Source organism: Borrelia sp. P9F1 (genome assembly GCF_030436115.1).
Classification (GTDB): Bacteria; Spirochaetota; Spirochaetia; order Borreliales; family Borreliaceae; genus Borrelia.
The window spans coordinates 701,516-800,934 of sequence record NZ_CP129407.1 but is presented as its reverse complement, the minus strand read 5'-3'; the positions used below and the strand labels follow the sequence as shown (position 1 = coordinate 800,934).

At 34.4% G+C, this 99,419-nt stretch carries 93 protein-coding genes, 3 tRNA genes and 1 other RNA gene (1 of these 97 cut by a window edge); 24 read left to right on the top strand and 73 right to left on the bottom strand.

What is annotated here, in order from left to right; genetic code table 11:
* From QYZ68_RS03840 to QYZ68_RS03830, 3 genes are all read right to left on the bottom strand, one after another.
* A partial coding sequence (locus QYZ68_RS03840; protein WP_301384244.1) for a P83/100 family protein occupies nt 1-1,112 on the bottom strand: 1,112 nt, incomplete at its 3' end.
* 110 nt (nt 1,113-1,222) lie between these two features.
* Nucleotides 1,223-2,896 carry an outer membrane protein assembly factor BamB family protein gene (locus QYZ68_RS03835; protein ID WP_301384243.1) on the bottom strand — a complete coding sequence of 558 codons (1,674 nt, stop codon included), beginning with the start codon at nt 2,894-2,896 and terminating at the stop codon, nt 1,223-1,225.
* 32 nt (nt 2,897-2,928) lie between these two features.
* Complete coding sequence (locus tag QYZ68_RS03830; protein WP_301384446.1) at nt 2,929-4,560, bottom strand: ABC-F family ATP-binding cassette domain-containing protein; 1,632 nt, start codon at nt 4,558-4,560, stop codon at nt 2,929-2,931.
* Nucleotides 4,561-4,703: 143 nt separating this feature from the next.
* Here QYZ68_RS03830 and groES point away from each other — a divergent pair, with 143 nt between their 5' ends.
* Together groES and mnmC2 are read left to right on the top strand one after the other, a co-directional pair.
* Nucleotides 4,704-4,976, top strand: a complete 273-nt coding sequence (groES, locus tag QYZ68_RS03825) for a co-chaperone GroES (protein WP_301384242.1) — start codon at nt 4,704-4,706, stop codon at nt 4,974-4,976.
* A gap of 181 nt (nt 4,977-5,157) precedes the next feature.
* Complete coding sequence (gene mnmC2, locus QYZ68_RS03820) at nt 5,158-5,853, top strand: tRNA (5-methylaminomethyl-2-thiouridine)(34)-methyltransferase MnmC2 (protein WP_301384241.1); 696 nt, start codon at nt 5,158-5,160, stop codon at nt 5,851-5,853.
* Between the two features lie 100 nt (nt 5,854-5,953).
* On the opposite strand, the gene valS is transcribed toward mnmC2, so the two are convergent.
* Together valS and QYZ68_RS03810 are read right to left on the bottom strand one after the other, a co-directional pair.
* Entirely contained in the window at nt 5,954-8,578 is a 2,625-nt protein-coding gene (gene valS, locus QYZ68_RS03815) for a valine--tRNA ligase (RefSeq protein WP_301384240.1), read from the bottom strand.
* Entirely contained in the window at nt 8,571-9,572 is a 1,002-nt protein-coding gene (locus QYZ68_RS03810) for a tRNA dihydrouridine synthase (protein WP_301384239.1), read from the bottom strand. Before QYZ68_RS03810 ends, valS begins: the two co-directional genes overlap by 8 nt.
* Before the next feature lie 47 nt (nt 9,573-9,619).
* Here QYZ68_RS03810 and QYZ68_RS03805 point away from each other — a divergent pair, with 47 nt between their 5' ends.
* The gene (locus QYZ68_RS03805) at nt 9,620-10,450 is read left to right on the top strand and encodes a purine-nucleoside phosphorylase (RefSeq protein ID WP_301384238.1); all 831 of its coding nucleotides are present in this window, start codon (nt 9,620-9,622) and stop codon (nt 10,448-10,450) included.
* Complete coding sequence (locus QYZ68_RS03800) at nt 10,437-12,500, top strand: ATP-dependent DNA helicase (protein ID WP_301384237.1); 2,064 nt, start codon at nt 10,437-10,439, stop codon at nt 12,498-12,500. The genes QYZ68_RS03805 and QYZ68_RS03800 overlap by 14 nt, the downstream gene beginning before the upstream one ends.
* Here the strand turns inward: QYZ68_RS03800 and QYZ68_RS03795 are convergent.
* Nucleotides 12,490-13,281, bottom strand: coding sequence for a septal ring lytic transglycosylase RlpA family protein (locus QYZ68_RS03795; RefSeq protein WP_301384236.1), 792 nt, complete (start codon nt 13,279-13,281; stop codon nt 12,490-12,492). The genes QYZ68_RS03800 and QYZ68_RS03795 overlap by 11 nt on opposite strands.
* Before the next feature lie 152 nt (nt 13,282-13,433).
* Between QYZ68_RS03795 and QYZ68_RS03790 the strand changes: the two genes are divergently transcribed.
* Entirely contained in the window at nt 13,434-14,435 is a 1,002-nt protein-coding gene (locus tag QYZ68_RS03790; RefSeq protein WP_301384235.1) for an L-threonylcarbamoyladenylate synthase, read from the top strand.
* Nucleotides 14,436-14,681: 246 nt separating this feature from the next.
* Here the strand turns inward: QYZ68_RS03790 and QYZ68_RS03785 are convergent, their stop codons facing one another.
* Together QYZ68_RS03785 and plzA are read right to left on the bottom strand one after the other, a co-directional pair.
* Complete coding sequence (locus QYZ68_RS03785) at nt 14,682-15,449, bottom strand: hypothetical protein (protein ID WP_301384234.1); 768 nt, start codon at nt 15,447-15,449, stop codon at nt 14,682-14,684.
* 542 nt (nt 15,450-15,991) lie between these two features.
* Nucleotides 15,992-16,777 (bottom strand): c-di-GMP-binding receptor PlzA, encoded by a 786-nt coding sequence (gene plzA, locus QYZ68_RS03780; protein WP_301384233.1) that lies wholly within the window; start codon nt 16,775-16,777, stop codon nt 15,992-15,994.
* A gap of 395 nt (nt 16,778-17,172) precedes the next feature.
* Here plzA and QYZ68_RS03775 point away from each other — a divergent pair, with 395 nt between their 5' ends.
* The 6 genes from QYZ68_RS03775 (at nt 17,173) to QYZ68_RS03750 (ending at nt 25,360) form a co-directional block, all read left to right on the top strand.
* Nucleotides 17,173-19,860: a penicillin-binding protein 1A gene (locus tag QYZ68_RS03775; RefSeq protein WP_301384232.1), complete on the top strand. Its 2,688-nt coding sequence runs from the start codon at nt 17,173-17,175 to the stop codon at nt 19,858-19,860.
* Between the two features lie 5 nt (nt 19,861-19,865).
* Nucleotides 19,866-20,267 (top strand): ParB N-terminal domain-containing protein, encoded by a 402-nt coding sequence (locus QYZ68_RS03770; protein ID WP_301384231.1) that lies wholly within the window; start codon nt 19,866-19,868, stop codon nt 20,265-20,267.
* A gap of 36 nt (nt 20,268-20,303) precedes the next feature.
* Complete coding sequence (locus QYZ68_RS03765) at nt 20,304-21,881, top strand: glucose-6-phosphate isomerase (RefSeq protein ID WP_301384230.1); 1,578 nt, start codon at nt 20,304-20,306, stop codon at nt 21,879-21,881.
* 79 nt (nt 21,882-21,960) lie between these two features.
* Nucleotides 21,961-23,361 carry an L-cystine transporter gene (locus QYZ68_RS03760; RefSeq protein ID WP_301384445.1) on the top strand — a complete coding sequence of 467 codons (1,401 nt, stop codon included), beginning with the start codon at nt 21,961-21,963 and terminating at the stop codon, nt 23,359-23,361.
* A complete protein-coding gene (locus QYZ68_RS03755; RefSeq protein ID WP_301384229.1) occupies nt 23,362-24,693 on the top strand; it encodes a CoA-disulfide reductase in 1,332 nt (443 codons plus the stop codon).
* A 145-nt stretch (nt 24,694-24,838) separates the two neighbouring features.
* Complete coding sequence (locus QYZ68_RS03750; protein WP_301384228.1) at nt 24,839-25,360, top strand: hypothetical protein; 522 nt, start codon at nt 24,839-24,841, stop codon at nt 25,358-25,360.
* A 167-nt stretch (nt 25,361-25,527) separates the two neighbouring features.
* Here the strand turns inward: QYZ68_RS03750 and QYZ68_RS03745 are convergent, their stop codons facing one another.
* The 4 genes from QYZ68_RS03745 to QYZ68_RS03730 are packed head-to-tail and all read right to left on the bottom strand — an operon-like array spanning nt 25,528 to nt 29,996.
* A complete protein-coding gene (locus QYZ68_RS03745; RefSeq protein ID WP_301384227.1) occupies nt 25,528-26,871 on the bottom strand; it encodes an ATP-dependent 6-phosphofructokinase in 1,344 nt (447 codons plus the stop codon).
* A 36-nt stretch (nt 26,872-26,907) separates the two neighbouring features.
* Nucleotides 26,908-27,879: a MinD/ParA family protein gene (locus QYZ68_RS03740; protein WP_301384226.1), complete on the bottom strand. Its 972-nt coding sequence runs from the start codon at nt 27,877-27,879 to the stop codon at nt 26,908-26,910.
* Nucleotides 27,880-27,889: 10 nt separating this feature from the next.
* The gene (locus tag QYZ68_RS03735; protein ID WP_301384225.1) at nt 27,890-28,669 is read right to left on the bottom strand and encodes a potassium channel family protein; all 780 of its coding nucleotides are present in this window, start codon (nt 28,667-28,669) and stop codon (nt 27,890-27,892) included.
* 7 nt (nt 28,670-28,676) lie between these two features.
* Nucleotides 28,677-29,996 (bottom strand): TrkH family potassium uptake protein, encoded by a 1,320-nt coding sequence (locus QYZ68_RS03730; protein ID WP_301384224.1) that lies wholly within the window; start codon nt 29,994-29,996, stop codon nt 28,677-28,679.
* Nucleotides 29,997-30,077: 81 nt separating this feature from the next.
* Between QYZ68_RS03730 and cyaB the strand changes: the two genes are divergently transcribed.
* Nucleotides 30,078-30,599 (top strand): class IV adenylate cyclase, encoded by a 522-nt coding sequence (gene cyaB / locus QYZ68_RS03725; RefSeq protein WP_301384223.1) that lies wholly within the window; start codon nt 30,078-30,080, stop codon nt 30,597-30,599.
* On the opposite strand, the gene QYZ68_RS03720 is transcribed toward cyaB, so the two are convergent.
* The 19 genes from QYZ68_RS03720 to QYZ68_RS03630 all read right to left on the bottom strand — a co-directional run bounded on the left by QYZ68_RS03720 (nt 30,576) and on the right by QYZ68_RS03630 (nt 49,256).
* Nucleotides 30,576-32,012, bottom strand: a complete 1,437-nt coding sequence (locus QYZ68_RS03720; protein ID WP_301384222.1) for a hypothetical protein — start codon at nt 32,010-32,012, stop codon at nt 30,576-30,578. The genes cyaB and QYZ68_RS03720 overlap by 24 nt on opposite strands.
* Complete coding sequence (gene pgsA / locus QYZ68_RS03715) at nt 32,002-32,616, bottom strand: CDP-diacylglycerol--glycerol-3-phosphate 3-phosphatidyltransferase (protein WP_301384443.1); 615 nt, start codon at nt 32,614-32,616, stop codon at nt 32,002-32,004. Before pgsA ends, QYZ68_RS03720 begins: the two co-directional genes overlap by 11 nt.
* Before the next feature lie 10 nt (nt 32,617-32,626).
* Nucleotides 32,627-34,378 carry a threonine--tRNA ligase gene (gene thrS, locus QYZ68_RS03710; protein ID WP_301384221.1) on the bottom strand — a complete coding sequence of 584 codons (1,752 nt, stop codon included), beginning with the start codon at nt 34,376-34,378 and terminating at the stop codon, nt 32,627-32,629.
* A 95-nt stretch (nt 34,379-34,473) separates the two neighbouring features.
* Complete coding sequence (gene rodA / locus QYZ68_RS03705) at nt 34,474-35,793, bottom strand: rod shape-determining protein RodA (RefSeq protein ID WP_301384220.1); 1,320 nt, start codon at nt 35,791-35,793, stop codon at nt 34,474-34,476.
* Nucleotides 35,794-35,799: 6 nt separating this feature from the next.
* Entirely contained in the window at nt 35,800-37,599 is a 1,800-nt protein-coding gene (gene mrdA, locus QYZ68_RS03700; RefSeq protein ID WP_301384219.1) for a penicillin-binding protein 2, read from the bottom strand.
* The gene (locus QYZ68_RS03695; RefSeq protein ID WP_301384218.1) at nt 37,600-38,082 is read right to left on the bottom strand and encodes a rod shape-determining protein MreD; all 483 of its coding nucleotides are present in this window, start codon (nt 38,080-38,082) and stop codon (nt 37,600-37,602) included.
* On the bottom strand, nt 38,079-38,921 hold the full coding sequence (gene mreC, locus QYZ68_RS03690) for a rod shape-determining protein MreC (protein ID WP_301384217.1): 843 nt from the start codon (nt 38,919-38,921) through the stop codon (nt 38,079-38,081). Before mreC ends, QYZ68_RS03695 begins: the two co-directional genes overlap by 4 nt.
* A gap of 2 nt (nt 38,922-38,923) precedes the next feature.
* On the bottom strand, nt 38,924-39,973 hold the full coding sequence (locus QYZ68_RS03685) for a rod shape-determining protein (RefSeq protein ID WP_301384216.1): 1,050 nt from the start codon (nt 39,971-39,973) through the stop codon (nt 38,924-38,926).
* Between the two features lie 10 nt (nt 39,974-39,983).
* The gene (locus tag QYZ68_RS03680) at nt 39,984-40,949 is read right to left on the bottom strand and encodes a tetratricopeptide repeat protein (RefSeq protein ID WP_301384215.1); all 966 of its coding nucleotides are present in this window, start codon (nt 40,947-40,949) and stop codon (nt 39,984-39,986) included.
* 17 nt (nt 40,950-40,966) lie between these two features.
* Nucleotides 40,967-41,308, bottom strand: an RNA gene (gene rnpB / locus QYZ68_RS03675) — RNase P RNA component class A.
* A 9-nt stretch (nt 41,309-41,317) separates the two neighbouring features.
* Nucleotides 41,318-42,076, bottom strand: coding sequence for a zinc ribbon domain-containing protein (locus QYZ68_RS03670; protein ID WP_301384214.1), 759 nt, complete (start codon nt 42,074-42,076; stop codon nt 41,318-41,320).
* Between the two features lie 15 nt (nt 42,077-42,091).
* Nucleotides 42,092-43,954, bottom strand: a complete 1,863-nt coding sequence (gene rpoD, locus QYZ68_RS03665; RefSeq protein WP_476390641.1) for an RNA polymerase sigma factor RpoD — start codon at nt 43,952-43,954, stop codon at nt 42,092-42,094.
* Between the two features lie 16 nt (nt 43,955-43,970).
* Nucleotides 43,971-45,743, bottom strand: coding sequence for a DNA primase (dnaG, locus tag QYZ68_RS03660; protein ID WP_301384212.1), 1,773 nt, complete (start codon nt 45,741-45,743; stop codon nt 43,971-43,973).
* Nucleotides 45,744-45,748: 5 nt separating this feature from the next.
* Complete coding sequence (gene mltG / locus QYZ68_RS03655) at nt 45,749-46,783, bottom strand: endolytic transglycosylase MltG (protein WP_301384211.1); 1,035 nt, start codon at nt 46,781-46,783, stop codon at nt 45,749-45,751.
* Between the two features lie 43 nt (nt 46,784-46,826).
* On the bottom strand, nt 46,827-46,970 hold the full coding sequence (locus QYZ68_RS03650) for a hypothetical protein (RefSeq protein WP_301384210.1): 144 nt from the start codon (nt 46,968-46,970) through the stop codon (nt 46,827-46,829).
* A tRNA-Tyr gene (locus QYZ68_RS03645) sits at nt 46,938-47,019 on the bottom strand. The genes QYZ68_RS03650 and QYZ68_RS03645 overlap by 33 nt, the downstream gene beginning before the upstream one ends.
* Nucleotides 47,020-47,022: 3 nt before the next feature.
* Nucleotides 47,023-47,096: transfer RNA gene (locus tag QYZ68_RS03640), tRNA-Thr, on the bottom strand.
* Between the two features lie 69 nt (nt 47,097-47,165).
* The gene (locus QYZ68_RS03635) at nt 47,166-47,489 is read right to left on the bottom strand and encodes a hypothetical protein (RefSeq protein WP_301384209.1); all 324 of its coding nucleotides are present in this window, start codon (nt 47,487-47,489) and stop codon (nt 47,166-47,168) included.
* 6 nt (nt 47,490-47,495) lie between these two features.
* On the bottom strand, nt 47,496-49,256 hold the full coding sequence (locus QYZ68_RS03630; protein WP_301384208.1) for a hypothetical protein: 1,761 nt from the start codon (nt 49,254-49,256) through the stop codon (nt 47,496-47,498).
* 120 nt (nt 49,257-49,376) lie between these two features.
* Between QYZ68_RS03630 and QYZ68_RS03625 the strand changes: the two genes are divergently transcribed.
* Nucleotides 49,377-50,609, top strand: a complete 1,233-nt coding sequence (locus QYZ68_RS03625) for a CCA tRNA nucleotidyltransferase (protein ID WP_301384207.1) — start codon at nt 49,377-49,379, stop codon at nt 50,607-50,609.
* On the opposite strand, the gene rnc is transcribed toward QYZ68_RS03625, so the two are convergent.
* The 15 genes from rnc to QYZ68_RS03550 all read right to left on the bottom strand — a co-directional run bounded on the left by rnc (nt 50,581) and on the right by QYZ68_RS03550 (nt 61,176).
* A complete protein-coding gene (rnc, locus tag QYZ68_RS03620; RefSeq protein ID WP_301384206.1) occupies nt 50,581-51,297 on the bottom strand; it encodes a ribonuclease III in 717 nt (238 codons plus the stop codon). The genes QYZ68_RS03625 and rnc overlap by 29 nt on opposite strands.
* A gap of 20 nt (nt 51,298-51,317) precedes the next feature.
* Complete coding sequence (gene acpP / locus QYZ68_RS03615; RefSeq protein ID WP_301384205.1) at nt 51,318-51,560, bottom strand: acyl carrier protein; 243 nt, start codon at nt 51,558-51,560, stop codon at nt 51,318-51,320.
* A 22-nt stretch (nt 51,561-51,582) separates the two neighbouring features.
* The gene (gene rpmF, locus QYZ68_RS03610; protein WP_301384204.1) at nt 51,583-51,765 is read right to left on the bottom strand and encodes a 50S ribosomal protein L32; all 183 of its coding nucleotides are present in this window, start codon (nt 51,763-51,765) and stop codon (nt 51,583-51,585) included.
* A gap of 50 nt (nt 51,766-51,815) precedes the next feature.
* Complete coding sequence (gene coaD, locus QYZ68_RS03605) at nt 51,816-52,313, bottom strand: pantetheine-phosphate adenylyltransferase (protein ID WP_301384442.1); 498 nt, start codon at nt 52,311-52,313, stop codon at nt 51,816-51,818.
* 2 nt (nt 52,314-52,315) lie between these two features.
* Entirely contained in the window at nt 52,316-52,858 is a 543-nt protein-coding gene (locus QYZ68_RS03600) for a hypothetical protein (protein WP_301384203.1), read from the bottom strand.
* A 183-nt stretch (nt 52,859-53,041) separates the two neighbouring features.
* Complete coding sequence (gene rplS, locus QYZ68_RS03595; RefSeq protein ID WP_301384202.1) at nt 53,042-53,425, bottom strand: 50S ribosomal protein L19; 384 nt, start codon at nt 53,423-53,425, stop codon at nt 53,042-53,044.
* Nucleotides 53,397-54,122, bottom strand: coding sequence for a tRNA (guanosine(37)-N1)-methyltransferase TrmD (gene trmD, locus QYZ68_RS03590; protein ID WP_301384201.1), 726 nt, complete (start codon nt 54,120-54,122; stop codon nt 53,397-53,399). Before trmD ends, rplS begins: the two co-directional genes overlap by 29 nt.
* Nucleotides 54,119-54,619, bottom strand: coding sequence for a ribosome maturation factor RimM (rimM, locus tag QYZ68_RS03585; protein ID WP_301384200.1), 501 nt, complete (start codon nt 54,617-54,619; stop codon nt 54,119-54,121). Before rimM ends, trmD begins: the two co-directional genes overlap by 4 nt.
* Before the next feature lie 3 nt (nt 54,620-54,622).
* A complete protein-coding gene (locus QYZ68_RS03580; RefSeq protein WP_120104466.1) occupies nt 54,623-54,871 on the bottom strand; it encodes a KH domain-containing protein in 249 nt (82 codons plus the stop codon).
* A 10-nt stretch (nt 54,872-54,881) separates the two neighbouring features.
* The gene (rpsP, locus tag QYZ68_RS03575) at nt 54,882-55,133 is read right to left on the bottom strand and encodes a 30S ribosomal protein S16 (RefSeq protein ID WP_301384199.1); all 252 of its coding nucleotides are present in this window, start codon (nt 55,131-55,133) and stop codon (nt 54,882-54,884) included.
* The gene (gene ffh, locus QYZ68_RS03570; protein ID WP_301384198.1) at nt 55,130-56,479 is read right to left on the bottom strand and encodes a signal recognition particle protein; all 1,350 of its coding nucleotides are present in this window, start codon (nt 56,477-56,479) and stop codon (nt 55,130-55,132) included. The genes rpsP and ffh overlap by 4 nt, the downstream gene beginning before the upstream one ends.
* 58 nt (nt 56,480-56,537) lie before the next feature.
* The gene (gene badR, locus QYZ68_RS03565) at nt 56,538-57,746 is read right to left on the bottom strand and encodes a host adaptation transcriptional regulator BadR (RefSeq protein ID WP_301384197.1); all 1,209 of its coding nucleotides are present in this window, start codon (nt 57,744-57,746) and stop codon (nt 56,538-56,540) included.
* 333 nt (nt 57,747-58,079) lie between these two features.
* A complete protein-coding gene (locus QYZ68_RS03560) occupies nt 58,080-58,388 on the bottom strand; it encodes a DUF6693 family protein (RefSeq protein ID WP_301384196.1) in 309 nt (102 codons plus the stop codon).
* 80 nt (nt 58,389-58,468) lie between these two features.
* A complete protein-coding gene (gene fusA, locus QYZ68_RS03555; protein ID WP_301384195.1) occupies nt 58,469-60,478 on the bottom strand; it encodes an elongation factor G in 2,010 nt (669 codons plus the stop codon).
* Between the two features lie 143 nt (nt 60,479-60,621).
* Nucleotides 60,622-61,176, bottom strand: coding sequence for a Dps family protein (locus QYZ68_RS03550; protein ID WP_301384194.1), 555 nt, complete (start codon nt 61,174-61,176; stop codon nt 60,622-60,624).
* A 69-nt stretch (nt 61,177-61,245) separates the two neighbouring features.
* Here QYZ68_RS03550 and QYZ68_RS03545 point away from each other — a divergent pair, with 69 nt between their 5' ends.
* Together QYZ68_RS03545 and QYZ68_RS03540 are read left to right on the top strand one after the other, a co-directional pair.
* Nucleotides 61,246-61,698 carry a CAP domain-containing protein gene (locus tag QYZ68_RS03545; protein WP_301384193.1) on the top strand — a complete coding sequence of 151 codons (453 nt, stop codon included), beginning with the start codon at nt 61,246-61,248 and terminating at the stop codon, nt 61,696-61,698.
* A gap of 43 nt (nt 61,699-61,741) precedes the next feature.
* Nucleotides 61,742-61,815, top strand: a tRNA-Val gene (locus QYZ68_RS03540).
* Between the two features lie 219 nt (nt 61,816-62,034).
* On the opposite strand, the gene mvk is transcribed toward QYZ68_RS03540, so the two are convergent.
* From mvk to QYZ68_RS03510, 6 genes are read right to left on the bottom strand one after another with little or no spacing between them, the layout of a single operon-like run.
* On the bottom strand, nt 62,035-62,928 hold the full coding sequence (gene mvk / locus QYZ68_RS03535; RefSeq protein ID WP_301384192.1) for a mevalonate kinase: 894 nt from the start codon (nt 62,926-62,928) through the stop codon (nt 62,035-62,037).
* A 6-nt stretch (nt 62,929-62,934) separates the two neighbouring features.
* The gene (locus QYZ68_RS03530) at nt 62,935-63,873 is read right to left on the bottom strand and encodes a GHMP family kinase ATP-binding protein (RefSeq protein ID WP_301384191.1); all 939 of its coding nucleotides are present in this window, start codon (nt 63,871-63,873) and stop codon (nt 62,935-62,937) included.
* The gene (gene mvaD, locus QYZ68_RS03525) at nt 63,864-64,802 is read right to left on the bottom strand and encodes a diphosphomevalonate decarboxylase (protein WP_301384190.1); all 939 of its coding nucleotides are present in this window, start codon (nt 64,800-64,802) and stop codon (nt 63,864-63,866) included. The genes QYZ68_RS03530 and mvaD overlap by 10 nt, the downstream gene beginning before the upstream one ends.
* Complete coding sequence (locus QYZ68_RS03520; protein WP_301384189.1) at nt 64,799-66,052, bottom strand: hydroxymethylglutaryl-CoA reductase, degradative; 1,254 nt, start codon at nt 66,050-66,052, stop codon at nt 64,799-64,801. The genes mvaD and QYZ68_RS03520 overlap by 4 nt, the downstream gene beginning before the upstream one ends.
* A complete protein-coding gene (gene fni, locus QYZ68_RS03515; protein WP_301384188.1) occupies nt 66,042-67,106 on the bottom strand; it encodes a type 2 isopentenyl-diphosphate Delta-isomerase in 1,065 nt (354 codons plus the stop codon). The genes QYZ68_RS03520 and fni overlap by 11 nt, the downstream gene beginning before the upstream one ends.
* Nucleotides 67,090-68,313: a hydroxymethylglutaryl-CoA synthase gene (locus QYZ68_RS03510; protein ID WP_301384187.1), complete on the bottom strand. Its 1,224-nt coding sequence runs from the start codon at nt 68,311-68,313 to the stop codon at nt 67,090-67,092. The genes fni and QYZ68_RS03510 overlap by 17 nt, the downstream gene beginning before the upstream one ends.
* A 103-nt stretch (nt 68,314-68,416) precedes the next feature.
* On the opposite strand from QYZ68_RS03510, the gene mnmA reads away from it, so the two are divergent.
* The gene (mnmA, locus tag QYZ68_RS03505; RefSeq protein ID WP_301384186.1) at nt 68,417-69,481 is read left to right on the top strand and encodes a tRNA 2-thiouridine(34) synthase MnmA; all 1,065 of its coding nucleotides are present in this window, start codon (nt 68,417-68,419) and stop codon (nt 69,479-69,481) included.
* A 34-nt stretch (nt 69,482-69,515) separates the two neighbouring features.
* On the opposite strand, the gene QYZ68_RS03500 is transcribed toward mnmA, so the two are convergent.
* The 5 genes from QYZ68_RS03500 to QYZ68_RS03480 form a co-directional block, all read right to left on the bottom strand.
* Entirely contained in the window at nt 69,516-71,417 is a 1,902-nt protein-coding gene (locus tag QYZ68_RS03500) for a methyl-accepting chemotaxis protein (protein ID WP_301384185.1), read from the bottom strand.
* Between the two features lie 27 nt (nt 71,418-71,444).
* Nucleotides 71,445-73,682, bottom strand: a complete 2,238-nt coding sequence (locus QYZ68_RS03495; protein WP_301384184.1) for a methyl-accepting chemotaxis protein — start codon at nt 73,680-73,682, stop codon at nt 71,445-71,447.
* A 140-nt stretch (nt 73,683-73,822) separates the two neighbouring features.
* A complete protein-coding gene (locus QYZ68_RS03490; protein ID WP_301384183.1) occupies nt 73,823-74,749 on the bottom strand; it encodes an ABC transporter permease in 927 nt (308 codons plus the stop codon).
* Entirely contained in the window at nt 74,721-75,872 is a 1,152-nt protein-coding gene (locus tag QYZ68_RS03485) for an ABC transporter permease (protein ID WP_301384182.1), read from the bottom strand. The genes QYZ68_RS03490 and QYZ68_RS03485 overlap by 29 nt, the downstream gene beginning before the upstream one ends.
* The gene (locus tag QYZ68_RS03480) at nt 75,873-77,450 is read right to left on the bottom strand and encodes an ABC transporter ATP-binding protein (protein ID WP_301384181.1); all 1,578 of its coding nucleotides are present in this window, start codon (nt 77,448-77,450) and stop codon (nt 75,873-75,875) included.
* 220 nt (nt 77,451-77,670) lie between these two features.
* Here QYZ68_RS03480 and QYZ68_RS03475 point away from each other — a divergent pair, with 220 nt between their 5' ends.
* The 4 genes from QYZ68_RS03475 to QYZ68_RS03460 are packed head-to-tail and all read left to right on the top strand — an operon-like array spanning nt 77,671 to nt 80,745.
* Nucleotides 77,671-78,333 (top strand): HAD family hydrolase, encoded by a 663-nt coding sequence (locus tag QYZ68_RS03475; protein WP_301384180.1) that lies wholly within the window; start codon nt 77,671-77,673, stop codon nt 78,331-78,333.
* On the top strand, nt 78,330-79,193 hold the full coding sequence (locus QYZ68_RS03470; RefSeq protein WP_301384179.1) for a hypothetical protein: 864 nt from the start codon (nt 78,330-78,332) through the stop codon (nt 79,191-79,193). The genes QYZ68_RS03475 and QYZ68_RS03470 overlap by 4 nt, the downstream gene beginning before the upstream one ends.
* A complete protein-coding gene (locus QYZ68_RS03465) occupies nt 79,187-80,233 on the top strand; it encodes a hypothetical protein (protein ID WP_301384178.1) in 1,047 nt (348 codons plus the stop codon). The genes QYZ68_RS03470 and QYZ68_RS03465 overlap by 7 nt, the downstream gene beginning before the upstream one ends.
* A complete protein-coding gene (locus tag QYZ68_RS03460) occupies nt 80,230-80,745 on the top strand; it encodes a hypothetical protein (RefSeq protein WP_301384177.1) in 516 nt (171 codons plus the stop codon). The genes QYZ68_RS03465 and QYZ68_RS03460 overlap by 4 nt, the downstream gene beginning before the upstream one ends.
* Nucleotides 80,746-80,768: 23 nt before the next feature.
* Here QYZ68_RS03460 and QYZ68_RS03455 read toward each other — a convergent pair whose 3' ends face one another.
* From QYZ68_RS03455 to QYZ68_RS03420, 8 genes are all read right to left on the bottom strand, one after another.
* Nucleotides 80,769-81,209 carry a response regulator gene (locus QYZ68_RS03455; protein WP_231760662.1) on the bottom strand — a complete coding sequence of 147 codons (441 nt, stop codon included), beginning with the start codon at nt 81,207-81,209 and terminating at the stop codon, nt 80,769-80,771.
* Nucleotides 81,210-81,257: 48 nt separating this feature from the next.
* On the bottom strand, nt 81,258-81,743 hold the full coding sequence (locus QYZ68_RS03450) for a chemotaxis protein CheX (RefSeq protein ID WP_301384176.1): 486 nt from the start codon (nt 81,741-81,743) through the stop codon (nt 81,258-81,260).
* Nucleotides 81,744-81,754: 11 nt separating this feature from the next.
* On the bottom strand, nt 81,755-83,083 hold the full coding sequence (locus QYZ68_RS03445) for a CheR family methyltransferase (RefSeq protein WP_301384441.1): 1,329 nt from the start codon (nt 83,081-83,083) through the stop codon (nt 81,755-81,757).
* Between the two features lie 7 nt (nt 83,084-83,090).
* The gene (locus tag QYZ68_RS03440; protein ID WP_301384175.1) at nt 83,091-85,661 is read right to left on the bottom strand and encodes a chemotaxis protein CheA; all 2,571 of its coding nucleotides are present in this window, start codon (nt 85,659-85,661) and stop codon (nt 83,091-83,093) included.
* Nucleotides 85,662-85,722: 61 nt separating this feature from the next.
* On the bottom strand, nt 85,723-86,754 hold the full coding sequence (locus QYZ68_RS03435) for a flagellar filament outer layer protein FlaA (RefSeq protein WP_301384174.1): 1,032 nt from the start codon (nt 86,752-86,754) through the stop codon (nt 85,723-85,725).
* 27 nt (nt 86,755-86,781) lie between these two features.
* Complete coding sequence (locus tag QYZ68_RS03430) at nt 86,782-87,384, bottom strand: flagellar filament outsheath protein (protein WP_301384173.1); 603 nt, start codon at nt 87,382-87,384, stop codon at nt 86,782-86,784.
* A complete protein-coding gene (locus QYZ68_RS03425; RefSeq protein ID WP_301384172.1) occupies nt 87,374-88,345 on the bottom strand; it encodes an N-acetylmuramoyl-L-alanine amidase family protein in 972 nt (323 codons plus the stop codon). Before QYZ68_RS03425 ends, QYZ68_RS03430 begins: the two co-directional genes overlap by 11 nt.
* 16 nt (nt 88,346-88,361) lie before the next feature.
* Nucleotides 88,362-89,321: a hypothetical protein gene (locus tag QYZ68_RS03420; RefSeq protein ID WP_301384171.1), complete on the bottom strand. Its 960-nt coding sequence runs from the start codon at nt 89,319-89,321 to the stop codon at nt 88,362-88,364.
* 58 nt (nt 89,322-89,379) lie between these two features.
* Between QYZ68_RS03420 and QYZ68_RS03415 the strand changes: the two genes are divergently transcribed.
* Nucleotides 89,380-90,006: a hypothetical protein gene (locus tag QYZ68_RS03415; RefSeq protein ID WP_301384170.1), complete on the top strand. Its 627-nt coding sequence runs from the start codon at nt 89,380-89,382 to the stop codon at nt 90,004-90,006.
* Here the strand turns inward: QYZ68_RS03415 and QYZ68_RS03410 are convergent, their stop codons facing one another.
* Genes QYZ68_RS03410 through QYZ68_RS03400 form a run of 3 tightly spaced genes read right to left on the bottom strand, consistent with a single transcriptional unit; the run spans nt 90,007 to nt 91,222 of the window.
* A complete protein-coding gene (locus tag QYZ68_RS03410) occupies nt 90,007-90,441 on the bottom strand; it encodes a DUF192 domain-containing protein (protein WP_301384439.1) in 435 nt (144 codons plus the stop codon).
* Complete coding sequence (locus QYZ68_RS03405) at nt 90,438-90,851, bottom strand: hypothetical protein (RefSeq protein ID WP_301384169.1); 414 nt, start codon at nt 90,849-90,851, stop codon at nt 90,438-90,440. Before QYZ68_RS03405 ends, QYZ68_RS03410 begins: the two co-directional genes overlap by 4 nt.
* Before the next feature lie 14 nt (nt 90,852-90,865).
* Nucleotides 90,866-91,222, bottom strand: coding sequence for a hypothetical protein (locus QYZ68_RS03400; RefSeq protein ID WP_301384168.1), 357 nt, complete (start codon nt 91,220-91,222; stop codon nt 90,866-90,868).
* 104 nt (nt 91,223-91,326) lie between these two features.
* On the opposite strand from QYZ68_RS03400, the gene era reads away from it, so the two are divergent.
* Nucleotides 91,327-92,199 (top strand): GTPase Era, encoded by an 873-nt coding sequence (gene era, locus QYZ68_RS03395; RefSeq protein WP_301384167.1) that lies wholly within the window; start codon nt 91,327-91,329, stop codon nt 92,197-92,199.
* Between the two features lie 74 nt (nt 92,200-92,273).
* Nucleotides 92,274-93,845, top strand: coding sequence for a lysine--tRNA ligase (gene lysS / locus QYZ68_RS03390; protein WP_301384166.1), 1,572 nt, complete (start codon nt 92,274-92,276; stop codon nt 93,843-93,845).
* A 69-nt stretch (nt 93,846-93,914) separates the two neighbouring features.
* Here the strand turns inward: lysS and gpmA are convergent, their stop codons facing one another.
* Complete coding sequence (gpmA, locus tag QYZ68_RS03385; RefSeq protein ID WP_301384165.1) at nt 93,915-94,661, bottom strand: 2,3-diphosphoglycerate-dependent phosphoglycerate mutase; 747 nt, start codon at nt 94,659-94,661, stop codon at nt 93,915-93,917.
* 207 nt (nt 94,662-94,868) lie between these two features.
* On the opposite strand from gpmA, the gene rpiA reads away from it, so the two are divergent.
* Nucleotides 94,869-95,555 (top strand): ribose 5-phosphate isomerase A, encoded by a 687-nt coding sequence (gene rpiA / locus QYZ68_RS03380; protein WP_301384436.1) that lies wholly within the window; start codon nt 94,869-94,871, stop codon nt 95,553-95,555.
* On the opposite strand, the gene psgB is transcribed toward rpiA, so the two are convergent.
* The 4 genes in view from psgB to secD are tightly spaced (at most 34 nt apart) and all read right to left on the bottom strand, a layout consistent with a single transcriptional unit that may run on beyond the window.
* Entirely contained in the window at nt 95,542-96,693 is a 1,152-nt protein-coding gene (gene psgB / locus QYZ68_RS03375) for a HemN-related non-iron pseudo-SAM protein PsgB (RefSeq protein ID WP_301384164.1), read from the bottom strand. The genes rpiA and psgB overlap by 14 nt on opposite strands.
* Before the next feature lie 34 nt (nt 96,694-96,727).
* The gene (locus QYZ68_RS03370) at nt 96,728-97,867 is read right to left on the bottom strand and encodes a hypothetical protein (RefSeq protein WP_301384163.1); all 1,140 of its coding nucleotides are present in this window, start codon (nt 97,865-97,867) and stop codon (nt 96,728-96,730) included.
* A 23-nt stretch (nt 97,868-97,890) separates the two neighbouring features.
* Entirely contained in the window at nt 97,891-98,790 is a 900-nt protein-coding gene (gene secF, locus QYZ68_RS03365; protein WP_301384162.1) for a protein translocase subunit SecF, read from the bottom strand.
* Nucleotides 98,774-99,419, bottom strand: the end of a protein-coding gene (gene secD, locus QYZ68_RS03360) for a protein translocase subunit SecD (protein ID WP_301384161.1). It continues 1,115 nt past the right edge of the window; the window shows 646 of its 1,761 coding nt (coding positions 1,116-1,761); the start codon falls outside the window, past its right edge; its stop codon occupies nt 98,774-98,776. The genes secF and secD overlap by 17 nt, the downstream gene beginning before the upstream one ends.

Here is a 99,419-nt window from a genome sequence, read left to right as displayed (position 1 = left end):
GTAGCCTTCTCCAACTGTTCTCTTAAATCCTCTATAGTATCATTTAATTCTTCCTTCTCATCCACTTTAGGAGAACCTATATCTCCTGGTTTTGGTAAATCCTTATCCTTATTTTTATTATCAATGTCCTCCTGTAACCTCTCCTTAACCATATCTCTTTGCGCATCCAACTTATCTTGACCTTTGTCTAATTGTTCCTGAGTTCCCTTAAGATCACTACCCTTCTTTTCCAAAGCATCTCTCTCATCTCTCTTATCTTTAATCTGCTCCTCTAGCCTACCCTTCTCATCCTCACTAGTAGCCTTCTCCAACTGTTCTCTTAAATCCTCTATAGTATCATTTAATTCTTCCTCGATGCTCTTTAAGGACTCAGCCTCAATATCAACCCTCTCTTGGTCTATATCCCGTATTTCATCCTGAACATCAGTAATATCCCTTGCAAAATCCGTCCCGCCACTTTCATTCTCATTTAAAAGAGACGCTATTACTCTTTCTGTAACTATTCTGTCAAGATCAACCTCTGACCCAACATTTCCCGACAAAATATCTCTTCTAAGGGGAATAAAAACATGAGTCTTTCCAGCCCACTGACTATAAACTCTTGAAAGTCCTACATTATCTTTAGTTGCATCCTTAAGTGCAGACTGGATATAAGAGTCCCCATAATAAACCAGATCTCCTCGATAAACAGCATTATATATAGTAATAGCCTTAGCCAATAATTCTGCACTATCTCGAGTGTAACCAAAAGCTTTCATTAAGTACCCCATAAGTATCCTTCTAAGGTTTAGCACACTATCAAGAGCAGATCTATCGCCAATTAGAAATACATCAGAACTACTCTTCTCATCCTGCTCATCAACATATCTATTAACATAATACTTGTTGTAGTAGTTAGATTTATTATTAATCAAATTTTTAGCTAAAAATTCACCAATCCCTACAATCTGCTCATATGTATCTGTACTGTCATAAGAACCTCGATAATTCAAAAATTCAAGATCCATATCAACAAAGTCCTTTAATTTCTGTCTATCGACCTCTTTAGCATGAAGAGCAAAAAAATCCAAGAAAACAAAAAAAGAAACAAATATTACCCATATTCTTTTCATAACGAAAATTCTCCTACTAGTTAATTGTATTTCTATTATTGACTAAATCAGAATAAATTTAAACCCAAACTCTAACACAAAAACACCAACTAAACCTTGGTAAAAGTGGTTCAAAGAACTCTCATAATCTCATTAATGTATTCATTAATTTTCTCAGAAAAATTTTGCCGTCTTATAAACTTTAACAAAGCTAAGCACTTATCCCTATAAATTTTAAGATCATCCTCTGAAGAGTTCAAAATTATCCTTCTCAAATTCAAAAGAACAGCATATGCTATGTCCAGGCTTCCCTGATAATTTAATATAACATACTGCACATAGTTATAAACAAGGTCATACTGCTCATGATAATATTCAAATTTAGAAACAATTTTAAGTACTTCAATGATATTGTTAATATCCTTCTCCTCAATCGCTGTCTTTATAAGACTCTTAATTGAAGATTCATCGTCAACATAAACAAAATACCTATAAAGTTCTCCCCTTTGCGCTATCCTATTGATTCCGCCCCTAGGAGAAAGCCATTTATTAAAAGCTTTTCTGTATAAATCTAAATATTTTTTTGGAAAACTACCATACTTGCCTGCCAGAAAGTCTAGAGTATTGATAAACTTATTATAAGCGCTCCTGCTATATTCAACATTCAGCATTTCGTCAAGAGATAAATAAATCTCATCATCATCCACTAAAGACTTTGCTTTAAAAGCTATTCTATTTTGATGATATCTATTACCCAACGGTTGATTCCAAACCTTAACATCAAGCTCATCCTTATATTCATAATAATAAGTAGTCAATACCCAATCAAGCCCACCTGCAGCAATCACTCCAAAATTAGCACTAAGACCTGACACACCTCCAATATTATCATATCTATCTACTGGCCTGAAATGCTCATCAAGCGACAAAACCCCATTCGGACTAGCAGCAATAAAAAGATTACGATTGTTATAAAGAACAGCTTCACTAATATTAAGGCTTAACTTTTTAGTAAATCTAAGCCCAAGATTTCTACTTAAATTAAAAAAACCCCCATCTCTAGACACTGCAACATATTCTCCATTAAATTTTTCAAACAAAAAATCAATAGGATAGCCCAAATTAAGAGAACTTAAAACTGCTCCAACGTCACTACCATAAAGTACAACATCACCAGATCGATGTCCCACAATAATCTCATCATTAGTATTTACCATAAATACATTAGGATAGGACCTGAGAGAAATACTCCATATGCTATCCCCTAAAGAACTGAAAGCAAACATTGTGCAATTTTCATTTGCAATGTAAAAATTACCATTATCAAGAACAACAGCCGAAGTTGAGGCTTTCCCTTCTGTATTGACTTCAAAAACTTTTCTACCATCTCTAAGTCCTAGAGCAACAACTTTTGAATCGCCTTGAGGAACTAAAATATAGCCATTGCCCATTGAGGGTGCTTTTATGGGGGGAGCATCCAGTCTGTATTTCCAAACAAGCTTGCCCCTTCTAATCTTTTGAACCTCATTACGCACCGTAATGACATAATACCCATTATCAAAATCCTTTAAAAGAAAAGGATGAGGAGTTCTGTCTATCCTGTAAGAATACTTTTTTTGCAAAGACATACTGTAAGTAATCAACCACTTATCTTTGGTTAACACTGTAATCGTATTGCGCTTCTCATCCAAAATAGGGCTTGCCACCACTTTCCCTGTTAAAGCTCTCTGAAAATAAAGATTAACGTCCGCTGAGAGAAAAAAGCAAGAAGCAAAAAAAACAAAGACACAAAAACTTTTATTCAAATTTATAAATTTCCTAAAACACTTAACCCCAATTAAAGTTTTAAACTAGACTGCCCCTCGCAAAGCTTATTTCTCAAGTCTTTAACGTTAGAGTCATCAACGTATTCTGAAAAGGTCATGTGACGATCGATTATCCCATTTGGTGTAAATTCAATAATCCTATTAGCAATGGTATCAATAAACTGATGGTCATGAGACGTAAATAACACAACTCCCTTAAATTCTTTAAGACCCGTATTCAAAGATGTAATAGCCTCAAGATCCAAATGATTAGTTGGTTGATCCAACAACAATACATTAGCTCCACTAAGCATTATTTTTGAAAGCATACATCTAACCTTTTCACCTCCTGAAAGTACACTAACTTTTTTCAAAGCTTCATCCTGACTGAAAAGCATTCTTCCTAAAAATCCCCTAATATAGGTTTCATCCTGTTCCTTTGAATACTGCCTTAACCAATCCACCAAACTTAAATCCAGTTTAAAATATTTTTCGTTATCTTTATTAAAATAGGCAAATTTAACTGTAGAACCCCATTCGTAATGTCCCTTATAATCCCTATCCTCATTACTTATTATGTCAAAAAGAAAACTTGCTGAAATTGGGTTGCCCAAAAACACAACCTTTTGCCCAGGCTCAACCACAATATTAAACTTATCTAGAATACGTCGCCCCTCAAATTCTCTAGTTAAATTTTTAATTGCAAGAACATTTTTTCCAAGTTCTCTCTCGCTCTTGAAGTTAACATAAGGAAACTTCCTAGAAGAAGGCTTTAAATCTTCAATTTTAATCTTTTCAATTAACTTTTTTCTTGAAGTAGCTTGCCTAGACTTCGATGCATTACTTGAAAATCTCTGAATAAAAGTTTTAAGTTCTGCAATTTTTTCCTCAGACCTTTTCTTAGCATCTTTTAATTGCTTATTCAAAATTTGACTAGTTTCATACCAAAAATCATAATTACCAAGATAAACTTGAATTTTTCCATAATCAATGTCAACAATATGAGTACATACCTGATTTAAAAAATGCCTATCATGAGATACAACAATTACAGTATTCTCAAAGTTGATCAAAAATTCTTCTAACCACTTAATTGACTGAATATCAAGATTATTAGTAGGCTCATCAAGAAGTAATATGTCAGGATCACCAAAAAGAGCTTGCGCCAAGAGTACTCTCACTTTTAAAGCTCCCTCAATATCCTTCATTGAGCTACCATGCGCTGCTTCGTCTATACCCAATCCTTTAAGAAGAACCGACGCCTCAGATTCAGCCTCATATCCACCAAGCTCAGCAAATTCGGCCTCAAGTTCCCCAGCTCTAATGCCATCCTCTTCGCTAAAATCAGCCTTTTCATAAATCTCATCCTTCTCCCTTTGAACATCATAAAGCTTCTTATGTCCCATGATCACAGTATCGATTACCTTAAAATCATCGTATGAAAACTGATTTTGCTCGAGAACAGCCATTCTTTGATCTCGAGGAATAAAAATATCACCCTTATTAGCCTCAATAGCTCCCCCTAAAACTTTCAAAAAAGTACTCTTGCCCGCTCCATTAGCCCCAATTATTCCGTAACAATTTCCAGGAGAAAACTTAATATTTACATCCTTAAACAGAACTCTCTCTCCAAAAGCAACTTCTAAATTACTTACTGTTATCAACCTATCTCCCCACCTCAAATTGTATTTTTTATTAAGAGAATTATCCTTGAAATCAGGAGAAGTTTCAAGCATACCCCAAACATATTGACTTAACGTCTCATTTTTCGTAGTATTAATACTATCAAATTAGGGGGATGTTTTAGATGAAAAATATTAAACCTTTAGCTGATAGGGTGTTGATTAAGGTGAAAGAAGCTGAGAGTAAGACGATTTCTGGGTTGTACATACCGGAGAATGCGAAAGAGAAGACAAATGTTGGAACGGTTATGGCTGTTGGTTCTAGTAAGGAAGAGATTACTGTTAAGGTTGGTGATGTTGTGCTTTACGAAAAGTATGCTGGGGCCGCTGTAAAGATTGAGGATAAGGAACATCTGATTCTGAAGGCAAAAGAAATTATAGCTATTATAGAGGAATAAACGAAGGGACTAAGTTTTTGTCTTAGTTCCTCTGTTTGGAAGTTTTAGGCTTATTTATGGTTCATATTATTCTAATCAAACAGATCGGCTTGAACTACGGTGGATTGTGGTCTGGTCTTTAAGAGTGGTGGCTTTTTGGATTCGAGATCTTTGGTACTTCTTGGATATTGGTTGGGTGCGTGTGGGTGAACTGGTGTTTAAAGGACGGACCCTTTATTCGAGTAGATTTGAGGATGTTTATTACCATCCTCAGTTTGGTCTCGAAGAAAGTATTCATGTGTTCATTGAGGGCTGTGGCTTGGACACTGATCTGGTGAGTTTAAAGGCTGTAAATATTGGGGAATTGGGATTCGGAACTGGACTTAATTTCATAGCGCTTTTGAAGTGCTTGAGGGAAAATTTAATAAAGACAAGGGTTAATTACTATTCGATCGAAGGGTTTCCACTAGAGAAGGAAAAAATTAGGCAAGTATCTAGATTTTTTGATAAAGAGTTGGGGTATTTCAGGTTATTACTCAAAAGATACCCGAGTCTGCCTAGGAAAGACGTAAAGGTAAGAGTAACAGAAAATGTTAATTTGAAGATACTGATTGGAGACGCCAGGAAAAAGCTTAAAGAAATTCCTTGTTGTATGGACTATTGGTTCATGGATGGGTTTAGTCCAAACAAAAATCCGGAAATGTGGGGTGGAGAAATTTTTAATTTAATTTCACAAAAAAGCAAAGGTGGAGCGAAACTTTCAACGTTCTCTTCAGCAAAAATTGTAAAAGATGGTTTAAAGCTTGCAAGTTTTGATTACTCTAGAGTGAAAGGTTTCAATAATAAAAGACACATGATAAGGGCACGAAAAAAGGAAAAGAAGGTAGGCGAAATCTAATTAAATCTTATCCGATACCCTGGAGTTAAGAAACCCCTGAGTAACCGGTACACTTTCTGTCACGTAATGAAGACGCCCTTCCCCCCCCCCCAAAGTTGCATTACTTGCTCAAATTGTTGATATAATTGCCAATTTTTGAGGTAAAAGAATCGAATTCTTCCAATTTTGATTTTTCAATCTTAATGATCTCATCGGGTGCATTTGATAAGAAATTTTGATTTTCAAGCTTAGATAAAGTCGAAGCCTTAAGCTTCTCGTACTTATCTAATTGCTTAGATAGCCTTAAAAGCTCTTTATCGATATCTATTAAACTCTTAATATCTGCAAAGCTTTCAAAACCAACATTAGGCACACCTATCATATTCTCATAATTTTCGTTGTAAAAAATTAAATCAAAATTAATAAGTTTCTTTGCAATATACTCATGCTTCTTAAAATAGCTCTCATATTTGAAAGTATTATCAAACCTTAAAGCAACATTCATCTTAATATTTGGTACTATGTTAAATTCACTTCTAAGAGTTCTAATAGACACAATGAAATCCTTAAATGAATTAAACCTTTTAAACTCTTCTTCAAAATTTTCCTGACTCACAGCCTCTGGATACTTTGCTAAAGCTAATGCACCCTTTGAAGATGGAAGTTTGGAATAAATCTCTTCAGTAATAAAAGGCAGAAAGGGATGCATTAAAAATAAAGATTTTTCAAGGAAAAAAATCAACTTAAGAATAGTCATATTTTGAATACAACTATCCCCACTGTTTAAATTAATTTTACTAATTTCAATATACCAATCACAAAAATCACTCCAAAAGAATTCATATACCGCCCTTGTGGCCTCATTATACTTATACCTTTTAAGTGCCCCTTCTAGAGAAACAATAGTAGAATTCAAACTTGCAAGCAACCACTTATCAACACTATCTAACTCTAATTTACCTGATACATCCTTTCCCTCTAAATTTGATAAAATAAACCTAGATGCATTAAATACTTTATTTACAAACCTAGCGCCAAACATAAAATCCTTAGTATCAATATTTAAGTCCTGACCTTGCACAGATAAAAATGAAATAGTAAAACGCAAAGCATCACTTCCGTATTCATTGATAATCTCGAGAGGATCTATTCCATTACCCAAAGATTTTGACATCTTTCTGCCCTGTTTATCTCTTAAAAGAGGCGTTATGTATATCTCCTTAAAAGGCACTTGACCCGTAAACTCAAGACCTGCCATCACCATTCTTGCAACCCAAAAAAATATTATGTCATAAGCAGTAATTAAAGTATCTGTGGGATAATAGTCCTTAAAATCCGGCGTAGACTCAGGCCATCCAAACGCGGAAAATGGCCACAGCCATGAAGAAAACCAAGTATCAAGCACATCTGTTTCTCTGGTAAAGTTCCTATCTTTATACTCTTCGCTTAATGCCGGATCAAGTTCGCTAACAACAACCTCGCCTGTCTTACAATCATACCAAGCAGGGATTCTATGTCCCCAAACTAACTGCCTGGAAATACACCAATCTCTAATGTTTAACAACCAATGCTTATATGTATTTTCCCACCTTTTAGGATAAAACCTAATCTCACCTTTTTCTAAGGCCTTTAAAGCACTATCTGCTAGGGGTCTCATTTTAACAAACCACTGATTTGATAAATAAGGCTCAATAACCTCTCCAGACCTATGGCAATGCCCTACTTGGTGTTTATGACTCTTAACATCTACTAACAATCCTTTATCTTTTAAATCTTTTTCTATCCTAGCTCTTGCATCATCCACACTTAATCCCTGATATTCAACAGGAACATTTTCATTAAGTTTGCCATTCTCAGTTAAAATATTTATCCTAGGAAGATCATGCCTTTTAGCGATTTCAAAATCATTAGGATCATGCGCAGGAGTTATTTTTAAAGCACCACTGCCAAATTCCATATCGACATAACTATCCCCTATTATCTCAACTTTTCTATTTACAATAGGAATTCTAACATCCCTGCCAATTAGGGCTTTATACCTTTTATCATCAGGATTGATGGCAACAGCCACATCTGCAAACATAGTCTCAGGTCTAGTGGTTGCAACCTCAATAAAATTATTATCATCTAACAAATATTTAATGAAATAAATCTTTCCAACAATCTCTCTATATTCAACCTCTTCATCACTAACAACGCTTCCAGAACCAGGATCAAGATTTACAAGATATTCTCCCTTATAAATTAAACCCTTATTATATAAATCTATAAAAGCTTTATTAACAGCACTGCAAAATCCATCGTCAAGGGTAAATCTCTCCCTAGAATGATCATAAGAAGCTCCAAGTCTTTCTATCTGGCTAACAATTATTTGTCTATGCTTATCCTTTAGTTTAAAAATTTCATCAATAAACTCTTTACGAGTAAAATCATTTTTATTCTTCCCAAGATCTTTAAGCTGTTTTTCAAAAACTGATTGAGTCGCAATTCCAGCATGATCTGTTCCAAAAAGCCAGAGGGTATCATTCCCTTTCATCCTCTTATAGCGAATAAGAATATCCTGCAAAGTAAAATTAAGTGCATGGCCCATATGAAGAACACCTGTAACGTTTGGTGGAGGAGCTACCATGCTAAATTTGGGGCTAAGGCCACCATTGGGTTTAAATATCCCATTCTCTAGCCATTTCTTATAAACCCTATCTTCAAAAATATTAAAATCATATTTCTTTGAAAAATTACTACTCATTATTTAACATAATCTCCCTAAAAGCTACCCGATCTAGATTTTCAAAAAGTTCCTCATAATTAGCTGAACTTATAATATTATGAAAATATTCACTATTTCTCTCAACCTCATTAAAATAAATCTTGAAGTATTTCTTAAGTTTGTTAAAATCCTTAGTAAGACCCCAAGTAGAATGAAAATCTTTCACATGAAATTTTAATATATTTAATCTAAAATCCAAATTGTTACTCAAAAAGTTGGAAGAACCTCTTTTAAATAAATTTAAATTCTTAAAAATTCCACGCCCAAACATTACGCCATCAATAGAATAGTCTTTTACAATTTGACCTGCTTGTTCTAAACTTAAAATGTCTCCGTTTGCGATAATTAATGTAGAAGGATTTAACTTATCTCTCAATTTAACAACTTTATCAAAAACATCAATATCTATATCCCCTTCACTTTGATTAACAGCAAGCCTTGGATGCACTGTCAGCATATCAATCCCCAATTTCAGTAAAAATCCTAACCAATCTTCAACTTCAGAACAAAAAAATCCATGTCTTGTCTTTATACTAAGAGGCAGTCCAAATTTTAAACAAGATTCCTTACTAGCCATAACTATTTCATAAGCTAGAGTTTTATTCTCAATTAAGGCGGAACACACCCCCTTCTTAACTATTTTCTTCCTGGGACAACCCATATTAAGATCAATTCCCCAAAACCCTAACTCACCTAGTACTTTTATTGCACTAAAAAAATCATCAGGGTTCTTACCCCAAATTTGAGCAATTAAGGGCCTACTCAATTCATCTTTTTTTGTTAAAACGTGTTGAATTGATTGCTTAGATCCCCTTACAAGCCCCAAAGCAGAAATAAATTCAGTAAAGTAAATATCGGGCTCATCCTTTCCGTTCCCAATTGTATGAATCAAATTTCTAAAAACAGTATCTGTTACATCCTCCATCGGAGCCAATATCATAACTGGGCGTCTAATATTGTTTAAAAAATTCATAAAATAAATATATAATAAGAAAACACTATGGCAAACAAGGATGTGAAATGGATTTCGGAAAAATTAATGAGAGAATAAATAAAGCATATTCTTCGCTTAAAGAAATATCAGCATTTAAACCCAAAACAGCAATAATACTTGGTTCTGGGCTTAGCAATTTAAGTGCAATATGCGAAGATGGGATTGAAATTCCTTATAAGAAAATAAGAGAATTTCCAATATCAACTGTAGATGGCCATAAGGGTACATTAAATATAAACAAAGCTACAGCTATTTTTTCTGGAAGATTTCACTATTATGAAGGGTATCACCCTAAAGAGGTAATAATGCCCATACTGCTTGCAAAAAAGATTGGAGTTCAGAATTTAATTATCACAAATTCTTCTGGGGCAATCAATAGTCAATTTAAAATAAATGATCTTATTTTGATAAACAATCACATAAACTTTATGGGAACCAACCCCTTAATAGGAGAAAATGACAATAACTTGGGTGCCAGATTTCAAGAATTGAACTCAATTTATAGTAATTCAGACTTGATGGAATTAACAAGAAGTATTTATAAGAGTATTTTCGAAGAAGATATTAAAGAAGGTATCTATCTTGCTGTCTCGGGTCCTTGTTATGAAACAACAGCCGAAATAAATTTTTTGAAAACAATAGGCGCAGATCTAGTTGGAATGTCAACCGTCCCTGAAATGATTATTGCAGCATATCTTAAAATGAATACGGTAGCAATTTCAAATGTCACAAACCTGGCATCGGGCATGCAAAAGGACCCTTTAAGTCACGAGGAGGTTAAAATAAACTCAGCAAAGGCATCCAAGAAATTCGAAAAATTATTGAGAGGAATAATTAATAAAGTTGAATCTAGTTGAATACATACTAAAAAAAATTGAACTAAATATCAAAGGATTTGCAAAAAGGAAACCACAGCTTAAGATGATAGAAGAAGTAAGTAAAGCCTTTGAGAATGAAAACTTTCTAGTTATTGAAGCGCCGACTGGAACTGGCAAAAGTCTTGCTTATTTAATCTCTGCTATTGATTTCATTCAAAAGACACAAGAAAAGGTCATAATCTCAACAGCCTCCATTAATCTTCAGGAACAACTCATTAAGAAAGACATTAGATCTTTAGAGGAAATAATTCCTTTCAAAATAAAGTTTGGACTTATTAAAGGAATGAGAAACTATCTGTGCACTCGTCGGCTTGAAGAATTTGAAAGAAGTCTATTAACATACACGGTTAACAAAAAAAATTTAGAATCACTATTTTATTGGGCAAAAAATACAAAAACTGGTGATAAAGATGAACTCAACTTTATTGATGAGAAAATATGGGAAGAAGTATCAGCTAGCACTGAAACATGTTCGGGCATGACTTGTCCTGATGAAAATAAATGTTTTTTTAAAAAAGCAAGGAGAAAAGCAATAGAATGTGATATTATCATCACCAATCACCATTTACTTCTAAATGATCTTTATATAAGAAACGGGATATTAACAGAAAAGGAAAATTTTGAGGATGCCTCTGAGAAAGAAGAATCAGAAGAGGAACTTAACTTAATCTTACCCAATATAAAAAACATAATAATTGATGAGGCTCATTATTTAGAAGAGGCTGCTAGATCTCTATTTAGTCAATATTTTTCAAGAGTCTTGATAAAACAACTTTTTATAAAAATAGATAAAATAATTAGAAGGCAAAATGTAAGGGGTGTGTACAAAAAAAATTTTGAAACTGCAACCATGTTAAGTTTTGAAAACATAGATTATATAATAAGAACAAATGAAAACTTCCCTTCCGTTTTCAGAATAACTAGCGACACACATGATACCGATTTTTACATACGAATTAAAACACATTTAAAGGACATCGTTTATAATCTAGAAAATTATCGAACAGCTATGGGATCAATACTACAGGAACTCGAACATAAAACAGCAAAAATTGAACTTGAAAGGCTAATTAGAAGTATAGAAGAAAAAGAGACATTAGTTAAAAATTTTCTATCCAAAAACAAATATGACAATCTTTGTTTTTGGATAGAAAATAAAAAGAATATAGCTACATTTAAAACATCAGAAATTAATTTAGGTCCTGGGCTGAATAAAATTATGCATAAAAGAGCTAGAAGAATAATTTTCACCTCAGCTACCCTGCTTATAAATCAATCATTTTCATATTTTTTAAACCAAACGGGACTAAACCTGAGTGATAAAGACATAAAAATAGAAAAATTGCCATATTCTTTCTCCTATAAAGAAAGATCAATGTTGGCAGTTACGTCTGACATTGAAACTCCCGATAATGAAGAAAAATTTTTAAGTCAATCAATGCAATATATTAAAGAACTTGTACTAGTGAACGAGGGCGGAACTTTAATTCTTTTAACATCATTTAAGAGCTTAAAATATGCAGAAACAACAATTAAAGACTTTCTACTTAAAAACGATATCAATCTTTTCATACAAGGAGATTTACCAAAACATGAACTGATAGATTCTTTTAAAAGATCGCAAAAAAAAGGTGTGCTCATAGGTATTAAGAATTTCTGGGAAGGAATCGACATTAAAGGAGACAAACTAACAATGGTAATAATGCCTAAACTTCCTTTTCAAACCCCTTCAGATCCTATTTCAATAGCAAAGAATGAACTGGCTACCAAAATGAGAGAAAATTTCTTCACAAAAGAAACGCTACCACAGGCAATAATGAAATTCAAACAGGGGTTTGGAAGACTAATTAGAGATTCAGCAGACTACGGAATCATAGTCTGCCTTGACAAAAGAATCTTCCAAAAGACCTACGGGAGACTCTTTCTACAATCCTTACCCGACATCGAAGTACACTACTCAAAGTTTGAAAACATAAAACTGAAAATAGATACATTTTTCCAAAGAATAAAACAAAATTCTATTCTATAGTTAAACTCTCCCCTGGAATCCTAGTCTTTCTTACCAAAACATCCTTGTAGCCTGTAGATTTAATAAGTTCGACATCCTTATGTACATCATCAGCAACAGTAGGTATAAAAACTGTAAAAAAAGACCCATGAGCATTTATTAAAACATTTAAACCAACCTTCCTCAGTGTCCTGTAAGCTCTCTCGGCATAATCCTTCGTTTTATAGGATCCAACCTGTATATAAAAATCCGGCTCCACGTCAGATCCATCTAAAAGTTTCTCTGCAACAATATTCTCATTCTTTTCCACAGGAACATCTCTATCCGATTTTAAACTATCACTAGAAGGAACTATCCTAGAAGAATCTAGCCTACCAAGAGCTTCATCATCTTTTTTATTTTTTGTCGCAAGCTTGCCTCCATCGAGCTTCTCCACCACCTCAATTTTCACAGGAGCAACACCTATTCCTAAAAAATCTAGTTTCTCAGCAGCCGACTTAGATAAATCAATTATCCTATCCTTCCTAAATGGCCCCCTATCATTAATTCTTACAACAACAACCCTATTATTTAACAAATTAGTAACACGCACAACAGTATTAAATGGAAGCTCCTTGTGCGCAGCAGTAAGAGCCGTCATATCAAATTTTTCACCATTAGCTGTAGTCTTGCCATGAAAAGCCTCCCCATACCACGAAGCAAGCCCAACAGTAGCACTATCCAACCTAATAGGAACAAAAAATAAAAAACAAAAACCAAGGACAGAGTTGCCGAGACTAAGAAAACTTCTCATAATGCTCATTATAATATAAAACATAGGATTTTCAACAGGAAAATTAGGCTGAAAGTTAACCACAAATTGCCTATTTGTAAATTTTTTGCTTTAATGAGAAGTGATTTAATAGAACGACAGATTAAAAATAATAAAGAAGAGCATGGGCATGAGACAAGGCGATGAAGACCGAACTGATAGAGAGTGGTGACATAAAAAGAGCAGCACGCCTTATAAAAGAAGGCGAGTTAGTTGTATTTCCTACAGAGACAGTATATGGGCTTGGAGCTAATGCATACAATAACGAAGCTGTGGGGATGATCTTTGTTGTCAAGAAGCGCCCCATTACCAACCCATTAATAGTACATGTTGATTCAATAGAGCAGATAAGAGAACTTGTATCCTATATCCCAAGAAGTGCAGAGATCTTGATGCACAAATTTACTCCAGGACCCATGACATTTGTACTCAAGAATGCAGGTAGGGTATCTAGACTTGTATGCGGTGGTCTTAGTAGCATTGCGATAAGAATACCAAGAGACCCTGTGGCATTAAGCTTAATTAAGATGAGTGGTGTCCCAATAGCAGCGCCTTCTGCTAATCTATCAAAGCGCCCCAGTGCTACCAATTTTGCAATGGCTAACAGAGAGCTTAATGGATTAGTTAGAGGAATAATTAAGCATGATGGACGCTCAGATATTGGAATAGAATCAACCGTTGTAGGCTTCACCGAAGCTGGGGACGTGTTAATCTTGCGACCAGGGGCTGTTACAAGAGAGGCAATACAGGAATCATTGGATCAAGAATTTAGTGTAGAGCATGCCCTTGAAGGGGAAGCTGCCGCGTCTCCTGGTAACCTACTAGAACACTACAGACCACGAATACCTGTTTACTTATTTAAGAGGCAAGATAACATAAGGAAATATTTCCTAAACTGGGAAACAAAAATACTCATTACAAGAGATACCCTTAATTCATATTGGTTTGGCAAGTTTCGGACCACGGAAAACATGCGTGTATACAATACACTGGATGAGTATGCTTCTGAGATGTACAAAGAATTTGTAGTCTCTGAGAGGTCATACAGACAAATACTTGCAGAGTACACGCACAACAGTGGTCTTGGTTATTCAATTAATAATAGACTCATTAAGGCTAGTTTGAACAAATTTATCTCTTCTTAGATTGTTCCATCAGGGATTTGACTCGTTCAAATTCGTTTTAATCTTAGTTATTGATTCTCTTTCTTTTATCTTTTCAACTACGCCAGACACTAACATTTGTCTACTTTCATACTCGTAGAGTGTAAATTTTAACGACGAACTTAAGGTACCAGTATTTTCATTCTCTAATTCCTGCTAATAAGTTAAGATTTTCGTATATGTAATTAATCTTATCTGTTTCTCTAGTAATCGCTTAAGTGAGTACTACTACTTATGCTTAACCTTCATTGATGCTTGGTTCATACCATGGACAGCACCGCACAGTTTACTCAAAGCACCTTTAAACCTGTCGGGTGCATTGGGTACAGCGTCTCTTAATTCTGAAAAAGCACCCCCTCTTCCAACAAAAATATCAACTACATTGTCCATAAGGTTCCTAACACAGTCCTTAAGGCCATCCGTGCTCACTGTTGAAGTGTCACTCTTTGAATGCCGACCTTGCTTCTCATTAATATCACGCATACAATACCCAGCAACATCACCAAAAGCCCCCACGACTCGCCTAACCTCTGCCATTGTTTTATTACCATCCTCTATCATCTTTTCAAGCTTACCAGCTAAACCTAACTTCTGCTTAGCAGTCTTAATGCTCTCCAAAACTAGGCTTGCAGTAGCATTTCTGTATCCAGCACCCACTAGAGATTTGAAAGCTAAATCAAGCTTCTCAGTTGATTGCTTAATCTCATCAATAAGCTCGGACTTCTTCTTGGCATCTTTCTTAGTACTTTCAAAGGTAGCAGCAGTACTACTCTTAGCCTCCTCTGCAATCTTGTCAAGCTCATCTTTACTTAAAGCCTTAACCTCATCAGCAGACTTACCAGTAGCCCTACTAACCTCATTCACAGCCCTTTCTGCTACAACCTTAATATCCTCAACGGGTTTCTTGATCTTAATCTTACCACTAACTTCAGCCCACCACTCGCAGCTGGCAAACAACATCAATACCGAAATACTTACTATTACTCTCATATGCATAACACACCTCTCCCATCAAAGGATACCTCACAGTGGATAATAAACAATTTAAGAATCATGGAAGGGCCTTAGTCATGCTACAAACCCGACGTGACTGGGTCGCAGGGAAGGCATCACACAAAATAGTTTCAACAAGAGGTATGCTTTAGAATCAATACACATAACAAAACATCTCTCCCACACTCCAAAAGTACTGGATGAGAAGTAGCAAATAAGTTGAGAATAAGGACAACAAAAGACCTTATGTCACCGTACTTGTCCGCTTATTGATCACAACTCCATAAGGTACACGAAAAAGTTTTGCAAAAAAGACGATCCTGCCTGGGGATTGCTTTTTGTAAAATTTCATCACCAAAGCTTCACCCTTAGCCAAGCTTCAGACCATACAAAAGGGGTCTGTAAACGCTGAAAGAACATACAAACACCTGCAGAGCACACAGAAGGAAGCACCTCGAGTACTCAAACAACAATAGGGGTAAGCTCATCACTAGTTAGAGCATACTATTTGAAATAATTCCAGCCTTTGCTGCAAACATAAATTTTTAATTAAAATAATCATGGATTAGCATAGTATATTCAAGAGGAATTTCTTCCTCGTAAAAGGCAACACCTAAAGCCAAAACTTTACCATTGGGAGTCTGAATAACACTTAAATTCCTTGCTTTTCCCTTAATAAGCACCTCTTTATCCGCAATATTAAAATTCAAGATCAAGTCTATTTCCTTCTCCTCCACTTCCTCATAATCAAAATAAGAAATCAACAACGCCCCTCCATAAGACAAGTCTTTAATCAGACACCTATGCTTAACCCCATTAAATTCAATAAAAGTCCTATCAGAGTTGAGCCTAAGTTTTCTGAGTGAATCCTTATCAACAACAATACGCTCATGTATTCTTTGATTCTGCCCAATCTTTAAATCAAGGAGCTTACCAACCTTAATAGCAAACTCCTCCGGCATAGGAGATAAAAAATCTAAAGTTAGCAAATTATAATGTCTCTCTTGCGAAGGATAATCAGACGTATTTGCCAATCTAACAGATAAGGGTGAAATAAAAAAAGAATTATCTTCAAAATCATCAAATCTTTTAAGTTGGATATTCCCTGTATTTTTGTTTTTAGCTAAAGTCGGCAACACTGTATCTTCCTGAAAAATAATCTTAATACTGTTCATAGAAACAGAATAAATCACCCCATACACTACATAGCTGCCAACTTTCATCTCCACAGTGTTTCTAATATTAAGAAAACTGCTTATCTCGGTACTCATTTTAATTTCTTTGCCTCTATACTTAGACTCATAATCTTTTATTTTCCTAGACAAAAGCATAAACTTCTCCTTCCAATCTAACAAACAACAAAAACACAGAACAATTTAAAACTGACACTTAGGAACCCACTGAAACGAAATTCGAAACCTCCAGACTATCCACAAATCATTTAAAATAATTCCATTTCAAACGCCAGACATAACCCAGCCTCTTACAAGTTACTACAATAAATTCAGAAATAAAACTTCCACCACAAGAACTCGATTACACTGAAGAAAAATAACGAACAAATACTCTTAAGATCCATACTTTCATTTATTGCTAACTTGCATCACAGAATACATATAACACACATGAAGAAGAAGTATAGCAACATTTTCGTGTTATCACAACCAAAGAAAACTATTTATTAATTCTACTTTATTTATAGTATAATTGTTCACAAGGATGTAGCTTGAAAGGTCTTAATTTAAATAACAAAGGGAATATACTCCTTTATTTGACATACTTTGTTACTAGCTTTTGTATTGTTCTGCTCTCGGTTGCGATAGTTGGAACCGTTAATATACAGAAAGACAAAAACTTCGGGGAATCAAACCCTGCTATACCCTCAAAGCTTTTTGATGCTAACGGCAGAATAATTACACAATTTATATCCGATGAGAACAGGGAACTACTTTCTTTAAAAGAAATGCCTGACAACCTAATAAAAACTCTATTGATACGTGAAGACACAGATTTTTATTCTCACAGAGGTTTTTCCTTGATAGGAATGCTACGAGCTGCATTCAATATTGTGCTTGGTAGATATTTCTCAGGAGGGAGCACCTTAACACAACAGCTAGCAAAACTCCTCTACACTAACCAAGCAAAGAGATCTGTTTTAAGAAAACTAAATGAAATTTGGTGGGCTATACAACTTGAGAAAAAACTATCAAAATACGAAATACTTGAGAGGTATTTAAATAAAGTCTATTTTGGAAACGGAAATTACGGAGTAGTAGCAGCGGCTTCTTTCTTCTTTAACAAGAGTGTTAGAGATATTAACACCGCGGAAGCTGTTTTAATGCTCATACAATTACCAAATGCAAAACTTTATTCTCCATTCTACAATCCGGAATTCTCTAAAAAAATACAGAGGGCAGTATTAAATCAAGTTGTAGCTAATGGAATAATTAGTCCTGAGACGGCTGAAAGAGAGTTTAGTGAATATTGGGAAAATTACGATTGGACTCGTATGGCAGATACGTCTGCTGTCTCGTACAAGGAAGACAATGCCCCTTATTTTTCGGAATACATAAGGCAAAGGGTCGTTAGGCATCTTCCAGCTGGGGCAAACGTATATAAAGATGGGTACTCCATTTTTACAACGCTTGATCTTGATGCACAAAAGTGTGCAGATAGGGTTACCCGCGATATGATTTTTAAGGCTCGAAAAATGTACAACTCTACCAAATTGTCTGAAACGATAATAATTAATTCAGAAATAGTCCCCGTACTTGACACAATATCTGATTTGTTTGGTATAGCAAGTACTAGAGTGAATGGTAAGCAATACAGAAAGCTCAGAACAAAAAAATTCTATGAAGACAATATTGATTTAATTGCAAGTTTTGCAGCAGTCTTGGGTGCTGATTTAGTAGACAAAGCAACAAAAGAATACACAATGAGAAACAGAGTAAACCCAAACTCTGTAGTGCAACCAGAGGGTGCATTCATAGCTATAGACACAACAACAGGAGCTATAAAGGCAATGGTTGGGGGAAGCGGATACAACAAGGGAAGCGAATTTAATAGAGCGACCCAAGCAAAAATACAACCCGGCAGTGCATTTAAATCCTTATACTTTTCAGCTGCCATTGATCTTAAAAAGATTACACCCGCTACTATGTTCTCAGATTCTCCCGTAGCCTTTTTTAATGAAACAGGGGATGTTTATGCTCCTGAAAATTATGGAGGAAAATGGAGAGGAAGTGTATTAACGCGTAAAGTTTTGGCTCTATCTTTGAACATCCCATCTCTTAGGATATTAGATACATTAGGATTTGAAGATGCGATCAATTACTCTGCTAAATTACTTGGGATAAAAGATCAAACTGAGATTAACAAAACATTTCCCAAAGTTTATCCTCTTGCGCTTGGTGTTATCTCAACATCTCCAATACAAATGACAAGAGCATTCGCAATTTTGGGCAACAATGGCAGGGAAGTGGAACCATACGGAATAAAACACATTGAAGACAGGAATGGCAAAATAGTGGCAAATGTAGAATCTGATATCTTAACCAAGATAAAAAACAAGGGAGCTAATGCACAAATAGTGTCTCCTCAAGCCGCATATATTATGACAGACATGATGAAGTCAACAATTCAATATGGAACTTTAGCAAACCAAAGATACACAAACCTTAAGGATTTCAGTTCTGATATTGCAGGAAAATCGGGAACCACACAAAACTGGGCGGACGGATGGGCAATAGGTTACTCTCCTTACATAACAGCGGCCCTTTGGGTTGGTTTTGACAAAAAGGGATATTCACTAGGTACAGCCGGTACCGGAACAGGTCTTGCTGGTCCTAGCTGGGGTAAATTTATGTCGGAGTATCATAAGAATTTGCCCAAAAAAGTTTTCATAAGACCCGCAGGAATAATCAACGTCGCTGTACAAGCGGAAACTGGATTGTTGCCAGAAGGAGTACCAAACGAAAAAATAATAAATGAAATATTCATAGAGGGCACTCAGCCATTTAAGAAGTCAAAATATTACGAAAACCAATCTGATTTTTTAAACAAGATGGAATTTAATGTGTATGGGATCGATAATATTGACAACAATGATGACATAAATATTGAAACACATGAATTTGAATATATAAACTACGATTTTGATAAGATTAATGAAACAGAAAATAAAAATCAAAGCAACTTAAATAAAGACAATAATAATTTGGAAGGCATACATGATAACGAAATAAACTCTCAAGAAACACAGGATACGATGAAAAATGATAGTGCTGATTTAGATGAACTAGAAGAAAAACATGACTCAAATTTTAAAGAAAACGATATAAAAAGAGATGATTCTATTCCTTTCGAAGACGTAAGCAAAGATGTCAATGGGGAAAATATTCAATTGGATTAGTAACAATGTTAATGGATTTAGAACAAATAAAGATAAAAGTTAGGATCCGACAAGGAACTGGAGGAGATACAACAGCTCTTAAAGAAAGCATAAAAAAGCATGGTTTGCTTTATCCAATAATCATAGATAAGAACAAAAATTTAGTAGCAGGATTTAGGAGATATCAAGTTTTAAAAGAACTCGGTTATAAGGAGGTTGAGGTTAAGGTAATACCCACAGAAGATAAAAAAGTTCTGCTTGAAATTGAACTCGATGAAAATAATACTAGAAGATCATTGACAAGAAGTGAGACAAATGCCGGGGAAGAGCAACTGAGAGTCTACTTGGAAAAGAATATAATAATAAAATTTTTAAAATTTATTATTTTAAAACTAAAAAGATTCTTTAAAAGAGTAAAAACACGCTAAAATTTAAGTTGTATAACATTTATGGGAGGAGATATTGTGCCTAATTATCAAAATCTTAATAAGCTTAAAAATTTTCAGGAGCTGTCAAAAATCAAACCCGAAGTATTAAGTAAAAATTTAACTCCAGATAGAATAGAGAAATATGATATCAAGATAGACAGTAATTTTGTGAATTATAATTACGCTGCAAAACAAATTAATGAGGTCCATCTAGAAATATTTCAAAACTTAAGCGATGAAGCAGAATTAATAGAAAAATATAGGGAAACAGTTAATGGAAGCAATGTTAATATCAGTGAAAACAGGAAAGTTTTACACCATTTAACAAGAGGCCTTTTGTATTCGGAAGTAACAGAAAGTGGTGAAAACATGAGAAAATTTTTCGAAGGAGAGCTTAAAAGAATTTTTGAATTTGCAAGGCAAGTCCAAAATGGAACAATTGAAAGCGTAAAAGGTAGGTCCTTTAAAAATGTAGTACAAGTTGGCATTGGTGGTTCAAGTCTTGGGCCAAAAGCATTGTACACCGCGATTAAAAATTATGCTAGGCAGAAAAATTTACATCTAATGAAGGCTTATTTTATTTCAAATGTTGATCCAGACGAAGCTGCTGAAATTTTAAGCAACATAGACCTTGATGAGACTCTGTTTATTGTGGTATCAAAAAGCGGAAATACGCTAGAGACAGCATCTAATATGCAATTTTTGATCAAAAAATTAAAAGATAGCGGGATTAAAGAATACCAGAAACAAATGATAATCATCACTTCAAAGGGAAGTATGCTAGCGCTTGAAAAGGGATATCTCGAATACTTCTTTATGCACGATTCAATTGGTGGAAGATTTTCACCAACTTCTGCTGTTGGGCTTGCACTTATCACCCTTTGCTTTACAGAACATGTTACAAAAGAAATACTGAGAGGAGCTCATGAAGTTGACATGAGGGCATTAAACAAAAATATAAGAGAGAATGCCCCTCTTCTGGCGGCCCTAATTAGTATATACGAAGGCAACGTATTAAATTATAGCAATAACTGCATTATTGCATATTCAAAAGCAATGGAAAATTTTTATCTTCACCTACAACAACTTGAGATGGAAAGCAATGGAAAGAGTGTGAACCGGTTTGGAGAGGAAATAAATTACAAAACGGTCAGAATAATCTGGGGAGGAATTGGAACAGATGTACAACATTCATTTTTTCAAATGCTCCACCAAGGAACAGAGATAGTACCGATGGATTTAATTGGATTTAGCAAATCTCAATTGAAACAAGATGTAATAACAGAGGAGACATCAAACAGCGATAAGTTAAAGGCAAATTTAATAGCCCAAATTATTGCATTCTCTCAAGGTAAAGAAGACAAGAATAAAAATAAAAACTTTAAGGGTGAGAGACCTTCATCATTAATATATTCAAAAGAACTTACACCCTATGTGGTAGGCGCAATACTAGCTCACTATGAAAACAAAGTAATGTTTGAAGGATTTTTGCTTAACATAAATTCATTTGACCAAGAGGGGGTTCAGCTTGGAAAAGTAGTTGCAACTCAAATACTAAAGAAAGGGAGCATCAAAAACGAAATAATAAAATCTTATGAAAAATTACTGCAGTGACAAAAATTTAGAAAGAGTTTAATATATGATGCTATTATATTTATTAAGCAATTATTTAAGCTTTAACGTGAGAGGTGGCATGGATATAACGGTGATGTACACATTATCAAACATAGCGATTATGTTTGGGCTAATAGGACTATTGTATTTTTTTCATAAAAAATATATCTCATTTACAAAAAGAATTTTTGTGGCACTAGGTCTGGGGCTAGTCTTTGGTGCATCTATGAAGTATTTTTATGAATCAAAGCCTTTAGTAATAGAGGAAAGTGTTAAGTGGATTAATATTTTAGGTACGGGTTACATAAGATTTCTTAAATTAATCGTAATACCTCTCATAATTGTCTCAATAATATCCGCAATAGTAAAATTAACTAACACCAAAGATGTTTGGAAAATGAGTTTATCTGTAATATTGGTGCTTGTATTTACAGCAGGAATTGCATCAATAATCGGGATTTATACCTCTTTGTTCTTTAATTTAACAGCAGAGACACTTCAATCTAGTGAAAACGAAATTACGTATGGAAGTAATTTAAACCAAGGGCTTGATCGTCTACACCACACTCCAATTACACAAAGACTGGCTGAACTTATCCCTGAGAATATATTCGAAGATATGGCCGGTATGAGACCAAGTTCAACAATTGGAGTAGTAATATTTGCAGCTCTTGTAGGTATAGCTGCTCTTAGAGTCTCAAGAAAAAAACCAGAGTCAATTGAATTTTTCAAACAAATAATGGCAACAGCACAAGATTTAACTTCGGCAATGCTAGTTTTGATTTTAAAGTTAACGCCTTATGCCATATTAGCAATGATTACAAAAATATCGGCTATAAGCGACACTTCAAGCATACTAAAGCTCGGGAAATTCGTACTTGCTTCTTATGTCGCCATTGGCATCACAATTTTAATGCATATGGTCTTAATTGCCCTTAATAGACTAAATCCAATTACTTTCATTCAAAAAGCGTTTCCTGTACTAACATTCGCATTCATATCTCGTTCTAGCTCGGCAACAATCCCTGTTAATGTAGAGGTGCAAACTGAACAATTAGGGGTTAGCGAGGGTATTGCTAATATTTCCAGCTCGTTTGGTGCTTCGATAGGACAAAATGGATGTGCAGCTCTCCATCCTGCTATGTTGGCAATAATGATTGCCCCCACTCAAGGAATCAACCCGACAGATCCTTCATTTATACTCCAACTCATAGGAATAATAATAATAACCTCATTTGGAGTAGCTGGAGTTGGTGGGGGAGCAACGATGGCATCTTTAATGGTTCTCTCGTCAATGAACCTACCTGTGGAGCTAGTTGGGCTACTAATATCTATTGAACCCCTAATTGATATGGGAAGAACATCTGCTAATGTAAGCGATTCAATGGTTGCGGGGATAATTACTGCTAAAAACCTCAACCAGCTGGATATCAGTATTTATAACAATAAAAATAAGATAGAGAATAAGGAATTTGTTTAAATGAAAGTAATAATTATCGGAGGCACCGCTGCAGGCACCAGTGCTGCTGCTAAAGCAAAAAGAATGGATAAAGAATTAAACATTACTATTTATGAAAAAACAAATACTACGTCTTTTGGTGCTTGTGGACTGCCGTACTTCATCGGAGGCTTTTTCGATGATGCAAACGAAATGATAGCTAGGACGCCTGAGGAATTTGAGCGAAGTGGCATATCTGTGCGGACTGAACATGAGGTTATTCAGTTAGACATAAAAAGTAGTACTCTTAAATTAAAAAATCTAAAAACGGAAGAAGTGTTTATTGATACATATGATAAATTAGTGATTGCGACAGGAGGGAGGCCTATTATTCCTCCTATTGACAATATTCAACTGAATAATTTTTATACTCTCAGAAACATGAAAGACGGGAAAGAAATAAGAGAACTTTTTAGTAAAAAAGAAATAAATGACATCGTAATTATCGGGGCTGGATATATTGGAATTGAAATGGTGGAAGCTGCTAAGGCCCGAGGAAAAAATGTAAGAGTTGTCCAACTAGATAAGCGAATACTTAGTGAATCATTTGACAAAGAAATCACCGATCTAATGGAAGCAGAGCTAATTAAAAACAATGTTTTGCTTCATACAAATGAATTTGTAAAAAGTTTAGTAGGAAAGGAAAAGATTGAAGGAATCATTACAAACAAGGGAGAATATAAGGCTGACCTTGTAATTCTTTCCACAGGCATACGCCCCTCTACTGAATTTTTAAAAGGGCAACTTGAAACTTTAAAAAACGGTGCTATCGTTGTCAACGAGTACGGTGAGACTAGCATAGGGGGTGTTTATTCCGCGGGGGATTGTGCTACGGTATACAATATTGTAAGCAAACAGCACGATTACATTCCCCTTGCCACAACGGCTAGTAAACTGGGGAGGATAGTAGGTGAAAATTTAGCAGGACAGCGCGTTCCTTTTCGGGGAACGCTGGGGTCTGCATCCATTAAGGTTTTATCTCTTGAAGCAGCAAGAACTGGTCTAACGGAGGAGAGTGCTTCAAGGCTTGGGATGAAATGTAAGTCGGTGTTTATAAAGGATAAAAATCACACAAGCTATTACCCATCTCAGGAAGACTTATACATCAAATTAATTTACAATAAAAAAACAGAAGAGATTATTGGAGCTCAGATAATTGGAAAGGATGGTGCAGCACTAAGGATGCATGCATTATCTCTTGCAATTTATTCAAAACTTACAACAAGGGAGCTTGGAATGCTTGATTTCGCATATTCTCCACCTTTTTCAAAAACCTGGGACGCGCTGAATATTGCAGGCAATGCAGTAAAGTAGATCAACTAAATAACCACCATCAGTACAGGAAAAGAAGTCTAGAGAGATTATGTTATAATTAACCTGTGTCGATTGATGCGATGTCTGTTGAGATTGCAGTAGAAATTGAGATATCGTGTTAACAGAGACATAAAGGAGAATTTTAATGAATAAAATGGTTAATGGTGTGTTAGCTTTGCTGGCTTTTGCAATTCTGTCTTGTGATCTTTTGAATCAGGTCGGATCGGGTGCGTCTGGGGGCTCAGTGTCAGTTAAAGAAAACGAAGAATCAGACAGAAAGGGAAATGAAGAATCGGACGGAAAGGACGTGAAAACAAACAAAAAGGATAAGGTAGTAGGTGAAAAAAAGAAGGTGGATGTAGTAGCGAACGGAAACCAAGAACTTCAAAATGCGCCAAAGGGAAATAAACAAGGAGGAGGACCTGAAAGCAATCCAAACCCGACTCTGGGTGTTCCCGGTGCAGATGATGACGAAAGTGAAGATGAGTTCGGTTTTGGTTATTCAAAGGATGACTTTGTAGTGGCGAATGATCCTCCCCAGAAAGAAGAAGAAAAAGAACAAGGGGAATTTGTAGGTCCTTTTGAGCGTGTTGCCGACGGTGGTTCTTTCAGGGTTACAGAGGACCTATACGGTCCAGACACAACAAAGACAGAAAAAGAAAATTAGTCTTTGACAACAGAGGGGTCTTGATAAAGTCAAGGCCTTTCTTTTTTTACAACGACTAGGGCAAATCCCTGTCACACTCAACCAAGTAGAGGCAACTCACCGCACGAACACACAAAACCCTTGCCCAAACAAAAATTTCTGTCCTTAGGTTTGTTAGATTTTATATTCTAGTTCTTCATACTAAATGGCTGCCCAGTACTTGCAAGAACATCTCTCCAAAAGGAACCATTGATATTCACCTTATTTCTATCAATTACTGCCATTTCTATTGGGATATGAACGAACTTCGTACTCCACAAGCTAATCAATAATTTTGTCTTACCTGACATCGCAGCATGAACAGCATTTGAACCAAGACGAGCACAATAAAGAGAATCACTAGCATTAGCCGGTGAACTTCTAATAATATAACTAGGATCGATGTACTTAAGCGTAATTGGAATATGCTTAACATTAAAATATTCAGTGATCTTATCTTTAAGATAAAGCCCAATATCCTCATACAGCAAATTACCAGAATCATCCCTTCTGCGACTACTAGGATCAAAATATTTCTGTCCCGCTCCCTCCGCTATTAATATCACTGCATGAGGAATTTCATCTAAACTCTCTTTTGATAAAAGCCTCTTTTCAAGGTGCTCAAGGAAACCATTGGGCCCTTCAATGTCAAAGTCCAACTCTGGTATTAAGCAAAAATTAACATCATTAGAAGATAAAGCAGTATAGGCAGCAATAAACCCAGAATCCCTACCCATTACCTTAACAAGGCCAATGCCATTATAAGCGCTGTTTGCCTCAAAATGTGCTCCAGCAACAGCAGCAACGGCCTGTTCAACTGCTGTTTCAAACCCAAAGGATTTTTGAACAAACATAAAATCATTATCAACTGTCTTAGGAATCCCTACAACAGCTATCTTTAAATTTCTCCTAGCTATTTCCTCAGCAATTAAAATAGATCCCTTCTGGGTCCCATCTCCACCTATGTTAAAAAGCATATTAATATTCATTCTCTCTAAAGTATCAACTATTTCAACAGGTTTAATCCCTCCCCTTGAGGAGCCAAGAACTGTCCCGCCAAATTGGTTAATATCATCAACTATATCCGGATTAAGCTGAACAAAAGGCGAATTAGATTCTGGCAAGAGACCCTGATACCCAAACTTAACACCATAAATATTACGCACTCCGTATACTTTCCATAAAGTTCTTACAATCGAACGAATAACATCATTAAATCCAGGACAAAGCCCGCCACAAGTGGTAATCGCCGCCTTAACATGCTTTGGAATAAAATATATCTTATCTCTAGGTCCAGCCTTCTCTAAAAGGATATCTTCATACTTATCACAACTTTTTTCATTCTTATAAACACTAAATCTAATTTTATTAGCCTCACTAGTAAAATGCATATGACTCTCACTAGCATAAAAATCAATTAAAGGATTGTTTTGCTTACACTCTCCTAGTCTTTCTATCCTGAAGTCTAACTCCTTATCTTTAATCCTATACATTATATTACTCCTCTGTCATAACCCATTATAAACCAACTAATTTCTAATAAACTGACTCTGATCCTTAATCATATCGTATATATCATCGTAAATATAAGGCGAGCCTTCAATAGGAGACTTAATCAAATTGTGAGAAATAAACTCGAAATACTTATTGAGTTTTGAATTTTTATCAAAATCAATAAATGGAATCCTACTATTAACAGATTCCCTAAAACTCTTAGCAAATGGAACAAATCCAATAAATTCTATTGGTACATTAATATTGTTCTTAACGACATTAATTAAATTTTCACACATACCTATCTCTTCGCTAGATTCTATTCTATTAAGCACAACTCTAGGATAAAAATTATTCATCATCTTCTTAACCTTAAGAGACGAACTTAAAGATATAAGCTCAATTCCTGTAACTAAATCCTTAAATTTAACATTTGATCCTTCTATCTTTTCTTTAAAGAAATTACTAATATATTCACGCTCAGCACTCTTTGGAGGAAATCCTAGATACAAAAGACGATAAAGTGCATTTTTTAAAAATGAATATGCATTAAGTATGGAAGGAGTCTCTGGCACGGTGACCACAATACCACTGTAAGCTACTAAATAAAAATCTACAGTATTATAAGATGTACCTGAGCCCAAATCTATGAAAACAAAATCTGCAACAAGATCCCTTTGAATTGAATCAATTATCTTCTTCTTTATGGAGAAGGGAAGATTGGCCGTCCCCGCATAAAGAGCATCTCCCGGTATTAAATAAAGCCTATTGTAAGGCGTTTCAACAATTAAATTTGAAAAATTTTTTTCACGCTTATTAATAAAAGAGCCTACTCCAAAACCAGTATTCTTAACTCCCAAACATGTATGTAGATTAGAACCGCCAAGATCAAGATCAACCAATATTACAGTCTTTCCCAAACTTGAAAGTTTATAGCCAATATTAGCAACAAAAGAGGTCTTACCAACACCACCCTTTCCGCTTGCAACAGGAATAATCTTAGTCATCCTAAATCCTCTAATCTCTCTTCTTATCTTTATTAAACTTCATGAAATCAAAAAACCTTAAAAACCCCAACTTCTTAGTTCCTTCCTTAAATGAAGCCTCTTCCTCTTTAGAAGCCGCAATTAAGTCTTTAATCAAATCCTTATTATTTGTGAAATTTTCAATACTATCCGGTTTACCACAAATCACAACCTTATCGTCTTTCAAAAAAAAATAATCCCCATCCACAAACTCATACCTAGAATTACTTAAATTTCTAACAGCAATCACTGTAATGCCCTTTTCTCTTCTCAAATCAGCCTCAAGAAGAGTCTTTCCCACATACTCTTTAGGAATAACAGTCTCAGCAACAATAATATCATACCCAATAATATTATACGTCGAAAGATTGGGAGAAACTAACAGCGGAGTCAATCTCCTTGCTGCATCTTTACTTGGGAATATAATTTTCGTAGCTCCAAGGGTTTTCAATATTTCAGCATCATCCCTATCCTCAGTTTTAACACATATTTCTCTTACACCTAAAAGATTACAATAATGAGTAACAAGAGCACTCTTTCCAAGATCATCATCAAAATCAATAATGACAGCATCCGTATCCACAGGGATTACTTTCTTTAAAGCATTTTTAGTAAATTGATCAAGAATGAAACTTTCCGTAGCAATAACATCATATTCCTCTACCAACTCCTTTGATGTATCAACAATAATAATTTGACAATCAAGCTTACTCAAGTCCTCAAGAAGATGCACGCCTAAATTATTCAGACCAATAATAACAAAAGTCTTCACCCCTTATCTAACCCACCAAAATATCTTGTCTTGGTCTTGTAAATTCCTCAAAGCGAACTCTCCGCGAAACAAAAATTGCCATCGAAAAAAGGCCTATTCTACCTGCAAACATAGTAAAGATTATAATTATTTTACCCAAATATGACAATTCTTGAGTAACACCTACCGAAAGACCAACAGTACCAAAGGCAGAAAAAACTTCATACCCTAAGTCAATCACTTTCCAATTACCCCCACCCTCAGCAGCAAGAAGCATGAAAAATGAAAAACACAGAATAAAAATAGCTCTTGCAAAAAATAAAAGAGCAAACCTTATACTGTCAATCGATACCTTATACGATCCTATAATATAACCGTTGCCATCTTGGGTCTTTATTACAGCAAGAATAATTAAAAAAAACGTGGTTACCTTAATTCCACCAGCAGTTGATCCAGGAGCACCTCCAATAAACATGAAAGGCAAAGTAATCATCTGAGTCCTGCTCGTAATAACAGAATTTTCAAGGTAACTAAATCCTGCCGTTCGTGTACTTATCGAGTAGAATATTGAATTTAATATTAAGGTTCCAAGTGAATAGCCTTCATTTACCTTATGAATCTCAGACAAAAAAAATACAACCGCTCCAAAAACGATTAAAAAGAAACTAAGACTAAAGACAATCTTAGCATGAAGAGATAATTTTTTTTTATCTCTAATGGTGTCAGTAACATCACGATACACCATAAACCCGAGTCCCCCGCAAATGATCAAAATAGCTACTACTACTACCGCTTCAGGCACATCCCGCCATGCATAAATACTCTCAGAATGCATAGAAAACCCTGCGTTACAAAAGGCTGAAACCACAGTAAACAAAACTTCAAAAAACGAAACCCTGACATCTCGTAATTTAAAACAAATTATTATCAACACTAGTCCAATCAGTTCAATTAAAAAAGTTACAAGAAGGATACTTTTCAAAATTTTAATGGGATTATATTCAATATTTGAAAGAGAATATTGCTTAATAATCCTAGCATCTGTCATCTTCAACTTACGCTTAGGTATAAGCAAATAAAAGGTAGTAATAGTTATAAACCCAAGTCCTCCAAATTGGATTAACAACATTATGACCACAAATCCAAAGGTGGAAAAATTTTCAATCTTAACAGTAGTAAGCCCTGTAATACTAACAGCAGACACGGATGTAAACAAAGCATCTATGTATTCCAATTTTTCCTCTCCCTTCCAAGAAATAGGAAAAGACAACAAGAGAAACCCAAAGAAGATAATCAAGACAAAATAACTGAACAGAAGAAATCTATCACTAAACCCAAGTTTTAACATAAAACAACAAAGACACAAAAACGATACTTGTATTTCACCGCAAACATTGAAATACTATCACAATTTTATTATTTTTAATACATGTTAGAAATAGAATCCAAAGCCTTTATCCCAAAAAGGGAAATTAAGAGAATCTTAAAATTAGCCAAGCAAAAATTCAAATTTATCAAAGAAGAATTTAAACGAGATGTGTATTACTGTAACACAAAACAAACAATTAGAATAAGGAAGTCTAATTCTTCAACCGATATTGTAACATTTAAGAACAAACGATTAGATAATGATATAGAAATCAACAAAGAAATTGAATTTGGAGTAGATAATGCAAGTGCTTTCATACTACTTCTAAAAGAAATGAGATTCAAACTTTTATATAAAAAAAACAAAAAGAGTTTGATCTATAAAAAGGAAAACTTAAACATAGAAATAAATGAGGTTGAAAATCTTGGATTCTTTCTAGAAGTAGAAAAAATCATTAGGGATAAAAGTGAACTGCCACTAGCTAAAACGGAAATCTACGAAATCATGGAGGATTTTCAGTTAAAAAACAATATTGAAAAAAAGTCGTATTTTGAACTACTAAGTAATCAACTTGAAATGTAGGGTCTTAGAATCAGAACTCAAATACGCCATTATAAATCCTTCTCTTCCGTACTGTTCAATTTGAGGTCTAAGAGCAAATTGCTGCAATACCTCAGCTTCATTCACAAAATACCAATTATTATTATCAAAATAGATAAGCCTAATATTATTACTATCTTCATAAACTAAGAACAAATTGTTTCGATACTCTATGATATCACTTCTTATGTCGCCTTCAGAATCAATATTTGGACTTATATTGTACCATTTATCACATTCCAAAGTAGAAATACTAACAATAGGCCTACCCTTTGTTACATAACTTACAACAACTTGGTTAGACTTAGCATTGGAAAGAATTCTTATAGAATTTGCCTTAATAGCAGTCTGAGTATTTGTATTCGTCCAAGTTTTTCCCTTATTAATAACAAACTCAGACTTCATATACCCATCTATTTGATAATTATAAAAAATCCCCAAGAAAGGCTCAGAAATGATGCCAATGTTTGAAACATCAACATTAGCATTTCCTTTAGAAACATAAGCACCACCAACACCACTCCAAATACGCCCATATCCTTCATTTGTAACAAAACTTATTTTATATTCTTTACCAATCTCTCTCAAATAAGCTAAATACAAGCTATCTCTTCTGTCAATACTAATATTGACCAAAGATCCGATATTGTCTCTAAATTTAGGACTAATATCAATCCACTTTCTGCTATTAAATTTTTTAACTATAAGTTCTCTAGAAAAGTTATCCGTTCCCTTAGTAGTAAAGGCAACATATAATTCTCCTCTAGAATTGATTGCAAAATCAAAACACGCAACACCAGTAATATTTTCATTAACAGCAGATGACACATCAAACCAACCAATATTTTCAATAAATGCAGACACCTTAATTTTATCACCTGTTTTCATCTGATAAGCAATGTAAATATTGCTTTTATATATTCTTAAAATATATTTTTCAATCTCCAAGTCCAGCCCAAAGACTGGCAATTCCCTTAATAGAAAAGTTTTATCTTGCATTTTGATATGGTTTGGTTTGGCTCTTAAAGAGCTATCGCTTATTATCGATAAATCTAAGTCTGTAAGTACAAGATTAATATCTGAATTTTCAGATGTAATGTAAATCACAGCATAAAGAACATCTTTATCTAATTTAATTTTAACATCCTTCTTTTTTACCTTATCTGTTAAGTATTTCTTCTTTACAACATCATAAACCATATAAACAAAATCTGACTTTAAGGAACTATCAAAAGTTAAGATATAATCGGAGGACTTACTAACTCTTAAATAAACACTCCCCTTCCCGGTTTTACTTGAAATACTTAAAGGAGTCATCTCTGTCAATATCTGCTTCGCCTGAGCATGAGAATAAGAAATAATTAGCAATATGCCCAATAAAATTTTAATTTTCATATTTTTCAAGCTCCAAAAAAACCAACAAATAGTCGATAAAAGACACAATGACTAAAAATGTAGACATAGCATATATTATTCCAATAATAAAAGAGAAATTAAAATTTATATTTAAAACAGCCCCTATATATTTCTCAATCAACATAGTAATTTTCAATTTATCTAGACTATAAAGAAAAAGGCTGGCAAATGTTGCAACAGCGTAAAATAATGATTTTAATTTACCCGAAATTTTAGCTTGTTGAACTATGTTAAATTGGATGATTAAATTTCGAATAAAACCAATGGAAATCTCACGGTACACAAATACCACAAAAAAATAATACGGAGTAATACCCTTATAAAAGAAGAAAACGAAATACGTTAAGTGTTGCAGAACATCTGCATAAGGATCTAAAACTTTCCCCATATTGCTAACCAACCCATACTTTCTAGCAATATGCCCATCGATAACATCTGTTATTTCATTTAAAACAATTAGAACCCAAATCAGAATTAAAAACAAATAAGGATTCCAAAAATCTTCAAGAAAAAATATAAGTAATATGATGAAAGACAATATAATCCGAAAAAAAGTTACCTTATTAGGACTAATCATTCCCATACGACTCAATTTACAAAATCTCCTTAAGCTTTATTTTTAATTTTACAAATTCAAAAGCCTCGGCAAGCCCAAGCCCATTAATCTGCTCATTAGTTCTAGTCCTAATAGAAATCTCCTCTTTCTTTAACTCTCTCTCTCCTATTATAAACATATAAGGTACTTTCTTAGCCTGATATTCTCTAATCTTAGCATTCATTCTTGTATTACAATCATTATCAAGCTTTATCCTAATGCCTCCTTCCCTAAATATGGACAAAACTCTTAGTGCATATTCTTCTACAATATTATTCACAGGAATAATGACAACTTGAAGAGGTGCAAGCCATACAGGAAATGCTCCCCCGTAATGTTCTACGAAAATACCAAAAAATCTCTCAACAGAACCGAGAAGAGCACGATGAATCATAAAAGGTCTCTTATCCTTACCCTCTTCCGTAGTATAAGTCATTTTAAATCTTTCTGGTAAATTAAAATCAAACTGAATTGTACTCATCTGCCATTCTCTTTCAAGAGAATCTACTATTTTAAGGTCAATCTTAGGTCCATAAAAGGCTCCCCCGCCTTCATCAACATCGTAAGAAATATTAAAATCAATTAAAGCCTCCTCTAATACCCTTACAGACATATCCCAATCTTCAACACTGCCTACAGATTTTGCAGGTTTTGTAGAAAGATATGCTCTTAAGTTTGTAAAACCAAATTTATCCCATATATAAAGTGCGAATCTTAAAACTTCCTTAACCTCTGTCTTAACTTGCTCATAAGTACATATGATATGAGCATCGTCTTGAGTAAATCCTCTAACACGCATAGAGCCGTGAAGAGCACCTATTTTTTCATAACGATACACTGTACCAAGCTCAGCCCATCTGAAAGGTAAATCCTTATAAGAGTGCTTCCCCTCATTATAAATCGCAATATGAAACGGACAATTCATAGGCTTAACATAATAACTACTCCTATCCATCTCGATTTTCTCAAACATGCTATCCTTATAAAAATCTAGGTGTCCGGATGTTTCCCAAAGCCAAGATTTACCCACGTGGGGTGTAAAAAGAATGTCATACCCGTTTTTAAAATGTTCTTCTCTCCAAAAATCTTCTATCAAAGTTCTTACCCTAGCGCCATTAGGGTGAAAAAATATAAGTCCTGGACCTATCTCCTCATGAATAGAAAATAAGTCAAGCTCTCGTCCAAGTTTCCTGTGGTCTCTTCTTTTTATCTCCTCCCTTAAGTGAAGATACGCTTTAAGCTCTCTTTCATTATTCCACAAAGTCCCATAGATGCGAGTAAGCATTTTATTTTTTTCATTCCCACGCCAATAAGCACCGGCAATACTGGTTAACTTAAATGCTTTTGGGTCAATTTTACGCATATCATCAACATGAGGACCCTTGCAAAGATCAACAAAATTATGGCTCCTATATATCGAAATCTCTTCTTCAAACCCAAGGTTATTAATTAAATCGATCTTGTAAGGCTGATCTTTAAACAAATCTAAGGCGTGTTCCTTAGTAATTACCTCCTTTACAAAAGAACTACCCGTCTTTAAAATATCTCGCATCTTGCTCTCTATTAACAAAAGAACATCCTCTGTAATATGAGCTTCAAACTCAAAATCATAATAAAACCCATCTTTAATTGGGGGACCTATTGCAATTTTAGTACTTGGAAATAAAGCAAGAACCGCTTCTGCCATAACATGAGCAACTGAATGCCTTTTTTTATACAAAATACCATCTCTGTCTAACTCTTTACCCATAAAAACACCTTTTAAACCCTATCCTTCCAATATCAAAAATCCCCAAATAAAATATACAAAAAAACTTATTAAAAAAACAGACACCAATAAAATACTTAGTCTACTGTCACTATAGACTCAATGTTAAAATAAAGAGCCATAGCCAGAAAGAAGGTAATACTCGAAGAACCCCCATAAGAGAGGAAAGGTAAAGGTATTCCTGTAATTGGCAAGAGACCCAAACACATCCCAACATTAAAAGAAGTATGAAAAAATAAAAGACCCAACACACCCGATAAAACCAAAGACATATACTTATCTCTGCTCTTATTCATTATTATTAAAATCCTGAAAAAGATAAAGAAAAACAAGACTAAAACTGAACCAACTCCCAAAAATCCAAACTCCTCAGCAAGAATTGAAAAAATAAAATCTGTACTCTGAGATGGCACATAATTTGCGTGTGTATAGGGTCCCTTTAAAAATCCCTTACCCAAAGCACCCCCAGAGCCAATTGCAATCTTTACCTGATTTAAATTCCAGCCAGCCCCCTTAAGATCAATATTTGGATCTAGGAAGACTAAAAATCTCTTAATTTGATAGGGTTTCATCATCTTAGAGAGAAAGCTAGACGCAAAGGCAGAAATTAGTAAAATTGAACTTACAAACATAATATAAAAATAAGTAAGCCTAATATTTAGATTGTACTTTGAAATAAAAAATCCTATAACAGCAGACAAAAATACCAGTACCAACACCAAAGAAGCTATGCGAAAATAAAAATTATTCGAAAAAATCAAATATACTATATTACCCATATCTGACTTATACTCACACCAAACAGGTACCACTACAAAGAGAAATGAAAGAAATCCTACCAAAGTAAAATACGAAATATAATGCACATCCACGCCAGCAAAAAAAGAAATAAACACAAATATACTCAAATAAACCACAGCAGTTCCAAAGTCAGGCTGCAAAAACACAAGCGCAATAACAGGTAAAATTAAAAGAAAAGCAAAAATAAAAACAAAAATGCTACTATCATCTCTCCTACTACTGTAGAATTTAGCGAGAACCAATATGCTAACAATTTTACCAAATTCTGAAGGCTGCCCCCCCAACTTCCAAATCCCGATCCAAGATCTTGCCCCATTAACAGTAACGCCAAAAAGAGCAGTAAAAATCAAAGAAACTACTAATAAAAAATATAAAGGATAAATCACCCCCTGTATGATCTTAAGATCATACCTTCCCATTATAAAAATCAAAAAAAAACCAATAAAAACCCATACAGACTGCTTAAAATACTCAATTTTAACCAAAGAACCATTAGAAGCATAATCACTAGAATATATAAGAAAAATCCCAACAAAAGATATAATCGCCAAACTAATTAATGCCAAAAAATCATAACCTTTCCTAAAAACAGCCACTTCACCCTACCTAATATACCATGGCCTATACCCTTTAAGGATATCGTCATAACTCTGATTAGCGAAAATACCTTGCATGATTAAATCCACAGCTTTAGCAGGCCACATATCAGCATTACTCCTTCCTTCAACCAGACTAAAAACAATAACTTGTTCCCCCGGGACACCATTATAGGGAGCAAGCCCTACAAAAGAACTATTCTCAAAACCAGTAACACCAGTCTGACCTGTTCCCGTCTTCCCTCCAACCTCCACTGCCTTAGTAAGAACTGAATTTTTTGCAGTGCCATAAGTTATAACACCTCTCATATATTTTTTTAAAAGCTCAAAAGTACTCTTACTAATAAGACTAGTCTTTCTGAGGATCTCTGGAGAATTTGCAAGAACAATCTCATTAGTATTTCCATCCAAAATTTTATTAACAACTCTTGGCTTATAAACAACACCTTCATTTGAAATCATGGCTACCATATTAGCAACTTGAATAGGAGTGGCATTTAAAAATCCTTGTCCTATTGAAAAATTTACAGTATCTCCACCCACCCAAGGCTGCTTAAAAATTTTTTCCTTCCATGTTGGACTTGGCAAGAGCCCTGATACCTCATTTGGCAAATCAATACCTGTTTTCTCCCCAAATCCATATTCTCTTGCATATTTAAAAATCTTCTCAGCTCCAAGATATTTAAGACCCAATGTATAAAAATACACATTACATGAATGCGCTATAGCCTCTTCTAAATTGACATAACCATGTCCACCACGCTGCCAGCAATGAAAAGTCCTATTACCCACCTTAAAATATCCCGGACAATATATCTTTCTGTCCTTATCTAAAACTTTTTCTTCCAATAAAGCAGTAGCCATGACCAATTTAAAAATAGAGGCCGGAGGATATACTGATTGAACCGCTCTATTTAGAAAAGAATAATCTTCCCTAGAATACTTGTTATAAACATCTTTCATTGAATAATAAGGATAATTGTGAAGAGCCAATACACCTCCTGTTGAAGGCTTTAATACCACCACAGTCCCATACCTCTCCCCTAAAGTATTTTTGGCAAGCATTTGGATATCCTGCATAATGTTTAAAACGATATTATTCCCGGGAGTCATATTCTCTATAATAGAACCACTATCTATCTTCCTCTCCTTAGAATCTACCCTGTACTTAATTAAACCTTCCTTTCCCCTAATATAGCCATCGTAAATCTGCTCAATACCCGATTTTCCTATCGTAGAATTACTATCATATCCTTCAACATTATAAAATGAACGAAGTTCCCTTTGGTTAATTCTACCAACATATCCAATAGGATGAGAATAAGAATCATCCACCAAATAATTCCGCTTAAAAGAATATGACCATAAAATGGCAGGATAATAATTCCTTTTTTCAGATATCCTAAACAACATTTCTGGACTAAGTTCAACTATCTCCACATCCTTAAGATATCCCCTAGGAGCCTCAATCTTAGCAAGAATAAATTCCTGATCCAACTTTAAAGCCCTTGATAAAAAATTTAACATCTCTTCTCTATCTTCCAGAGGCATTCCATAATATTGATCCAAGCCAATCTTTAAAACAAATGCCGTAAGGTTATTTGCGATAACATTTAAATTTGAATCCAAAATCTCACCTCTTGAGGCGTTGATTTTTTCAACTCTGGACAAAAGTACTATTGCTTCTCTATCGTAAAACAAGTGCTTCCCAATTTGCATCTTAAATAAAGTAAAAAGATATATAAAAAACACCAAAGATAAAAACAGTATGCCAAACCTATATCTTTCTTTCAAGATAACCCTCATTTAATATTCCTCCCTGAAAGCATAAAAATTTCGAGTAAAATAACCTAAAATCGGATACAAAAAATTTATAAATACTATATTTACAACAAGATTAAGATTAAATATTTCATAATTAAATCCTTTAAGATCCACAAAATCTGATAACGTCATTGCGACAAACCAAATCATAAATTTCGCAAAAACAAAAAAAAGAGCCATGCTAAACATACTTTTAGGAATTAAAATCTTAATCTTTCCAAGAACATAAAATACTAAAACATAATTAAAGACAAAAAACCCAAGCGGCAATCCTGTAAAATAATCCATAATAAATCCATGTAACACGCTCGATATTAACCCCACATTAAAAACAAAATTCAGAGAATTAAAAATTAAAATTATTAAAAATACATCTATCGAGAAAGAAAAATTAACCGCAAAATAATACTGAAAGACTTGACCCAAGAACACGCTAATGATATAGTACAGGAAAAAAGATATCAATCTTGTACCCTCCTTCCTCCTTTAATCAGAAAAACGTACTCCAATTTATCTAGAACTACCATAGGTTCTATTTTAATACTTAAAAGCGAATTGTACTCAAGAACACTGAAATGAATAATCCTGCCTATATAAATTCCCCCAGGATCGTCACTAAACCCCGCAGTAACTACAGAATCACCTACCTTTAAATCATTTTCAGCCAATCTACTAACATAATTCATCTCAAGATACTCCCCATACCCCTTACCTTCGACAAGACCAATAAACTTACTATTCTGAATTCTTGCAGAAACAAAATTTTCATAGCTAGTCAAGGGTAAAACCCTGGAGGTATGTGCATAAACCTTAACAACCTTCCCAACCAAACCACTAAACCCATCTTGATAAGCAACAGCCACCATATCCTTTTGAACACCGTCATTATAACCCTTGTTAATCGCCATTAAAGAAGAGATATTTGAATAATTCAGATAAATTATTTCGGCTGAAATAAACTCACTAGAATTCGATGAATAAAACCCAAGCTGCTCCTTAAGCCTAGAATTCTCCTGTCTTAACATCTGCACATTTTGAGTAACTATCTCAAGCTGCTGTATTCTCTTCCTATATTCATCTATTTTCTCACCGTAGTTCTTATACTCATTTACTGCCTTAAAAACACCAGCAATAAAACTAAAAAACCCATGCATGCTATCCTGAATATACGAGTTCAGAGTAAAAACAAAAAAATCATCCTTCTTATTTCTATAGCCCCACGAATCATATACCATAAGAAGAACAGAAACTATTAATACACTCAGTACCTTAATAAAATTCTTGAACTTAACAAGAAACTTCATATCTATTCATTGATAAAACTATATATATTCTTACTAATATCTATCCTATTGGCATAATCATAAAATAAGCCAGCCCCAACAGCTACAGAAAGAAGAGGGTTATCTGCAACATAAACCGGCACCCCTGTTTCTTTTGATAAAAGCCTGTTAAGCCCCTTAAGAAGTGCTCCACCCCCTGTCAATATAATCCCACGTTCAACAATATCTGTCGCAAGCTCTGGAGGAGTGGCTCCAAGAGTCCTCTTAACCTCGTCAACAACAGTACCAATAGGTTCCCTTAAAGATTCTCTCACTTCCATAGAATCAACAATTTGCTTCCTAGGAAGCCCCGTAACAGCATCAGTTCCCTTAATGTCTATTGTCTCAACCTTCAAATTATGCGTATCCGGATAAACATTACCTATCTTAATCTTCAACCTTTCTGCCGTCTGCTGCCCAATAATAATATTATGAGCATTTCTCATATATTTTATTATACTCTCGTCAAACTCATCCCCACCAGTTCTAATGGCTCTACTTACCACCATACCACCAAGAGAAATAACAGATATCTCCGTTGTCCCCCCCCCAATATCACATACCATATGACCTGTTGGTTCAAAAATAGGAATATCAGACCCAATCGCAGCGGCCAAAGACTCTTCAATGACCTTAACCTCGCGAGCACCAGCATTCATAGCGCTTTCCTTAACAGCTCTCCTTTCAACCTCTGTAATGCAAGTAGGCACCCCTATCACCATTCTAGGCTTGAAAAACAACTTCTTCCGCGAAAAAATATAACTTATGAAATACTTGATCATTTTTTCTGTGTTTTCAATGTCAGCAATAACACCATCGCGAAGAGGTCTCACTGCCTTAATATTCTCTGGCGTCTTCCAAAGCATCTTCTTCGCATTTCGCCCAACAGCAACAACCCTGTTCCCCTTAGTAACATCAATAGCTACAACCGAAGGCTCACTCATCACCACACCATAATCTTTGATGTAGACCAAGGTATTACAAGTGCCAAGATCAATGCCAATATCTATCAAAAAAGACTTAAATAAATTCAAATAAAGCCCCCTAAAATTCTTCTAAGCTAATTCTAAGCCTTTCCCTCGCTTCCTCTAAATAAGGATTAATGCTCAATGCCTCTCTCCAATATTTTCGAGCTTTAGGGTAATCTCTGTCTCTCCTTCTATATATGTCTCCTATTCTAACATAAACATTAGGATTTAAACTATTAATTTTCAAGACTTTATCATAACAACCAAAAGCGCCTCCGTAATCACCTTGGTCTAGATATATATCTCCATACAGTAAATACACCTTCTGCATTAAATTATCATCGCTTTTCTCGCCACTAAATGACTCATTTTCTTCTCCTATAAATTTATTTATATATTCAACACTCTTGTCAATGTCCCCTATTTTATAGTTAATATATGCCAAACTCCAAAGAACAAGATCTGACTTATTCTCATTATAAGCTTTCATGAAAAAAGTTAAACTGGACCTATAGTCTTTTAAAAGCTGATAGGAGTACCCCAAATATTCAAAAATATCTTCCTTTATGCTCATAAAGTCAAAAGTATTTAAATGCAAGGCTTTATTTAAATACTTAACAGAGAGTTCACTGTAATACTCACCCTTATGAGAATAAGCTTTACCTAAAATATAATAAAGCGAACTCATAGGAATATCGTCATTGATTGACATTAAAAACCTCAGCCGTTCTATTGAATTATCCAAAAAATGGGTTTTCAAAGAACTGTCGTTCAGCATTAAGGAGTAATAAAAATACGAGAACCCAAGGAGTAAATTTAAATTAAAATCAAACTTGTTTGCCCTAAGACCATCCTCAGCATAGTCTATTATTTCCTTATATTCTTTATTCTCCCAAAGAACAAGCAAATTTACTTCAGTGGGCCCAGCTTTTAAATAAGAACTGGAAAACGCCTTAAAATAAGACAGAATATGAAAAATAAAGAAAAAAAACACCAGAACCACAAGCAAGTAAAAAGAATGCCTCAGGTACCTTATCCACATAAAACCCTCCATAAAAAATTAGGCCAACACCCATAAGCCGAGTTCTGTATTATGTCATCATCTATCTTGTCTTTCCATCACTGGAAAAATCATGCAATCCACCCGCAAGTCCTCAAGAGCCAGGAAAACTTGCTTACTTGATTTTGCTCCTAATGAGGTTTGTCTTGCCCCTATTTATCACTAAATAAGCGGTGAGCTCTTACCTCACCTTTTCACCCTTACCCTAAGGCGGTAACTTTCTGTGACACTCTCTTAAGTCTGAAACCCCTAGGTATTACCTAGCATTATGCCCTTATCGGAGCTCGGACTTTCCTCCTAAAATACTTCAAAGTAAATTAAGCGATGACTGGGTATTAACCTAATTATTCCTATTCAATAAGATCTGCTAAACTTCCAGAAATCAGACCCAAACCAACCTCAAATTCTTCTTGATAATAAAGTATTCTACTGCAATAAGGACAGAATTTAATATCATCTGGCTCGCGCCTTACCTTATTTGCGAACTCAACAGGAAGTATCATATTACACCCCTTACAAACATTTTCAACCAAAGGAACAACTCCATTAGATTTATTCCTAATAATCCTCTGAAACTTAAACAAAAAATCCTCATCCATCCGAAAAGCATACTTCCCCTCCTCATCTGTAATATCAAGAAGCTTTTGTTTAATGCCTAAAAGCTCATCCTCAAGCTCAGCACTCTCAGTAGCATAAATGCTCTGCTCTCGTTCAAGCTTACCCTTTACTTCTGCTATTTCTCTATCCACCCTTGTCTTAAGACCAGTAATATGTGTCATTTTTTTTCTAATAGTTACTTCATCATCGATAATAGTCTGTAACTCTTTCTCAAGAGCCTCATATTCTCTTTGCGTTTTAATACTATCTATTTTTTTTTCTGCTTTAGTTTTTCTCACATTAATGTCTTGAATGCCCAACTTTAAAGAAGCATCCTCCTTTTGGCACTCTTTAAACTTAATCTGTAACTCATCAATCACCTCAATGAGCTCATCAATTTGAGATTTCTTAACTTGCAAATATTTAGGAATACTTTTTTGTCTCTCCTCAAGCTTAAACCTAGCCTTATAGATGCCTTCAAGGTTTTTCAATATATCAATATTACTTTCCACAACCCCCCCATTAATTTAATTTAGATCTTCTAAATAATCTTTAAGCTTCTGAGTCTTCTTAGGATTCTTAAGCCTCCTTAAAGCCTTAGATTCAATCTGCCTAATTCTTTCCCTTGTAACATTAAAATGAAGCCCAACTTCTTCAAGAGTTAAAGAATAACCATCTTCAAGTCCAAATCTCATCTTAACGACTTCCTGTTCTCGCTCTGGAAGAGTGCCAAGAATCGATCTTATCTGATCCTGCAAAACCACAAAAGAAGTATGCTTTGCCGGATTTTTTATTGCCTTATCCTCAATAAAGTCACTAAGAACAGAATCTTCCTCTTCCCCAATCGGAGTTTCAAGTGAAACAGGCTCCCTTGAAACATTCTTAACAGTCTTAACCTTTTTCAGTTCCCAACCGAGTCTGACTGCAAGCTCCTCATCGGTTGGGTCCTTACCTAAAACCTGCACCAAATATCTTGTCTCTCTATTTAATCTATTTATTTGCTCAATCATATGCACAGGGACACGTATCGTTCGAGCCTGATCCGAGATTGACCTTGTTATCGCTTGCCTAATCCACCATGTAGCATAAGTAGAAAATTTAAATCCCCTCTTATACTCAAATTTTTCAACAGCTTTAATTAAACCAATATTACCCTCCTGCACAAGATCAAAAAAATGGAGTCCCCTATTAGCATACTTCTTAGCAATACTCACAACCAGTCTCAAATTAGCCTTAATCAACTGATCTTTTGCGTGTTGCATCATCTGTTTACCCTTAATAATCTCTTCCGACATCCTTATTATTCTATCTATTGGGTACTCATAATACATCTCAATTCTTTCGAGCTCTTTTTGTGTAAGTTGAGCTTCTGTAATTTGCTCCTTAATAAGATCTTCTCGTATATTTAAAAATTTTTCTATCCTCTCTCGCCTTTCAGGAATAGCCAAATCCCTGCCAAGATCCCTGAGATTCCGAATCTTGTCCACCTTCAATCGATCCAATATGGACTTCTGCTGTCTCTTTAAATCCCTTATCTTACTAGCAGAGTCAATATAATCATCTGAAAAAATTCTTAACTCCTCCTGACATAAAGGAACAGACTTAAGCATTTCCTTTATATCAAGCCTTTCCTTACTAATACTTTCCTCAAAAATATCCTCACCAAGCCCATATAACTTATGCTTATTTTCAATATAACTTACTAAACGCTCCTGAAATGGTTTTAACGCGGCCTTATAAAAAGATGTAATTCTTTTTTTTTTGTTATAGTAGTCCGCATTGCTATCCTTTTCTCTTTCCTTATCTCTTCTAAAAAATTCTTCCCTATCTCCTCTTGAATAAATAGCGTTAACCAAATTATAATAATTCTCTATGACAAGCCCCTCATTCTTAAGAATGTTTTCAATGATAGATTCTCCGGAGTCCATTTGCTTTGCAAGCTCAACCTCCTGATTTCCAGTTAATAAGAATTCCTTTCCTATTTCCTTCAAATAAAGTCTTATCGGATCTTCAGTATTATTATCTTTTAATAATCCGCTCTTAATACACCCTGAGAAATCTTCCCTTTCTAGGATATCATCCTCAAATTCTTCCAACTTATCATCGATCTCATCGTCACCATCACTTAAACCCATAAACTGACTATCAATCTTACTTACTTCTTCCAACTCGGAACCATCAACACTAATATTTCCGGACCCTGCTCTCTTATCAATCAAGCTTATTCCCTCATCTTCAAGTATTCCATAAATAAACTCAATGTTCTCAGGATCCAACATATCCCCTGAGAGCAGGGGAGACAAATCCGTAAACGTAACCTCTTTCCTGTCCCTTAAATATTCCAATATCGACCTTATTGCTTTTGAATTCTTTTTCCTAAAATACTGCAATTCTTTACTTTCCATACTACCCATTTAAATATATCCTCAAACTCTCTCTTTGCACATTCAAAAACATTAATTCCCTTATTTGAGTCCTAGCACCCACTAAAGAACTATTCTCGGTCATCTCCTTAAAAGCCAAAACACGATCTTCCAATTTCCTTTTCTTAATTGCAAACAAAATCTGCATAACCATCTCATTATCTACTTCAAATTCTATCCTCAACATGTCTTCAAAAAAAACTTCACTAACACCATATCTATCTCTTAAAACCTCTTTTAAATTAAGCAATGAAAAAATCTCATTATTGTCAAATAAGTTTTCAAAGCACAAAAAAACCCTCCTTACATCAACGTCATGTAAGTCACTATCGCTAATATTGCGCCTTATTATATTAAAATAACTAAAATCTTTCAACAAGGCGACTACTAAATATCTCTCATATGTATTTGTTTGATAAGAAGATGAACTCTTTTTAGAATTCTCAATTGCATTTCTTTCCCTAACATCATAGTAATCCTGCCTTAAGGTCTCCAACCTAATGCCAACCCTACTTTCTAGTTTTTCTAAAAGAATATCTCTTTGTGCATTAGTACCCGACAAGCTTATTAATTTAATAAAGATACCAATCATATTATTTAAACCCGAAGTTTTACTTAAGTCATATTTAGCAGAATATCTTTCCAAAAGATATTCAAACGCATCACACTCATTACCAACTAAACCCCCAAGATAAGATGCCCCCCTACTCTTTAAAACATCTGCAGGGTCAAATCCATACTCCATCTTAATTACATCTACATCAATATTAAAGGGCAAACAAATCTGATACGCTTTAAAAGTAGCTAGAAGACCAGCATCATCACCATCAAAACATATTGTTATTTTATCCGCATATCTTCTAATTAAAGCAAGGTGTTCCCTTGAAAAGGACGTACCAAGTGTAGACACCGCAATCTTTACGCCAGCTGTAAAAAAAGCAAGAACATCCATATACCCTTCTGTTAGTATCACCGACTTATTTTCCTTAATAACAGAAAAACCTTCATAAAATCCATAAAGTAACTCCCTCTTCTTAAAAGCAACTGTCTCGCTCAAATTAATATACTTGGGGCCATTTCCCACACCCAAACTTCGGCCTCCAAATCCCACTACATTTCCTTTAAAATCTCTTATCGGGAAAATTAACCTGCCAGATAAAATTGAAAAATTTTGTCTCTTTCTTGAAAAGAGGCCACTCTCGCTTAATGTTTCAGCAGAATATCCTTTTGAAACTAAAAAATTATAAAAACTAAATCCCCCCTCCACATCACATCGCAAATACCCAACACCGAATACACTAACAACTTCCTCTGATATATTTCTCTCCTTAAGAACATAATCCAAAACCTCTTTATTGTTACAAGAAGAAGACAAAAAAAACCTAACCAATCTAGCATTCAAGCTGCATATTCTTGAAACTATTTCTCTATTTTGAACCCCGCCCCTAAACTCAGTAGGTCTCTTAACGTCCTCATACAAGACACCCATTCTACTACATAAAAACTTAACCGCGCTATCATAGCTAAATTTCTCAATATCCATCAAGAATTTTATAACATCTCCACCTTTTTTACACCCGAAACAATAGAAAAACCCTTGAGAAGGATTCACAAAAAAAGAAGCTGTCTTCTCGGCATGAAAGGGACAAAGTCCCTTGTAAGATGAACCTGATTTAAATAATCTAACACGCTCACCTATAAAATCAACAATATCTACTCTGCTCCTAATCAAATCTATAACTTTAGCATACTCCATGTTTCTCAATCCTTGGTAACAAAATTGTAAATATAACTATTTGCAGATAAAAGATGATCACTATAATCTGAAGAAAATTTATGGGCTCCTGTCTTGGGATTTTTTAAAACAAAAAATAAATAATTTGTACTATCCGGCAAAAAAGCCGCCCGCAAAGACACAGCACCAGCATTAGAAATCGGAGTTGGAGGATAACCCTTATTGATATAAGTGTTATAAGGAGACTTAATATCTAAATCTGAAAAATAAATCCTCCTGGGGTGTGGCTTCTTTAACTCTTCAGTAACAATGTACTCTATCGTAGCACAAGATTGCAAGGCCATATTAGACTTTATCCTGTTATAGAAAACAGATGCCATTACTGCAGCTTCACTTTTAACCCTATATTCTCTCTCCACAATAGAAGCAACAATCACCTTATTATAAAGATCTTCACTAGAATAAGATTTATAATCTATCCCCATAGAAACAAGCTTGCTAAAAAAATTACCAACAAATGTTCGAATTACTTCTTTCATGTCCATACCCGCATAGAACTTATAGGTATCTGGAAACAAAAACCCCTCAAGAGAATGATAATCAAGTCCAAGATCACCAATAAACTTAGCATTATTTACCAAATCAATAAAACTCCGAACATCGTAAATAATACCAAATTTACGAAGTTTTAAGGCTATCCTTCTTGCTGTATAGCCTTCGGGTATGGTAATGCTAATGTCAAGAGCAGGATTCCCCCTTAAAAGCTCTTTATACACATCAAAAGTTGAAAAATTCCTGCCAATTAAATATTTGCCTTCCTTAAAACTTTTATCACTACCAAAAATATAGGAAATAGCTATCAAAAGTTTCTCAGATCTAATAAAACCCTGCTTTTTAAGCTCTCTAGCTATTTTCTTAACCCACCACCCCTTCTGAACTTCAAATTCACACAACAACTCAGACTCAGAAGGAGAAGAATTTAAAAAACACAAAAAAAACAGCAAGGAGAAGAGTACGGAGACAAAAACGAAAGAGGGAATAAAAATTTTCTTCATCTTCATAAGAAATCAGAATCTCCTCTAGAGAAAGTAACACTCACAAGCACTACCCAAAATCTCGAAAATACACCCCCGAAATAACACAAGCCAGCCCCGTTAAAACGAACACCAAACCCCTAAAGATGGCAACAACAACCCCACCAACAAGACTCTCTACTGGGGAGGGTGGGATTCGAACCCACGCAGGCAATGCCAACAGATTTACAGTCTGCCCCGGTTAACCACTTCGGTACCGCCCCAAAAGCCGACTGTCGGATTCGAACCGACGACCTGCGGTTTACAAGACCGCTGCTCTGGCCAGCTGAGCTAAGTCGGCACAACACTAACCGCTAGTCTATAATAAATAAAGGATATTAGTCAATAGCAGGCTTTGAAAATCAATAACCTACAGGCCAACAGAAAGAAAACCTTTTATGAAAAAAGCAATAAAACAAACTAGAAAACTAGAAACCAAAATTATGTAATACTTAATCCTTCTCTTCATAAGTAAATAAAAAAATAACAACCTAGTGGCCTCTAGTCCAAAAGAAACAGAGCTTAATACAATCGCAAAATCAAGAGAAAATTGCTGAAAAGCATACATAAAAGTATTATAAGCACCTGCTAAGAACATAAATAAACTGAGCAAGGAATTGAGAAACAATATTATCGCCAACCCCTTAATAAAAACCGACAATAATCTAAATTTATTTACCCTTAAAGCCTTCATAAAAACCTATAAATTCTTAAGTATAAAAAGAGTCTGATCTATGAGAGATAGCACATTGCTGATAACGCAAGATAGGCTTATTTTTTCATTATCTCCTATAGACAACTTATAGGAAACATTTAAAGCACTTTGTATAAAAGCATTATTATTCTCCAAGAGAACAAAATATTTTCTCCTAAGATCAGCAAAACAATCCGCAAATTTGAGCACTAATTTTTCAATAAAACAATTCTCATTCAAACACCATTCCAAAATCTTATCCCTACAAGGATCATCATTACTTTCCTGAATACATCTTTCATATTCCTCATTTTTATCGTTAATCTTGAAATAAAAATCATAAACCTCCTTTCTTAAAGCATTAACACTTTTTTCGAGAGCAACATAAGAATTTCTTATTTCAATATTAGTTACAAGCACCACATTATTCACAGCCTTCAATACTTCCATCATTCTTACATCATAAACAGTCCTAAAAAACTCGTTAAGAAAGTAAAGTTTCTTAAGATTAGAATACTCAATTTCAAGACCTGTGAAAATAATACTATCTAAATCCGTAATGACACTATAATTCTCAATTAAATTTTTAATGTCTTTATTAGCAAGCATTTTTAAATCCGTATCACGATTTTTAACAATCTGTCCGCTAACACTTAAGAACAAAACATTTTCATAAAAACCTCTCAAATCCAAAGGCATACCACGCCGCCTAGGTTGTAAAACTGGATTCTTATAATAAAGTCTAAAAATCTCCAAATAAGGCAATGTCTTCACCAAACCAATAATTTTTGACATAATATTTAAAACATTTTTATATATTATGTCAAACTTCAAAAAACTCTCCTCGTTAAAAATTTCAGTCTCATTAGAACCTATTGTTAAAAAATAATTCCTAACAATAATATTCAAAATTTCCTCATTTATCTCAATACATCTTACCGTATGCAAAAGATCAAAAAAACAATTAAAATACTTATCAACACTCTCAAAATTGGCACTATCTGTACCATCAAACTTGGCAATATCTAGACTTGCATCGTCCAAAAATTCTATACTAAAGAAAGAGAAGAAGGACTTGTAAGGGAAAAAAGCGACACTATTTAGTACATAGAAAAACTCAAATATATCTTCTACAGTTTTGTAAGTTTGCAAAGGAATTGAATTAAGATAGGCACTAATTTTCGCCTTAAGATCCTCTTCTAAATCATTCAGGCTTTTACCTTTCCTTAAATATCTCTCGTATTCTTCTTCACTTAAAAAGTCTTCAATTTTATGCTTGAAATCAGGAATTTTACTATTAATAACTTCAAACATTGCCTGTTCAACAATATTCTTATCATCTAAAATCTTAAAAAATTTTTTAAGCTTCACAGAATAGCGATAGAACTCAAAAAACATCTCCACAAACCCTATATGCAAAACTCCTTTTTTGAAATCTATTACAGGTTTTCCGTAATTCTTATTAAGATTATTTTCTAAGTTTTTCAGAAAATAATTTTTATAAATATCTCCCCTAGCAATATCCCGTTGGAAAAAATTTAAAATATATATCCACACCCTTACTAAAATGGACTCTTTCACCAAATGATCCGATAGAAAATTTTCAATTTGCGACACAGAATCTGAATCCAAACGATCAGAATCATCCACAGATAGCCCAGAAGAATTCAAGCTTAGATTTTTCTTAATCTCCTTTATCAATCTCGTCTTTGTTTCCTTTGAAAGCTTTTCAATAGAATCATGTATACTAGTCTCAGTCTTGCTCATAAAACCTCATGTATAAAAATTAAATCAAAATCTAATAAATACTTCTTATAAATTTCAGAATAAATTAGAATTATAGCCTGATTTTCGAAAAGTATTATTTCAATAATGGTACACTTCAGTATGCATTTAGGCCCTAATAGCAAAGACATAGTAAGAATTGGGAAAATCTTTCACAACAACAACTATGAATTTTTCCTAGTAGGAGGTGCCTTAAGAGATTTAATTCTTAAAAGGACACCTTATGATTTTGACTTTACAACTAATGCAACTCCAGAAGAAATAATGAAACTATTTCCAAATAACATACAAACCGGTATCAAGCACGGAACAGTAAGTATTATTTTTAATAAAAAAATTTTTGAAGTTACTACTTATAGAATAGACAAAGAATATGAAAATAAAAGATTCCCTAGAAAAATAGAATTCACAAAAACCCTAAAAGAAGACCTAAAAAGAAGGGATTTTACAATAAATTCAATTGTAATGAACATACTAAATCATAGGATAATAGATCATTATAATGGAATAGGAGATCTTAACAAAAAAATAATCAAATGTATAGGCAATTCAAACAAAAGGTTTAAAGAGGATGCTCTTAGGATATTAAGAGCATCCCGATTTGCATCTACACTTGACTTTACAATAGATAAACAAACATTAATATCTATGAAATACCAAAAAGAAAATATTTTATCCTTATCAAAGGAAAGAATAAATAACGAATTCATTAAACTTTTAGAAGGTAGAAATCCAATAAAGGGAATCAACTACCTGCAAAAAGTAAATTTTTTTAATCACTTCTTTAACATAGAAATAAATAAAAAGGTAAGAAACAAAATTGCTCTTCTGGACAAAAAAAATTTTTATCTGAAAGCAATTGTTGTTCTTACAATCAAAAAAGACACCTCCACTTTAAGAGAAACCTTAAGATTACTTAAATTTTCAAACAAGGATATAAAGTTAATCCTATTCTATAAATGCGGTTTTAATGAACTTCACACTCTCAAAATCAAAACACTAGCAGATGTTAGAACACTGTTAAGCAAGACCACCAAAGAAAGCTACAAAGAAATATTTGATATATACAAAGCTATTAAAGGTAAAGATCATAAACTCAAATTCATATTAAATAAGATGAAAAGCAAAAACTTGATAAATAATCCTCTATCTCTTAAAGAACTGGCAATAAATGGCTATGATATCAGAAGGCTTAAAATATCGGAAGATAAAAAAATCGGACAAATCCTAAACGACCTACTAAAAAAGGTACTAAACAATCCTAAATTAAATAAAAAAGACACCCTAGTAAAGTATGTAAAGAAAATTAAAGATCAATACTATCAACATTCTTAAGTGCCATCTCAGCGGCTCTCATCTCAGCTTCCTTTTTTGATCTTCCTTTGCCATTTGATATAAACTTATCATCGACATAGAGTTCCACGCAAAAAGTCTTACTATGGTCTGGTCCTATCTCCTTTGCTAACTTATAACTTGGTGAGATTTTATATTTCTTTTGAACATATTCTTGAAGAAGACTCTTATAGTCCTTAAAATCTCCACGATTAAACATCAATCTTATATGAACATCAAAAAGCTCTATCACAAAAACCGAAGCTTTTGAGAATCCACCATCAAGATAAAGAGCGCCAACAAAAGCTTCAATAGCATCAGCAAGGATGCCCTTCTTATTCCGCCCATCATTGCTCTCCTCCCCCCTACCAAGCAAAAGATAATTTCCAAGATCAAGCTCCCTAGCTATACTAGAAAGAGAATCTTCACTAACAATATAAGACCTGGCCTTACTGAGCTCCCCCTCACTCTTATCAGGATACAATCTATACAAATAATCTGTAATAACAAGGTTGAGAACAGAATCTCCTAAAAACTCCAGTCTCTCATTATTGATAGACTTCTGATCTAACTCATTAGCATATGACGAATGACTTAAAGCCGTATTCAAAAGACCCAAATCACCAAAGCCAATATGTAAACTCATCAGAAACTTATCTAACTGCTCCTTTCGTCCCTCCTCAAAATTCATCTCAACAGAACCCCTTTATCTCAATCCTTCCTCTTCTCAATAAAGGTAACAACATCACCTACCGTCTCAAATTCACTAGCTTCATTTTCCGGAATCTTATCATCAAATGCCTCCTCCAGTAAATATAAAAGTTCATAAATATCAAGACTATCTGCCCCAAGATCCTCAACAAACCTAGACTCCATGGTAACCTCGTCCTCTCTCTTATCAAGTTGCTCAGATATAATAGACCTAATCTTCTTAAAGATTTCACCTTGTTCCATAAATGTACAACCCTCGCCCTACCTACAAACCCAATTCTAAGTACTGATTATTCCTGTAATAACCACACTTCGAGCAAAGTCTATGCCTCATCCCAAGGTTACCACAGTTTGAACATTCTTGCAGTTGTGGCACTCTCTTTCTCATATTCACACTACGCCTCGTCCTACTTCTGGACTTCGAAGGCTTAAATTTAGGAACAGCCATTTCCTTGTCTCCTTACAAACAACAAGCTTATCTTAATAATATATATATTATCAAGCCCATTTGTCAATAAACTTAGATTTCAACTTATTTTGTACTAATTCAGGAATAAAACTCGTAAGATCAAAATTCTTATTTTCCATTAATTCTTTAACGAAATCTGACCTTATAAACAAATACCTAGCGCTACTTGGCAAAAAAACTGTATCCACCGCAGAACTAAGTTCACTGTTGATAACATACCTCTCAAATTCACATTCAAAATCATGAAAAGCCCTCACACCCCTTACAATAAAACCAACATTATGGCTTAAAGCATAATCGACAACCAATCCGTCATGTCTATCCACAAATACTTCTGAAAGAGATAAAGACCTTATAACCTCACAGGTAAGTTCATACCTCTCAGATCCGCTCAGCAAATAACTTTTACTACTATTTTTAGCAACAAGAACAATAACCTTATCAAAAATAGAAGATGCCCGCTTGACTAACTCAATATGTCCCCAAGTAATAGGATCAAACGAACCAGGAAACACCGCTATCCTCATGATCAATAAAATCTAAATCCCCTATTCATGCCCTCAAGAATCTTTTTGCGCCAAACAGGTCGCCCTTCCAAGTTTTCAAAATCAATTTCTCTGATTATTTTAAAAGACAAATTACTCCCCCTAATAAGCCTGTTTACAACAAAAAATTTACCAACTCCCCCGTACACCAAATCTTCCTCTTTTAAAAGATTATTCTCCATCCTTATCTTACTGACAGCACAATCAAAATGTATAGGCTTATCTTCGTTATCAAACTTCATAGACATGCAAGAAGCAATGTCTTTAATTTGCTTACCACACATAGGACAGGTGCTTTTATCAACAATCCTTGGCCTAAACTCTCTGTCAGATTCTTTTGGTTTGTTAACCCTATGGCCTCCCCCTGTACTGTTGAGATGATGAGGACTGACAGACTTGCTACTGGAAACGAAAGAACCGTTCTTTTGTTTCTTAAAATCAGAACCTGACTTTCCCTTCTTCCAATAAAAAGCTCTACTAGTCTTTTGAATATCACCTCGACTCCCCTCGCCCTGTTCAGATCTCAACCATTATCTCCTAAGCCAAAACAGTAAAATAAAGCACTCGCCACACTAGGACAAGCTTACCACCTTCCCCTTATCACTTAAACACCCAAACCCTCGACATCTTAAAACCTCCAACACACCCCATTCTCCTCACTTATACTAAAACCCGACCGTAGCTAAGCCAAAAGCCAACAATCTTCTTCACTAATTTTGAGAAGTATTTGTATTATTTGTGCGCTTAACATGAACACGCTCCTTAACCTTCATAGCAGACTTACCAAGTCTGCCCCTCATATAGTAAAGTTTGGCTCTCCTTACCTTACCTCGCTTTAAAACTTGAACCTTCTCCAAAACAGGAGAATGCATCGGAAACACCTTCTCAACTCCAATTCCCGAAGAAATCTTTCTAACTAAAAAAGTCTGACCAATGCCTTTATTTTGAATAGAAATTACAAGACCTTCAAAATTTTGTGTTCTCTCGCCACTTCCTTCAATAACCCTATAACTAACACGCACAGTATCCCCTACCCTAAATTCAAAAACTTCCGTTCTCCTTCCTTTAGCACCAATCTGTCCTATTAAATCCATCACCTTCTCCCTTAATTTCTAAATACCTAAGGTACAAATCGTACCGATTCTTTCTTGTTTTCTCGACAGCTCTATCAAACCTCCATTTCCTTACTTTCTCGTGATGCCCCGAAAGAAGCACACCAGGTACTCTCAGCCCCCTAAATTCACAAGGCCTAGTATAATGAGGATACTCAAGCAAGCCACATCTGCCACTAAAAGATTCCTCGAGCAAGGATTCTGGACTTATCACGCCATCCAATAATCTATATATACTATCTACTAAAACAAGAGCAGCGACTTCACCCGAAGAAAGCACATAATCCCCAACCGAAATCTCAAGATCAACATATAAATCAACCACACGTTGATCGAGCCCCTCGTACCTCCCACAGATTATAACAAGTTCCTTTTCTCTTGACAAGTCATAAGCTAATTTCTGATCGTACTTCAGGCCAGACGGACTTAAAAATATTGTAGTTTTTTCTTTTGAATTCACATAATCAAGCGCATCTGACACAGGCTGAGCCTTTAAAACCATCCCCGCTCCACCGCCATAAGACACATCATCACATCTTCTATGTTTATTATTAGAAAAATCACGAATAGAAATGAGCTCATAACTCACAATACCCCTATCCACAACCTTCTTCATTATCGAATTCTCAAAAAATGGAGCAATTATTGACGGAAACAAAGAAAGAATAGTAATCCTCATCTTAAAAGCTCTAACATTTTAAGCTCAATAATCCTCAACTTTGTATCAATCTTACCAAGATAAACCTCTAAGAAGGGAATAAAAAACAATCTATCTCCGACTTTAACTTCAAGAAGAACACAATTTCCGCATTCTAAAAAGGAAACAACAACCCCCAATCTCTTTCCGTCGTTAACGATACCATAACCAACAAGCTCCCCAAAATAATACTCACCCTCTTCCAACTGGGCCGCAAAATCATCACTCACCCACAGCTCAAAACCAACCAAGTCCTTAATACTCTCAGGAGAATTAAGTTCCTCAAACTTTAACAACAACACACCATTAACTAAAGATACATTTTCAACCTTAACCTCAATCGAAGAACAGCGATCCTTCCTTAAAACCACCTTATTTCCCTTTAAGCCTAAAAATTCCTCAAAACCATTGGACACACTCCTAACCTTAGCATACCCATTAACCCCATAAGAAGACACCACCACTCCCTTTACAAACATAGACTAGTCCAAAATTTCTAACTGAACTCTCCTATTTGTTTTTGCAGCACAAGCACTAAGCAATGTCCTAATAGCCCTTGCAATGCGACCCCTTCTTCCTATTATTTTTCCAACATCACTTGTAGAAACCCTCAACTCCAAAATAGTTGACTTCTCACCCTCAACCACATTCAACTTAACTTCATCGCGTTTATCCACAAGAGATTTTACCACAAATTCTATAAGTTCTATTTCATTACCGTACTCTTTCATCAAAGCCCTCCTAGCCTCCTACCTTAAATCTATTTTTATTCAAAAGCTTCTTCACTGTATCACTTGGAGTAGCCCCCTTATTTACCCAATCCTTAAACCTATCTTCGTTTATCTTAATCTGGTTTTGCTTTTCAACAGGATGATAATACCCAAGCTCCTCAATAGCCCGCCCATCTCTGGGCGAAGCAGAATTCATCACTACAATTCGATAATAAGGCCTTTTTTTTGCTCCCATCCTTTTCAATCTTATCCTAACGCTCAATTTACCACTCCTCCTTTTCCTCCCAAAAGAGATGCTATCTTATTTTGAAAGCTCTTATTTTTCATTTTTTTCATCGCCAAAGTTGTCTGACTAAATTTTTTAATAAGCTTGTTAACTTCAAAAACTGTTGTTCCACTCCCCAAAGCTATTCTCCTCTTCCTCGAAGGATTGTTTAAAACAACAGGATTCAATCTCTCTCTCCTAGTCATGGAATAAATAATCGCCTCCTCTCTTTTAAGTTCCCTCTCATTAACTCTAGAACTCAACACTTCAGAAGAAACACCCGGAAGCATTCCCATCAAACTAGAAACACCACCCATATCTCGCACGTATTTAAATTGACTCAAATAGTCTTCAAAATTAAATCCAACTTTTCTGATCTTTTCTTCAAGCCTTAAAGCTTCTTCTTTATCTATAGCAGTTTGGGCTTTCTCAACAAGACTAACAACATCTCCCATGCCAAGAATTCGTGAAGCAATCCTATCCGGATAAAAAATATCAAGGTCCTCCGGCCTTTCCCCAACACCCACAAATTTAATAGGAACCCCGCAAATAGTCTTAATTGACATAACTGCCCCGCCCCTAGCATCAGAATCAAATTTTGTAAAAATCACACCCGTAATTCCAACCCTATCATTAAATTCCTTAGCAATATTTGCAGCAACCTGACCCGTCATGGAATCCGCCACCAATATCGTCTCCACAGGAGTCAACATCCCTTTAATCTCTTTGATTTCTCTTAATAATAATTCCTCCACCTCAAGACGCCCTCTAGTATCTACTATGATAGTGTCAAAAAGCTCCGACTTGGCATACTTAACAGCTGCCCTAATAACCCTAACAGAATCCGTCTCCCCAGCAATCTCAAAAACAGAAACACCAATTTGACTTCCCAAAATCTTTAATTGATCACCTGCGGCCGCCCTAAAAGTATCCCCAGCAACAAGAAGAACCTTCCTGCCATCTCTCTTAAGTCGCAGCGCAAGTTTCACGCAAGTTGTAGTCTTACCAGATCCCTGAAGTCCAACCATCAAAATAAACGACTGTTTATTTACAGGATTTAAAACGAGTTCAGAATGTCTATCTCCCAAAAAACTTACAAGCTTATCATTAACAATCTTAATAAACTGAGACCCAGGATCAACACCCCTTAAAACCTTGATTCCCCTAGCCTCTTCCACAACAGCACCAACAAAACGCCTTACAACTCTCAAATTGACATCAGCATCAACTAAAGCATCCTTAATAGTGCACACTGACTCCTCAATATTCCTCTCCCCTATCACAGATTTTCCAGAGATATACGATACAAAATTCCTAAAACCTGCCCCCAGCTCACCAAACACTAAAAACTATCCTCATTTGCAAAATATTACAGAGTATACGATACAAAAAAAGAAAACATTAATCAATATCTCCTCCTGTTAAATAAAACTTATTAAAAATAACGCTAGACGCAGGCCCAATAACAGACACTTCCGTATCAAGAGAACTAAGTTTTAACACAATACTCTCTTTGTTTAACTTCTTTATTTCCTCTTTCAATAAGTCAAAAAAACTTTTAAGTTTAAAACTTTGTCCATAAAGCACCAAATAATTAAAATCAAGAATTCTTTGAATATTAATTATAACTATCGCTAAATACTTTATTGTATCCTCCATTATTTTTCTCACAAATTCATATTTTTCATGAAGAGAAAAAATATCATATATAGTAACCTTCTTAAGCCTACCTTCATACTTGTCATAAAGCTCAGGAATCTCACCATTCATAAACTCTTTTGATATTAGACGCTGGAGCGCAAAATTGGATATTAACATATTAACACACCCCTTATTTCCACAAGTGGGACAATTTTTCTCACCCCCATAGTCAATAACCATGTGACTAACCATGCCAGATTTATTATTAAATCCAGAATAAACATTGCCCTCAGCCCAAATGGAAAGCTCAGCAGTATCTGTGTAATCAAAAAACATGATATTATCCACGCTCTTACCCATAAATTCAGCAAGAGAAAGATTTTTAACATAACTCTCAAGATACACCGTTAGTGAAAAATATTCCTCCAGTATAGCCTTAACAGGTACATCCCTCTCAACCCATGCTCCATGGCTATCATTAACAATCCCAGATTCCTTATCCTTAATTATTCCAGTAATACTAAATCCTAATCCAATAAACTTATCTCTTGAAAAATTATGCTTCCATATAATCTCAATCATATGATCCTTAATTTTTTCCAAAATTTCATAAGCACTAACTGGGGGCTCGAAGGAATAAGTTTCACTTATTAAAACCTCACATTTAAGATTTGCAATTCCTATTTGAAAATAATTACTCGAAATAATTACTCCCATTGAATATGCAAAATCCTTGTTGATATCAAGAAGTATCTCTTTTCGTCCGTGTTTCTTAATATCCGTTTCCTTTGACCCAACTTCAACTAAAATATTTTCCTTAATCATCTGATTAGTAAGAATTGTAACAGCAGCATTCGTTAATGATAATCTACGGGCTAAATCTGTTCTCGAATACTGCATATTCTTCAAGCTAAGGAGTATTTTCTTCCTATTCCCACCTCTGATTGAAACCATGTTCTCACCTTGCATAACATAACCTCCTTTATTTTTAAAATAAAAAAATATTAATAATAAGACATGATATCAAAAAATCACCATAATATTCTAGTAGAACTTAAAAGACAAAAAATCTTTTTTTTAAAGAATAAAATTATATTTTAATCAATTTATTAAAACCGCGGCAAAATACTTAAACACTAAAGCCCACTATCAATCATAAAGCCTTAGTATTCCAAGAAATAAAAACGAGTACGCAAAACAAACACGAACCGCACACCCTAACTTAGGTACACGGAACATACATTAAACAATAGAACCCAAAACTAAATTGGAAAACTAAACCTACATTTTTGCCATTAAAAATCAATCTACAAAACGTGTATGTTCAACTTTCCATTTTTCAACCTTAACTCCTATCCACAAAGTATAAATCCCAAGAGTAATAACACAAAAAACCCACCAGGTGATCCAATGCCCCAAAAGATTTGCACCATCTCCCTCAAACTTCAAACGACGTCCTTCAATAACAGTGTGATCAACATGAAACTTGCACACCATACAATAGGCCCAAGGAAAACAAAATCCAAGAGTACAACAAGTCATAACGGCCGCACCAACATATACACAAACTGATTCATAAACGCCTCCATCAAAATAAGACTTACTTGACATACTAAAACGCTCCTTAATTGATTACTTTTAATAAAAAATAAAATGTTTTACCCTAATAGATACAACATTTTCAACAATAATCAATCCCACTTCTCCCTAAAGTAAGAAAATTCCATAGTAAAGGTCCCCCTTCCCTTAGTAGAGCTCCTGAGAGTAGAAGTATATCCAAAAAGTTTTTCAAAAGCTGCCTCGGCCTTTATTATCTCACAATCCTCAACACTATTAATGGAATGAATAATTCCACCAACATAATTTAATGTAGAGACCACATCTCCTGTATATTCAACGGGAATCCTAATTTCCAGAATCATTATAGGTTCTAACTTAACAGGACTAGCTTTTTTAAAAAGTTCATGAAATGCAAGTCCTGATATTGACTCAATAGCAAATTCATTAACCTTACCTTTATCATAAGTTAACGAAGTAATCTTAACTCCTGTGTCTATGATAGGATATCCAATAACACCACTTGAAAAGGAAGAGAAAATCCCTTTAGTTATTGCCGTTCTAAACAAAGGCTCAACATCACATTCGAAATCAATCTTGTTTCCCACTCCCCTGTCTAAAGGAGTAATAACCATACCAATTTTTAAATTCAGTTCTTTACCTGCAAAAATATTACTAAATTCAAATACATCATCAACCTTTAAACTTAAACTTTCCCTATAACTTACCTGAGGTTTTCCCACATAAACATTGAGTTTAAACTCATCTCTAATTCTTGTGATAATGATATCAAGATGTAATTCACCCATTCCAGTAATAAGTAATTGCCCTGTTTCCTTGCTCTCACTATAGCTAAAAGTGGGATCCTCCTTAGCTATTATTTCAAGCACCTCCTTAAGTCTAGAATCATCAGATGTTCTTTCTGGCTCAATAGATATCAATACAACTGGCTCTGGAAATATTGGAGGCTCAAGTAAAATTTCATTCCCTTCCTCAACAAGGGTATCTCCCGTTACAGAATGTTTGAGCCCAATAACTGCTCCAATATCTCCTGCCACCACCTCATCAATCTGCTCATTCTTATTTGAAAAAACCCTAAAAATTCTTGTAAACTTTTCAACCTTATTCTTAGCAACGTTGATAATCTTTTTTGAAGAATTAATTTCTCCTGAATACACCCTAATAAAATAAAGATGTGCAGCAATTGCACTAAAATACTGAACTTTAAAGACAAGTGCCGATAATCCTTTCTCACGAGTAGAATCAATTAGTATATCTTTCTCTTCCCTCAAAGAATATGCATTAAAATTTTTCTCAAAAGGACTCGGAAGATAATCCACAACGGCATCCATTAAAGGCTCTATTCCAATATTTTTAAGACTAGTTCCCACCAAAACGGGAACAATAGACCCACTAATCGTATTCTTTCTAACCTCTTCTACTATGACAGATTCGTCAATCTCACGATTTTCAAGAAAAAGCTCAGTAATCCTTTCACTAAAATTACTAAGAGAATCTATTAGCCTTTCTTTAAAAATTCTAACACCTTCTGCAAGCTCTCGGCGCACCTTACTCTCGATCACAAACGGCTTGCCCTCTTCAAGCTCAAAACGCAATTCCTTATTTCGAATTATATCTACCATGCCTTCAAAATTATTTTCACTCCCAATTGGAATCTGCAAAACTATTGGGACAACATTAAATTTGTTTTTTATATCCTCAACAACCTTTAAAAAATCAGCGCCTACTCTGTCCATTTTATTAATATAAGCAAGTCTTGGAATGCCATATTTTGACGCTTGTTTCCATACTGTTTCCGTCTGCGCCTGCACACCATCAACAGCACTAAAGATAACAATCCCTCCATCAAGAACACGAAGAGACCTCTCTACCTCAGCCGTAAAATCAACGTGCCCAGGAGTATCAATAATATTTATCTGATGGTCCCTCCAATAACAAGTAATAGCAGCAGAACTAATTGTAATACCCCTATCTTGCTCTTGTGCCATCCAGTCAGTAATGGTATTACCAGAATCAACATTGCCTATCTTATGAGTTTTTCCAGTGTAATATATTATCCTTTCCGTGGTAGTAGTTTTCCCAGCATCAATATGTGCCATAATCCCAATATTCCTAATTTCCATAACGTCCTCAAACACAAGCTAAAGCTATAGAATTACTATAGCTTTACATAAACCAAATACAACTATATCATTAATTCACGCGCATAAAATAATTTTTTGAACTTGCCTCCATCATACCACAAGCTTAATAATATACCGAAAGGTTAATGTTCCCCTTTGCAGTCCTTCCCTTCATAACTTGAACATTTACAGCTTTTCCCTTCACAGCCTGTACATTCGCAATGACTCATCAAAGATCTATACATCCATAAATATTTTTCAAGCGAAACCATAATATCATCTAGAATATTAGCTGATCCATAATCAGATGCATCCTCTACAATACCTCTTGTCTCAAAAATATTTTTAAGAATGATACCAAGGTCATTAACGATCCCATTTACTGAGAGAGAAAAACTTGAAGCTGACTCCATACTAAGTTCCTTAACAAAAGAACTTTTAGCAAATTCAGAATATCTAAACTCAGATTCATAACCCAAAGCCCTAGATCTCTCAGCTAGAACATCAATAACCTCTGAAATATATTCATAAAGTTTTTGCGTTCTTTTATGAATTACAAAAAAATTAACACTCTTTATATTCCAATGAATACCCCTTAAATTAGAATAAAAAACATGAAGTCCTGACAACAACTCTTGCAACTTTAGATTTATTTTATCTGAGCAATCTTTTTTTAAATAATCCAAATGATTTAACATATTGCCTCCCTATTAAGATCAGTTAGACATATGGTATGATAGTATCATTTTAGTATAGGTAGGGTAATTATGCAAAGAAAAATTATTTTCATCATTTTAATTCTTACAACTCAATTTATACCCTTAAGTGCAGCTCAGGCCCTAAAATTTCTATACTCCTCGATTCATCAATTAAGAGACAGTCTAAATTTGAAAAAATTAAAAATAGACGAAACTCTTGAGATGGTAGCAAAAGAATACGCAGCAAACCTCAGTAAACATAATGTACTAACTCACACTCTTTTTGGTACAACTCCAATGCAAAGAGTTAAAAAATACGACAAATATTTTTGCAGAATAAAAGAAATCTTAGCAACGGGTATGAATGTTAGAGATGTAACAGAAGCTTGGCTTGAAAGTCCACCTCACAAAGAGGCTCTTTTAAATAAAGATACAAGCAAAATGGGTGGCCATATTATAAGAACACAGAACAACGAAAACATATTCATAGTCATATTTGGAGAAAAATTTAAAACAAATTGACAGGAATAAATACTATCCTATATAATGTCTACTAGCATAAAAAGGGTTCATAGCTCAGTTGGTCAGAGCGCCTGCCTTACAAGCAGGATGTCGGGGGTTCGACTCCCTCTGAACCCAAATTTTTTTTGGCCGGGTCCTTTGGCGTGCGTTCCCTGTTCCAGGAAGAGAGTTTTTCAAGGAGTCGAAAGTCTCGACTCTTCTGCCTAGAATTCCGGCGGTTCTTTTTTGTGACGCACACTTTAGTGATGTCAGTAGTGCGACCGATGTTAATTAGAGGCTTTAGGGTTGGCGCCAAATTGATACCCAAGGTTCTGGTATAAACTACCTACTTTTAAGTTAAACCTTAAGGACCATGGGCTTCAAGATCAAATTAATGTTATTCTTTTCTAGATCCTTACCCAATTTTTTCAGGGCTATCGTGGCTTCGTATTCATCTTTAAAGGCCAAAATAAAAGCTCCACCTCGACCTGCTCCGCTTAGTTTGCCAGCAAGAGCTTTAAATTCTTTCCCTCTCCTGATTATGTAATTAAGAGTATCCGAGGATAAATCTAGAGAATTTAGGCAACTATTTGCAATATTTATATTATTTACTAGTGAAGAAAAATCTCGCTTACAAAAAGCAGAATAAGAACTTTTAGTAATAGATCCTAATTCTTCGATAATCTTAAATAATTTGTTATTAAGGACTACTTTATGGTTTAAATCAGACACTATTTCTCTCGTTGTCGTCCCCCTTTTTACTGCTCCTATTAAGAAATAAAAATTACAAGGTTCCATTTTTTGAGCACTAAAACCATTATTCTTATTTTCTAAATAAAAAATCCCATTCAACTCGATTAATAAAATATCCATGCCAGACGACCTGCCATGAAAAATATTTTCAATTTCACGTGCCAGCAGAATCTTATCGCACTTCTCATACTCGTTATGCGACACAATATACTCTGCAAAGCACAAACTAAGACTAGCAGAAGATCCAAGACCAACTCCAACTGGAATCTCTGAAAATATTAAAAATTCAATGGGTCTCGCCTTACTAAAGCTATTTTTAATAAAACTCACCACCTTATCTATTTTTAAGGAAGGAACTCCTAGATACTTCCAAGAAACAGAAAAGACATATACTAAATGCATATAAAGAGGTATTGTTGCACCAATAACTGGAAACCCATAAACAGCACTGTGCTCACCGAAGAGTAATATCTTAGAAGATTTTTTTATTACAAACATCTACTTCTAAATTCTTACACCGTCCAAATCTAAATTTATCAAGCTAAGATTGAACTGCTTAAAAACTTTGAAATTTGGTTTATGCACTAAAAAAGTTTCGTTCCCAGCTCCCAAAGCTTTAATCAAAGCACACTCATTTTCAAGATAAGCAAGATTTAAGGGTAAATCAGCCGAAATTCCTATCCTTTTTCCAATTTCCAATCCTACATTCTTTGCTTCCCCCAAACTAGACAGAAAACAAAAATAAGAATTACTGGATCTCAGAACAATTTCCCTCATCACAATATTCATATTCTCTATAAAATCAATCAAAGAGGCTCGCTGTTCATTGTATTTAATAATCGAACTAGTGGTTTTCACTTCCTGACTGCCCTGCATTAAATAAAAATCACTAAAGTCTATTTTCTTTAAAAGTTTATATGCGGGAACATTTCCTCCCTCAAATTGAACAACCCCACCAAAAATACTAGTTGCAATATCATATCCACTACCCATGCCCCCTTGAGCATGCCTATAAGCATCGAGGCAACACCTGAAAATCTCATCTCTATTAAAATGATTAGTGGCTCCGCACAGCAAAAAAATCCCACAAACAATTCCAACAGCAACAACCGCACTAGATCCAAACCCCTTCTTCACACCACCAGTTAAAAAAAAAGCACTCGTATCAATATAAACATCACAAGGAAAATCTTCCAAGTTAGCAAAATATTTTCGCTTCAAATATCTAAACATTTGAAAAACAAAATCATCTTCATTTTTTACCAAAGAAAAAACCTCAGTTTCAGTTTTTTTGCTAAAAAAACGCCAATCATTACTTCTCTTAAAAGTGAAATAAGCTTTTTCACTAATTGCAATTGAGAGTCCAAGTCCACCCTCTTCCAAAATGGAATATTCGCCCATTAATAGCAAATTACCAGGTACAGAAAAATTAATTAAATCCATTCTAAACCACTGCCAACCCTTGAGACAATAAAATCAACATTCCCAAACTTTCTACTAAGTCCATCTAAAATCAATTCTACGTCTTTCTTTAAGCAAAACATCTTAACCTGAGGCCCAGCATCCATTGTCTCAAAAACAGGAATGCCTCTACTTCTAAGGGCGGTAACATACTTTATTATTTCTATGGTACTACTTTTAAAATAGATGACAGAAGATGATAACATTAAAGCAAACATATCCTGATAACTTTTTACAATATTGAACCCAAGGCCATAAAAATCGCCTCTTAAAAAAAAATATAAAGCCTCCTTAAATATTGCTCGACTAGATTTAATCCAAGCTTCCCAATAAAATTTGTTTTTCATGCAAAGTTTCATGGCATCTCTTGAAGAAATCTCCTTTTCGCTCTTATCGACTATGGCAAATATTATGCACAAATCATTAAAATGATTTGCACTATCTATACAGAATGCACTACTAGCACCCTCCCTTAAAAGGGTAAATCCACCATAAATAGCTCTAGCTCCTGACGCTGACCCTATTCTTGCAAGTTCTGAAGCTTTTTGATGAGAATATTGGTTAAAATATTTTAAAATACAGGCAGCAATAGACGCAAAACCAGAACTTGAACTTGCAAGACCAACGGCCGTTGGAAAATTATTTTCACTACTAACTTTAAAACCAACATTAGGTTCATTTAAAATCTTTCTCGCATAATTAAAAAATTTTCTCTCTCTTTCCTGCAAGACGACATCCTTTGAATTTAAGGTTATTTCATCCTTATTTGAAATCTCAAGCTCGCTTGTTGAATAAAATGCATCAACACTTACGGCAATACTAGAGGTGGCTGGAATATTTAAAAAGCTATCCCTCTTCCCCCAATATTTAATCAATGCCAAACTGGCATTGACCTTGCACCCAACACTCATATTGCCCTTAGTCCCTTTAAGATCTTAAGACCAAAATTAAGAGAATAGATTTCACTACTTCTCATCTCAAATAATATCTCCTCTCTCTCTTCTTTAGAAATATTATAATCCCTTTCAAGCATATATAAAATTTTATTAACATGTAATCTCATATGTCCCTTCTGAATTCCATCAAGTGCAAGTGCCTTTAAGGCTGCAAAATTACTTGCAAGGCCAACACAAGAGAGGACTCCCATAAATTCTTTTCTACAACCTATCCCCATAATCTTAAAGCTTAGTATGGCTGCTTCGTGAGAATTTACAGCCCCTCCCTTCACCCCAACTTGCAAGGGAAGTTCAATCTCGCCAACTAAATTGTCATCTGAAATATAAAACTTACTAAGGGGTAAGTACTTACCATTCCTTGACGCAAACTTATGTATGCACGCCTCAAGGGCTCTTGTATCATTAAGCGTTGCCAAACACAATCCCGTAATGCCATTCATAATACCCTTATTGTTGGTAACAGCACGCTCTTCTTCAAAAAAGCCTATCTTTGAAATAAGAGCAATATTTTGAGCCAAACTTAAAGATTTTTCCCTGTCTTTAAGCAATTCACCAATATTTAACTTAAAATTGGCTTTTACGATAAATTCATTTAAATCATTGCTTAAAATTTTCAAAACGCACTCATAACCAAACTCCAAAGTAAGATGATATGCGACTCTCTCAGCAACTGAATTAAGCAAATTTGCGCCCATACTATCACAAACGTCAATATAAATATTTAACTTTTGAATACCAATTTCGCCAATAAACCTAGTCGAAAGCCTTTTAAGGCCTCCACCCCTTTCTTTCATTCTACATAAAAGAGGGCTAGCCCAAGTATCAACTTTATCAAATAGGGAAAGCATTGTATTGCTTAAATCTTCATCTACCTTGATATAAATTTGAGCAATACCCAATATCTCACCCACAAAATACTCCAAATTAGCATTGCTCAGCACTTTAGCTGCCCCATTTAGTGCAGCTATAACCGAAGGCTCTTCTGTTGCAATAGGGACAGCATAATATTTCCCATTTATCTTTAAATTCTTAACAATACCGACAGGTAAGGATAAATAGCCGATATAATTTTCGATCATGCTAAAAAGAAAATTTTCATCAACAGAATCATAAAAGAAATCACCTACGTCTATCTTTAATAGGCTTTTTATTTCTTCTCTTTTTTCTGTAGTACTCTTATTTCTAAAATCTTCACTAAGTCTCATAAGAATCTTGAAATTGCTTTAAATTCAATAACAACGGATAACTTAAATAATACTTATTTACCCTAAGCTCTGATATGTCCTTGCTATCACTTAAAAGCATAGACATTTTTAAAACATATTCATAATCTCTTAAAAGCTTATATAAGCCATCCTCGCCTTCATTACAAAAAGCCCTAAGAATAGGAGCTGCGACACCTACTAATTTAGCCCCAAGAGCAATCCCCTTAGCAATATCCATTCCAGACTCATATCCACCTGATGCAAAAACTTTATCTTTATGTGCTTCGTTAATACTCATCAATGTCAAAACTGAAGATATACCCCAACCAGAGAAACAAGAAGCAACTTCTAACTTTCCTTCCTTAATTCCTTCAACCAAAACCCAATTAGTCCCACCACTACCTGCAAGATCGACATAAGACACCCCAAGGTCTAACAAGTTAACAACTGTTTCAGGTGACATCCCAAAACCAGTTTCCTTAACAATCACTGGTAAACTTGATGACGAACAAAGCTTTCCAACCGAAGCCCTTATTCCTTTAAAACTTCTCTCCCCTCTAGAATTCATTAATTCTTGTCCCGTATTCAAGTGGACAATCACAGCATCAACCTCAAGTCTCTTATTCATCTCAATTATTTTTAAAGCTCCAAATTCTCTTACCTGAGTAGCACCAATATTTGAAAATAAAGGAATATTATCAGCATATTTTCTTAAAGCAAATTCTTCAGTATATTCAGGATATTTAAATAAGAGCTTAAAAGAACCCAAACTCATTGGAATTCTTAAATCATTTGAAACCTTAACAAGAGATCTATTTAGTCTACTCCCATCCCTAATACCTCCCGTCATTGATGACACAAAAACGGGCATAGAGACCTTGTAGCCAAATATACTCTCACTCGTATCTATTTCATCAAAATCAAGCTCACTGAGCGCACTATGCTTTAAATTAACAAAATCTAAAAGATTATCCCCCTGGCTAACATCCGATTTATTTAAACAAATTTCGATGTGTCTTCTCTTATTCTCTAATATGTTAAGCTCGATACCCATAAACTCGGTATCCGTCTTCCCTAATTTTTTCTAAATAAAATCCATCCGATTCGCCTGGGATTATCTTATTTTCAAAAAAATTCCTATATTCATCAAAATTTGCATTGTGTCTTACGGACAAGACTTTGTCGATATTCCAAGTCTTGACAACAGAATATGCATCTTTTTCAACCAAAAGTTCGTAAACAACCATAATATTGCCGGATCCATAAGAGCAAAAAAGTATCTTCTCTCCGCTAATATCCTTCTTTGAAAATACCCTCTTTAAATAAGTCATTAAAGATAAAAATATTGAACCCGTATACAAATTCCCCACTTCCCTAGAAGCCTCAACAGAATCATAAAAATCTATCGACTCTAAATAATCATTACAAACAGACTCATCTTCACTATAATATTTCTTTAAAATGTAGTGCATTGAGTCTATGGGCATTTGTGCAAAAGGAACATGTAAAACAAACCTATATTTAGAAAATAAATCCTTAATGCTCATGCTTTTCTTATACGCAAAGTTTGCCAAGGCCTCTTCGTTTGCTCTATTGTAGCATTCAATGGAATAACGTCCCTTTACCCTAGCTTCAAGGCTTCCAAACGGTCTAAAAAAATCATCGACATCATCCGTATAAACCCCAAATTCAGACAAATTAATAGATAATATTCTAGGGTTCTGCTCAATAAGCAAAGCCACAGCCCCAGCTCCCTGAGTAATCTCGGCTGTAGTGAGGGGACTATAATGTGCAATATCACTAGAAAATACCACCCCATATTCAGACTTATCTAGGTGGCTTATAATACTCGCAGCACTGTGCAAAGAAAGCACAGCACCCGCACATGCATGCTGTACCTGATAGCTCAAAAAATTATTTTTCAAGTAAATACCAGCCACCCCAAGGGCCCCGTGAACGTAAGACGAAATCGATTTTGAACAATCCACCCCTGTTTCCGTTCCACCTAAAAACACCCTTATCTTTTCTAAATCAAGATTGTTTTTGTCAAAAAGAAGCTTAACAGCAGAACTAGCCATCGTAACACTATCTTCATTAGGACTTGTAAATCTGAACCCCCTCTGAAGAGTCGAATCTATTGCTTTATTTAACTTTTTTAAAAAATTCTCATCGGATTTATATAAAGAATTTTCTAAAAGAACAGAAAAATCTAAATAATTTAGAGGCAAAAAAACTCTAATATCGCTTATACCTACTCGCATCGCTTCCCCCAACTAAAGATTTGCACACATTATACTATAGATATACTATAGATTATAAAAAACATCAAAATTAGATATGCTATAATTCGGGAAGAAACAGGTTATGAAGATAGCAGTACTCTTATCTGGGGGAGTAGACAGCTCCGTGGCTCTTTATGAAATGATAAAGAGAGGGTGTGAACATATAAAATGTTATTATCTGAAAATTTGGCTTGAAGATGAGCTTTCCCACATTGGAGAGTGTCCTTGGAAGGAAGACATTGAGTATGTAGAAGCTATCTGCAAAAAATTTAACGTACCGTATGCAATTATCAATCTACAAGATGAATATTACAAAAGAGTAGTGACTTATGCTATTGAGGAATTAAAAATTGGAAACACTCCAAGTCCGGATATATTTTGCAACACGAGGATAAAATTTGGAGCTTTCTTTGATAAAGTCAATGAGCACTATGATTTAATTATTACAGGTCATTATGCCAAAATTGAAACTAATAACAATCATCATATACTGAAACAGGCTAAGGATAAAATCAAAGATCAAAGTTACTTCTTGTCCAACCTCTCTAGGGAACAACTGTCAAAGCTATATTTCCCTCTAGGGAACCTACTAAAAGCCGAAGTGAGGAAGATAGCACAGGAAATAGATTTGCCCAACAAAAACAGAAAGGATAGCCAAGGGATTTGTTTTTTAGGAAAAATAAAATACGATGAATTTGTCAAATATCATCTAGGAGAACTTAAGGGTAACATAGTTGAAAAAGAGACAGGCAAAATACTTGGGACTCATAATGGTTACTGGTTTTTTACAATCGGACAAAGAAAAGGAATTAAACTCAGCAACGGCCCTTGGTTTGTGATAGAGAAGGATATTGAAAATAACATCATCTATATATCAAACAGTAAAAACTACCCAAAACAAGGAAAACAAAAATTTTTAGTCCATAAAACGAACTGGATAAATAAACCATCAAGCCACGGAAACCTAAGCGTTAAAATAAGACACGGAGAGCAAAAAACACGATGTAAAATAGAAATGCTAGAAAAAGACCTCATACAAGTCTACCTACAAAAAGAAGACTACGGGATCTCCCCTGGACAATTCTGCATATTTTACGAAGAAGACGAATGCCTAGGGGGAGCTAAAATTCTTAAAGCATTAGCCTAGCAAACCCACGTAAACTTTACACCCCCCCCTACCTCTATTTATCAACCTTAAAATAGTCAACTGATTCTTTTAAGTCCTTAACACTCTCTAACATCCTTTCAGACATTGCTGACAACTCTTCACTGCTTGACGCTGTTGTTTGCACCAACTGACTAACTTGTTCTATCGCATTCTTAAATTGTCCTATTTGATTACTCTGGTTAGAACTCTCTATAGTAATATTCTTAACAAGCCTAGCTGTCTCTTCCATACCGGGTACAATTTGCTCGAAATTATTACCTGCCCTGCTTGCAATAGTTAAACTCCTATGCGCTATGTCAATGATCTCTCTAGCGGAATCCTTGCTCTGATCGGCAAGCTTTCTAACCTCTGCAGCAACAACCTCAAACCCTTTACCCTTATCCCCTACTCGAGCGGCTTCAATAGAAGCATTTAAAGCAAGCAAGTTAGTTTGTCTTGTTATCTCATCAATAATGCCTATCTTATCTGTAATAACTTCCATCGCTTTAATAGCCTTTACAACAGATTTATGCCCCTCCTTAGTCCTCTCATTAGTATTGACAGCAATGCTCTCTGTAGTAGACGCACTATCAGTATTCTCAGAGACACCTTGGGATATCTGTTCAATATTTGCCGTCATTTCTTCCAAAGTAGAAGCCTGCTCTACCGCACCAGAACTCAAATTCTGACTTGCATTTGCTATCTGAATTGCATTCTCATAAAGGTAATCAAGATTTTCAATAACTCCCCTTGCTATAGATGAAAAATTAGTCCTTAAAAGCTCCAAATTCTCATATAGCCTGTATAGCTCCAGAGTCTCCCACTTTAAAGGATTATCTGTAACCGTGAAATCTCCAGAAGCCAACCTCTCAGAATAGCTCAAAATTCCATTCAAAGAAGAACTAAGCCTAGATACAAGATAAACAGTCACCAAGCCAAGTGCTAATAAAGTAACAATAAAACCTATACCTAAAATAAAAGTGGTCAACCTACTCATGTAATAAAAATCAACAGAAGCAACCCGTAAAAACACTATAAAGGGAAAATTAGACAATCGCCCTTTTAACTTTTGAGCAAGACCTACATATGGCTTTCCGTTGTTTGTAGGATCAAAATAATGCATAACAACAAGGTCTTTACCCTTCTGGATCAAATCTTCAGATGTGGTCTTAACTATATTATTATAATAGGGATTAATGGAAGCCAAATTATCGCCTGGTAACCAAGTATGATGCATAAGAAACGCACCTGCCCTGTCGTATACCATAGCTCTACCGGTTCCTAACGCCCCAAAACTAATACCCTTGAACGAATTATAGACATGATCAATTGCGTAAAAGAGCATAAAGTAACCAAGAATGTCACTAGTCTCATAATCCCTTAAAGGAATCCCTATTAATAAATAAGGGATCTGACCTGCCTTATTCCTTATTTTGGAAACACCTTTGACTAAGCCCTCCTCAATAGAACCAGGCTCTGCTAAAAGAACAGAGGAATTATAAACAGAACTGGACTCTCTTAACTTAATAAAGTACTCCCTATCAGCAATTGAAATGCCATAATCACTATTATCCTTAACGGCAGTAGTAAACACTATGCTCCCATTTTTATCAACCATCATCATATTACTACCTGTTTTAACGAGCATCTCAGTCTGCTCCGCAATAAATTCCATCCTCCTAGACTTAACAGTAGCAATTGACTCAAATTTAGAAGACGAGTTTAAATACATTGAATTAATTTTTACCCTCTCCTCCATTGAAGAAACGTAGATCATTAAAGAATTTTTAACATTTCGAATCAAATTCTTCATCAGATCCAACTGTTGATCCGCCAAGTTACTATTAATCAACATCCCAAATATGAAAAACAACACAGAAATAAAAATCGATATAAGAATACTAACGAGAATCAATACTCTAGCTCTCAGCTTCATACATTACCACCTACTACAAAAATAACTCTAAAAATCCGAAAAATCTTCATCAAAATTCAACTTCTTACCTGCAATATCAATAGCCTTATCGGGATCCACCCTTTTATTAATAGGCTCACCGCCTACACCTGAATTACCATACACATCACCCTGCCTATCACTCAAGGATAAACCATTATCCTTACCCAAAGCACCAACACTTCCAGATACAAAACCAGTACCATCCTCATCAGGACCAAAATAATCGCCAGGACCAAGAATATCTACATCCTTGACTTTGAAAAAAGATACTGCGCTTCTGAGCTCTTTTGACTTCTCAAGCATCTTCTCAGCCATGCTTGAAAGTTCCTCACTACTCGCCGCTGAAGCCTGGACAACTTCTCCAACCTGATCAAGAGCCATTTTAAACTGAGTAATCTGTTCATCCTGATTGGAGCTTTCATCAGAAATCTTTTTAACAAGATTAGTCGTCTCCTCTATTTCGGGCAACATATCCTTGAATATTAAACCTGCCTCTGTTGCAACTCTAGAATTTTCCTCAACCAGCTCACCAATCTCGAGCGCAGAAATCTTACTAAGATCGGCAAGCTTCCTAATCTCACTCGCCACAACGGCAAACCCTTTACCCTCATCCCCAGCTCTTGCAGCCTCAATAGCCGCATTTAAAGCAAGCAAGTTAGTCTTTCTAGCTATTTCTTCAATAACACTAACCTTTTCAACGATAGCCTGCATAGCCACAACAGATTCTTCAACTGCCTTGCCCCCTATCTGTGAATTTTCATTAGTCTTTAGTGCAATTTGTTCTGTTTGACGAGAATTATTAGCACTCATTTTAACCCCAGCTGATATCTGCTCAATGTTTGCTGACATCTCCTCAAGAGTTGAAGCTTGCTGTAATGCACTAGAACTTAAATTCTGACTTGAATTAGCAACTTCAATACTCGCCTTATTAACACAGCTGATATTGCTAAGAACACTCTTAATAGCACTTGCAATGTTATCTCTCATTCTAATAATTTGCATACCTAAAGAATTTAACTCATCAGAATATTTATTATCAAGACTATACTCCTTATCTAAATCCCCCTGAACTACCTCACCTACTAAATCTCTAATCAAGTCCAATCTATAACTAATAATTGTATCTATCCTCATTGCCAGAATAACCACTATCGCAACAGCTCCCAAAATAGAAGCTATGACAAACCTCAGAGCCAAGCTTTCAATAACACCATAAATATCTTCGTAAGGAATTCTTGCAATCAAAAGCCCACTATCTTCTCCAAGCTTACTGTTAATCGGCAACATAGCATAATAATTGTCCAATCCCATCTCTGGAAAATAAGCTCTCTTAATCTCATAAACTGGAGCCTCGGTCGCTACAACAGCCGGCCTTGGGGGCCTAGACAAAGTACTCTTTAAAAGGCTAATAAACTTTGAACTTATCTTTGCACTTTCATTGTACTCTACCAAAGGATTAACAGCATGATTACTTGGGTCCAAGTAAAGCAAATTCCCCCTATTGTAAAAGCCAAATCTAGATCTATCCAGGATGTTCCCCATAACATCGTTAACTAAATAGCCAACCAAATAACCAAGAACCACTTTATCTTCTGCTGAATACACAGGAACTGCTACCGCAAAAGCTCTTTTTTCTTTTTGACGAGACTTCACCGCCACCTCTCCTGCTATTCCCTCAGTAAGACCCATATACCAACCAACAAAATTTAGCTTATCTCTTTTATAACCATCCAAGGTCCTTTTAAAATATCTTGTTCCTGACTCAGATTGCCCAAAATCCATATTATTTTCATGCCTTGTAGTAACAATTACTTTACCTTCAAAGTCGAGAAACGCAAATTCCTCATAAACAGTATCTATTTTCAAATCTGCTAGCGTTCTGTATATTCGTTCACGATACCTCTTGCTTGTCTTAACAGTATCAAGTATCATTTTGGAGTTTTCCCTCATTTTACTTATCTCAGCTCCCGAAAAGGCACGCCGCCCACCACTTTTTAAAAAAGAATATTCATAAAGAGTGTCAAGAGCTATAGTGGAACCCGTACCGTCCAAAATGATGTAAAATGTGTCCAACAAAGATTGAATAGCAAAAGAAGCTCTCCTAACTTGCCCCCTTGTAAGCTGCTTATAATAGCTTTCCACATAACCACCCAAAACAGACTTAAAACCCCAAGAAAAACACAGTATAATCACAACCAAAAATACGAACAAAAATCCCACAAACTTGTATTTAATTTTCAACATAAAACTACCTCGTAAAACAACCAGTTATTTAATAACGTTAACAAATTCAAGATCAATAGACACCATCTACAACTTTAGATCAAAAAATATAATTCCCAAACAAACATTAAATAATCTCAATGGTTCAATTAAGAATGAAACTAATCTTGTTTATAAGGCAAGCCTAGAGACTTAGGCCGATAGCTCTTTTTCGAAAAAAATATAAGACTTAGGATCACAACAACATAAGGCAATATGATTAATAATTTAGGAGATATCATTGAAGAAAAAAAAGGAATTTGAGACATTACAACGGCTAAAGTTCTTACGAAAGAGAATAAAAGACTACCTATTAAGATTCCAAAAGGTCGCCATTTCCCAAAAATTAGCATAACAATAGCGATAAAACCTTGCCCCCCAATAATTCCTTGCATATAGCTTGAGGTAATTACAGTAGAAATCACTGCCCCAGACACCCCCGCAAACAGACCACTCAAAAGCACACAACAAAACCTAATCATAACAACATTTACCCCAAGAGATTCTAAAACCTCCGGATCTTCGCCACTAGCCTTAATTCTAAGCCCAATTTTAGTATGCCTGAATACAATATGAGCAAAAATAACACACATTATTGCTATATAGAGTGAATATCTTTTTCCAAAAAGCTGGAATATGAGAGATTTTTTATCGAAAACACCGTCAAAAAGCATAGGCAACTTAACATCTATTGGAGGAGTTGAAGAAGAGCCAAAAATAAAAATACCGAACAACATAGCAATGGCTGGTCCCAAAAAATTAATAGCCATTCCAGTTATTATCTGGTCTGATTTAAGAAAAATAGTAAAAATCGCATGAAGGCTTGATAGAATAACTCCTGAAAGCCCTCCAACAAAAATTGCAACTAATGGATATCCATAAAAATATGCAAATGTAGCACCAACAAACGCGCCAAGAGCCATCGTTCCCTCAAGGCCAATGTTTATTATTCCACACTTCTCACTTATAAGCCCCCCTAAACCCGCTAGAATTAAAGTTTGAGAATTCACTAAAGTTTCACTAATTAGAAATACTATTTCGCCTAACACCCCTTATACCCCTCAAAATCATCTTATTTAAAAAATGACTAGCAGAAATCACAAGTACCACTATCCCTATCATCAAAGATACAATCGAAGAGGATAGGCCCATCAAACTCTGGACCCTACTACTTCCATAGAGCAGAATATAGAATAAAATACTTGAAAATATTATTCCAATTGGTGAATTATTTGCTATTAAAGACACAGCTATACCATTAAGACCAGTTCCTTCCATGTAAGAAAGCTTAAATATTGCCTTATTAACTCCCATAACTTGTACGGCTCCTGCAAGCCCCGCAAGAGCTCCCGAAAGAAACATAGCAAATAACAAAACCTTTTTAATGTCAATTCCCACACGATAAGAAGCCTCTATGTTGTGCCCTATAGAGCTAATCTTAAATCCGAGTATTGTCTTGCTTAACAAAATCCATATTAAAATGGCAAAAAAAATTCCAATGATTATCCCAAAATTAAGAGGAGCCTTTAGCAAGTCATTAATAAATGGGTTTCCAGCCCTATAAGCGAGTCCCTCAGGCGATAATTTCCAAGAAGCAAAAAAATCAATAAAAGCACTCTCTCTGATTGACCTAGACAAGTCACTATTTTCTTTCTTAATGAAAGATATGTCTAAAACTATGTTATTTATATGAAATAAAATCCAGTTAAACATAATTCCCGTAATTACTTCATTTATGTTAAATCTAACCTTTAAGTATCCAATTAAAATCCCCAGACTTCCTGAGACAACAAAAGTCACAAGAAAAACACAAATTACATGCAAAAAAGGAGGTAATTCTAAAAAAATTCCAACCATTAAAGCCGTAATTGACCCAAGTATAAACTGTCCTTCAACCCCAATATTAAAAAGCCCTGCCTTTAAGGCAATACACACCGAAAGCCCTGTAAAAATCAATGGAGTCGAATAACTTAAAATGTAGCCTAAATGCTTAGGAGAAGAGAACATAATTTCTATTATTATGTAATACATCCTAAAGGGAGAATAACCAAGAAGAGATACCACCAAGCCAACAACTAAAAACCCCAAGCACAACGCAAAAAAGTTAATAAACACTGGTGCATTTAAAAACTTAAGCGCTATCTCTTTATACCTACAACTACCAGCACTCACCTAAGCCATACCTGTCATCATTTTACCAATAACATTGACATCAAAATTATCCTCCAGAATACCTACAATTTGTCCATCGTACATCACAGCTATTCTATCACAAACACTCATAAGCTCTTCAAGCTCAAGAGATACAAGAAGAACAGCTGTCCCTACATCTCTTTGTTCTAGTATTTTCTTATAAATATTCTCAACAGCACCAATATCGAGTCCTCTTGTGGGTTGAACTGCTAGGAGAACCTCAGGTTCCAAATTAATCTCACGGGCAACAATTACCTTTTGCTGATTACCTCCAGATAAATTCTTAACCTTACACAAAATGTCTCTTGGTCTAATATCAAACGAATTTGTAAGTTGTCTACTTATTTTTTTAAGAAAATTTAAATTAAACCCAACAAACTGCTTTTTAATGGTATACAATGCCTTAAGACCCAATTTGTTAATCTTATTTTTTTTCTTAATATCTAGGTACTTCACATCATCAAAGCTCTTAATCCCAATATTTTGTAAAACACTGAAAGCTAGAATAAGACCGTGCTTTTGTCTATCAGACGGGATACTGCCGATCTTTCTATCTATTATTTGTTTTACACTAAGTCCCTTTATGGATTCAAACTCATCTCCAGTCTTCTTAAATATCTCTCCACTGACTGCTGCTCTCACACCAAGGATAGCTTCAACTAATTCCTCCTGTCCACTCCCTTCAATTCCAGCTATCCCCAAAATTTCACTAGCTCTGATATTAAAACTAACATTTTTAACTTTAAGCACGCCCCTCTCATCCTTAACATTCAAGTTTTTAACTTCAAGAATGTTTGTACTGTCAACAAACTGTCTTCTAGATACATCAAGAACCGTTTCCTTACCTATCATTAATTTGGTAAGAATTTTCTCGTCAACTTCGGAAACATCAAAAGTTCCCATCACTTTCCCAAGCCTCATAATTGTACACTTTTGTGCTACAGCCTTTATTTCCTTTATCTTATGTGTAATAAGTATTACAGTATGTCCCTCTGAAACCAACATTTTTAAAATCTTCATAAATTCATCGATCTCACCCGGAGCAAGTACTGCGGTAGGTTCGTCAAAAATAATGATATCTGCATTCCGATAAAGAACCTTGATTATCTCTATCTTCTGCCCCATTCCAACGCTCAAATCTTGAATCTGCCTATCGGTATCTATTGCTAGACCATATTTCCTAGAAATATCGAGTATTTTTTTAAACGCTTTCCCATAATTAATAAATCCAAAACTCGAATCTTCATATCCCAATATAATGTTTTGTACAGCTGTGAAATTCGGAATTAGCATGAAGTGTTGAAAAACCATACCAATACCATTACGAATAGATTCACTTGAATCTTTAAGGTTTAATTCCTTACCCCTTAAAAAAAGGCGACCACTCGTAGGCTTATGCACCCCGTAAATAGTTTTCATTAAAGTGGTTTTACCAGCGCCATTTTCACCAAGAATTGCATGTATCTCCCCCCTTCTAAAGCTCATAGAGACTTCATCATTAGCTACAAAATCTCCATACCGCTTTGTTACTCTATCTAAAACCAGTATACCCTGCACGAACTAAAACCTGACCTGAAAACACATGAAAGGAAAACGCCGTTCATTCATAACTCTTACAAAATATAATAAAACTTAAATGGGAATGTTGGCAAGGACCTTTGCGAAAAAATTAAAGACAACTTCAAATATTTCAAATCATGAAATAGACTTAATGAAAGACAGAAAATAATGATAAAATGAGTGCACAACACATCGATACTTCTGAAGGAATTAAGTCATGAAAATAAGAGCTTGCATTTTTGACATGGACGGAACTTTAATAAACAGCATCACAGATATTGCATTTTCGATGAATTCTGCATTAAAAAATCTAGGATACAAAGAAATAAAGACAGATAAATTTAGTAGCTTTGTTGGAAGAGGATTCGATAAATTTGTAGAAAAAACCTTAGAATATCTGAGTATAAACTTTAATGATAAAAGCCTTAAGTACAATCTTTACGAAGAATTTGTAAAAGAATATAATCAAAACCTTACTTCTCAAACAAGGGCATATGATGGCATACCGGATCTTCTGTCTGAGCTTAGTAAACTTAAAATTCCAATAGGAATTTTAAGCAACAAAAACCATGACGAACTCTTGGTAGTGGCAAAAGATATGTTTAAAGACATAGATTTTTTTGAAATCAGAGGTTACTCTTCAAGGTTTGAAGCAAAACCAGATCCTGCAAATGCCCTTGACATGATAATGGAACTCAATGTTGAACCTAAGGAGGTTGCATACATAGGAGACAGTGATGTTGATATGATAACTGCTAGAAATGCTGGATTTCTGCCAATTGGAGTTTCATGGGGATTTAGAACAATAGAAGAATTGAAAGCAAATGGAGCAAAATATATCATAAACAAGCCTTCCGAACTTTTGGGCATAATAAAATGAATACAAAGGCATACTTTCCCCACTTGTATCATTATCTATTCAATCATGAACACATAAAGAGTTTGTCAGTCTTTGAAAAAGAAATCGAGATAATTAAATATTTGAAAGAAAATAATAGAACCATTTCAACATTCATAGATGAAGATTTTAAATCTGATATCAAATTGCTCATTCGATACGTCAAAGAGAAAACAGATACGATAGTTACTCCCCTAGTTTTGTCAAGTATTGAATCTATTGATTTTAACATTATAAGAGAACTATTTAGGAAAGAACTTAACAAAAATAACCTAGAATCAATATTTTACAGCATTAAAACTAATTCTTATCTTAGAAAAGAATTCCTATACAACTTTAATGCAATAAGTAGCGGTCTTATTACATTTTATATAAATAAACTTTTTGAAGATAAAAATTCTTACACAGTGTATCTGATTAAAAAGGAAAATAATCTTTTTACTTCTTCAAAAATTATAAAAAACTACATAAAAGTTTTGCTTCTATTGAGAACCTTGATAATTAAAATTTGCTTTGAAAAAGAGATAGATTTAAGTTCGCATAACATCAAAGATATAGTGGAAATGATCAGCACAGAAATCGATTTTTTGGACAAAAATATAGTTGACATAGTAACCCAAAGTTTATTTAAGTATGAAAACTTGAGTAATATGTCTCCAGTTGCAACTTTGATATCAATTTTTTCAAATAGGGTAAGAATTCCGAATATTAAAAATAATAAAACAAAGGGCTTTTTAGGATACGACGAAAGCTGGTTTTCAATAAAACAGTCAGGCTCAAAAGATTATGATCCAAGAGTTATTAAAGAGCTTCTGGAAATAGCAAGGAAAAATAAATGGTAAGGATACTTTCAAATGTCTTAAAAGCTACTTTAATCGTCTCGATACTTGCATTTTTAATAGAGGAATTGTCAATAATACTTTTTCTCACATATAAAATCCGATTTGGTCTTATATCTATTGGATTCTTGTTTGATTTAATTTTTATATTAATTTTTTTATGCAAAATTTCAAAAGCTTACTTTGCAAAACAACTACAGATATATGTAAGAAATAATTTATTCTTTGATATATTGCATTGCTTAATTCCTCTTATATTTTACAGTTCTAATCAAATTAAAAACATAATCGATCCTCATGAAGCTATCTTGAGTCCAATCATACTTTCTCTTTTTAAATTAAGATTTTTAAGACTTCTTAGATTCAATGATTTAATGATTGAAATTTACTATAATGAGCAGGAGAAAAATCTAATACTCATTGCATTCGCTAGGACATTCTCGATAAGCCTTCTGATTCCATTTATATTTTTTATAATATTTTCAAGTTTAAGCCTTGCAAATACAGTTCCAGAAAAACAAGAATTTAATATCATAAAGAATATCTCAATAGCAACTGAAAAAAATTACATAAAAGAAAAATATCCTTTTATACTAATGATTAAAGATAAGGGAAGTACGATATACTCCAAATCCAGTGACACATTCCTTTATTATAGTCCCAGTGAATACAAAATTATTGAAATAGATCAGACAAAATTTTATATAGATAAATATTTACAAAGAAAAAATGACTCCGTTCTTGGGATATTTTTATTCTCCCTCTTCATTTCTTTTGCTGTTTTTTTAATGAATTTTTACAAATTTTTTAAGATGAGCTTTCTAAATCCAATCGCACTGATGCAAAAAGTGCTACAAGATCCAATTGAATATAGGAAAATTCAAATTCCATTCTTATTTCGTGAAGAAAAAATATATAAAATGGCAAAAAAATTTAATGACATTCTGCTTAAAGAAAAACTAAATACAAAAAGAAGGACCAAAATACCCTTGGAAATCGAGAAAGTTAAAAAAATAATAAATATTAATAGGGAACAAACATGATAAGAAAAATGCTTCTCTTATTATTTCTCAATACATCAATAATTAATGCACGGTTGATAACAACCTCAATTGAGATGCGAGCATCCGAGGAAACGAAAGAATATTTCACTTTCAATCTAATATTGGAAGAAGAGTACTACACTAAGTATCCTAAGAGCCAAAATGAAATGCAAGCGTATGAAATAACAGAAATTTTTGCAAAAAGCATTATGACAAACAAAGTCAACTACAATGCAATAGCCCCATCCCACAGGGAGATCAACAAATATCTACTTAAAAGCGAAACTATTGACAAAAGCTTCTACAAACACAAAATATTTAAAATTAAACCCATAGATAATACCGTTTTTAAAAGTACAGCACTACTTTATACAAAAAAAGGATTCTACAAATTGGAGTTGTACATAGGAAACAACAAGAAAAACAAACCCGAAATTCTTAATCTAAATATAACACACTTCACCAAACCCATGAACGAAATAAAGAACGAAATGATCTTTTACAGAAACTAACACCTTCACACAGGTTAAATAAATCATTTAACAAACACAGACATAACTCTCTGAAGAACTTTAGTCCTGTCAAGTGGCTTCACAATAAACGTTTTAGCGCCCTTAATTAAGCAATCCTTAACCAGCTGCTCTTTCCCCAATGCGGAAATCATTATAACCCTAGCATTCTTATCAAATTCCATAATATTAGAAAGACAAGTTATCCCATCCATTTTAGGCATAGTAATATCGAGAGTAACAATATCAATATTAGGATAATGATTCTTATACTTAATCACAGCCTCCTCACCGTCAGCAGCAGTATCAATAACATTAAACCCCTCAGAGGTAAAAATTTGAGTAAGCTGCTTCACAGTAAAAACTGAATCATCAACAATCAAAACATTAAAAGGAACTCCCGTCTCATAGTTAATACCCTTTGGCTTAACCGAAGAATCCATCGCAATAGTAGTCTTTTGGATCATATCAAACCCTCTCTTCTAATAATAAGTAATCCTAGCTCCATAATCATATCAAACCCTCTCTCTTATTGCAATATTAACTTCTACAATCTTACCATCTGGCAAGGTAAACGGCACAATCAAGGCCTCTGAACCTTTATTACTTATCTTCATGTTCTCTCCATAAATAAAAGCCGGAGGAGTTATATCGAATATAAATCCCTTGGCATGTAAAGTGGTAACAAAATTACCCGCAATAATATTGCCAACCTCAGTAAGAGTAGCGGCAACCATCTCCTTAGTCTCCTCATCCTCAAAATCAACATAATCCTCAAAATTCAACTTAGAAGCAATAAAAAGAGCTGTATCAACATCCATATCAATAACAATACTGCCCTCAACAGATCCCGCAAGTCCCACAATCACAGAAACTCCCTTTATTTTCTGATTTATCGACTTAAGCCCAGGGGTTCCCATCTTAATATCTTCAACAAGCAACATATCCCTTAAAACCGAAGAAGCAGCATCCAAAAATGGTTCTATATAATCTATTCTCATTCGTTTCTCCTTTAGATCTTTTTATACAAGTTAAAATGTTCCACAGACCTTTCCTTTACAAAAATATCATTATCTTTAAGCTTCTCATTATCTCCCAAAATCAAAAGAGCTCCACTAACAGTCTTTTTTGCAATTGTATCTAGAATCAAAGCTTGTTCCTCATTATTAAAAAAACACAAAACATCCCTCAAGAAAATAATCCCCAAATCCTCAGGAAACTCCGATAAAATGGCATCCGAATATTCAAACAAAATATTATTCATAATCTCTGCCTTAAACTTATAAAGTCCTGGCCTCTGTTCAAAGGAATTCTTTCTGTAAATCTCGCTCAAGCCAATTTCAGCCTCTGAGAAAACTAAATTAGAAGTACCAATCACTTTAGTCAAATCATTATCAATAGCCGTCACCCTAAGAAGTTTTTTATAAGATTCACACAAAGCATTCACAAAAGATACTGTCTCCTTTCCATCCCCGCATCCAACTTCAAAAACATTTAAAATAGAACCAGCACCACCAATACCACCCACAAACCTCTCGACAACTTCGTTCTGAAACTCTCTTAAATAACTATCATCCCACAAGCGCCCCGCCGATCTTGAATAAAACTCACCCAAAAATCGCCCATAAGATTCATCATTAATACCGGCTATACCTAATTTTATTCCAACTTCTCTTAAAAACTCGCTATTTACCAAAGATGTGTTAAAAGAATATTGAGAAAGACCATCCCTCATAACCTTCAAATCATCTATAAAATCATTAAAGGGTTCAGTAAGTTCAATTAGATTTTCTTCCACAGGTAAATCAACACTTGTTTCACCTGCCAGCAAGCCTTCATCTTCCTCATCATAATTGAAAACCTTATCTATATCAAGGAGTATGTACAATTTACCCTCATGTTCAACCACTCCCTTTATGTACTTTATAAATGCATCTTGAGATAAAACAGGATGAGGATCTTGTATTAGAGAAGAATCAATCGAGAAAACATTATTAACCTTGTCAACAATGATACCAATCAATAAATCTTCATTTCTGAGGACCATAATATCCTCAAGTTCCTTTTCACTGGTCTTTAAATTAAACATTACCCTCAAATCAATGATAGATATTATCTCTCCCCTTAAATTATCAAGACCAACCACATACTTCCTAGCGTTTGGAACATATGTAAAATTGCCAGATTTCCTAATTTCCTTAACTTTCATTATATCTATTAAGTAATTATCATCGCCAATATTGAAAGACACTACTTTGAAATCCAAATTAACAAAACTAGACTCTCTAACCTTATACCCATTCAATTCATCATCTCCCAAATGAATCTCTTTTATGTCCATCATAAATCTATTCCTTCATATCCCTTAACTCAAAAAGCTTAAACACATCAATAATTAAAACAACTTTACCATCGCCAAGTGTAGTAGCTCCAACAATCCCAAGGCTTGAAGCGTACTTATCCTTAATAGGCTTTACAACAAAATCTTCTTCTCCAAGGATAAGGTCTACAACTATTCCTGCTTTTTTGTCATCAACATTAATAACTATTAAAAACTTCTCAGATAAGTCCTCATACCTTTCTATATTAAAAAGCTTATCAAGTCTAAGTACAGACACAATTTCTTCTCTTAAATTATATACTTCGTGTTTATTTTCAATTCGTTTAATGTTTTCTTCGCTAATCCTATGCGTCTCAAGGACGCTGTTTAAAGGAATAACATAAATTTCACTTCCCGATTTTACAAGAAGCCCTTGAACAATTACCAATGTCAAGGGTAACTTAATTTTAAAAGTAGTACCAACATCAATCTTTGAATCTATTAAAATAGCCCCATTTAACTTCTCAATACTCTTTTTTACAACATCAAGACCCACTCCCCTCCCAGAAACATCCGTAACCTGACTTGCTGTTGAAAATCCAGGAGAAAAAATCAAGTTAAGAACCTCACTATCGGAAAGAACCTCATCTCTCTTAATTATCCCCTTTTCAATTGATTTTTGTCTAATAATATTCGGGTCTATCCCCCTGCCATCATCTGCAATATCTATCGATATTATATTGCCCTCATTTCTAGCGCGCAAAAGTATACGACCAACCCTATCCTTGCCCTTCTTAAGTCTCTCCTCAGAAGTTTCAAGCCCATGATCCATGGAATTCCTAACACAATGCATCAAAGGTTCTACAAGATCATCTATAACAGACTTATCGATTTCCGTATCGCCTCCCTCCGTATCAAGTTCTACAACCTTACCCAATTTCCTCGATAAATCCCTTACAACTCTTGTAAATCTCAAAAAAATACCAGAAACCGGCAACATTCTTGTTCTTAAAACACTCTCATGTAAATCAGTAATTATTCTTGAAAGCCTACCAGAAGCAAATTTTGAATCTTGAAGAATTTTTAAGAAAGAATCTCTCAATTCTCCCATATCATGCAAAGTTCTCTCTATTTTATGATTCATTAAATTTTTTATTTGAGTTTCAACAGCATCTTCTAACTCCAATCCCATATCTTTAAAGACAACTTTCAAATCTACTAAAAAATTCCTCTGAAAACTTTCTTGGTAATCATAAAAATAATTAAAACTATAAAGCAAAGATGTCATATCAGAATTTATTTGATTATAAGCTGATTTGTTTATAACAGCTTCACTTACAAGATTTAATATAGAATCTATTCTTTTGCTATCAATTCTAATTAAATTAACATTTAAAGGAGAACCCTTCTTAAAATGCTTAGTAGATGCCTCATCTGTCTCAGTATCTAAACCCGAGTCCTTAACATCCTCTAAGTTGACCTCCCTAATCTCAAAGCTAACAACAACATCTTCCAAATTTACCTTTCTAGTAATGCTATCTGTCGAAGTATCTGTCACTAAATAGTACACAACGACATCAAAAAACTTATCTGCCAATAACTCAACATTATCAGGAATGGACTTATAAACCTCTCCCAAGCTTTTTAACGCTTGCATCATCTGCATTCCAGAAATCGTTGCCATGGGATTGTCTTTATTAAAATTCAATTTCACTTCAAATAATTTAGCAGCCCCAATACGAGCCCTTAAGCTTACAAGCTCAGCACTAGAAAGTTGAACTTCATCCCCATATAAAAGGTTAGGCCGAATAACATCCCTCTCTCTTGCCTCTGCCCTTTCCAATTCATCCTCAATATCAAGTTCTTCAATTGTATAATTTGAAACGACATCGGATATATTTATCTTTTTCTCCACATTGCCGATATCTGAATATATTAAGTAATAATCCACTCTAGGTAGATACTCATCGGCAACAATTTGCTCATAACTAGGAACTGTATGAAGGACTGGAGACAAATCTTTTAAAGCTTGAAACATTTGTATTCCAGAAATAGTTGCCATAGGATTGTCTTTATTAAAATTAATACTAACCCTTAAAACTTTCTGCCCAAGCCCCAAGCTTTCACGTATGTCATGAAGGTCGAAAGATGAAAGCAAAAATCTATCACCAACTGATTCCCCTAAAGAAATCATAGATATTTTTTGGTCACTTTTGCCCAAAAATCCCATTAACTTCCCTTTAAGCTCACTCACATCTTCCAAATAAACGCTTCCATTAAGGCGTGCGTCCAACATACTTTTTACAATATCAAGTGAATTTAAAAGCAAATCAACAAGCTCATGACAAATCTTTAACCCATTACCTCTAATAGCATCAAACACATCCTCAACAACATGAGTAAACCCTGAAAGTTCCATCATATCAACTGAAGCCGAGCTACCCTTAAGAGTGTGTGCTGCCCTAAATATCTCATCAATAGTCCCCGAGTTATTGGGATCGTCCTCTAATGACATAATATTTTCTTCAAGGGTATCTACAAGATTTTGAGCTTCTTCAAAAAAAATCCCCAAAAGCTCTTCGTTTTCTGCATCCAGCATCGGCCTATTTTCCCTAGTCTGAAGATTAGGGACTAATCTTCAGACTAGTCCCTAATCAAATCTATTTTGCTTGAGTGACTGACTCGTTCTTTTTAGTATCCTTTTCTAAAAAATCTTGAAAAGAACCTTCCGGCATTGAGACATTTTCCCTAATTCTTAAAACTCTTTTAAAAGTTTCCTGTGCTTTTAACTTTCTAAGAGATTCCGCCCCCTGCTCTTCATAAACCTTAAACACAGATTCATTATCAATATCAGAATCCAAAGAAACATTCAACTTATCATAAAGAACCCTTACATCTTTAACATAAAAAATAAAATTCTGATTCCTTGAACTATGTGACTTCGATACCCTAAAGGCCTTAAATCTCATTTTACTTGAAGCGATAGGATAATTGGGAATATCATCTCTAACTATTCTAGAGTTCATGTTTGGAAGATAAGTAGGGTTTGACCACACCAAATCAGCCCAACCTTTAAACTTCAAGGTACCCAAGGGATAGGCATATTCCATACCATTCATATCTTCAAATAAAACTTCAAGGTCTACCTCATAACCCAAACTATACACAGTTACCTTAACTTCTTTCATAGTCTTGACATTGTCAATAACTCCTTTGCCCAAGAACTGGTTTCCATCTTCTCCAGAATAAAAGGGAATCTTAAATGGGGGTAAAACCATAGCGGAAGACTGAGAATGACTAGGAAATAATACCCTCACCCCCAACACTGTATCGCCTGCATATCTCCTAGAATCACTCTTAACAACAGCTGGCGCTACAAGAGAATTTCTCACATAAGACTGCATTCTTGCCGAAGGGGTCAAAAGCACACTCCAATTATTTATTCCAAGGTCTACAACCATATCCTCTGGTTTAACGATGCCTGAAGCCCCAGAATAAACATAATCAACATAGTTTGCAAGATCCAGTTTAGTTGAGCTTGGATCTTTCTCAAGTTCTGTAAAATCAAGAACCAACACACCAAGATCACCCTTCTGGCCTCCACCGCCCGCCTCATCAGCAGCTTCCTGCCCAAAAACAGGACTAAACAACATAAAAAACAATAAAACAAAAACAGCTTTCAATTTCGCCATATACACAACTCCTTCCCTAAAAAGCACTCAAATCTTCCTTTTTTTAATTTGCCTCTTAACAAGATACCCGATGCCTGAAAAACTATCGCTCCCACCATCTAAAACAGACCCTTCAACGAAAACGACAAGCTCCCTCACACAACCAGGGTAGTTAAAATTAATTGTTTCTTCTAAAGATTTAATAAATAAACTCATCCCAAGCCCACCAGACCCATGATGACCAACATTACCCGAAGAATCATAAAACTCTCTCGATATATTTACAAAATATATACCATTACTCATGAAAGAGTACAAAAACTTGGCCTTCCTTGTGTCCAATAGCAAAGAAAACCCCTCACTACTACCCAACAGAAAATCCTTAACCAAGAAATCCAAATTTTCCTTAAGAGTCTGCCTTTCCTTTAAATACCTTAAGTCAGAAACCAACTCACGCTCAGAATAAAAATAAAAAACCTTCCTAGAAAAAATATTATCATAATTTAAAAAAATCACACACGAAGAATAAAAAAAACTTAAAAACAAAAGTACACAAAGCGCCCCAATTAAATACCCCCCTCCCCCAGCATCAAGACGTCTGAAACAAAAAAACCTACACCTCACAAATATACTCAACAAACTACTTCTCATAAAATTTAATAAACTTAACTAAAGACTTAAGTATCAGCATATTCACCTTACTCATGTAATTGTAATTCAAAATTAAACTCGCGTCAGAAATATTAGATAAAAATCCAATCTCAATTAACACGGCAGGCATACTACTATTTTTTATAACAAACCACTGCTCCTCCCTAATTGAGCGTACCTTGGTTTCATCTACAGCAGCGACAAAGGTTTCATATAAAATCTCGGCTAATTTTTTTGACTCATATTTATACTTAACATCAAGTATATCATTAAGTTCTCTCAGGTACCTATTACCCTTAATATCATATCCTTTAAAATTTTTCACAACTTCTCTTTTTGAATTTTCAGGAAGATACCAAAACTCAATCCCTCTAGCAACAGGATTTGGGGCATTATTTGCATGTATGGACAAAAAGATTACGTTATTTGGAAAATCTGGTTTAATTGCATTTGCAAATTCAGCCCTATCCCTCAGTGGTATAAAAATATCATCAACACGAGTTAACAAAATAGTCCTATCTAGAAAATAATTGCTTAAAATTTTATACAGATGTATAGAATAAATTAATGCAAAGTCCTTCTCCAGAAGAGTAACATCATTCCCATCTATCTTATGCGTAACAACAGCTCCCCTGTCATGCCCGCCATGACCAGGATCAATAACTATCGACGTTATTCTTGGCTTACTATAACTTTTCATGGACTTAAAATAATTTTCAAGCTGCCTCAACGCCCTTTTGGTTATTAAAATCTCCCCTTCCCTTAAAAGTATAGGATCAACATGAATATAGTAACCAGTGGACGAAAGACAATATTCAAATCCTATTTTAAATTTAAGATGTCCCTTTTCATGCTTAACAGTCAAAATATCACTTTCGACATTAAAATTAAGTCTAAAGACTCTCTCATCAAGTGCATCAAGTATGTTAGTGTAAACAAATTCTTGCGCTTCTACAAACATGCATACAAAAATCAAGTTAATAAATAATATTACTTTCCCAAAGTTCAATTGCACTCTTTAAGTCACCTTTAAACCTTAAGCTGTTTTTAATGGTTTCATTCCTTATCTCTTTAAATTCCCTGCTAAACTTCAAAGGATTAATGCCATATCTTAAACAGACCGTAAAAAATCTTAAAAACGAAAATTTAATTCCATTTCCAATAAAAATTGGGACGTGATTTTTAAGCAAAAAAATCAAAAAACTTCTATTCTTTGTTAAATCTTCTGGAAAATTGATAGCAGTATACTGTATACGAAGTTTCCTGTAAATAAAAATACTTTCCCCGAAATAAATAGCTCTAAGTCCAAAATCTAGCCTTTGAAAATATTCATTCTTAATTCTCCTATCAAAACCCCCCAACTGGATAAACTTTTCCCTAGAGTAAAGACCACAATAGTCCATAGTAATTAAAGTCTTCTCATAATCCTTCTCAGAATTTACTAAAATAACCTTCAATTTTTGATGCTTATCAATAGTGGGAAGGAAAACTGAGGGAACAATCTCTTCTTCTTTATCAAAAAATTCCCCGCCAACAAGAAGTACATTCTTTTTAACTATCTCATTGAATATGTTAGGAATCCAAAAAGGATTTAATAAATACATGTCACTTTGCAAAACAAAAACAAAACTACAGATGGATTCCTTCATCGCCAAGTTAACTTTCTCTCCTGAATTTAAATCATCAGAAATCAAGATAAATTTCAATTTGTTATAGGTATCTGAAATAAGCTGGAGAGAAACTCTGTTACTCTGTCTTTCAATAGAAATAATTTCTCTTATGAAATCAAAATTGGAGAGGAACTCAAATAAATCCTCCCTGAAAATTTTTGTACCTCTATTTAAAATCACAAAAGAAATCCCAAAAGTAGATCTTTGTACATAATTACTCCTAGATTTAACAACCGTATAAGAATAGTCACTATTTTTAAAATACATAGACCTACTTCAAAAATCCCTACAATTAAACTATAATGGTCACATGGCAAGCACTAGAATGTTAAAAACAAGCATCTCAAGCACCAATGTCCTAAAATATACCATAATTTTTGTTATTTTAATACTTGTGAGTTGTAAGGATAAGAACATAATATACGATAAGAGAATAAAAAAAATACTTGATAATAATAAAATCGAGTACAGGATAGATAAGGAAGGTGATTTTGTTATATTAAAGCCTTCACATGATGCAACAGTAGAGATAATAATTAGGTCAAAGTTGAATTCATATCAAAATTCAAAAATAAGAGAAATATTTGGAGTTGTTGAAACATTTGATGTGAATTCAAACAGAATCAACGAAATATCGGAATCTTTGATGAGTGATAGCCATAATAACCGAATTTTTGGATCATGGGAACTTATTAACGACTCTGAGAGGGGGAACAGCTCTCTGGTATACACCGTGAAAGCCGACGAAAACGCAAAAGAAATTTTTTTACTTGATGTCTTTGAAGAAGTTGCGACAACAATATCCATTTTTAAGAAGGTAATAAAATCCGACGATTCAAGCCTTGGCAATATCAAAGATGAACCTGATAGCTACTTACAAGAAAAGACCAAAAAAGACGGTATGAGGGATAATACTATCGAAGAAGAACTTCAAGAAATAAAGGCTAGGTAATTATTCTACCCTTATAGAATTAATATCAAAATTGAATTTAACCTTGTCTCCTACTTTAATATCAAATTTAGCAAAAGAGCCCTCTGGGACCTCAAGGGCATATTTAACCATATGCTTAGATCTCACACTTTTCTCTGAAAACGGAACTAGGCTGTAGATTTCCTTAATAACGCCTCCAGAATTAATATAAGCAATCTCAAGCGGCACGGGAGTGTTCTTCATCCAAAAAGATAAATTTCTCTCTTTATTAAACATAAAAAGGATACCATTGTTTTTATTTACAACTCTAGTCCCCATATAGCCCTTAGCTCTACTAAAATCATCAAAAGCAAGCTTAACACAAAACTTAACACCACCGACTACGATTTCCTTATCGTAGACATGCTCTACACAAGATAAAAAAATTAAGACAAAAAATACACAAAACACCCTCAGAGTTTATTTTCTCCACGCACATAAGGCTTAAGAGTCATCCTCAAGATATTACCATTTAAGGCAATAACAAAATCACCAATATCCCAACAATAATTAAAAGGAGTTACAACACTAGCTTCTCCAAATTTTTCTTTAACACTAAGGAAAATAGCATATTGAGAAATCAATTTTTTATCAAAAACAAAAGTATACGAATAAAGTTTATCTGCATCAAAATTAAAGTAAGCATATCTTATGTGCGCCTTGCCTTCAAACTTCAAAGTCTGAGTTTTAGCATAAGAAAATTCAACCTCTTCAACATCGTAATAAAAAACAGAATTTTGGCGAACATTATTCTGCACAGACGCAACACCATCCCCCATCTTAAAAGACAAAAAAATAGAAAACAAATAAAAAATTGTAATTCCCATATATTAAGTTATCCTTAAAAAAAGAAAACATACATGAAGAACAAAACTATCAAAAATCCAGAAAATAAGTAAAGCATGACATTAGCCGTAAGTCCAAAATTAAATATTGGCTTAAAAAGGACAACATCATTCCAAGAACGCCTAGTTTTTACCCTTTGCTTCCTTTTAAAAGGAGTCTCTTTAAGTTCTTCAAAAGGACTATAATCACACCTCGGGCAACCCTCTCCAAACTCAGAAACAACCCCAACATACCCACAATTTGGACACTCAATATCCCCCAATTTAGACCGGCAACTAGGACACTCAGACTTATTAAGTCCTACCTTTTCTCCGCATTGCTCACAAAAAACCTCAAAACTGCCCTTCTTCAAACGATAATCCTTTAAAATGAAGTCTTAGACAAATTAACTTGGAAACAAGTATACATTAATTTTGATAAAAAATATATTATTGTACTCAAGGCAGGAAGATTAAAATGAAATCAGGATTTGTAGCAATAGTAGGTAGACCCTCAACGGGAAAATCTACTCTTTTAAATTCAATATGTGGACATCAAATATCAATTATCTCACCTACCCCACAAACTACTAGAAATAAAATAAAAGGAATATTTACAGATAAAAGAGGTCAAATTGTCTTCATAGACACTCCAGGATTTCACTTAAGTAAAAAAAAATTTAATATAGCTCTGATGAATAATGTATATTCTTCATTTACAGAGGCAGAATTGATCCTTTACGTAATTGACATTCAAGACAATCCTGCTGATGAAGAAAATGAGATACTGAAAATAATTATTAAATCCAAAGTAAATTTTTTAGTAGTAATAAACAAAATTGATATTAAGAAAACAAAAATAGAGGAAATAATGCTATTTTTGGAAAAAGAAGGTATTAAGAAAGAGAATATTATCAAAATATCTGCGGAGAAGAAAATTAATGTCGAGGAGCTAAAAAGCAAGATTTACGAAAATTTCAAAGAAGGACCTCTTTACTATCCAGAAGAATATTACACAGATCAAGAAATGAATTTAAGAATTAGCGAAATAATTAGAGGAGTGGTAATTAAAAATCTTAAAGAAGAATTACCTTATTCTTTATATGTAGAAATTGACACTTTAGAAGAAAGAAGGCGAAATCTTTTCATCAGAGCAAATATTATTGTAGCGAGTGAAAGTCAAAAGGGAATAATAGTCGGTAAGGAAGGTAAGGGGATAAAAACAATTGGAGAGAAGGGCAGAGCAAAAATATCAGAAATATTTGAAAGGAGATGCAATCTCTTCTTACAAGTCAAATTAAAGAAAAACTGGAATAAGGAAAACAAGCTAATTCAAAGATTAGTAAATTAAAAAGATACTATTTTTAAAACCTTGAAACAAAAAAAACAGAATGATAGAATTAGTGCTTTGATGGGAGTAGTATTATGAGAGCGGCTCACTGGGCAGATTTTTACGCGAAAAGGATTATAGAGGAGAAAGGAGAAAAGGAACAGTATACGGTTGCATCCGGTATTACTCCGTCAGGAACTGTACATATTGGAAACTTTAGAGAGGTGATTTCTGTTGATCTTGTGGCAAGAGCATTGAAAGATATGGGCCGAAATGTGAGATTTATATATTCTTGGGACAATTACGATGTATTTAGAAAAGTGCCTAAGAATATGCCGAATCAAGAATTACTTGCATCTTATTTAAGACAGGCCATAACGAGAGTTCCTGATACAAAAACTGATGAATCAAGCTATGCAAAAGCGAACGAAGTTGAATTTGCTCGCTATTTACCCGTGTTAGGCATTAATCCAGAATTTATAGACCAGTCCTTAAGGTACATGTCAAGTAATTATTCAAGCCAGATTAAGTTTGCACTGGATCATAAAGATGAAATAGCACAGGCTTTAAATGAACATAGAACAACAAATCTCGAAGCCAATTGGTATCCTGTTAGTGTCTTTTGCACTAAGTGCAACAGAGATACTACGAACGTAGTAAGTTATGATGGCTGCTATTCTATTAAATATTACTGCGAATGTGGGTGTAAGGAGTCTCTTGATTTAAGGCAAACGTGGGCTGTAAAGCTTCCATGGAGAATTGACTGGCCGATGCGGTGGAAATATGAAGATGTTGACTTTGAACCTGCTGGAAAGGATCATCACAGCAGTGGAGGCAGTTTTGATACTTCAATAGAGATTGTAAAAATTTTTGGAGGGACTGCTCCTATAACATTTCAATACGATTTCATATCAATTAAAGGTCGAGGAGGAAAAATATCTTCATCTTCTGGAGATGTTGTGTCTTTAAAAGATGTACTTGAAATATACACTCCTGAGATAACAAGATTTTTGTTTGCATCAACAAAACCTAACATAGAGTTTTCAATATCATTTGACCTTGATGTAATAAAAATATATGAAGATTACGATAAATTTGAAAGAGTATATTATGGAATTGAGACTATTAAGGAAAGTAAGCAGGAGGCTTTTAAAAGAATTTACGAATTGTCTCAACCAAAATTACCAGACAAGGAAATCCCCTACCAAATTGGCTTCAGGCATTTAAGTGTTCTTTGCCAGATTTTCGAAGGGGATAAGAATAGAATTCTGAACTATTTAAGCGATGTAAAGGAGTTCCATAAAGAAAAACTTATTAATAAAATTGACTGTGCATTTAACTGGGTAAAAAACTACGCTCCTGAGGATTTTAAATTCTCATTAAGGTCTAATTTTGACAACATCGAACCCCTAAAACGGGACTACAAACAAGCAGTAAAACAATTACTAGAATTTTTGAAAGATGGTTTCGAGAACATAGTTGAAAAAGACATTCAAGATGAAATTTATAACATTGCACGAAACAACAACATCGAGCCCCCTTCGTTATTCAAACAAATCTACAACATACTAATTAATAAAGACAAGGGCCCTAGGTTAGCGGGATTTATTAAGATAATTGGCCTTACAAAGTTCGAAGAAATTGTAAAACAATCAATTCATTCCTGAGGTTTTTACATCGAAACGCAAGAGTTAAATAACCTACCCTCCTGCGTCAGTATTTACAAAATAAGTTTTCTACTTTGCTTTCCCTTGATTAGCAACAGATTCCATTGCAGCTCTGATCTTATCTTCATCTCCCAAGTAGTAGTGCTTCATAGGTCTTAAATCCTTGTCGAGTTCATAAACCAAAGGAATACCAGTGGGAATATTAAGCTTTAAAATCTCATTCTCACTCATATTGTCAAGATACTTAACAAGAGCTCTTAAAGAATTACCATGAGCAGCAATAATAACCCTCTTGCCCTCAAGAACAGCCCTAGCAATCTTATCTGTCCAATAAGGAATAACCCTTGCAACAGTATCCCTTAGACACTCTGTTGAAGGAAGTTCATTTCTAGGAATCCCCTTGTATCTTAAATCATGAATTGGATGCCGATTATCAGTCTCCTCCAAGGGCATGGGAGGAACATCATAGCTACGCCTCCAAACCAACACCTTATCTTCTCCGTACTTAGCAGCCGTTTCAGCCTTATTTAACCCCTGTAAAGCTCCGTAGTGCCTCTCATTAAGTCTCCAAGATTTCTCCACATCAATATAAGATTGCCCCAATTCACTCAAAATAATATTTAAAGTATCATTTGCTCTTACTAATACTGAACTAAAAGCAATATCGAAAAAGTAACCTTCTCGTTTAAGGACTTTACCACCATCCAAAGCCTCAGCAATGCCTTTTTCAGACAGCTTAACATCCGTCCAGCCTGTGAAAAGATTCTCCCTGTTCCACTCACTCTCACCATGCCGAACCAAAACCAACTTATACATAAAATCTCCTAAGAAATGTTTTTATTTTTAACAACGCCTTAAATTATAAGCTAGCACAAAATGAAACTAATGTTAATAAGTAAGAGGTATTAACCATTATATGTGTAGCATGCAATGCCAGACAATGCTATTAGAACATATAGTATAATTGTATTACCCTTAGTGAGATAATTAGCACTATGTGGTTAAGGGTAATTTGTAATGGAAATTGAAGAGCAAAAAAAGTTGACTGCGAAATATGCTGTTGAGCATTATTTAAGAAGTGGTATGCGTCTGGGTGTTGGAACGGGAACAACTGTCTTTTATGCAATTAAATATTTAAGCGAAAAAATAAGATCTGGATCTTTGAAAGATTTAGAAATCTACCCTACAAGCAGTGGTACCAAACATTTGCTTGCAAGAGAAAAAATTTCATACGTATCTAATTTTACAAAATTTGGCAAAAATATAGATATCACGATTGATGGAGCCGATGAGATCTTATTAGACAAGAAAGCACTGATAAAAGGCGGGGGAGCAGCTCATTTAATGGAAAAGGTAGTAGCTTACAATTCTGAGGAGTTGCTAATTATTGCAGATGAAACGAAAATTGTAACATCTTTAGGTGAAAAAACTTCCGTACCAATTGAGGTGGCTCAAGATTCTGTTGAATTTATTAAGGCGAGACTAGAAAAAATGAACTTCAGTCCTGTACTTAGAACCTGCAAGTCTAAAGCGGGACCAATAATAACTGATAATAACAACTACATCCTAGACGTAGCAATGAGCATTGAAAATCCCGAAGGTGTTGAGAAATATTTCAAACTATTCCCAGGGGTGCTTGAAATCGGTATTTTTAATCATAAAAACACCAGAGTCATATACTATCAAAATGGGCAAATTAGAGAAACTTGAGATTCACCTTAAAGGAATTATCAATTAAATATTCCCTAATCAACCGAAGATAGAAGTCAAGCTTAAACCTTTCATTTCCATCTAAATAAAGGACATTATTACTAAAAATAACTGCTCTATTTAGCTTTAAAAGGTAGTCAACAAACTGAACAAAATCTTCTTTTTTATAAATAAACCTATGCTCTAAAAGAGAGATATTAAGTCCCTTTTTAGTACCAAAATTTGTCATAAAATGACAAATGAAAAAATCTAAATCACTTAATACTTCAAAAGTTGCAAAAGAGTCTTCTCTGCTTAAAAAAGCATCATCCTTTCTTACTATAGCTTTAAGATCATTCTCATAAATACCGATAAGTAAACTCACGGAACTCATCCCAAGACCTAAATATGGCTTAAGTTCCCAATACCTTAAATTATGTCTACTTTCATATCCCCTTAAAGCAAAATTTGAAATTTCATAATTCATGTAGCCACTAGTTTCTAAAAAATCAAGAGAATAAAACCAGAAATCTTCAGCTCTATCATTATTTCTATCACAATTGGTTCCATTTAAACTAGCTGCAATAAAATTATTCTCATCAAACGAAATTTCTGAAAGACATATATGATCGGGTGCACACCCCACCAATCTGACTAAATCAAGCTTGAGATGTCTTTTTTCTTGATAAGGAATATTGATGTTTAAATCAACATTTAAATCAAAGTTAAATTTACGAATATTATCGACTGCCACAGTCACCCTCTTAAAGGACATATTAGCAAATCCCATAATCCCTAGAAATTTTGAAGAAAAACTTTTAACATCAAGACTAATTCTGCTAACAAAAAAATCATTTAAAACTCTTAAAAGAGAAAGCGCAATATCTTCAGGCCCAACTTCAAAGGTAAACTCATCCAATTCAATAAAATTAAACCTCTCGGATAAAGAAGACAGAAAAGACTCCAAATGAGCATAACTCTTAGCCGTTACCGCCTTAGATTTATATTTAAAATAAAATGTCTTGACTTTTGGATGACCCAAGTTTTCCAAGTAACAATCCAAATCACTCAATATCTTAACGAAGTGAAAGGACTTATAGCAGTTGGTAAGATCAACATAAACACTTAATTCACTTAAAGGTAAAAACTTAACTGCCATATAAAGCTCTTAAAGAAACATACACTTTAAAAGTCTAACCGAATAAATGCTCAAATTTTTTCAACTTTTTTTCACACTCAAGCTTAAAATCTTCCAGTTTACTTATTTTAATTTCATACTCTTTAATACCCTCTTCAAGATTAGTAAAATTTTTATTGATATCTATTGAGCACTGAACGATATCTCCTTGACGAGGAGCAAGAGTAAAAAATGTAAATTTCCATCCCCCCGAATTTATTGTAGATATTATTCTTTTTTGAAAAACATAATCTGAGATTAAAACAAGCTTTTGGAATTCCTTTCTATGCAAATAAATAAATTCATTCCACTCATTAAAAATGGCATCTGGTAACTCATCTAAACCAATTTCAATAATATTATTTATCGACAATAGTATGTGAAGTGTTTCCAATAAATTTAAATAATAAGCCTCAAAACACTGAATAGTAATATCTAGTAGAGAAACCTTAACAAGCAACTTGGATATATCAAGACTATGTTCCTTCATAATTTTTGATATTTTTTCTTTAGTATGCTCTATAATGAACTTCTTGTGTGTCTCCTTGATGTTCTCGCTTACTTTAATCTGCTCCACTTTTTCATAGTAATCACCAATTTCTTTGTTAATTAAATTTAAATTGTTATTATTAGCTTCATTAGAAAAGAAATCAAGCGTACTTGAAAGCCTTTCTAAAAATTCTTGCTGAATAAAAAAAGTAGCTATCTTTATGCAAGAACATGGGGTCTTGCTCCTCTTGTCAAATTCTTCAATTTTTTGCCTAATATCCACCCTAAAATTCAAATATCTGAGCTTATCTAAAAATTTATTAAAAATATCTTCATTACTTAAAAGTGCCTCACCCTCTAATTCCAAAAACTCTGATTCTGGGTAATACTTCTTTATTAGACTTTTAATAATACCTAAAGAATCATAAAAAATTTCCTTGTTAAAATCTAACTTTGAAGAATTATGAATAACTCTAATAATATCTTTATAGATCTTATCCAAAAATACAATCTTATCTTTAAGTAAGTTAGCATCATTAATAAGACCTGACTGTTCCTTGTAAGAGTAATAATTTATTAAGCTGTACCTGAAAATACTAAAATTGAGATGTTTTTGAAAGTCGAAAAACCGATAAAACCCCAAAGAGCCAAAATCAAAAAACTTCATATCACCATATTATAACAAAAACGTTATTTAATCTTTTTATAAAGACTTAAAAGAACAGGAGAGGCTATAAAAATAGAAGAATAAGTACCAACAACCACGCCTACCATAAATATTAAAGAAAAATCCCTTATGGCGCCCTCAGTAAATATATAAATAGACAAAACAGCAACGAATGTAGTAACAGAAGTCAAAACAGTTCTTGATAAAGTTTGCCCAATACTTATGTTTAAAACACTTAAAAATGAAGTACCAGTAAGAATCCTAGAATTCTCCCTAATTCTGTCAAAGATGATTATAGTGTCATTTAAAGAATACCCAATAATAGTTAATATTGAAACAATTATTGAACTGTTTATCTCTATCCTAAAAGTCCCTAAAAAGGCAATCACAAAAAGTATGTCATGTATTGTAGCAAATATTGATGCTACAGCATAGCTTAACCTAAATCTCAGTGCCACATAAACTAAAACAAGTGCAAATGTTAGACAAACCAACAACGTTGATTTTGTCCTTAAAGTAGAGGAAAAACTCGAATCAATAAAATAAGAATCAAGAATTTCAACATTAACCTGATATTCTGTCTTTAATTTTTCAAGTAAATTGCTTTGTATGTCTTTCTTAAAAGCATAATCAGTGACATCTGATTTCACTACAACAGAAAAATGACTCCTAAATTCATCACCTGATATAATCTCATTAACTTCAAATGTTTTATAAATTGAAGACAATATCTTCTTGACTTCATCATCTTTAATCCCCGCCTTCTCTATAGCAAAATTGATACTCACTCCAGAAGAAAAATCTATCCCCCAATTATACCCACCATGACACACAAAAGTATAAACAAACCCCAAGAAAATCACAAAGAGGCTAAGCACCATTACTCTATTTCCGTATTTCAAAAAACTAAACACTTTTTGCATAATGAGAACTCCAAGAGATACTTACAAATTTGCTTTTATTGCAAGAAACTACAACTTCTAAAATAAACCTTGAAAAGACTAAACTGCTGAAAAGAGATGCTACAATACCAACAGATAAAGACCACGCAAATCCCTGAATAACTCCTGTTCCAAGAAGAGTCAAAAATAGGACAGCAATAAAAGTCGTAACATTTGAATCCATTATTGTCCAAAAAGCTTTCTTAAATCCATCATCGAATGCTCTTTCAAATTTACGACCATTCCTCATCTCTTCTTTAATTCGCTCATAAATAATTATGTTAATATCAACAGCCATACCCATAGTTAGTACAAGACCTGCAATACTCGTAAGAGTTAAAGTAAAATTGAAAGCTGACAGAATTGCTAGAATTAAAAATAAATTATAAACAACCAATGAAAATCCTGCCACAAAGCCACTAACCCTGTAATAAATCAACATAAACAGAAAAATTAAAACAAGAGCAAGAAGAGATGCCTTTATCCCAAGCTCAACTGTCCTCTCCCCAATAGTAGGTCCAATAACCCTAAGATCATCTATTTTTATTTCAACTGGAAAAGCTGCCGTTTTAAAAACAAGTGCAAGCTCGCTGGCCTCTTTTTTATCAAAA

Coding starts and splice junctions, on each gene's coding strand:
- QYZ68_RS03405 (WP_301384169.1), bottom strand. CDS start 90,851: ATGGGAATTACAATTTTTTATTTGTTTTCTATTTTTTTGTCTTTTAAG.
- QYZ68_RS03545 (WP_301384193.1), top strand. CDS start 61,246: ATGCAAAGAAAAATTATTTTCATCATTTTAATTCTTACAACTCAATTT.
- QYZ68_RS03500 (WP_301384185.1), bottom strand. CDS start 71,417: ATGAAGCTGAGAGCTAGAGTATTGATTCTCGTTAGTATTCTTATATCG.
- QYZ68_RS03755 (WP_301384229.1), top strand. CDS start 23,362: ATGAAAGTAATAATTATCGGAGGCACCGCTGCAGGCACCAGTGCTGCT.
- dnaG (WP_301384212.1), bottom strand. CDS start 45,743: ATGGAGTATGCTAAAGTTATAGATTTGATTAGGAGCAGAGTAGATATT.
- QYZ68_RS03445 (WP_301384441.1), bottom strand. CDS start 83,083: ATGGACATAAAAGAGATTCATTTGGGAGATGATGAATTGAATGGGTAT.
- QYZ68_RS03520 (WP_301384189.1), bottom strand. CDS start 66,052: ATGAGACTTAGTGAAGATTTTAGAAATAAGAGTACTACAGAAAAAAGA.
- mreC (WP_301384217.1), bottom strand. CDS start 38,921: ATGAAGTTTCTTGTTAAGTTCAAGAATTTTATTAAGGTACTGAGTGTA.
- era (WP_301384167.1), top strand. CDS start 91,327: ATGAAATCAGGATTTGTAGCAATAGTAGGTAGACCCTCAACGGGAAAA.
- badR (WP_301384197.1), bottom strand. CDS start 57,746: ATGCAAGGTGAGAACATGGTTTCAATCAGAGGTGGGAATAGGAAGAAA.
- rplS (WP_301384202.1), bottom strand. CDS start 53,425: ATGGATTTAATAGGACAGATTGGTGCTAAAGGAAGGAGAACGGAAGTT.
- rimM (WP_301384200.1), bottom strand. CDS start 54,619: ATGTTTGTAAAGGGAGTGGTGGTGTCTTCTTATGGGGTTAATGGGTAT.
- QYZ68_RS03635 (WP_301384209.1), bottom strand. CDS start 47,489: ATGAAGGCTTTAAGGGTAAATAAATTTAGATTATTGTCGGTTTTTATT.
- QYZ68_RS03745 (WP_301384227.1), bottom strand. CDS start 26,871: ATGTATAGGATTAAAGATAAGGAGTTAGACTTCAGGATAGAAAGACTA.
- QYZ68_RS03730 (WP_301384224.1), bottom strand. CDS start 29,996: ATGTTAAAACTTGGGTTTAGTGATAGATTTCTTCTGTTCAGTTATTTT.
- QYZ68_RS03465 (WP_301384178.1), top strand. CDS start 79,187: ATGGTAAGGATACTTTCAAATGTCTTAAAAGCTACTTTAATCGTCTCG.
- plzA (WP_301384233.1), bottom strand. CDS start 16,777: ATGCTTTTGTCTAGGAAAATAAAAGATTATGAGTCTAAGTATAGAGGC.
- cyaB (WP_301384223.1), top strand. CDS start 30,078: ATGTTAGAAATAGAATCCAAAGCCTTTATCCCAAAAAGGGAAATTAAG.
- groES (WP_301384242.1), top strand. CDS start 4,704: ATGAAAAATATTAAACCTTTAGCTGATAGGGTGTTGATTAAGGTGAAA.
- rpmF (WP_301384204.1), bottom strand. CDS start 51,765: ATGGCTGTTCCTAAATTTAAGCCTTCGAAGTCCAGAAGTAGGACGAGG.
- QYZ68_RS03580 (WP_120104466.1), bottom strand. CDS start 54,871: ATGAAAGAGTACGGTAATGAAATAGAACTTATAGAATTTGTGGTAAAA.
- QYZ68_RS03425 (WP_301384172.1), bottom strand. CDS start 88,345: ATGTTTGTAGAAGCGCAAGAATTTGTTTACACTAACATACTTGATGCA.
- QYZ68_RS03785 (WP_301384234.1), bottom strand. CDS start 15,449: ATGCATATGAGAGTAATAGTAAGTATTTCGGTATTGATGTTGTTTGCC.
- QYZ68_RS03750 (WP_301384228.1), top strand. CDS start 24,839: ATGAATAAAATGGTTAATGGTGTGTTAGCTTTGCTGGCTTTTGCAATT.
- QYZ68_RS03795 (WP_301384236.1), bottom strand. CDS start 13,281: ATGAGCATTATGAGAAGTTTTCTTAGTCTCGGCAACTCTGTCCTTGGT.
- QYZ68_RS03630 (WP_301384208.1), bottom strand. CDS start 49,256: ATGAGCAAGACTGAGACTAGTATACATGATTCTATTGAAAAGCTTTCA.
- acpP (WP_301384205.1), bottom strand. CDS start 51,560: ATGGAACAAGGTGAAATCTTTAAGAAGATTAGGTCTATTATATCTGAG.
- QYZ68_RS03440 (WP_301384175.1), bottom strand. CDS start 85,661: ATGCTGGATGCAGAAAACGAAGAGCTTTTGGGGATTTTTTTTGAAGAA.
- psgB (WP_301384164.1), bottom strand. CDS start 96,693: ATGGCAGTTAAGTTTTTACCTTTAAGTGAATTAAGTGTTTATGTTGAT.
- QYZ68_RS03450 (WP_301384176.1), bottom strand. CDS start 81,743: ATGAGAATAGATTATATAGAACCATTTTTGGATGCTGCTTCTTCGGTT.
- trmD (WP_301384201.1), bottom strand. CDS start 54,122: ATGAGGATTACTATTCTTTCTTTGTTTCCGTCAATAATTGCTCCATTT.
- QYZ68_RS03625 (WP_301384207.1), top strand. CDS start 49,377: ATGCATTTAGGCCCTAATAGCAAAGACATAGTAAGAATTGGGAAAATC.
- QYZ68_RS03560 (WP_301384196.1), bottom strand. CDS start 58,388: ATGTCAAGTAAGTCTTATTTTGATGGAGGCGTTTATGAATCAGTTTGT.
- QYZ68_RS03455 (WP_231760662.1), bottom strand. CDS start 81,209: ATGATCCAAAAGACTACTATTGCGATGGATTCTTCGGTTAAGCCAAAG.
- QYZ68_RS03550 (WP_301384194.1), bottom strand. CDS start 61,176: ATGTTAAATCATTTGGATTATTTAAAAAAAGATTGCTCAGATAAAATA.
- QYZ68_RS03805 (WP_301384238.1), top strand. CDS start 9,620: ATGGATTTCGGAAAAATTAATGAGAGAATAAATAAAGCATATTCTTCG.
- QYZ68_RS03810 (WP_301384239.1), bottom strand. CDS start 9,572: ATGAATTTTTTAAACAATATTAGACGCCCAGTTATGATATTGGCTCCG.
- pgsA (WP_301384443.1), bottom strand. CDS start 32,616: ATGGGAATGATTAGTCCTAATAAGGTAACTTTTTTTCGGATTATATTG.
- gpmA (WP_301384165.1), bottom strand. CDS start 94,661: ATGTATAAGTTGGTTTTGGTTCGGCATGGTGAGAGTGAGTGGAACAGG.
- QYZ68_RS03430 (WP_301384173.1), bottom strand. CDS start 87,384: ATGAGAAGTAGTTTGTTGAGTATATTTGTGAGGTGTAGGTTTTTTTGT.
- QYZ68_RS03475 (WP_301384180.1), top strand. CDS start 77,671: ATGAAAATAAGAGCTTGCATTTTTGACATGGACGGAACTTTAATAAAC.
- secF (WP_301384162.1), bottom strand. CDS start 98,790: ATGCAAAAAGTGTTTAGTTTTTTGAAATACGGAAATAGAGTAATGGTG.
- QYZ68_RS03720 (WP_301384222.1), bottom strand. CDS start 32,012: ATGAAAATTAAAATTTTATTGGGCATATTGCTAATTATTTCTTATTCT.
- QYZ68_RS03740 (WP_301384226.1), bottom strand. CDS start 27,879: ATGACTAAGATTATTCCTGTTGCAAGCGGAAAGGGTGGTGTTGGTAAG.
- mvk (WP_301384192.1), bottom strand. CDS start 62,928: ATGTTTGTAATAAAAAAATCTTCTAAGATATTACTCTTCGGTGAGCAC.
- QYZ68_RS03770 (WP_301384231.1), top strand. CDS start 19,866: ATGTTAATGGATTTAGAACAAATAAAGATAAAAGTTAGGATCCGACAA.
- coaD (WP_301384442.1), bottom strand. CDS start 52,313: ATGAGGATAGCGGTGTTTCCTGGTTCGTTTGATCCTATTACTTGGGGA.
- thrS (WP_301384221.1), bottom strand. CDS start 34,378: ATGGGTAAAGAGTTAGACAGAGATGGTATTTTGTATAAAAAAAGGCAT.
- mrdA (WP_301384219.1), bottom strand. CDS start 37,599: ATGAGGGTTATCTTGAAAGAAAGATATAGGTTTGGCATACTGTTTTTA.
- fni (WP_301384188.1), bottom strand. CDS start 67,106: ATGGGTATCGAGCTTAACATATTAGAGAATAAGAGAAGACACATCGAA.
- mnmA (WP_301384186.1), top strand. CDS start 68,417: ATGAAGATAGCAGTACTCTTATCTGGGGGAGTAGACAGCTCCGTGGCT.
- fusA (WP_301384195.1), bottom strand. CDS start 60,478: ATGGAAATTAGGAATATTGGGATTATGGCACATATTGATGCTGGGAAA.
- rnc (WP_301384206.1), bottom strand. CDS start 51,297: ATGAATTTTGAGGAGGGACGAAAGGAGCAGTTAGATAAGTTTCTGATG.
- QYZ68_RS03460 (WP_301384177.1), top strand. CDS start 80,230: ATGATAAGAAAAATGCTTCTCTTATTATTTCTCAATACATCAATAATT.
- QYZ68_RS03530 (WP_301384191.1), bottom strand. CDS start 63,873: ATGGATTTAATTAATTTTTCTGTACCTGGTAATTTGCTATTAATGGGC.
- QYZ68_RS03420 (WP_301384171.1), bottom strand. CDS start 89,321: ATGTATTTTAAAAATAGTGACTATTCTTATACGGTTGTTAAATCTAGG.
- QYZ68_RS03790 (WP_301384235.1), top strand. CDS start 13,434: ATGAAGACCGAACTGATAGAGAGTGGTGACATAAAAAGAGCAGCACGC.
- QYZ68_RS03415 (WP_301384170.1), top strand. CDS start 89,380: ATGTTAAAAACAAGCATCTCAAGCACCAATGTCCTAAAATATACCATA.
- QYZ68_RS03435 (WP_301384174.1), bottom strand. CDS start 86,754: ATGGCGAAATTGAAAGCTGTTTTTGTTTTATTGTTTTTTATGTTGTTT.
- lysS (WP_301384166.1), top strand. CDS start 92,274: ATGAGAGCGGCTCACTGGGCAGATTTTTACGCGAAAAGGATTATAGAG.
- QYZ68_RS03495 (WP_301384184.1), bottom strand. CDS start 73,682: ATGTTGAAAATTAAATACAAGTTTGTGGGATTTTTGTTCGTATTTTTG.
- QYZ68_RS03370 (WP_301384163.1), bottom strand. CDS start 97,867: ATGAAGTTTTTTGATTTTGGCTCTTTGGGGTTTTATCGGTTTTTCGAC.
- QYZ68_RS03510 (WP_301384187.1), bottom strand. CDS start 68,313: ATGCGAGTAGGTATAAGCGATATTAGAGTTTTTTTGCCTCTAAATTAT.
- QYZ68_RS03760 (WP_301384445.1), top strand. CDS start 21,961: ATGGATATAACGGTGATGTACACATTATCAAACATAGCGATTATGTTT.
- valS (WP_301384240.1), bottom strand. CDS start 8,578: ATGAGTAGTAATTTTTCAAAGAAATATGATTTTAATATTTTTGAAGAT.
- mltG (WP_301384211.1), bottom strand. CDS start 46,783: ATGAAGATGAAGAAAATTTTTATTCCCTCTTTCGTTTTTGTCTCCGTA.
- QYZ68_RS03680 (WP_301384215.1), bottom strand. CDS start 40,949: ATGTGGATAAGGTACCTGAGGCATTCTTTTTACTTGCTTGTGGTTCTG.
- QYZ68_RS03470 (WP_301384179.1), top strand. CDS start 78,330: ATGAATACAAAGGCATACTTTCCCCACTTGTATCATTATCTATTCAAT.
- mvaD (WP_301384190.1), bottom strand. CDS start 64,802: ATGAGTGTTGGGTGCAAGGTCAATGCCAGTTTGGCATTGATTAAATAT.